The sequence below is a fragment of the Chryseobacterium formosense genome, from assembly GCF_900116415.1.
Taxonomy (GTDB): Bacteria; Bacteroidota; Bacteroidia; order Flavobacteriales; family Weeksellaceae; genus Chryseobacterium; species Chryseobacterium formosense.
On the sequence record NZ_FPAP01000001.1, the window covers coordinates 1211104 to 1319397 of the forward strand.

Sequence of the window (108294 nt, forward strand, 5' to 3'; positions counted from 1 at the left end):
GAATTGCAGCCGCCATCCCGTACAAAACGCCTTTGAGGTTAATGTCGATCATTTCTTCCCAACCGTCAATATCCAATTCGTCAATGCGACTCAATTGACTGACACCTGCATTGTTTACAATGACATCAAATTTTCCGTACTGTTCAACTGCTGTGTTGACCAACCTGAACAGATCGGCTTTATTCTTTACATCAATTTGAACAAAGGTGGCTTCACCACCTTTGCTTTTAATTTCTTCAACCAATTGTTGCAATTGTTCTATTCGTCTAGCACCCAAAACAACCTTTGCACCATTTTTTGCTAATTCTTCAGCGATGGCTTTACCCATCCCGCTGCTTGCCCCTGTAATGACTACTACTTTTCCTTTAATATTTTGCATTGCTTTTGTTTTTATCTGTCAATTTGTTTTTCTAAAAAATCTGGATAGCGGTCGCCTACAAGCGTAATTCCATTGACAGTTGTATCGATTTTTGCCAAATCATCGGTTGATAATATAATATCTGTACTGCTAATGTTTTCCTCCAAACGATGCAATTTTGTAGTCCCGGGAATTGGTGCGATCCAAGGCTTTTGAGCTAAGAGCCAAGCCAATGCTAATTGACTTGTTGAAATATTTTTTTGTTGGGCAATCTCAGAAAGAGCTTCTACTAAAACCAGATTTGCTTTAATATTTTCTTCGGTGAAACGTGGAATGACATTTCTGCGGTCGACAGCCTCCAATTTTTTGTTGATGATACCGGTTAGGAAGCCTTTTCCCAAAGGACTGAACGGAACGAAACCAATTCCTAACTCTTCTAAAGTGGGTATAATTTCATTTTCCGGTTCACGCCAGAATAAAGAATATTCACTTTGCAGTGCTGATACAGGTTGAATTGAATGTGCTTTTCTGATTGTTGTGGAACTCGCTTCCGATAGTCCGAAATATTTTACCTTGCCCTCCTGTATCAGGTCTTTCACTGTTCCCGCAACATCTTCAATCGGAACATTGGGGTCGACTCTGTGCTGATAAAGCAGATCAATATAATCTGTTTTTAATCTTTTTAAAGATGCCTCGGTAACTGCTCTTATTGTTTCGGGTCTGCTGTCCAGACCTATTGCCGGACTGGCATCTTTACAACCAAACTTCGTAGCGATGACCACATCTTTTCTATAAGGCTGTAATCCCTCGCCAACCAACTCTTCGTTGGTGTACGGTCCGTAGGCCTCCGCGGTATCAAAAAATGTAACACCTCTTTCAACTGCGTTACGTAGTAGTGTGATGGCATCTTTTTTATTAAGACCTTTCCCATCCAGAAAGTTTAAACCCATACAGCCAAAGCCTAATGCGGAAACTTCTAATCCAGTATTTCCTAATTTTCTTTTTTGCATAATTCTTTTATTAATTATTTATACAACTGACTTTAATCTCAGGTACAAAATTCCTGATTGACGTTCTATAAAAAGTAGCCCAATTGGTAATTGTTGTAGTCTAATTTTCAAATAAGCCTCATTTCAAACGAGAGGCTTAGACGATAATTTTTACAGTATACTCAACAGTTGTTGACATTTCTCTAGGCAGCAAAGCTGAAATAGCTCTCTCACTAAGCTAAGCTCTGATTTGGAAACATATATCCGCAATCTGGAAACCCCCTTGCCATTTCTTTAGAAGACCTTTGTCATAAGAATTTAAATAAAGAAAAATGCAGAAATCAATCAAATTCAAAAATAGAAGCTGGGAAATTGCAGCACATCTCAATTTGCCGGAGAACTTTGATAAAAATCAAAAATACAGCGCCATCATTTGCACCTTGCCCACCAATACTCCAGCCCATTAAAGCTGCTTTAGATTGATCAGAACTATAATTTTTTTTAATAAAACCTGTTTGAGAAAACATTTCTGTTCCAATGCAGATAACGACCAATGCAAAGTATAACGCAGGGACTGACGATGTGTGAGAATAAATAAGATTGTGGCTACTATGATATTCCTTAAAGAACTTTTGCCAATAGAAAGCCAATGACCAGCGCCAAAACAAATGCAATGATAATTTTCATATAATCAGTTTTGCTGCCTTGGACTTCCTGATTCAGCCTGATATTTTCCTGCTTAAGAGTTTCCAGATTAACCTTTAAAGAAGCTGTACTCTCATTGATGGCAGATTGTACATTTTTCTCGTGCAGAACAGCAATCTCCTTTTTATAGCTTTCCATTTCTGCCTGGCGTTGTTTCTGCTGCTCCTGGAAATTCTTCTGAAGATCTTCCAGTTGTTTGCCTGAAGTCATCTGAAGTTTCTGAAATTCTTCATTTCGGGCTTTCAACTGTTCAGCATAGGTCTTGTTATGGGCTTCAGTCTGCTCCTTGTATGTTTTCTGGGCTTCAGTAAATTCTTCATTTTTCTTCTTCAGCTGCTTTTCCAAAGTTTCTACCTGCTCCGAAAACTGCTTGGTGACATCTTTTTTGACCTCATCGATGAGAAGAGCTCTAGAATTAGATCGTTCGTGGGATAATTTTTCAGCAATGGTATGCAATCCTGCTCCATAGTCGTGCGGTAAATGAAAACGCTTGTCGGCCAGCTTATCCAATAACGTCTCATCTACCGTATGACCGATAGCCGTAACAGTAACCGGTTTCATTGTTATGAATAATTCGGATAGGCTTAGGTCATTGAAGGTTTCCATACTCTGCCTGTCACCTCCTCCCCTTACCAAGGCAACAATGTCATAACCCAGACCTGAAACTTCGTTCAGTTTTGAAATGATCGCTGTCGAAGAGGTAATATTACAGCTGTGATCTGAAATATCAAAATACTTTGAAGAAACATCCAATCCTTCGAAAAAATCCTTCTGTACAATCGCATTATTTCCATAAATGTTAGCGACCCTTACCTTTTCATCTTTCAGCATCTTATCCCTGATAAGGGTTTCAAGGTCTTTTGACCCTGTCTCAAGTTTTTTCTGGATCAGTGCGTACCTTTCCAATTCCTCTTCAGATATCAATTTCTCTTCCTGCTGAACGATCTCGTCCACAACAAAACGTAATTCAATCGAAGAATTCTTAATGCTTTTCTCAATAAAGCCTCTGAGTGTGTATACCTCATTATTGGTGATCTTACTCCTTAGCAACGAAGAAATACGAATCCCTATCGATGTGTGATCACCTTCTGAGAAAAGAAGGTCATAATAGTAGTTCCCGTAGGATTTACCACCACCAAAAGCATACCTGCCTTTCAGATAGATCAGATTGACCGTAGCATTGAGCTTCAGGGCATTGCTGAAGATCCCAATAACTGAGGCTGGTGAATAGATCGGATATGTGACTTCTTGATTGTCCATGTGATTGACTGTCGTTTTAAAAAAGCATTCCAAAGATATTGCTAATTGAACTAAATAAAACAGCGTTCCTAATAATATCTTGGCGAAATAAATTTTGAAATAACATATGTCTACATACCAATCCTTAAAAAAGAATATACAATATAACTTCAAATATTTTATTGCAGCAATTAAGATATTATGTTGCTATAGAAACAAAAAATCCCAAATGATATGGGGATAAAAACTAATAACCATGAAAACCTTTTTACAAGTATTTCCTTTGCAAAATTATGGAAAGTAAATGCATTTTAAAATCTTCATTGATGTTAATTGTATTTTAAAAAAGACCTGATTATCTTAATGTTTCTTAAAAAAGCAATCATTTTTATCATCATCAATTAATCTCTGATTATCATCATCAAAAATAGATTCAATAACGAGATCAATTATGATTTTTGATGACAAAATCTATTACTGAATGAAAATGATCTATATTAATTTCAATAATTCCTCTGCTACCTTTTCAGATGATGCAGGGTTTTGTCCTGTAATCAATCTTCCGTCAACTATAGCATAAGGACTCCAGTCTTCGATCTTACTGTACACACCACCATTCTTTTTCAGCATATCTTCAACCAGAAATGGAACAACATCCGTTAACTGTACTGCCTCTTCTTCGGTATTTGTAAATCCCGTGACATTTTTACCTTTTACCAAATATTCACCGTCTATTTTCACATCCTTCAAAACTCCGGGTGCGTGGCAAACGAATGCTACAGGTTTACCGTTGGTATAAGAATTAACAATTAAGTCCTGAGAAACCTTGTCTTCAGCCAGATCCCATAGAGGACCATGTCCACCGGGATAGAATACCGCATCAAAATCTTCACTTTTGACTTCGGATAATTTGTGAGTATTTTTTAATTTTTCCTTTAAAACCTCATCATTGTCCATTCTGCGTGTAGCATCAGTCTGAGATGAAGGATCTTCACTTTTAGGATCAATTGGAGGCTGACCACCTTTTGGAGATGCCAATGTAACTTCAACTCCTTTATCAGATAGCGCATAATAAGGAGCGGCTAATTCTTCTGTCCAGAATCCGGTCTTCTGTCCTGTATTTCCTAATTCATCGTGACTCGTAAGCACGAATAAAACTTTTTTGCTCATTTTTATATTTATTTAATTACTACAAAGTTGGAAGTATCTGTCTTTTAAAAGCATGACCCAAGTCACTATTTTAGTGTGATTGAAATCACACTTTTTAGGACGAAGACAAATGAGAATTATTTTAGTTGTCACAGAGTTCCTTTATTCTGGAATACGCTAAGACCTTCTATCTTGTTATTGATGGTCTTATATACAATCTCAACTGAAAAACTCGACAGCTCATACAATACAAACTTTAGTCCATCCTTAGAGGTTTCACTGATGATCCTGCCGTCGGCCAAAGCCAATTCGTATTGAGATTGGATGGGTAGATTTTTAAAATCGTAGTACGAAATAGACATATAACTATTATTTAATTTTATTTTTTATGATATTATAGTTCATTGATCAATCGGAACGTTAGATTAATACGTTCCTTCATGGATATTGTAGATTTGGCGATCCGATGTTCCCAATGTTCCTGAAGATCACCTTTCATAATAAGGAGTGAACCATTAGGAAGCGGCAGACTGTATTTACTTTGATGATGGACTTTTTTTCTGAAATCAAAGTTCCTGGTCTGTCCAAGACTGATAGATGCGATTACCGGACGTTTTCCATACCTGCTGGCCTTATCCCTGTGCCAGGCAACGGAATCATTATTATCACGGTAGAGGTTTAATAGAACACCATTGAACCGATAACCGAATTCTTTTTCTATTTTTTCTTTTAATGATAATAGCTCAGGAGTCCAAGGATTGGTATTTGATACATTATTATCAGCTGATTCATTGTATTTTGAATCGCCATACCAAGCGGTCAAACGTGGTGTTATTACCATTTTATCATACATTTTCTGAGTACGCTGTTCCCATGGAGCGGTTTTGAGCAGATGGTCTTTTAAACGATCTGCCTCTTCCTCACTCAGGAAATTCTCCTGGTATTCCAAAAGGTCTTTTGGAAACTTATAAAATTCTTCGGCATCAAATAAACTCAGCTGACCCATTTTGATTTTTTGTGTAAAATATTTATCTTTATCAGATCCCAATTTAATGGGATAATTTTTTTTCATCATTTGTGTTTTTAGCTTCCCTCCGGGGAAGTTTTTATTATTAAGGATTGAGTTTAAGAATTCCATTCTCCAGATTGCTGATGCTTCGCTTGGCTTCTGCCACGAGATTTTTGAGATTGGCCTCATCAGGGAGCGTATGCGGTTTATAATCCTGAGGCAATATCCCTCTTACATATCGCCATACTTCTACGATATCCTCCAGTGGAATATCGTAAGGTTCGTAAAATGAGTTATCGGCTGATACGGTAGTGAACTTTTTGTTCCTTTTCAAAAATGTCTTGTAGGTAATGCCTTCAGTGGTAACAAAGATATATTCTTTGTTAGACTTCAGGTCTTCCAGTTTTTCTACGTATTCTCCGATGATGATGGATTGGTCTGCAAAGGGCGGCATGGAATCACCATCCGCTAAAAAAGCACGGTATTTTCCGTTTTTTAAGAAAGGCAGCTGCATTTTCTGAAGACTTTCAATGAATTCAGGGTCGCTAAATCCTTTCAAGTAACCCATAGAAGCTTTTTGAGGTACGATCTCAATGAAATTATTTCCTTCCGAATCTACTGCTACAGGAAGCAATATCTTATTTCCGGGCAGATTGACCATCTTGTCCAATGGATATTTTCTGATATCGACCGTGACCAAAAGGTCGATGCTAATATTATAATATTTGGAGATCCGGACCAATACCTCAATGGGAGGTTCTGCATTTCCATATTCGTATGAAACATATCTTGATCTTGTAAGAATGAGTTCGTCCGCCAGCTTATGTTGGGTTAGATTTTTTTGACCTCTCAAAAACACGATGTTATCTGCAAAAATTGACATTGTCATAATTTATGACAACAAATATACAAATTTTGTTTAAAAACGTGACTAAGTTTGCAGAATGGAAAGAGCAATTGCACATATGGACCTGGACACATTCTTTGTCTCCTGTGAGCGGCTGAAAAACTCCGTCTTGGAGAAACAGCCTGTGATCATTGGAGGTGGGGACCGTGGTGTGGTGGCATCATGCTCCTATGAGGTTCGGAAATTTGGGGTGCGTTCAGCGATGCCGATAAAAATGGCATTGAGGCTATGCCCTGAGGCAAAGGTCATCAAAGGAGATATGGAATACTACTCCAATATGTCGCATCTGGTGACCGAGGTCATTCAGGAAAAAGTACCGGTGCTGGAGAAAGCCAGTATTGATGAATTTTATCTTGACCTCTCAGGAATGGATCAGTTCTTCGGATGCTTTCAATGGACCAATGAGATCGCAGATGCTGTTCAGAAAAATACAGGTCTGCCGATCAGCTTTGCCCTTTCCACCAATAAGACGGTATCCAAGATCGGTACCGGAGAATCAAAACCGACAGGCAGACTGGAGGTCAGGGCTCCCAATATCCAGAATTTTTTAAATCCCCTATCCATCAAAAAGATCCCGATGGTCGGCACCGAAACTTTTAATCTGTTCTCCAGATTGGGCGTTAAAACAATACAAACCCTTAGTGAGATGCCTGTCGAGGTCCTACATCAACTGATCGGAAAAAATGGGACGGTACTTTGGAGAAAAGCCCACGGCATCGATGATACGCCCGTAGTCCCCTATTCGGAACGAAAATCAATATCCACCGAAGATACATTTTCTGAGGATACGATCGATGTTCAACAGATCAAAAGTATACTGTCGGGAATGGTCGAAAAGTTGGCTTTTCAGCTCAGGCAGGAAAAATGGTTGACCTCTACCGTCACCGTCAAAATCAGGTATTCCAACTTTGACACAGAAACCAAACAGTGCAAAATCCCCTATACTTCTTCTGATCATACATTACTCAGGGCAGTGCTTGAATTGTTTCATAAAGTGTATACCCGAAGAATGCGGATCCGTCTGATAGGCATCCGCTTCACCGGTCTTGTGCACGGGAGTCATCAGATGGATCTTTTCGAAGATACCGAAGAACTGATCTCCCTTTATCAGACCATGGACAGGATCAAGAACAGATTCGGGACTTCCAGCGTCGGAAGGGCATCAGGGTTTTTAAAATAAATCAAAATATACCATCTGCTATGTTTCTCAATTGCCATTCTTATCACAGCCTTAGGTACGGCACCATTTCCATTGAGGATCTGGTACGGAAGGCTGTGGATCTGAATATCAGAACACTGGCCTTGACAGACATCAATACGGTGACCGGAATCTATGATTTTTATAAGCTCTGTGAGGAGAATCATATCAAGCCTATAGTAGGGGTTGATGTCCGCATTGAGAATGAACAGTATTATATCTGTCTTGCAAAAAATGCTAAAGGTATTGCGGAGACGAACCGGCTTTTGACAGATCATAACTGTGAAGGAATTGAGATCCCTAAAACGAATCCTTCCCTTGAAAATACTTTTGTCATCTATCCTTTGGAGAATATTCCTGAGTGTTTATTAGAACATGAGTTCATCGGTATAAGAGAGAATGAATTGAACCTCTTGGTAAGGCCTGGGCTGAAAAAATTGATTGACAAGATGGTCATTCTCCATCCGGTAACCTTTAATGGGACTGAGGAATATGAGCTGCACAAGATCTTAAGGGCGATCGATGGAAACACTTTGATCAGCAAGCTCACAGAAAATGACCATTGTCAAAATACAGAGATATTTGTTGATAAGAAAAAGCTTTTAAGTTCTTATAAACTCTATCCCCAGATCATTGAGAACACAAAATACCTGGTCAACAGCTGCAGTTTTGATTTTGATTTTTCCACGCCTAAGAACAAGCAGCATTTTACAGATAGCAGGGAAAATGATTTTAAGCTGTTGAAAGAATTAGCTTATGAAGGTCTCGAAAGAAGATATCCTGACGGTGATGCTGATGCCAAGGCAAGGGTTGAAAAAGAATTGGGTGTTATTGATCAATTGAATTTTTGTGGCTACTTTCTGATCACCTGGGACATCATCCAATACAGCAACCGGATGGGATTCATGCACGTCGGACGTGGAAGTGGTGCCAATTCCATTGTCAGTTACTGTATTGGAATTACAGACATATGCCCTTTGGAACTGGATCTCTATTTTGAAAGATTTCTGAATCTGAACCGAAAGACACCTCCAGATTTTGACATAGACTGGAGCTGGCAGACCCGGGATACCATCCTTGAGTATATCTTCAAAAGATACGGCAAAGACCACGTTGCCTTTTGCGGAACTAATGTGGAATTTAAGTATAAATCTATATTCAGGGAGGTCGGAAAAGCATTTGGACTTCCTAAAGAGGAGCTTGATATCCTGGCTGGCAAACCGATGGACCAGCATGATGATAACTCGGTGTTCAGGGCAGTTCATCATTACGGGAAAATGCTGGAGAAATATCCCAATCAGAGAAGCATGCATTCCTGCGGGATCCTGATCTCAGAGGAACCTATCACCCATTATTCTGCATTGGAAATGCCGCCCAAAGGCTTTCCTATCGTGCAGTTTGACATGCATACGGCGGAAGCTATTGGTCTTGAAAAGTTCGATATCCTTTCCCAGAGAGGCCTGGGAACGATCAAAGATACGGTCGACCTCATCCGGGAAAAAAGAGGCATCACAGTAGATATCAAGGACACCACCCTGTCGAAAAATGAGGCCAGGTGCAATGAATTCCTAAGCATAGGCAAAACAATAGGATGCTTTTACATCGAGAGCCCGGCCATGCGCGGATTATTGAGAAGACTGAAATGTGAGAACTACAAAGTTCTGGTCGCAGCCTCCTCTATTATCCGTCCGGGTGTGGCACAGAGCGGCATGATGCGGGAATATATCTTCAGGCACAATAATCCTGATAAGTTTGAGTATTTCCACGAGGTCTTTGAAAAAGAACTCGGGGAAACTTATGGTATCATGGTCTACCAGGAAGACGTGATCAAAATTGCCTTGCACTTCGGCGGCCTGTCCGCCCCTGATGGTGATGTTCTCAGAAGAGCAATGAGCGGTAAAGGTCGTTCTCTGTCGGCTCTTCAAAAAGTGAAGGACCATTTCTTTGAATCGTGTAAGGAATTGGGGCATCCGGAACAATTGTCCAAAGAAGTCTATAGGCAGATCGAATCGTTCGCAGGCTATTCATTTTGCAAGGCGCACTCGGCTTCGTACGCTGTGGAAAGCTATCAGAGTTTATACCTGAAAGTATACTACCCCATCGAGTTTATGGTCTGCGCCATCAATAACGGTGGCGGATTCTACCGAACGGAAGTTTATGTCCACGAGGCTAAGATGTCAGGGGCTACGATCTGTAATCCTTGTGTCAACCTGAGTGAATTACAGACCACGGTCTATGGGACCGACGTTTATCTGGGATTGATGCATATTGAAAAACTGGAAGGAAGGATCGCACAGATGATCCCGGAAGAAAGGAAAAATAACGGAGATTATACTTCATTGGAAAATTTTGTAAAAAGGATCCCGATCGGGATTGAAACCTTACAGATACTGATATTCATTGGTGCTTTCCGGTTTACAGGGAAACAAAAACATGAACTGCTCATAGAGGCCAGGTTTCTGATGGCAGGAAACAGACCTGACAATAGGCAGCTGACTTTACTTGAAGAGCCAAAAAAAGAATATCAGCTGCCTAACATACAAAGGGATCCGTTTGAAGATGCCTTTGACGAAATCGAGATACTTGGCTTTCCCGTATCTTTCAGTCCATTTGATCTGTTACAGACCAGATATAGGGGAACAGTTATGGCCAAAGACCTCACGAAATTTCATAAAAGTCAGGTGAAAATGCTGGCCTATCTGATTTCTAGAAAACACGTTCCTACAAAAAGAGGAGCCATGTTTTTCGGAACCTGGATCGACGCAAAAGGCGACTATTTTGATACGGCACATTTCCCCAACTGCCTGGAAGAATATCCTTTTCAGGGCGGTGGCTGTTATCTCTTGTTGGGAACGGTCGAAGTTGATTTCCATTTCCCCACAATCACCATTCACAAAATGGCTAAAATGCCGTTCATTCCGGATCCCAGATATTCAATGGATCAATATCGATCATTGGAGACAGCAAGGCTATTGCAAGAAGATGTGAGTATGACGCAAAGAAAACCTTATCCGCAGGAACAGGAGATTGGTCTACCAAGGCAAAGGATGCGATGATAATTATTTAAAGGATAAACAATCAGGATAAACAATGGTAATAACATACTTATATCATTCTACAATTGAGATGCTTAATTTTGATTTGTAATTGAAATTAAATATGAGTGGATGACAATGTGTACATTAATTAAATATACAGGTTATGGGAATTAGACCATGTCCAAAAAGTTGCGGAATCTCTAAGTAAGTTAGATCAGCATCAGAGAGACAATAAATAACAACTATACCGACTTAAACGAATTGACAAAAGCTTTGGATATGAAATATGGCATAGTGCTGCAAAACATTTTCAACAATGCCATTAGCCTTTCTAAAGTTACAATAATATTTTTAAAACTAACCCTTCATTTTTATAGAGACTTCCACAGCCCTCATTGCATCTTAAGTAAACTTTGAGCCGTCTTTGTAAAGAGAAATAAATTTATAACTTGTAATTAAACGATTTTCTGCATTTTAAAAGCAAAACTTTTACTTTGGCTTAACACAACTTTTTTTATACACTTAAAAGTTTCTTAAGAGCATGTTTTCACTAAAGTTTAGCTAACACATAATATAAATAAAATGCAGATCACTTTATGCCTGCATTTTATTTATAGAATTATTGGAAGAAATTAGTAAGTACTTAAGAAGGCTAACCTTTCATTATAGCAAGCGCCCAATCCTCAAAAAGGATTGTACCAGGACTGAATTGACCAGCCGGAACAAGTAGTGAAGGAGGAACAACAAAATGCATATACTTATTTTCATTGTCTGAGATCACTTTTTTATCCTGACCTGTAATTTCAATGTATTTAGACACAAAATCCTCCATTTTTCCACGTCTTGGTCCCGCAATTTCAATAGTGCCATTTTTAGGTGCTTCCAAGGAAAATTGTACGATGAAATCAGCAACATCTTCAAGAGCGATAGGCTGATAGTCCAGATCAGAAACAAAAACCTCATCCCCTTCTCCCTGCACCTGTATGATTGCTTCCACATGCTGATGAAATTGTGTTGACCTAATTATCGTATAAGGTATTCCGGAGTTTTTAATGGTGTCCTCCTGAAGTTTCTTTGCCCTCAGATAACCAATTTCCAATGCATCATCTGTTCCTACAATCGATAGGACGATATGATGTTTTACAGTAGTATTCAATTCTGCTTTGACAAGATTTTTTCCTGCAGTTTCAAAAAATCGAAGTGCATTTTCTTCATCTGGGGAAGATGAGTTTGACAGATCTACTACTATTTCGGTTCCGTACAACGCTTCCTTGAGCCCTTCACCAGTGAGGACATCCACACCTTGTGATGGCGAGCCAATTACTACTTTATGACCAAGTTTTTCCAATTTGTTAGTTACAAGCCTCCCTGTCAGACCTGTACCTCCTACTACTAAAATTTTCATATCTGATTTATTTAATATTGTAAAGTTTTTTAAAATAAGCTGCGCACTTGAACACCAAAGGGATTTTCAAACCAATATCTCCAATATCCATCGGTTCCTCTTTTAGCATAATCATTAGATGTTCCTCGCATACATATTTTTTCGCCATTATTCGCAATACCTGCTATACTCCAGTCCAAGATTAGTGATGCTAGATTACCATCTACATGGACATTTTTTGTTGTAATTTTGATTGGCAAACCGAATTTAAAGAAGCAGTCCAATTCTTGCGCAATCTCCAGTTTCCTCTCCGAGGCTCGCCATTGTCATTGATAAAGATTGCATCCTCCTCATAGAAACGAAGCATAGTCTCAGTGTTGAAAGAGTTCATATGAGCAAGAAAAGAATCGACAATTCCCTCGGGAGTTTTTGACAATGAGAATACTGAGCTTTCAACAAAATTCTGTCCAATCATAAGACTTAAATTTTCTTTAGAAGTAATTTTTTTGTCTTACAAAATTGATCAATTGGCATATGTAACGCCACTCACAAATTAAGGTAAAAGGTGGACAAAAGAAGGAAAAATATTACTGATCTTATATGTGGTCCAATTTTTTACCGTATTTCTTCCGATATTCACCTGGCGAGAAACCAGCCTTTTTACTGAACAGTCTGATGAAATATTTTGTATCTTGATATCCCAGTTGATAGGAAATTTCCTGTATGCTTACCTCCGTATAATAAAGCAATCTTTTTGCTTCGCTCATCACTTCCTTCTGAATCAGCTCGGAAGCAGATAATCCAGTCACTTTTTTTACAGTATCACTAAGATGAGCAACAGTAATACTAAGCTTTTCAGCATATTCAAATGGGCGCTTTATAGTTCGGAAATGTAATTTTACAAGATTTCTGAATTCCTTACTGATATTGATCGAACGTAGACTCAAATTTTCCGATTTAATCAATGATTTATGCTCGTAACATAGTATAGCCTGTTCCATGAGCGCTGAAAGCAAGGGTTCTTCAACTTGCCTGTAAACACCATCATTCAGGTCTTGTAACTTGATTATGGAATCAAGGATTGTTCTAAACCATTCACGCTCATCATTAGAGAGAGCAATAAGCAGGGTTTCCTCTAACAAGTTATCTAAACCTGTCTGCGCCGATATACTGATATGATGGCTTTCAAAAGACAGATAATACCCGTTTGTGCCAAAAATATTAAGAATCTGATGAACCTGTCCGGGAGGAGAGACAAAAAGTGTTCCTGCCGGCATTGTCAAATGCTTAAAATCAAATATAACTTCAAACTGGCCGGCTTCAATCAACATGCAGGTATAGTGATCATGCCTGTGGGGATCAAACGCTTTCATAATACCGGGTGTGGATTGATCCCAAGCACCAATAGCAATTCCACTGTTGAAATCCATTTTATTTAATGTAATTAAATCGTTTTTAGACATCGGAACTTCTTTGTACTTCTAATTTAGTTTTTCTTTATTAATAGTGTACAATAATCAAAAAAAAAAAATTAAAAAAGCTAATATATAGTGAAAATTAAAAAAAACATCCATCATATCATTAGAATCATCCATTTTTAGCGATTAGCTAAAAGACCAAATTTGCAACAGATAAAATTGATACATAAAACCAAAAATTATAAAAATGTCTGTTTCTGATTTATTTAAACCTCTTACATTTCTACACGGCTCCCCAATGCGAAACCGTTTTATGATGGCTCCGTTAACCAGTCAGCAAAGTGATTTTGATGGTACAGCTTCAAAATACGACCAATTCTGGATGGAACAATTGACACAAGGTGGTTACGGATTGATTCAAACCAGTGATTCAACAGTTGAAGCCGGAGCAATTGCATTTGAGCGGCAGTTGGGAATCCATAGTGATAAACACTTACCTGGATTGACAAAAATGGCTACGGCAATTCGTGAAGGAGGTGCATTATCCGCAGTACAACTTCATCACGCCGGTCATCGAGCTGTTCCGTCGTTGGGAGGAATTCCGGCTCCTGCATCCAGCAAAACATTAAAGGATACTCGGATATTAATTTAGATAACCTGCTAAAATTAATACAAGATTGATATAATGAAAATATTAGTACAGTTATCATGATATTTTATGTCTTTTTAAACAAAATTGTGGTTTTGAGTAAATCCAGTTAAATTTTAAGAATCGATTAAGTGATGGTATCAAATTGATAGTGTGTATGTCCTTGATATGCCACAACCTACATAGAGACCATGATTAATACCTGTCCCTGTCGTTTCACGCAGTGTAGGGAAAAACTTTTATTCTCAGTACTTGTGCTAACTGCTCCACCAAAAATGTATGATGCAAACGAATCTGAACTACTACCCCCAAATCAATTCGGAAACTAATAAGTCCTATTTAATTTAAAGAACTGTCATTCATTTGAATGGCAGTTCTTTTTTTATGGTTTGTTTTTTAAATTTTTATAAAAATTGTAATTTCCTGACCTATCTTGTCGATAAACATCATATACATCAGAATTTTTTCGTTTGTAAATTGAATCTCCAATTTTCATGTCGTTTTTTTCTGGAGCATAAATCCAAAATGTATAATTAAAATTATCATCTCCAACAAATTTACAAACTTTGGAATTTTCAAATTTTTGATTCGATTTAATTTGTTCAATGATACCATTGAGCTCTGAATTGTAAAACTTATTTTGCTTTTTTAAATTCCAAAAAAACACGAATAATATACCTGCAGAAACAATTATAATAACGATAGTTATGTGCACTTTGTTTAATTTCATAATATTTTTTTCTAGCTCTATAATATTAAGATCCCTCTCTGGTCACTGCATCCGTGTAATCAGTTACTATCGTTTTACCATTAATCCAACATCAATTCTTGTATTAGATAGCAATACACCTACTCTGATTGACCGTTTTGCTACAGCAACGACTCCAACTAATCGAGTAACCATCTTCCTGATACTGGATACTTATTTGGATTTGGGTCAAAAGAAAGTCAAACTTTACCTACCCCTCTACTCCCCCAATTAAGACTTTACGTTTAAAAGTACTACTGAAAAAGGATAAACCTCGTTCTCCACTGAACTGATATCTTGTAGATAAATCTCATATTATCCAGAATTTTTTGGTTTGTAAATGGAATAACCAACTTTTAAATTTTCTTTATTTTCACCACCGACATAGATTACACATAAATGATTAAAACTATCCACTCCTTCAAATTTCACTTCAATATAGCCTTCACCTTTTCCTTCATGTCTAAAAGAATCAACTTTTCCGTTTAGTTTGGTCACATACGCTTTTAAGTCCTATTTAATTTAAAGAACTGCCACTCAAATGAGTGGCAGTTCTTTTTTATGGTTTGTTTTTTAAAGTTTTATAAAAGTTATAATTCCCTGAACTATCTTTTCGATAAATTTCATATTCTTCCGAATTTTTTGCTTTGTAAATTGAGTCACCAATTTTTAAACTTTCTTTATTTTCACCACCTATATAGATAACACATAAATGATTAAAGCTTTCCTCTCCCTCAAATTTCACTTCAATATAGCCTTCACCTTTTCCTACATATCTAAAAGACTCAACTTTTCCGCTTAGTTCTGTTACATACGATTTCCTTGATAGATTATTTTTAATAATAAAGAAAACGATGACAACACTTAAGATAAATACACAAAAAATGATTAAATTTCTTTTATTTAGTTCCATTAATAAGATCCTTTTCCAGTTACAGCACCCGTATAATCAGCCACTCTTATCTTTCCATCAAAACCAACACCTACTCTTGTATTAGATAATGTCACCCCAACTCCGACAGAGCCTTTAGCACCTGCTGCAACCCCAACAGAACGAGTAATCCATCGATCACCAACAAAAGGATTCTTTGGATCAAAAGAAACAGATACACTACCAGTAAAGCCTACAATATCAACTAAAGAGCCATTAACGTACGCTTCTGTTCCAACGACGGAATTTAAATTCATATCAGAAACTTTGCCAGTAAATGTACTACTAAAAAATGAAAGATTACCTTCACCTCCCGCTCCGAGAGCAGCACCAATACTTAAAGTATTTCCGGATCAAAATAAATCCCCGCATCTTTTCCTCTTGTAATTATTTCAAGGCCCATACTTGTTCCAATTTCGACTCCTCCACCAACTTGAACTTGCAACTATTTTTGAGACAAAATTTATATACTCTTTATGCTACATTTTTAGATTGATTAGACATTAAATTTTGATACTCTTTTATGGTTAAATTTCCTAAAGCCGAATGCCTTCTGTGAGTGTTGTAAAATGTTTCTATATATTCAAACACATAGTTTTTAGCATGATCTCTAGTTTCATATTTATTTTGATAGACAAGTTCGGTTTTCAGAGTTTTGAAAAAGCTCTCAGCTACAGCATTGTCATAACAATTTCCTTTTCCGCTCATGCTTCGAGTAATGTTTTTTCCGACTATTGATGTAAATTCTGTACACGCATATTGTATCCCTCTATCTGAATGGAAAATCAAGCTATCATGATCCTGTAAAGGACGATGGAGCCTTGCCATTTTCAAGGCAGCAATACTGGTGTCCTGAGCCTTCATCGTCTCACTTAATGACCAGCCGATAACCTTTCTGTCAAACAAATCAATGACTGTAGTAAGATACTACCAACCCTGACCTGTGCGGATATACGTAATATCAGACACCCAGACCTCTTTACTGCTTGTAACCTGAAAATTTTGATTCAAATAATTTTCAGCAACAGGGTATCGATGGGATGAGTTGGTAGTTTTCTTAAATTTTTTCTTTACAATACTTCTCAGGTTGCGTTCTCTCATTAGTCTGGTCACCAAAGGACGTGAAGCTCTCATTCCTTTTGCTTCCAGTTCTCGGGCAATACGAGGGCTTCCATATCTCCCACGGCTCCAATGATAAATACTAAAGATTTCTGCTGATAAAATGGCTCTTCTTTCTGATTGCTTACTCGGTTTTCTTTTCTTCCAATGATAAAAACTGCTCCTGCTTAGCTTTAATACTTCGCACATCTTCCCGACAGGAAACACATCAGCGTGTTCTTTGATAAATTTATATCTTACCCGTCTCTCTTGGAGAAGATGCCTACGGCCTTTTTTAAGATATCACGTTCAAGCTTTGTTTCTTCTAGTTCTTTGCGAAGTCTCAATAACTCTTCCCTTATTGGATCAGAGGATATTTGTTTTTCCTTGCTAAGTTTACCTTCTTTGTGAAGTTTTCGCCAATTAACGAGACTTTCTTTACAGATCCCCAATTCTTCAGCTACCGAGGATACATTGCCTCGCTGCTCACTTAAAGATACTGCTTGGATCTTGAACTCTAAACTGTAATTTTTTCTGATCTTTTTCATACTCTTAAAGATAAAGAGTATAAAAATTGTGTCCTAACAAAGTTAGCAACTCCAGATATATGTGTCAAGAAAAATAGAATCAATTATGATGTCCGGATCAATCAATATTTCCTCCCAAAGCTTTAAACAACAGAACATTATTCCTCGTATTCTCATGCTGGAATCTTAACAGATCCAATTCTGCCTGAAGCTTGCTTTTTTGGGCATTGATCAATTCAAAATAATTGGCATAGCCCGTAATGTACAGATCGTTGGAAACCTCAATTCCTTTGTCAAGAAACCTTACCTCTTCTTCTTTCAAATCCAGTACGCGATGAAATATTTTGGTCTGCTTCAAAATAGACTGAAGTTCATTGAAAGCTGTTGTTACACTTTTCTGATAATTCAAAAATGCAATTTCCTGTTTGCTGTCGGCAATATTGAACTCGTATTTCAACTGTCCTTTATTAAAAACAGGAACCATAAGACCACCCAAAAGCTGTCCTGCCAAAGAAGCCGGTTTAAAAATAGTTTCAGCCGAAAAAGAATTCAATCCAAAGGTGGCACCCAGATCGATTCTGGGATAAAATGAGGCCCTCGCTGCTTTTGCATCAGCGTGTGAAGCCTGCAAAGAATAATAGTTGGAAAACACATCCGGTCTGGAATGAATGACTGCATCCACATTGATGTTTTTATTCAAGATCTCATAATTTGTAGGCAGAAGTGTTGAACTTCTTTCTATATTATTACCATACACTCCAGTAATGGTAGCAATGGCCTGCTGTAAAGTAACTATTTCCAATTTGATATGTTCGATTTCCGCCAACCAATTGTTGTTTTGCGCTTTAAATTGCTGAACAGCTAATTCTGTTGCTTTACCTACTTCACGTTGTGCTTTGATGATCTCAAAAGCTTTCTTCTGCAAATTGTAATTATCCTGGTAGATTTTCAGACGTTTGTCCAAAGCGATAAGATCATAATACAGATTAGCGATATCGGTAAACAGATCAATTTGAATCAGTTTCAAACCTTCTTCCGAAGCCAGGAATTTATTCTGTGCAGAAAGCTTTTTGTTTTTCAGCTTTCCCCAGGCATCGATTTCCCAGCTGCTTCTTGCACCCATCCAGTAATTCGGTGTGAAATCCGTATTGATCTTCTGTTGTTCGGTGATGTTTGAAGAAAGATTGGTATCATAGTTCCCTACGCCCTCCATCGTATATTTCCCATAACGGTCGCCCGAGATAGTTGCCCCGACATCCAGGGACGGAAGCAGCTCTGTCTTTGAGCGTTTCAGAAAACTGTTGGCCATTTCCACACGTTGCTGAGCAATTTTAAAATCCGGATTGGCCTGTTTTACTTGCTCGAAAAGTTTGAGAAGATTCTGGTCTGTAAAGTAGGTCTTCAGATCAATTCCGGTAAAGTCTCCGCTGGTTGCGATGGTTTCCGAGTTTTGTAATTCAGGCGTTTCTTTTACTTCTTTTATGGCGGTTACTTTTGGGACGGCGCAAGACGTTAATGCCAATGCGGCTGTACTCAAGACTGCAAATTTTAATTTATTTGGTTTCATTCTTCTTTCTGTTTTCAAGGGTTGCGAAAAAAATATATAATCCCGGAATGATCACCAGTCCAAAAACGGTCCCGATCAGCATTCCTCCAGCCGCTGCCGTTCCGATCGAACGGTTTCCGATGGCTCCCGCACCGGAAGCGACACACAGCGGAATCAAACCTGCAATAAATGCAAAGGATGTCATCAGGATCGGGCGGAGACGCTGTTTTGCACCTTCAATTGCTGCAGGGATAATAGCATTGCCTTCTTTATGACTGGCAACAGCAAATTCTACAATCAGGATGGCATTTTTAGCCAGCAATCCAATCAACATAACCAGGGCGACCTGAGCGTAAATATTGTTATCCAATCCGCAGACCAGCAACGCTATGTAAGAACCGAAAATTCCAGTTGGTAAACTCAGTAAAACCGACATTGGTAAAAGGAAACTTTCATATTGTGCAGACAATAAAAGATACACAAAAACCAGACAGACAATAAAGATATAAATGGTCTGATTACCCGATAAAATCTCTTCCCTTGTCATTCCCGACCATTCGATTTCAAAACCTTTCGGAAGACTTTGTTCAGCAACTTTTTCAACAGCAGCAATGGCATCCCCGGAACTGTATCCCTCAGAAGGTTCCCCGTTAATCATTGCAGACATATACATATTGTAACGGGTCAGAACCTCCGGTCCATAAACTCTTTCTATCGTTATGAATGTGGAGAAAGGAACCAATTCGCCTTTGTCATTTTTTAAGTATAAATTCAGGATGCTTTCAGGAGTTTCACGGTATTCCGGACTTGCCTGAACCATTACTTTGTACATCTGCCTGAATCGGATGAAATTGGTGGCATAATAAGAGCCTAACATCGTCTGCAAAGTTGACATCGCATTATCCACAGAGATTCCCTTCTTGGCCGCCATATCATAATCGATATTGACCATGTACTGCGGAAAAGTGGCATCAAAATTTGTGAAGCTGTTTTTCAGTTCGGGTGCTTCATTCAGTTTTTTGACAAAATCTTTGGTGATCTTATCCATATTTTCGATACTTCCGCCTGTCCTGTCGAGAAGCCGAAGTTCAAAACCACTCGTATTACCAAATCCTGGAACGGTAGGTGGTGCAAAGACTTCAATTTCGGCATCGGAGATTCCTTTTGTTTTTTCAGTAAGTTCTTTAATAAAATCTTCAACAGACTTATTTCTTTCTTTCCAGTCTCTGAGATTGATCATCGCCATACCATATGATGAGCCTGCTATTTCCGTCACTACACTGTAACCCGCCAAAGTCGTTACATTTTCTATCCCATCGATTTTTTTGGCAATCGCTGTAATTTCATCCAGGACTTTTTCCGTTCGTTCAACAGTCGCACCTTGAGGAGTTGTAACGCTCACATAGGCCATTCCCTGGTCTTCCATAGGGATAAAACCGGACGGTAGAAATTTCGAAGTCAATCCGATCAGGAAAACAAATAAGAACAGGAGTCCAAAAGTTACCATCGTTCTGGTTGCAAATTTTGATAAGATGTTCACATATCCGCTGGTTACTTTTTCTAGTAAAATATTGAATTTATTGAAGAATTTATCACTAAAACTTTTCTTTCTATCGTGATTATGAGGTTTTAAAATTAAAGCACATAAAGCCGGAGTCAATGTTAATGCATTGATACCGGAAATCACAATACTTATCGCCAGCGTTAAGGAAAACTGCCTATAGAACACGCCGACCGGACCATCCAGAAATGCCACCGGAATAAACACCGCCGACATGACCAACGTAATTGCCACAACTGCTCCTGCGATTTCTTTTGTCGCAATAACCGTAGCCTGATAAGGCGGAAAACCTTCTTCCATTTTAACATGGACTGCCTCGACAACGACAATCGCATTATCAACAACAATTCCGATGGCTAACACCAATGCAAAAAGCGTTAATAAATTCACAGAGAAATCAAGCATATCCATAAAGGCAAATGTTCCGACCAATGCGACAGGAACCGCCAGAACAGGAATCAGTGTAGAACGCCAATCCTGAAGGAAAATAAATACGACAATAGCTACCAGAATAAAGGCTTCCAATAAAGTATGTAAGACCGCACTGATAGAAGCATCAAGGAATCTCGAAACGTCATACGCCATATTGTAATCCATTCCCGGAGGGAACGAATTGACTTTCAGTTCAGCCATTTTATCTTTTACACTCTGGATAACCTCCGAAGCGTTTGAACCTGGTCTCTGCTTTAACATGATCGATGCAGAAGGCCTGCCGTCGGTTTTTGAAACCATTCCATACGTCATTGCCCCGAATTCTACTTTGGCAATATCTTTCAGTTTTAAGATCGTTCCTTCATCATCGGATCTGACCGGAATCTCTTCATACTGTTTAGGCTCAAAAAATTTACCTTTATATTTTACTACATATTGTAGCTGACCCGCTTTTTTACCGGAAGATTCGCCCACTTTTCCAGGAGCTGCTGAAACATTCTGTTTCTGAAGGGAATTCACCACCTCATCCGCCGAAATATTGTATGCTGCCATTTTCTGAGGGTCTAGCCAGACCCGCATCGAATATTCTTTCTGCCCCATAATTTCGGCTCGGCCTACCCCATCCAGACGTTTCAGCTCCTGAAGCACATTGATATCGGTGAAGTTGTAGATAAACTGTTCGTCCTGGCTGGGATCCGTACTGGTGATGTTGAGATACATCAACATACTGTTTACCTCTTTTTCCGTAGTCACTCCTGCGCGGATTACTTCTTCGGGCAATTCATCGAGAATTGTTGTCACCCTGTTCTGAACATTGACTGCCGCCAGATCGGGATCTATTCCCACCTCGAAGAAGACCTGGATCAACGTCAAACCGTCATTGGAAGTCACGGTTGACATATAGGTCATTCCCGGAACGCCATTGATGGCACGTTCTAAAGGCAGTGCGACTGCATCTGCAGAAACTTCTGCATTCGCTCCGGTATATTTAGCCGTCACCGTTACCGAAGGCGGAACGATATCTGGAAATTGGGTGATCGGCATCTTCATTAAGGCCATAATTCCTACCAAAACAAAGACAATGGAAATCACTAACGAAAGAACCTTTCGCTTTATAAACATTTCTACCATGATTGATTATTTAAGAATTAAAGTCTGTTTTTGATTGTGATCTCATCACCGTCCTTCAGCGACTGGGTGCCTTCGTAAATAATCAGGTCGCCTTTTTTGAGACCGCTTTCCACGAGGTAAGAATCTTTTAAAGCCGTTCCGACCTCAATGTTGGTCATTTTCACTTTGTTGTTCTTATCCACCTTGAAAATATAGGTTTTATCCTGAATGGAAAATGTTGCTTTCTGAGGAATCATCATGGCATTATTCTGAACTTCCGAAATAGAAAGTTTACCCGAAGTACCATGTTTGATCAAATGGTTTGGATTGGGAAACAAGACCTTGTAACGAATAGAACCCGTTGCCCTGTCTATTTCACTTTCAGCCGACTTCAAAGTACCGCTAAATTGATAAGCCGCACCATTAGGCAATGTCAATTCGATTTTCTGGTGTTTTCCCAATTTGTCATGAGCCAACAATTCAAAATACTGATTTTCCGGAATGGAAAAATAGGCATACACTTCATCGAGCTGCGACAACGTGGTGAGCAATGTTCCATTCGTTACCAGACTTCCATCTTTATGCGGAATCATATCAAGAACACCGTCGAAAGGAGCCGTAATGGTTGAAAAATCGATCTTTTGCAACACCGCTTTTCTTTCGGCATCTGCAAATGCATATTTTGCCTGTGCGGACGAAAGCTTGGCCTTAACCAGCTGCAATTCATTATCCGCAACGAATTTTTTGTCGTGCAGACTTTGGACCTGCTTCAGCTCCACCTCTGCAATATGGACATCAGCAAGAGTTTGTTTCAGACTTGCAGTTGCCTTCAGCAATTCTACCTGAAGCTCAGCATCGTTGATCTTAAATAGTGCCTGACCCTTCTTTACAAACTGACCCTCGTTGACGTAGATCTTCTGAATGATTCCATTGAGTCGTGAGCGTATCTCAACATTTCTTTTGGCCTGAATGTCTGTCACGAACTGATTGGTTACCAAAGTATCTTTTTGTTTTACGACATATACAGGAACTTCTTTACTTTCTTTATTTTTATTCTGGTGGCCTTCGCCACATGACCATGTGCATATCAATGCAAGACTGCACCATATGAGACTTTTTGTTTCCATTGAAAATTTTTGATTACTAAACTTGATTAAAAAATGACATTTAGTAATTTTCAGAAAAGCTGCAGTAAATGCAGATAAGATGTAAAGAAACAATAAATAGGTTTAGAAGAAACAGCGGAAAAAACCTCGCAGATTTCAACAAATAGATTTATACGACTTTCATAATCTCCATCAACATCTGCGGAACTTAAAAATTTAGAAAAATTCTTACCGCAAACGGGAACCGCTTTTACATTTTTATAAGATTTTGCATAAACATTAAATCCTTTTTGAGCAGAATGTTGAGTCGTCAAAATATTCGCAATAGACATTTTAGTCCATTTCGAATTAAATAGGGTAAAAATGGTAAGGATGTATATAAATACGGATGACCTAAATAGCATTATCTACAGAAAAATTTGAAAATCCCACTATATAAACTGTTGTCAAACAAAGATAAACCGTTTAATTTTTAATCTTTTTTTAATTAATGTTAAAACTTTATTAAAAATTACAAATATTAGTTAAAAACGGATTATGTGATGTCAACTAATCTTGGTTTTCAGTATCTAGATTTTTATGATCTGTCCATTTAGAGTATAAGCCGTACACCGCCCAATTCGTCCACTCTGTAGCTGAACTTTTCTCCAGGACTACTAATGAACATGAAATTTTTGGGAATATTCCATTTATGGCTCAGATCTTCTACCAGTTCCGGAGTAAATTCACCCACCAGAGTGATATATTCCATGTCGACCTCAGGATAGGCACGGTCCAAAGTGTCAAAATCAGTGAGGAACTTCGTATCAGGTTGCTGTTGTTCTTTTAAGACCGTAACGATCTTCATCTTATTTGTCACCTCATTTTCGTGCAGGTACATCATAACCTTATTAAGGGTTGCTATGTCATCACCTTTGGAGAAGAAAACAAAGTCCTGCTCATAAAGTTTTTTCAAGCTGCGGTGTAGAACTCTCTGTCTGGTAACGGTATACCTCTTGTAGTTTTTTGAAACTGACTGGAGGAGATTTACAATAAAGTGCATGATATCTTTCCTCATCAGCATTGCCAGAATAATAAGTACCGACGGAATAAAATACTGTAGAAATGTCACGAGATATCTCGGTTTGGTCATCACATTGCCATACAACGCTATAAGTATGGCAAAAAGAGCGATCAAAACAAATCCCGGTTTTGCATATTCCGGACGTGGCAATCTTGATCTTCTGAGTTTAAGAAGGATATTCCCTAATGCAAATGATGCCATAACGGTCAGGAAAGACAGGGCATAAACAGCGGCCAGTGGTGCCAATTGTCCTCTGGTCACCAATAGCACGGAAAGACATAACAGAAAGAAAAGGATCAGGATCCTGTAGGTACTGCCCCGTTTATTTTCCTTTAGAAAGTAATTAGGCAATATCCTGTCTAGTGTCATTCTCTTTATAAGACCATTGACGCCTACAAATGAAGTCAGTACCGCACCACTAAGAACAGAGACCGCATTGATCGAAATGATCATAGCCAGCCATTTTCCGCCGGTCAATGTACCGATATAACTTAAAAATGAATTTTGGTGGGACTCTACTGCCGATATAGGGATGATGCATATCACAAGAAATGCAATCAGCGGATTTAGGACAGATACCGCTATCCACATATTTCTCAAGGTCTTGACAAAGACACCTCGCTCCTGCTCCTCCACAAAATTTGAAGAGCTTTCAAATCCTGAAATTCCAAGCATCGCAGCGGAAAATCCAAAGAAAATAGCAGTTAAGATACTTCCATTTCTGGCCGGAAGATGGAAATTGTCAATCAATATTGAGAATCCATGCTGCCAGACAAAGAAAAAGCAGGAAACAATCAACAGTCCCATTGTTGCAAGATGGAATATAAAAATGACTAGGGCAACCACCGCACTTTCAGAAATCCCCAAAATAGTAAGCCCTAAAAATATGAGCAATAGCACGAATGTCGCTATGTTCACATTGAAATATGGCAAAATATGATGTAAGTAGTGCATCGCCTCGCTTGAGGAGATCACAGCCGTTGCCATGTAAGATAAGATGGTAAGACACGCTGCGACTGACGCATTGCTTTTCGTGGTAGTATTTAACAGGACGTTATATGCACCACCATTGAGGGGGAGGGCTCCGACCACCTCACCATAGATCTTTCTGAATAAAAATAGTACGACTGCCACCATCAGGAGAGCGACCCATGCATACTGACCTGCCGCTACAATTGCCAAGGCCGAAACATACAGACAAGATGACGTTATATCATTGCCGCAGATCGCAGTGGCATACCATTCACTAAGCTTTTTTGTTGACATCTCTTTATTTTAATAGATTAAAGGTCCATAATATTAAACAAATTAATTTTAAAACCATAATTGTTTTAAAAAAAATTAATTTTAAAATGACAATACAATATGGGCTTGAGAAACGGTTACTAAATTATTTGAGATGATCCATAACTGGTCAGGATAACTTTTCTAAAGTCCTTATGTTTTTAACTCCAGTATTCATAAATTTGTCATCATTATCTTATTAACTATGACAAACAACTATCCCACTAAGCCAATTGACAAAATTACGCAGCCAGTCCAGCGATTTATCCAACAGGAAAAATCCGGAGGATTGCTTTTGGGCATTAGTGTCATTATTGCTCTTATTCTGGCTAACACATCCTTATCCGATGGCTATCATCATTTTTTGGAGCAAACCCTTGGCTTCAGATGGAATGGGGAAAGCTTTTTTGATTTCACCATTCACCACTGGATCAACGACGGATTGATGTCGGTTTTCTTTTTTGTTGTAGGACTTGAACTTAAACGGGAGATCATCGGCGGGGAACTATCAAATCCAAGAAAAGCATTATTACCAATTATTGCGGCTATTGGCGGAATGGTCATGCCTGCGGTGATCTTCTTGATGCTTAATCCCTCCGGAGAAATGCATAAGGGATGGGGAATCCCTATGGCGACGGATATAGCTTTTGCCTTAGGCGTTCTTTTTTTATTGGGAAAAAAAATTCCGCTCTCCCTAAAGGTCTTTCTTACAGCGTTGGCCATCGTTGACGATCTGGGCGCGGTATTGGTGATCGCATTTTTTTACACATCCGACATCGAATTGACGTCTTTATCGATCGGCCTTCTGATACTTGGAATAATGTACCTGGGGAATAAGATGGGTGTGAGATCCATATTTTTCTTTGCGTTACTTGGTATCGTTGGTGTATGGACCTGTTTTGTGATTTCCGGTGTCCATGCAACCATAGCTGCCGTGCTGGCAGCTTTTACCATTCCTGCAGATGTGAAGATCAAAGAAAACCTTTTTATTGCCAAGATCAGCAGCTATCTGGACAGGTTTAAAAATTTAGACCCTACGGAGAACACACCGACATTGACCAATGACCAGCTGCATATTCTGGAAAAGATCAATGAGGCGACAAATGCCGCCACTCCTCCTCTTCAGATATTGGAACACGCAATGCATCCCGTTGTAACTTTCGTTATCATACCGATCTTTGCAATAGCCAATGCCGGAGTTTCCCTCAATATTGACCCTAACAGCCTTTTTGATACAAATATTGCGCTTGGTGTGGCCTTAGGCCTACTTATAGGAAAAGTTGTAGGTGTCGTAGGCTTCACTGCTGTTTTTATAAAACTAAAAATTGCGGAGTTGCCTGCCGGGATGAATATCCGTAATTTGCTGGGTGTCGGTTTTCTGGCATCAATAGGCTTTACAATGTCATTGTTTGTGACTTCGCTGGCCTTCTCTCACGAGGAATACCAGACCCAGGCAAAGATCGGCATATTTGCAGCTTCGCTTATTGGAGGTGTAATAGGGTATATAATCCTCAATAAAGATTCTAAACCGACTCAAACCGATGAATAATATCTTTAATTTTATTAATCTTCACAATGGTGAGGAGAAAAAGGATAAGGTATTGGAAAATGTCACGTCCAACATCTCATTCAGAGGTTCCAACCTCTGGATCCTGGCCTGTGCGATCATCATCGCATCAATCGGCCTTAACGTCAATTCCACTGCGGTCATTATTGGGGCTATGCTTATCTCTCCATTAATGGGTCCAATCGTAGGTGCTGGATTCGCACTTGGGACCTATAATTTTCCTCTGCTCAAGAAATCTTTTAAGAATCTTATCATCGCAACGGTAGTAAGCTTATTGGTTTCTGGATTTTATTTTTACATAAGTCCCTTCAAGGATGTACAGTCGGAACTTTTGGCGCGGACAGCCCCTAACATTTACGATGTTCTGATCGCCTTTTTTGGGGGATTGGTAGGTGTCATAGCCATAACAAGGGTAGAAAAAGGAAATCCTATTCCGGGTGTTGCCATTGCAACGGCATTGATGCCTCCCCTGTGTACGGCCGGGTTTGGTCTTGCTACTTTTAATTTTTCTTATTTCATCGGCGCATTCTATCTTTACAGCATCAATTGCTTTTTTATATGCATTGCTACTTTTCTTGTCGTGAAATATCTGCATTATCCTTCCTCTATTGTCGACAACAAATATGAAAAAAGGATCAGATACAGCATATCGTTGTTAATACTGGTAATGATCGTTCCCAGCTCGTATCTGGCCTACAACCTTTATAATGAAAAGAAATTCACGAAGACCGCAGAACTTTTCCTCCAAAAAGAATTTGAAAAGAATGGATACACATTGATCTATAAAAAGATAAATTACAACGCCAATCCTAAAACCATCGACGTTGCATTCCTTAATAAAAAATTCACTGCCGAAGAGATCAAGTATTACAACAAGATGCTGTCTGATAACGGGCTTTCAAATACAAAGATCAACATCAGGCAAAACAATTCCGATCTGAAATCAGAGATACTGAGTGAGATCAACAAAAACAATACAAACCTATCAGAGAAGGACATCGCCTTATCAAGCCTGCGGTCAGAACTGGATAATTATAAAGTTTCAGACTCCACATTGGGGAAAGAGATACAAATCCTATACCCAGATATGTCCGGCGTTTCCTATGGAAAGATAGCCCAATATCCCGAAACGGACAGTGCCAGGCTCCAATTTGTGATGATCTACTCGGGAAAGAAAGTGAATGAATTACAGCTCAAAAGCTGGCTTGAAAAAAGGCTGAATGAGAAAAATGTCAAACTTTTAAACAATTCTGAAAACTAGATTGAAATACACTTCAAAAATGCCATTCCAATTTTTGGAATGGCATTTTTCCAACTGATAGATTTTAAGATAACATATCTGGAGTCTGAGCGAAAAAGTAAGGTCGCAGGATGTCTTCAAAATTATACAATCCTTTCAGTTTGCTTTTAAGGTTCTCAGCGACAAACAATGCACCACTTCCAAATGCTTCTCGTGATATGGATTCGTGGACAAGTCGAACGGTCTGGTAGGGAAAACCAAAGATAACTTCGTGTTTTCCAACGATACCGCCAGCCCTGACAGAGTTGATGCTTTCTGTCTCTATATCCAAAGTTTCCGCAATTTTCACTGCTGTTCCCGACACGCCGGATTTAGCTTTGAAGTGTTCCTCGACCACCTCTATATCAACACCAGGCGCTATATTTTTTAACAGCGATGCCGCAAACAAAAGGTAGTTGACGCCTAATGTGATATTAGGCGACCAAAACACCACAGTGTCAGTTGCAAGTTCTTTCAGAACTTTGATCTCATTTTCTCCGTAGTGCGAAATGGCTGAGATGATCTTGATCTTTTTACGGGCTGCGAATTTGCCATAAAGATGGATGCTTTCTTCGGTGGAAAAATCAATAACAAAGTCTACAGGATGATCCTCAAGTAATGTTTCAATGTCCGTGCTGCTTTGAGAATAGATCATTGCATCATCCGATGCTGAGATCCCAAGAATATCTTTTGCAGAAAGCTTATTCAGCGTATCAGTTTTCTTCAGAACCCACTCCAATGAAAAATTCTTGTGCTGAAGAATAACATTTGCTACCGCTTTACCTGCCTTCCCAAATCCTAATAATCCTATTTTCATAATTACAATTTTTATATTTTTTAATTGATGATTTCGAATAATTGACCGTAGTAATATACAAAAAAAAGAAAGATCGATTTCTACCATACTTTTAGGTATAGATCTTATTGATTTTACAGAGATAGAGGTGGCAATGCCATATAGTATCTATTTGACTACTATGCAATAAATTAAATAGGAATTATCTTCGAGGCTAAGCGGCTTTTTTAAAATCGTTCCTGGTCTTGACATTATTCATAGCATCTTCATAGATCTCAACGAGAGTTAGTATGATTTAATTGTACTTTGCGACTATCATACTGATGCTATTCTTCTTTGTTAAGATATTCCATCACAGGGGTTGCGGTAAGACCGTGAATCAGTATTGAGGAAAGGATGGTTAAAGAAACAATAGCCCACATTTCATCTTGGTTGTCAAAATCAAATTTACTGAAAGCAAATGCAAGATAGAATATTGAGCCCATCCCGCGGATGCCAAAAAATCCGATTGCCAACCTTTGTCTGTTTTTCATTTTTGAGGAACTCAATGCCAACCAGCCAAATAAAGGCCTTACTATTAGCAGGAAAATCACCGAAAACCCAACCATTTTCCACGTTATTGGTTCTAGGATACCCATTGCTAAGGCTCCTCCGAAAATAATCAGTAGCAGGCAGACTAGCAGCCTTTCTATCTGATCGGTAAAAGAATGAAGTGTATCATGATACTGATGATCTTTCTCAAAATGCCTTAGTGTGATTGCACAGATAAAAACTGCAATAAACCCATAACCATGGACAATTTCTGTTATACCATATACCAGTAAAGTAGCTGCAACTGCCACCAGACCATCTCTGGTTCTTAGTATCTCATATTTTTTGGAAACTCTGAATAACAAAATGCCAATACCTTTGCCTGATAGAAATCCGATCACAATACCGGCAATTATTCGGTAGATAACATCAAGAGCAAACCACTCTAAAAAGCTGCTTTCTTTGCCTGTGAACATAAGACCAATAGTAATGGCAAGCCAGGTAAATGGGAAAGCGACTCCGTCATTGAGTCCAGCCTCTGACGTTAGCGCAAATTTGGTCTCTGATTTCATTCCCTCATTTGGAGGTCCCACCTGTACATCCGATGCGAGAACAGGATCCGTTGGAGCAAGAACAGCACCAAGAAGTACTGCCGACGCAAGACCTAAACCTAAAAAATAATAGCCCATTACCGCTGCTGCTGCAATACACAATAACATGGTAAAACTTACAAGTTTCAACGGGGATGACCAGGTTTTAAAAGAAAATTTCCGGTCGATCTTGATCCCAGTACCCATAAGCGAAATAATAACAATCAACTCGGTTAAATGAAGCGTCAGGTTTTCATTTTTTTGAGGCATTGGGTTTGGCAGAAGATCAGGAGCCAGGAGATAAAGTGCAAACCCTGTTGCTACATAAAAAATAGAGTACGAGATGCCAGTTTTTTTTGAAATTTTAGGCATCCATGCCACACTAAAAATGGCAGCGCCGAGTATTACTAAAATAATCAGATATTGATCCATAGAGTACGTAAATTTATTATTGCTAAAAAGTATTTTTTGAATTGCTATAATATTCAGTACGTTTAGGCGAAGCTGTAATACTCAAGCGGCTTGAGGTGAAAATATCAAATATCCCGCCACGGCTTATTTGCTGTTCTTGTTTTACGGTAATATTGAACCCGTAATCTTTTTAAGAAGTAACCGCTCTTAAATTATCTTTTTTCAGAACGCATCTCCACTATCAAAAAACGTTAAGTAGTTATCAAATATACAGATGTCAGTTTCATTCATTCTTAAAAGCTTGCCTATAAATTATACCACTTTCACAGCATTTTCTAACATACATTACTATAAACATTAGCGAACTTTGCAAATCAATATAATAGTGTAAATACCATTTCAAATGCAAAATTCAATCAATACAATTCTTTTAACCACCGACTTCACAGAAAAATCGCAGAATGCATTGTTGATGGCATTGAATATCGCGTCAAGGCATCACTCACGCTTGATTGTATTGCATAACATTGATAATTTTTTTGTGATCGACAAGACCGGAAAACAATTATTGGGTGCCGATGTTGTAAAAGACAATGTGCAAAGAGCCGAAAATACTTTGCGCCAAATGGAAATATCCCTGAAGGCTCAGTATCCAACATTAGTCATTGAAACCATCCTTAAAAATGATAGTCTTATACATGGCATCAATGAAGTCATCGAAGATCAGGATGTGGATCTGGTGGTCTGTGCTACATCCGGAAAACAAAACTTTGTTCAGGTCATTGTTGGTTCACTGTCTTACGAGATCCTCACGGGTTCAAACACTTCCGTACTTTTAGTTCCGGAAAGTTGCAGAAAATATACATTTGAAAAAATACTTGTTCCGGTAAGGGTACTGTACGATCTTTCAGATAAGATAGATCTTTCGGTAACCATTGCCGAAAAGAATAAAGGCATCATTAATCTTTTAGGGATCAGCGATCAGGAAGATGTCAGTAAAATTAGAAGTGCCTATCTGGAAGTAAAAAGAACACTTGAAGAAAGTTCACAGGAATATAGATCTCAGTTTGTTATGACCGGCGAAAAGGCAATACAGATCTCAGAACATTCCAAGGATGACGAAGCAGACATTATCATTCTCAATTATCGGGATGAAAACAGCTGGAAATCATTTTTCCTGGAAAACTTCTTCAAACAAATAATCAACAACACGGATATTCCTTTATTTTTTCTAAAGAATAAATATGAAAAGAAGCAAAGTCTGTCAAATGCCAATGTCGGTTATGATATCACGCTTCCGCATCCGGGATAAAATAAATTTTATGATCACAATACAAAAATATTCAGAAAAAGATAAAATAGCAGAAAATCAGAAGAAAGAGATTGTGAAATTTCTCTTTGAACATCTGGAACAATATGGCGATCCACAAGGCGACATTGCTGCCGCAGTCAACTATTCCTTAGGCTATCAAAACAAACCGGGCGGAACCATTGTTACGGCAACACACCAAAACAATCAAAGTCTTGTGGGAGCAGTCGTCTTGAACAAAACCGGAATGGGCGGTTATATCCCTGAAAACATACTTGTCTACATCGCAACCGATAAGAAATTGCGCGGACAGGGAATCGGCAAACTTCTAATGCGAAACGCCATTGACTCTTGCGAGGGAGACATTGCCCTACATTGTAAACCGGAAAATCCCGCCATGCAGCTTTACAAAAAATTAGGTTTTACCACCAAATATCTTGAAATGCGATTAAAAAAATAAAATGTCATACATCACTCTCAATTCAAATAAACTAAAATATAATTACCATTATCTTGATCAGCTTTTTGCAGAACATCACATCGAATGGGCGGTAGTGGCCAAGCTATTGTGTGGAAACGAGAAATTTCTGGAATGTCTGCTCGAATTTTCTGATAAGGAGATCTGTGACTCCAGACTGACCAATCTGAAGCACATCAAAAAAATATCACCCGAAACCCAAACGGTCTATATAAAACCGCCAGCTAAACGATTGGCAAAAAGCATTGTAAAATATGCCGACGTCAGTTTCAACAGTGAAATTGAAACCATCAAAGCACTTTCGAAAGAAGCCGTGTTGCAAAATAAGACACACAAGATCGTTATCATGGTAGAGATGGGTGAATTGCGGGAAGGCATTATGGTCAGGGATCTCTCCCGTTTTTTCGGTAAAGTGAAAAAATTTCCAAACATCGATGTTGTCGGGATCGGAACCAATCTTAATTGCCTGAATGGTATTTTACCGGATGAGAAAAAGTTGATGAAACTCCATAGTTTTAAAGAGATCATCGAAGAATCACATCAAACAAGAATACCTTTCATCTCTGCAGGATCATCGGTGACCATTCCTTTGATATTTCAGAATAAGATTCATTCCGGAATCAATCATTTTAGAATTGGAGAGTCTTTATTTTTCGGAACAGATGTGTACAACGATTCTACCATCAGCGGGATGTACCAGGATGTTTTCAAACTCACCGCCGAGATCATTGAAATTGCACAAAAGCCAATGATACCTGCAGGTGACGCCGGAACTAATCTTACCGGCGAAACACCGCAACACGATATAGCAAAAAAAGGAAAAACATCTGTGAGAGCTATTGTTGACGTGGGTGTGCTAGATATTGACCACAAACATATTGAACCAATGGCGCAGGATGTCAAGATCATAGGTGCAAGTTCGGATATGATGATCCTCGATCTCTCGGATAACCTAAATAATTTGAAAGTTGGTGATACTGTAGACTTTAGCATGAGTTATCTGGCTGTTTTACGGGCGATGAATTCCGAATATGTTGACAAGTTGATCGATCACAAAATCCATCCTGCAGAACTTAAGATTTTAGAAAATATAAATTAACTGTTGTTTACTCTTGCCCTAAAATCGCAATTGAATTAATATCCATATATTTGATTATAAATAGAAGAATCTGATTCCAAACATACTTTCTTTGACATTAGGCAGGCTCGACATATACTCAGAAACGAGGAATGAATTTCTGATGATGCCTTTTTCTGCTTTTAATGGTAAATTAAAGTCAGGGTTGCATTATAAAAATAAATTTTATGCCGTCTTGCTTTTCGAAAATGCAGATGGCTCCATCATCATAGATGACCGGGAATTCCAATTGAAATCACACACTTTTTTTTTCATCAACTATAATCAGGTCTACTACTTCAAAGACCAACAAACTATTGAGGGTGAAGTCATTTTATTTACCAAATCATTTTACAACCACGTCTATACAGGTAATAAAATGATCAAAAGCGACACTGCACTTCATAACGTTTCCCCATTTATTTCATTAAAACCTGAAAACTTATCAGACCTTAAGCAGACATTTAAGGAACTTCGAACTGAATATCAATCTCACCAACAATCCAGAAAAGAAATCCTATGCCTGCTCCTTAAAGTTTTTGTACTGAAATATATCAGAAATTCATCCAAAAAAGACCTTATCAACCGATCTGTAGATCATAAGAAGAAATTGGTAGATGATTTCAATGATCTTGTAAACCTGCATTACAAGGAATTGAAAACCACTTCAAAATATGCAGAGAAATTAAATATAAATTCCAGCTATCTCAATACGTTGGTAAAAGAAATCCTCGATATAACAGCTGGGCAGGTCATCAAAAACCGAATTATCCTGGAAGCAGAAAGATTGTTGCTTCACAGCTCCCTTTCAATCATTGAGATTTCGTATGAATTGGGCTTCAATGATAATTCTCATTTTGGAAAGTATTTTAAATCTGTCAGGGGTGTATCTCCAAATAATTTCCGGACAGTCCAATTAAAATAATTGATTCCACTAAGTTACACATCTTTATTCAATTGATATTATACTGCACAAACGTTAAAATCAATTCCCGAAATTGTGATCACAAAGATTTATAAGCGTTTCAAAAATCAATAAAACCAGTGATTATAGAACTGAAAATTAAATCAAATGCATTATGTAATGTCAGCCATATTTCTTATATTACTAAAACCAAAATCGATATCATGTCAAAAAAATATCCACTTATACTTCTTTGTTTGTTTATATTTTGCCTGAATTGTTCGGATAAAGCAAAAGAACAGCAGATCGCCAAGCGTGAACTCCAGTTGCTGGATAAAGAAAAATCATTTGCTGAAAAAGAATCCGATTATCAATCCTTGTTAAGGATGAGAGACAGTATTCTAAGTAGGAAAACAGATTCTGTAAAATTGATCATGGAATGGCCGCCAGAAGTCTTGGGGACATGGACCGGAACAGTAATCTGCACAGAATCAAACTGCACTGATTATGTGGTAGGTGATCAACGGGTTGATAACTGGGAGTTTGATAATGATTCCACGCCGCTGGTTTGTAAAATTATAAATAATAATAAATTGGTCAGATTATACTCTGGCAAATATGAAAACGGCGAGGTACACCTGCAGTATAAAACAGATTCTTCAGCCGATAAGAGCGTTGAAATGAATGTTGTTCTCAATGAAATTTCGTCTACCAGAATAAAAGGGACCAGAACCGTCACGATTGATAATGAATGCCTGACGAAGTTTAACGTGGAATTGACAAGACCTTCAAAATAAAACACCTATGATTTTAAGCTTACAACACCTAAATCTTCCGTTTGAAGATCCTGTCCTTAAGTTTTTTTTGGTTCTGGTCATTATTCTCGCTGCACCGATTTTACTGAATAAAATCAAGGTTCCCCATCTGCTCGGACTGATTATTGCCGGTGCTGTTATCGGCCCAAATGGGTTTAATGTATTGACCAGAGACAGCAGCATCGTTGTTACAGGAACTACGGGACTTCTTTACATTATGTTTCTAGCAGGTCTGGAAATAGATCTTGGAGACTTTAAGAAAAACAAGTGGAAAAGTTTAGGCTATGGAGCTTATGCTTTTATCTTTCCTTTTATCCTCGGATTTTTAGGTTCCTACCTTCTTTTAGGTTTTTCCGTACTTACTTCCGTACTTTTTGCCAGCCTATTTTCTTCTCAGACATTGATAACCTATCCGTTAATCAGTAAAATGGGTATCGCAAAAAACCAAGCCGTAAATATTACCGTAGGTGGAACAATGCTTACTGATGTGGCAACCCTTCTGGTACTTGCAGTAGTCGTCGGCATGGTGACAGGTGAGGTCAATATGGCGTTCTGGATTAAGCTCGCAGGGTCTTTTGCTATTTTCGCACTGATTGTCCTATTGGTATTTCCAATCATAGGAAGATGGTTTTTCAAAAAAGTTAATGATAAAATTTCACAATACATATTCGTATTGGTTATGATATATCTGGCTGCTTTGTTAGCAGAATTAGCCGGCGTAGAAGCCATCATAGGAGCATTTTTTGCAGGTCTGGCCTTAAACAGACTGATACCGCATAGTTCTTCATTGATGAACCGTGTTGAATTTGTCGGTAATGCTATATTTATACCTTTTTTCCTGATCAGTGTAGGAATGCTGATCGATTTTAAAGTTTTTTTTAACAGCTTCGATACTCTGATAGTCGCAGGGATCATGATCGTTGCATCAATAGGAGGGAAATACATTTCTGCTGTGATAACCCAGAAAACATTCCGGTTTACAAAAGATGAGGGTAAACTGATTTTCGGACTGAGTTCTGCTTCCGCAGCTGCTACATTAGCGACTGTGATCGTAGGATACAATATTATCATCTCTGAAACAGAGAGCGGCGAACCTGTACGATTACTGAACGAACACGTACTGAATGGAAGCATTTTATTAATCCTTGTCTCATGTACGATATCGTCTTTTATTACCATGTCAGCTGGACAGAAGATTGTAGAAAGCAGCAACGAAGATACGGTTTCGGGTAACAATGATGAAGAAGAAAATATTCTCTTGGCTATTAACTACGAAGAAACTGTTGAAAAAATGGTTAATCTCGGAATTTTGATCAAAGCGCATTCGAATACTCAGGATTTTTTTGCTCTTAATGTTATTAATGAAGATAAGAATGAATCCTCAGTTAAAAATGCCGAAAAGTTGCTACATCAGGCAAAAGATACAGCAGCAGCGGCAGATATAACACTTCAGGCCTTAAAAAGGTATGACAATGATGTGATCAACGGAATTAATAATGTGATTAAAGAGCACAATATCACTGATTTAATGATCGGTTTGGAAGATGAAAAAGGGTTTTCCACTTCATTTGCACAAAATCTTTATAATGGTTACCTACAGAACGATAATGTAAACATCTTCATCTATCATGCTGTTCAGCCTCTATCTACTATAAAAAAATACGCAGTGATAATTCCTAAAAATGCGCAAAAGGAAGCAGGTTTTTTTCACTCACTGGTCAGAGTATGGAATATTGCCAAAAATTCTGGAGCAAAAATGGTTTTTTATGCTCCTGAAAATACCATTAATCTTTTGCAGCGCATCATAAAAAAATCCAATATCGAAGCAGAATTTATAATGATACACACCTGGGAAGACAGTGAAGAAACGGCTTCAGGCATTAAAGATGACGAAGGGTTGATCATTTTTATGGCCAAAAGAGGAATGCATTCTTATATTCCACGGATGAGAATGATCCCTGAATTACTTAACAGAAGTTTACTCAATAAAAACTATCTGTTGATCTTCCCTTTCTCAGAATACGAAAATAGTAATATTGAAAAACGAAATGTTTCCAATCATGATGATTTTGTAGAAATAGGAAATGTAATTAAAAAAATATTTAAGTAAATTATAGAATATTCTGTAGCCCTCAAAGTTTGAGGTAAAATGATAAGGCAGCAAGATAATCAACATTGATAAGTAACTTTTCTGAATCAGTTTATCATAATCATAAATTTCGAAAATGGCTTTCACAAAATATGAAAATAGTAACATCAGCCTGATTATAACAAGAAATGCTTGATAATAAATGTTGTATGATCTTATTTTGAATGTTTTATGGGAGACATCATCAATCGAAAATGCCATATAATCACTAAATCTTCTTATAACTAATTAAGATTAACTATCCAATCCGGAATTATATTGAATGGTTTTTAAAATATTTGTCTTTTTTAAGTGAACCGAAATCCGATTGGTTGAAACCTGGATTAAAGTATTAAGTCTATTGAGAATTATTGTCGCTGCTTATAAACATTTCGTTTGACTCTTCAGCAACTATCTTAAGGAAGCGGTCATAGTGTTTTAGTACATCGCTGATCAGTTCATTTTTGGTAAAGTACTGGACATCGTATCCTTCACGTGAATCACCAAAATATGTTTTAGGAAAATAAGTCAAGTTACTGTCCAAATCAGGTAAGTTTTCATCGTCCACCATATAATCAGAAACAATTCTTTTCTGCCCTATCACGCCATAGATAAAATTATTGACCACATCATGATGGATCTCTAAATAGATCCTTAAATCTTCCGGTATGTGATTGATCTCAACAGCAATTCCATTTAATAAAAATTCTTCCTTTAATTCTGTGAAAGCAGGCAAGACCTGGTTGTCCATAAACGTTTTCACGGAGTCTTTCGTTTTAAAAGAAACAATTTTTTTTAGCCGTTCTTTCCAGAATTCACCAGACCATGGTACTGTAGAAACCGAAAGTCCTTTTTCGTAGTATCGGTAATCGATGGCAAGAGCCTTCATCAACGAGACAACAAATAAAATCATAATGACCGCAAACGGCAGCGCAGTGATAAGTGTCATCGTCTGCAATGCTTCAAGGCCGCCTGCATTAAGCAGCATAAGAGCTAAGGTAGCCAGAAGTATTCCCCAGAATACCATTTGGATTTTAGGTGACTTACTTGAATTTTTAGAGGATATACTGTCCATTACCAGCATTCCTGAATCTGCTGAAGTAACGAAAAAGATGATTATTATTGCAAGAACGATAAAACTTAAAACTTTGGAAAGTGGCAAATATTCTAAAAACCTGAACATCAAAGCATCCGGATCAGAAACCAAGGCACTCAGTGCACCATTCGCCACGTTGAAGTCAAACCAGATCGCACTGTTTCCAAATACCGACATCCAGATAAAATTGAATAATGTGGGAATGATCAAAACAGCGGCAATGAATTCACGTATACTCCTTCCTTTAGAGATTTTAGCAATGAATAGTCCTACAAAAGGTGACCAGGAAATCCACCATGCCCAATAAAGAATGGTCCAGTTATAAAACCAAGGGAGTGTTTTCTGCTCATAAACGTGGGTGTTGAAAGTCAGGTCAAAAAAATTATTGATATAATTTCCCAGGCCATAGGTGAAACTTCCAATCAGATAAACGGTAGGTCCCAAAAACAAGACAAATAAAAGAAGGATAATTACGATAACAACGTTGATATTACTTAAAATCTTAACTCCCTTATTAACTCCTGATGTCGCTGAGAAAACAGCAATAGATACTAAGACTAGAACAATTAATATCTGATAGGTGAATCCCGTCTCAGGCAAAATTTTCATCGTTTCTAATCCTGAATTAATTTGCACAACCCCAAATCCCAGCGTTGTTGTAATACCGAAAAAGGTACTGCATAAAGCAAATATATCAATCACATCGCCCCATTTACCTTTAATTCTGTCCTTTAACAATGGATACAGGCAACTGCGGAGTGACAAAGGAAGTCTGTAACGATAGGTAAAATATGCTAAACAGAGACCTACGAGACCATAAATTGCCCATGCATGAATTCCCCAGTGGAAGAAGGTGTAAAGTTGTGCGTTTTTTGCCCTGCTGATAATATGACTTTCAGAAAAAGCATCTGTAGAATAATGCTGCATAGGTTCTGCAACGCTGAAGTACATCAGTCCTATTCCCATCCCAGCAGCAAAAAGCATGGAGATCCATGAAAAAAAAGAATGTTCAGGTTTACTGTCATTGGTACCTAATCTGATTTTTCCATACTTGCTAAACATCAGAAATACTAGAAAAATCACAAATATTGTTACGCACCATACATAGATCCAGTTGAGATTTACAAAAATAAAATTCTTTATCACATTTAAAACAGCCTTGATCTCAACAGGAAACAATACTGAGAAAAGACATATCCCCACTATAAATATTAAACTGGGTATGGTGACCCCTTTAGCGAATGTAAATCTGATTTTTGATGTGAGTTTGGATGAATTCATACAAAAAGAAATTGTTAGCGTACTTTCAAATATACAGCTTTTAAAATAGTGAGGCCTTAAGCACATTCTCTAAGACTCGTAAGTATTGCAACATTTCTCTTTACACTTCTCCTATTCTTTTACAATCTTCATAAAGATTTTTAATAGTCAAAGATTAGCAGATTATTTTTTCGCTATTAAAAATATTTGGACGATAATACAACTTATGTTTTGCCGAAAAAAGAAAAATGATCTATAAAGAGTTTAGGAATTTAAGCCTGATAACTGTGAAATTCTTTCTAATTCTCACACCAAATATTTCTTATTTTATGAATACAGGATCCTAACAGCCGATTAAGACCTATTACTACTATGCTAATTGCTAACATTTTTGAAATTAAATTGCATTAAGATTTGTTTGATATAATGAGGGTTTAAATTTGATTTCTAATTTGATTTGATCGAATCAAATCATCAAAAAAAGCGTTTGAAGATATGCTCACCTTGCTTTCAAAAATGATTACTTACTTTTTTAAAATTTCAAAATTCTTTATTAGTAATCAGATCTATCCGTTGTTTCTTTGGATCTTGTATATGAACGATCAATCTAACTAAAGATTACTCTGTTCTAAAAAAGATTACAATTATCTTATAAACTGCAATTAAGCAATTGATCTTTATCAAAAAGACACTTTAAGACAAGCATTACCAATAACTGGTATATTTTCAGACTGTCCAGTAGCACTGTAATTTAAGCTGTAGTTTGAAATTACCGCATTCATAATAAATAGAATATGATGAGTGATTATGTATAAATTTATTCACAAAGAAACGATAAGAAAAATAGATCGAAGGATAGAATTATAGACTTTATGCCTAATACTTTAAAAGAAATTTCCTTCGCAAAGATCTAAAAAGATTCTGACGGAATCTGGCTTAAATCCAACAGATGACGAAGTCAGGAGTATTTGGGATTTTGCATACCAGTTGGTAGATCTGATTATTAAAAACTATGTTTTAATATCAATTTACTATAAGGAAAAATCACTAATATAGGTGACTTCTCCCTTAAAGTGGTCAAGCTACCTCCCGAACTTGAAAAATTTTTAATAAAATTGCTGGTAAAAAATCTGACGGAACATTAGTTTTTGCTTCTGCAAGAGATGCTGGAAATTACAGCGCTGGTTATATTGCTGGATTAAAAGGTTTGTCTTGGTCCGAAGCTAGAATTGGTTTTGATGGCTTGGAAATTGGTAAGTCTATACTGAAAGGAAATGTGGTTACTGGAGAAGGACGACAAAGTACTCAGGCTCAGAAACAAGGATATAATCAAGGGATTAAAATTTACAATCAAAGAAATAGTCTTGATAGTAATAACAAAGAGGTAAGAAGGCTTGATAACATTTATAATAATTCTAAATTTTAAAAAATGAGAAATAAAAAGATTGTCATACTCGTATCTGCCTTTCTATTAGTTGTTTACTACCAATTAGACTATAAAAGATATTTCATTAAGAGTTCTGATGGCAAAAAAGTTTTTACAGTATGGCAAAGAGTTGGAAATAATTGTTACATCATTCCTGGGAAATATTATTCTCCATTTAAGCCCTCAAAAAACTACATTCAAACAAAGAATTACCGAAATTACATAGGATTTATATTTAATCCTATAAATAAGGGATATACCGATATATCAATTTATAATGATTTTGAGAAAAATAATTTAATACCAAGTATTAATGTTTTTTCTCCAAATGATATTTTGATGTATAGATATGGAATGTTAGAAAAATATGATATTGAAAGAGGGGTAAGAGTTGTTTCTAAGAATAAGAAATTATTAGAATCAAAATTTGATTACGTTTCTATAGATTTAAATCGCATTTATGGTGTGAAAATTACAAGACCTTAAAAATCCTTCGCTGGTGTGAGTGTCTCACTCGTATCTGTATAACAAGGGCCACTCGAGCGAGTGGCTTTTATATTTTACATTATAGATTGCAGTTTAGTTTGCTTAAGAAAGGCATCAAGGAGAGCGAAGACGTGTTGTCTGTCGTTCTCTTTTAGTTCTTGGATGTGCTATAACAATAGATTCGCTACACATTTGTAAGTCTCCCAAAAATTAGACAAATAATAACTCTAAGATTAACAATAAAGAACAATTAATTTTAGAACAGGTAAATTTCGCATAAAAATTAGGTACATTAAATCAATATGTTAGTTCACTGGGCTTTAAAAAATCAATCTGTAATTTGTACTTAATCCGCTGTATACTCACGCAAAAAATTTAAATAATACTAAAATAAACTTTTCATTATTCTGATATTATTTTTTTAGTATCGAATCCCCTGACAATTAATAAAGGATCAAAATTTCAATGAACTGCATTTGCATCTTATGAGGCTTCTGACTTTTCTATGCAGATTACCATTCAGGCAGACACAAAGAAAACTGCAATCAATTCCATGAAAACAATAAGAAAGCACATTGATAAAGCTTGAAATCTTTCTGCGGAGGTTTTGTAATCCCTAATTACGGATACCCACAAAGATTTTTTTCCGCAGAGACAACGGAATATATTCGCTATAGAAAATCAGATTGTCTGTAAAGACAAAGGTTTTCGTTTAATTTAATACTGCAAAATTTTGGTATTTAGAAGATATGAGTACTAATACCTTGGATCTAAGAACAGATATTTCTTCATGTTGTCTATTGATGCCTAAAAACAAATTTCAGGACAGCTGGATATTTTTCAAAAACTGGCAGAAAGTGAAGGATCTTATTCAATGGGATTGCACGGAATGGCTGATACATCAAAGATTTGCATTGTTAATATTCCAGAACTGGAAGTAAATAATTTGAAATTACATGATGTGACGGCAAAAACAAAATATGCCAATACCTCAAGATTTGGCTCTGAGACCCTGAATTATGGGAAGGTAACGTTGGATTATAAAAACAAAAAGCTCTATATCGAACCTTTGGGAAATCTTTCCGAAGTGGAGGTAAAAAAAAGAATATGGACAGTTGATCCCATTGTTGAAAATGAGAAACTAGGAGTTGGTATTATTTGGGATAAAACGGTAAAGGACAAAAAAAATATTGGCGATCAGATCTTAAAATTTGACGATATTGATTTTCAAAATTTAGATTTTGCGAAATATTTAGATCTAGCAATAAAGTAAATAAAAAATCAGCAGTTCTTCACTTGAAAGATGTTAAAACTGGAAAACTAAAAACTGTTGAAATAAACAAGATATCATATAGTTTTCGGCTATGCATTCTGACCTAAGTGCTTACTTTTTGTGCCTAGGCAGGATCGTCATAGCCCAGGCCTGCAGCACAATTATTAATAAGTCTTGATAGCAGCTAATGATTCATGAACAAAAATTTGTACTTTTAACGTTTATTATGTTGTAAAGAAATCGTAGAAGATGGCATCGATCCCCCAAGTTAAAACCTATCATTTTCTGCCCTTTAAATATGGTTCAGAGCTGTTATTGGATATCGGCCGTATTGAAACGTTGAAAAATTATGTATTAGACAGCACATTGCATCAACTTAGTTTTTACGAAATTATTTTCATCAGAGAAGGAGCCGGTACAGTAGCACTGGATGAAAATAAAGTTTCAATACATCCGAGAACCATAATTTTTACCAGTCCCGGACAGGTTCGCCGCTGGGAAATTGAGGAAGAGGTAAAAGGCTACACGCTGTTCTTTGAAAAAGATTTTCTCCATCTCTTTTTTTCTGACGAGCTGTTTCTCTATCGGTTTCAGTACTTCCATCAGTATTCACATCCCGTTGAAATGCAGATCGATGAAACATCATTCGGGAAATGCCTGCAACTTTTACAGGAGATAGAACAGGAGTTCGGACAGATTCAGAATGACAGCAATCATATGATCAGGTCACTTCTATATCAGCTGCTTATCATTCTCAACCGCTATTATGCAGGTATATACCATGTTCAACGGGATACGTATATTCATGCGGATTTCTATAGATTCCGTTCGTTGCTGGAAAAAAGAATCTTACAGGACCAGACCGTTGAAGGCTATACCAGAATGCTTAATGTAAGTCCGGGATTTCTTAATAAGATCTGCAGGCAGTTCAGCGGATTGTCAGCGCAACAAATGATCCATCATAAGCTGGTTTCAGAAATAAAGAAACAGTTGCATCAGAATAAATCCGCAAAGGAGATCTGCTATGAACTAGGATTCTCTGATCCTTCCAATTTCAACCGTTTTTTCAAAAAAATTACCCACCTCACGCCACAGCAGTACAGAAAGAGTATAAAATGACAACTTTAAAGATAAAATGACCTTTTTGCAGGATATGAATGTTTCTATTTTTACAGAAAAAAATAATATGATAAAACCTGCAACATTTGTCCTTTTATTCTTCGTCATGAACCTGTTTTGGATAAAGGCAAAGCAATTATATGTTGATCACCGAACCGGAAATGATACCAATTTCGGAATAAAAGCCCAACCGTTAAAAGACCCTTTTAAATGTGTTTTATATAAAATGAAAAATATAAAAATAATTTTGTTTCTATTTCTTTTTGCCGCAAACAGTGCATACAGCCAAAAGATAAATTTAGACGGCAGCAACCTTGTACCCAATAACGTTTATATGGAAATCGATGATTTGCATGGGGAAAGTATTGTTAGAGTCGTAAAAGATTCTACTGTGAAAGAAGCGGACGAACCTACATTTGTACGGATCAAGAATACCAATTTTAAAAATGGCATTATCGAGGTAGAAGTTCTAAGCCGGCTTCTTCCTACGGCTTCTCCAACAGGCCGTGGGTTTATCGGATTGGCATTCAGGATCAATGACATGAATTCCAAATTTGAATCTATATATTTACGTCCAACTAATGGGAGAGCTGAAGATCAGGTAAGACGCAACCACTCCATTCAATACTTTTCGTACCCTGATTATAAATATGACCGTCTGAGAAAGGAGAATCCCGAGAAATATGAGTCATATGCTGATATGGGTCTGAATGAATGGATAAGAATGAAAATTGAGATCAAAGGCAATCAGGCTAAACTTTTTTTAAACAAAGACAAATATCCATCCCTTATTGTGAATGATCTCAAACAAGGAGCAGATCGATCTGGGGCTGTAGGATTATTTGTTGATGCAGGCACAGATGGTTATTTCCGCAATCTGAAAATCACCCCATCAAATTGATATATAAGGGTTCGATCTGGCAGTGCCACTGGTTTTAAGTTGGGATTACGGAATTTCTTCGTGACAGGGTGTGAATAATCCCCACACAGTCATTTTCCTTTTAAATAATATCTCACCATATGAAATATTTAATTAAATATACAATATTTTTTTTCTAAAATCAATAGGATATGCTATTACGAGGATTCTCTTTGATATTTCCAATAATTCTTTTTTACAGCATATCTCTAAAGAAATTTTGTTTTAGGAATGAAGATTGATTTCTATTTTTTTTCATTTACCATCAATATACTTAAACGCTTCTTTCAGATAGTTTTCATTTGTTTTTACTTTGTCTGTTGATTTTTCAATGATGATATCAGGGGGAATTCCTTCGCCAATTTTAGCGTATTCCTTTCCTGTTCTGTCAACTATATTGCCAGTAGTAAGAACAAGATAAGATCCGTCAGATAACTTATATTCCTGGTTTCCGGAAGTTAAACCCTGAGTATTTGTGCCAATAATTTTTACATTTTTTTGACTGACAAATGCAGCGGTTATAAATTCTCCCGAACTTCCTGTCACCTTATCGACCAATACAGCTACAGGTCTTTTTACCGATTTTGGCTCTTTATGTATTAATTGGAACATTTGTGTAGCTGTTGAACCTTCATAGAACTTAGCGTCTTTGTAATTGTAATATTCAATTTTTCCTTCCGCATCTTTTGTACCAACTATATTTTTATCGTCTAAAAAAGGAGCAATTGCAGCATACATCGGATAAAGCATGCCTCCAAAATTTTCCCTCAAGTCAATAATCCAGCCTTTAGGCTTACGTTTTTGCAAATCATTCACTTTGGCATAAAAAGTATTGATGTACAAGTTCCAGTCATCTTTATTGAACGAACCAATATCTGGTAAACTGATGTAAGCATATTTGTATTCTAGCATTTCACTCCTAATAACCGGAAACTCCTGACCTGTCGCTTTGTATCCTAATGTATAGGCTTTAACCACATCTTCAGGATAAAAATTAGAATGAGAATCGTTCAACGAACTTAAAGCATTTTTGATAATAGGATAAGTCTCTTTTATCGTTTTAGCTTTAGACACTTCAGTGAGAGTTTTATCAAATATTTCATCCCAATTAAGCTTTGATTCTACTACTTTCTTTTTATTGTTTTGCCACTATTGGTTTTGGATGTAAGTTGGTGGCAGTTTTTGATTGGCTTTCTGCTTTTACATATTGCCGAAGGTTTGACGATGGGACTTGTCTTTCAGCTCGCCCATGTTGTTGAAGGTACCCATTTCCCAGTGTCTAATGAATCCGGACAGATCGAAGAAGCTTGGGCAGAGCACCAAATGCGTACAACAGCGAATTTTGCAACACATAATAAGGTTGCAGCATTTTTCCTTGGCGGACTGAACAGGCAGATCGAGCATCATCTGTTTCCTAAAGTGTGTCATATACACTATGGTGATATTTCCGTCATTGTAAAGAAAACAGCGATGGAGTTTAATTTGCCTTATATTGAAAATAAGAGCTTTTTATCCGCACTACGCTCCCATTTTCTAACGCTGAAAAAATTTGGTAAAGAGTCCGCCGTTAATTAACCGAAGTACATGATGATTACAACACTATTTTACGATAGGAATCGATTTTTCACCAGATGATCCTAGATTATCAGAAGAAAACATAATTTGTACCATCATTGAAAATTTTGATTTATTATTGCCAACCTATGAAATGATTAAACATGAAGTAAGGTTTTAGCCGAAAGCTTGAATATTTTTGCGGAAGGTCTGAAAAGCTATGCTTTCCGGATACCCAAAAATATTTTTTCAGCAGGACAACGGAATATATTTGCCATAGAAAATCGGATAGCTTCAAAGGCAAATACTTACATTGAACTTGATACTTGGTAACGAAGGTGAAAAGTCAGTGCTTGATATAATCTTAAATCTTAGATGCTTAAAATTAATGATGACTTCTAATTAATTTTAAGCTTTAAGTGATCTAGGTTTTCTAATAATGGTGATTAGAAGAGCGAAACGAGATGATTATTCTTAAAAATAATCCCGAAGCCAGCCGGGATTATTTTTGAGTAATACAGCCTTATCCACCTTTTACCATGGGCATTCATGTTTTTCAGGATCATGGTCTTCGCTTATAAACTTTTTTGTAGGTATGTTTTTATTGAGAACGGTATGAACAATTGTATTCGCCGCTTCATCAGGCGTACCGGTGCCCTGATTATTGGTAAGGTCAGTTTTTATAAATCCCGGATCAATCAGGTGAACCCGAAATTTCGGGAGTTGGTTGCCAAGAGAAATTGAATACATATTCAGCGCAGCTTTAGATACTGCATATACCATAAAAAGATTGGCATTATCGTAATATTTCCAGTTCCTATCTCCATGGAGTGTCAGTGATCCAATACTTGAACTGATATTAATAATGTGTGGTTGCTCTGATTTTTCCAATAGGTTTGTAAAGGCCTGAACGACACTTAGGGTTCCGAATAGATTAGTATTTAGAACTTTTTTAAACTCTGAAATTGTGGCATTAAGGGCATCTTGTGGTATACCTCCGGTAATGCCGACATTATTGATCAATACATCCAATCTCTCTGTTTTTTTACCAAGCCAGATTCGGGCATTTTTCACAGACACATCATCTGTAATATCAATGAATACAACTTCACAGTGTATTAACCCCTCTGATTTTAATCGCTCCAACGCCTCTATACCCCGTTCCTCACTGCGACATCCGAGATACACATAAAAGCCTTTTTGAAGAAGTTGTCTTGCGGTAGCAAATCCAATTCCTTTATTGGCTCCTGTAATAAATACTTTTTTCATTTTTTATTGATTTAAAAATTTAATAGTGCAAATTTGGATCAACAAAAAATAAAATCTTTTCACATTTGTGAAAAAGTGATCAGCGAATGCTTTTTCTTACTCTGCTTAAGGATGGCTGTTTCATTCCTAGGTAAGATGCTACATAAGACAAAGGGATACGATTGACCATATTTGGATAATGTTTTATGAAAGACAAATATCGTTCGGTAGTATTTCTTGCAATTAGGGAACTCCTTCTTTCCAATTTTTCCGATTTATGCCTGATAATTATTTTTTGAATGATGTCATTTAATCCGGAAACAGATTGTAATATCCCGTTCCAATCTTTTTTAAAAAAAACAATGAATGAGCAGTTTGTAATCGCTTGCAGATTTGCAATGGGAGTGGAACTTTTATCGGGATTATCCCAATCTGAGAGCCAATGGTTTTTTTCCACAAAGTAATGAGTGATTTCATCTCCCTTATCGTTGTCGTTATAAACCCGCAGAATTCCCTCTACAAGAAAGCCAACGTATTTTGAATTTCTTCCTGTTTCCCAAAAATAGTCACCTTTTTCAAGTTCTAAATTTTTTGCTTTATCTTTGATTAATTGAATTTCTTGCTGGCTGAGGTTTCCAAATTGCAACAGGAAATTTATAAATTCACTCATTTCGCAAAGTTATCAAATCTCAAAAAACGACACAAATAGATTGACGGATGCGTAAATTTGAAAATTAGCAGAAATTTTATCCAAACAAACTTCACTAAGGTAATAAAAAAGATGGAAGCATTAAAGCTACGTCAAATTGGAAGTATTGAGTTTACTATTAAATAAATCTAAAGTTTCAAAAACAATAAAAAAATTCAAAGTAAATAAAATGAAGAAAATTATAAAATATGCTTTCTTGACAATTATATCCCTTTCAATTCTTGTAATTGGTTACTTTTTTTCAAAATGCAATAACATAAATATTGATGAAAACCTTGAAAATTCGAGCGGAATAAATAATCTTAATTCCAAAGTTTTTGATCAGGCTTTTATAATGTTTGATTCTGCAAAAGTAAGAACAGATTTTGAAATTTTTGAAAAAGAGGATGACACAGTAAATTTCAATTTCGACGTACATAAAAGTCCAAATTCTGAAAACATTTATTCTATGACTTTTAACAGTGGAGATGGATTTTCAGGAGTAAATGTACATATACTTAAATACAGAAATTTCTCTTATACATCAATTGAATCTTACAACGACAACAAAAGTATGTTTGATTTCCTCAAATTTGACAGATACACTTTAAAAAAACAAAAATTGACACTAAATAAATCTCAATATAAAAAAGGAGATAGTATTTTTGGGAAAATAGAATTGCAAATAAAATTCAACCCAACTGATTCAATTTTTACCTCCAAAGGATATTTTAGAAGTATTATTGAATAAATATACTTAATAAAAGAATATTTCGCACATTGTCATTGAAATACTCGAATTAAGTAGGCAAAAGTATTTTTCTCTATATTTTCTCTTAATTTGTTTCATTAAAAATTAGTTACGCTTAATATAGATTAAATTTAGTTGAAGACAGCAGATCCCTCTCTAAAATTTCGTCATTAATAACAAATAAAATAATCTCAAAAAAAAATCTACAAAACGCACCGGATTTAATTTTGAATCTATTAAAGAAAGCTTTTTAAAAGAGTAATGTGTGTAATTTCATCAAGTAATACTATAAACATGCTGTAATTGGATAAAAACTCTTCAACCTGAGAATTGGTCACTTGCAAAATTTCTAAATCTCGATTGCCTGTTTAATCTGAATTAACTTTAAGGGATTTTAAATTAACAAAATTGCGGTGTTTAAAAATATTTATTCTTAAAAAACGATGAAGTCAGTATTTGGTAGAATCTTTAATTTACAGTTATTATTCGTAGCTTTATCGTTATGACTTTTGAAGAAAGTTGTGAATCATGATAGTTCTATTGATTTTAAAATTAGGTGCAATTAAATATTAACTGACCATTGGAAACCTCTATATCATATTGAATGATTATAATTTCGATCAGAACAATGAGGATGAAAATGAAGTGTTAAGTGAATATTTAGTTCATAAATTAATGATGTTAGTAAGGAAAAAAAACTTATAAAGTAAAGATGACGACATCTGCCATTATAATATAAAAAAAAGACTTGAATTATTTCAAGTCTTTTCATAAGCTGGATATCGAATTGTGTTACTCTTTAGAAGCTTGCAGATTTATTTCTGAAACTGCTAATTTGGTTAAAAGAGTATCACAATTTTTCTCTTCATCTAACGTTTGTTGTAGTATTCCCATCGCTTCTGTTTCCCCTAATAATTCGCAATAAGAAATCAGGGTTCCATATGATGCTATTTCGTAATGCTCTACTTTTTGGGCTGCTGCAATAATTCCTGCATCTCTTACAGCACCTGGTTCAGTTTCTTCCATGATACTTTCACCTTCCTTTATTAATCCTTCCATGGCATCACATTTTTCAGCTTTTGCTTTTTCTCCTAACGCTTCAAAAACCTGCTCTAGACGGTTAATTTGTTCGTCTGTTTCGTTTTTGTGATTGTTAATTGAATCTTTAAGTTTCGTCGAAGTAGCATTTTTTTCCATTTTGAGCAATGCTTTTGATAGATGCTTTTCAGCCCAGTAAATGTCTTTTAAGCCATCTACTAAAAATTCTCTTAAGTTTTCTGCTGCATCATTTGATGGTTTTGTTTGACCCTTTGCAGTTTTTGTTTCTTTTGTGTCTGTTGTTTTAGACTGTTTTGCAGTTGCCATAATAATTTATTTGATTTGGTTTGTCAATTTAATACTAAAATCAAGCCATGATCGATAATTAAAAGTAATCTTATAAATTTATAGTAATACGAATATATTATTCCGATACATTTAAAACATGATTTTACGATTTTTAATTTGGAGCTTTTTTTCTCGCTCTAATTTTTTAATTGTTCTGATGGTAGTTTCCACGCAGAGTCCTGTGAGTGAAGCTAATTGTTGTCTCGTAAGCGGTACTTCAAATGTATAGCGTGCTTGGTTTTCTTGCTCCTTTTTCATCATTACGAGAACCTCTGTTAATCTTTCCGCAGCATTATGACTCGATATTTTTTGCATCAGAACAAATTTTCGGTAAAGCCGCTCGGCGAGTGATTTACAAATATTTAGATAGATTTCAGGATTTACTGCCAAAAACGATAGTAAAGACGTTTTACAAACCTTGATAATGATACACTGCGTCAGAGCAATTGCATTCATAGGATAGGCCTTTTCGGTAAAAAGCATGGATTCACCAACAGCATCTTTAGAAGTTAGGATATTTTGAATGAATTCTTTACCGTCAGTGTTGTAATTGTTGAGTTTCACATCGCCTGTTACTACCTGATAGTAGAACTGCGGGCTGCCTCTTTCACGAAATATATAATCTCCGGGATTATAATCTTCTTCTGTCGCTCCCATGGAGTGCAGAAGTTCTTCTTTGATAGACATAATATAATTTTTTATGATGGGTGTAGTTCGAATTGCTGTATAAATCTATCATTAAATCATCAGATTAGTACGGAAATCGTAGCGTGCTGTATGTTACCGAATGATGATGGCAACAATCTAAAGAGAAAGTATAAAGCGGGTCATGAAGATCAAGTGTAGTGTCTCTTTCGTTTATATGTACGAGACGACTTCTATTATATGATTGCCATTGCTCCTTAATTAGAACAGTGACGAGATGTTAAATCGTTAACATTAAGTATTTGATAAATTTACACATTTAAGTTAAATAGTTATATGTTTCAAATCATAATATGAATTATTTAAATTTGAATATGTTTATGATAGTTTTGTAAATTAGCAGTAAACTGCTTCCACAATAAATGTTTAAGAGTAAGTTTATAATTGACATTATGTTAATTGGCATTGAGAAGAGAAACTTCAAAAAACGATTTCTAAACTCCTAAATGATAAATAATGAAAATAAATAGTATGTTATTGTACGTTTCGAAATAGAAATAAAGGATTTTGAAAACCTTTACTCGCTTATGAAAAGCTTTTTTTAAAGAAGAAGTAAGTGTAACTCCAGGGTTTATATCTTCTCGTATTCTTAGTAGCGAAGATAAATCCAAGGTAATTAATTACGCAACTTGGGTATCGGAAGATGCATTTGAAAAAGTTTGCTAAAGAAATTGTATCAAAATCCGAAATTTCAAAAAAATTGCTTTCTTTAATCCAAGCAGAGAAACTTTTTACGAAGTAGAATATTTTAGCATTTCATAATCTTTAGCATAGATATAATTAAAAGTAACTTTTTTACTAAAGAATACTATCATAGAAGACAACTCCTTTAGAGCCTCAATAAACGATTCAATATTTTTAGAATATTAGGATTTATACTTACCTTGTTCGATATAAATTATAAATATGTCATATGAAGTTAAAATGCACTACTAGTGGTTTAATTTATCTTAAACAGACAATTATTGTAAGTATTAAAAGACCAAATTCTTTAGAAGGTGCAAAAGTATTAGGTAAGCCAGTTCTAATTAACGCTTGTAATGTTATTTTTTTAAGTCACAATACTGGTGGGCAGGTTACATTTTTCATGCAAAATGGTTTTGAAATATCAGTTAACACATTTTTCTCGGAAGCTGAGCAGATTTTAAATAGTGCAATACAAGGCAGAGAGGATGAAATAAATTAGTTATAAGAATTATAATTTATTTTTTGACTTTAAAACTCACTATAACTATCAATGAATCTCATAAACTATGATAAATATTCAGTAGTTGATTACCTTGAACTTTAAGCGCTAAGTTATTTTTGATTGCCAATTAATTTTAAATCTTCAATTTCTAGAATTTTTTTTTCGTATCCAATTGCCAATGTCTGGATTAGTCCATTTACAAGTTCATCATAGCTCAAAGTTTGCTTTGGAAATACCAACGGATAGATAAGATTAATTCCCTTATAAATTAAACTCACATTCTGTTGCGCTTTTAATGGAATGATGAAGCCTGGTCGGAAACTGTATGATGCTCTAAAATTTAGTTTGTTTAACGCGTTCTCTGTTTTGCCTTTTATTCTTGCCCACATAACTCTTCCATTTTCCGAGCTATCGGCGTAAACGCCTGATAAGTAAAAGAAGATCATATCAGCATTCAAGTTCGCAAGCGCTTTTGCAAACATCATTGTTGTATAAAAAGTGATATGATTATATTTATCCTCACTCATACCAAATGAGCTTATCCCAGCACAGAAGAAACAGCCATCATAAGCAGTCAGCCAATCGTTGAACGCCTCCAAATTTGTAAAATCCTTTACTATCAGTTCAGTAAGTTTTGGGTGCCTTAGAGGAGAAGCTCTTCTATTGACCATTAATACTTCCGTAATATCAGGGTGTTTTAGAGTGGTCAAAAGAACGCCTTCACCGATCATTCCTGTTGCTCCGGTAATTATTATCTTCATACTCTAATTTTTTATTTCACCCTGAGTTCAATCATCTTCCAAAACATACAGAATGTGTCCTCAATGATGGTTTGCTGCGCTTTTTTGGTAAATTTTGCTGATAAAAGATATTGATTTGCACCAAATACATGATTACTAATTAAAATGTATAATAAATAAACATCAGTATCGATTATCTGGTGTTGCTCGATAGCTGAATGAAATATCTTTAAAACCGGTGCAATCTGTTTGTTGATCTCTTCATTTCCAATCTTTTTTAAATAAGGCGAATTGGTGAATTGCGCCAGAAATAAAAACTCATTTTGATGAGTAAGTGACCATTTTAGAGACTCTTTATAATAGGTTTTAAGCATTTCCTTTGTAGATGTTACATTAGCGAGTGCAGCATTGATATGTTCGGCAGCTGACTCTTTCAGTCTTAAATAGAGTGACAAAACCAGATCATCCTTGGTTGGAAAAAAATAAAATAGAGTTCCGGTTGCTATGCCTGCCTCTTTTGCTATTCTACTTGTTGGTGTATCATTAAAGCCCTGAGAAACAAATAATTTTAAAGCAGTTTGAAGTAATATTTCTTTTTTATCCATTAGTTATTTTCTTTTAAATATGATCGAAGTATAAAAGCAGTTATACTTCGATCGTACTTATAAATTATTTATTAATACTTCATATTATCCATTGGACGACAAAATAGTTCATTAACCATAATGGTATCAAGATATTCGTAAAACCCACTTATTAAGTTATCTTTAAAAGTTAAAAGCAATATTACATCGTTTTTATAGATACGACCATCCTTTCTTGTTCCACGAATATGAACAGAAAGTGCTGCCCGTTCTTCATCCGCCGTAACTGATTGCAACGTCATTTTCATCCCTTCAGGAAATCTTTCTGCTACAATTTCCCATAGTTTTGCCTGGTTTTCTGCTGACTGATATCCGCCAAACGGCCATAACCCCTCACCACTCAACCAATAAACAGAATCAACAGTCTTTAATTTATTCATTTCATCAAATTTTCCCGCTGCCATTGCTTCGAAATACTGTATTGCAATTTCTCTTGATTTCATATTTTAAAATTTAGTGACTGTTTAGTCAGTCACCACAAATATATAAATATTTAATTTACTAACAAATGAAATCGTTTAAAATCATGAACTCCAGCATTCACCTTAGTACGGGATCCTATATTAGGATAATAGTATAGTTATTGCTCAAACGTTCTTCAAATTTTTTGGTTAAAACTAACCATTGACTTTTAACGGGTAATCTCCTCTCCAGTTGGAAAGAAGTACCATGATTACAAACACATTTTCAAAAGTTTACTTTTTACAGTAATTACCGTTTTTATTCACATATAGGAAGATATCCATTTAGATTAGGACTTATAAAACCATGTTGGTAACATATAAAATGATCAATGCTGGCAAACAGTAATCAATTGAGCAAGTCACCTCTATTCCTACCGGAAAAACTTTCACGGACAATCATTTGAATAATATCCTTAAAACGATTAGTATATTTAGAGTCCAAAATTTAATTCAAGCATGACATATCTTGGAAACAGAGAGTATTCGCTCGTGTAAGCCGAGTAACTCGTAATAGAAGTTTCTTTAAATTTCACTACATTAAATAGATTATTTCCTATTAAAGAGAGGGAAATATTTTTGCTGTAGTCATAGGTTAATTTGAAGTCCATAAAATCATATGAGTTATCTTTATTGAAATATCCATTGAAAGAATAATAACTGTTTTTAAGCTCAATTTTAGTTTTCTTATTAAGAGCGAAAATTAATTCAAAAAACGCCTGCTGATTGATAACCTTGCTGCTTTGCTGATCTGTCGTAATCTTCGAAATATTAAGATTTGTTCCTATATTATAATTTATATTTTTTTTCCAGCCCGATTTTAACTGCAATCCTATTCGATTATATAAGGAGGCGACTTGTCTAAAATTGCCGTCGTCAATCTGATCTTCATACAACGAGGTGCTATTTGCATAAGTTATTTTGAAATTTGATCGTATTTTCTTTAAATAATAATTGAATTCACCAGATAGTATGTAATCATTTCTATTTCTTAAAGATATTAAATTTGCGATGCTGTAGGCTTGAGTAATATTATAGTTATATGATAGATAATTATGAAAATTAGTGTATGAGCCGTATATATTTATAAAAACCCGATCACTCCAGTCGCCATAAGAATATTTTAAAGTTGCGCCTGAGTTTTTCAAATACTCAAAATTGCTTACGCCCCTTATTAAGTTTCTGCTAGTCTGGCTAAAGTAGTTAGGCATGATCTCCAGAACTCCGGTATTGTTACGGGATAAAAATAAAGAAGCATTTAATTTACCTTTGTTATGAACTGCCCACGAGAAATTTAAACTCGGGATAAAGTAAAAAAATTTTTCATTATTTGAATTTGCATATTTGAGTTGGTTCTTTGTAAAATGAACATCAAGTTTAGGATTGATTTTAAAATTCTTAAATGACGCTGTGTGCTTTAAAGAAAAAGCAAAATCATTATTTATATTTTCAAAATAGTTTTTGTAAGCTTCTGGAAAAAAATACTCAACCGAACCGTTTTTGTAGCCCATAAGATTATCAAATTTTTGTGTTTTATTATAATTATAAACGGAAATATCCCATAGGTTTTCATTTTGAGTCCTATAAAGTAATTGTGAAATAAATCCAAGGAACTGAAACTTGGAATTTGAAGTCTGGTTATAATTTTGTATCTCCTGGAAATCATTCACTAATTCCTCGAAAAAAAACTGATTTGAATCGTCCCGATTTGATATGTTTTGTTTAAGAAATCTAATGCTATTAAGCCAAACAATATTTTCATTTACTTTGTCTGTTAAGAGAATATTATGATCAGTGGAAAAATTATTTGTTTTCTGATCTATTTCTAATGGCAATCCATTAAAAATCTGATGTTCATTTTTATAGTTATTCCAATAACTTAAGTTAGCAGAATATTTTAAGGTAGTATTTTTTGAAATATCGTGTTCAAAATCTATCTTATTGAAGTAATCGTTTTTTTTAGAAGTCCTAAAGAATTCTTCAACATTAGTAAATTGAGTATCTTGGAAGTTAAAATCAGTAATGGCTTTTTTACTTATTGAGTTTTTTTCAAAATTTCCCAGACTCGTAATCTTTAATTTCATTTTATTGGTTAAGTTAAAGATAGTATTTGCTGATAATAATTTGTCATTATTAAATTTTGCTTTCTGTGAGCCGAAGGGTAAAAAAATAAAACTGTCTACACCAAATCTGTACGCATCCTCGTCAACGTTTATAAAACCCGGCTCATCCTCAATGGAGGGCTTTATAAGATGACCGATATCTCCTATATTGCTATGTCCGATTGTATTGGTACTCGCTGCAAGAAAATATTTTGTTTTTTTACCAAACTTTGCAAGATGTAGCTTTTCAGAATAAAATGATTCCGGGAAAAATGATGAGGACAAACTTGCACTCCCGAACCAGTCTCTTTTTACATTATCTTCCAAAGTAAGATTAATTGCCACTTTATCGGAATTTTCAACACCTTTTAATAGTTTGTTATTGGAATAATTTTGAAGTATTTGTACCTTTTCAATAGGTCTAACAGACATATTTTTTGTAAGAAGCGTGTATCCTTTTTCAAAAAAATCATCATTTTCGACCATTACTTTTTCAATCTCTTTTCCAGCAATTTTTATTTTCCCATCCTCTTCTACAGTGACACCCGGTAACTTTCTCAGCAAGTCCTCAACATTTTTTTCAGTACCGTTCACGAACGATTTAGCATTCATTTCAACAGTATCAGATTTTATTTTTATCGGGTTTGAATGAGTAAGGATAACTTCTTCAATACTCTGTTCCTCATCTTTTGTTAATATATAGTTTTTTTTGCCATCAGTATTGATGTTTATAATCACTTCCTTTTTTCTGTAGCCAATCGCATTTATAGAAATTTTAACAGCCCCTTTCTCCACTAAATCCATTTTGAAAAAGCCGTCCTTACTTGTCAAAGTATAGTCTACAATATCATCATTTTTCAAATCAATTAATGAAACGATTGCTCCAGGTATAACTTTATCATCTATGTCATAGATAATCCCTGTAACAGATTGCGCATTCATAAATGTTGCCGCAAACAGTGATAGTAATAAATATAATTTATAATAAAAAACAGACAATTTTTGTTGTCCGTTTCTTAAATCCTTGTAGTTTTTCACCTTACTCCCACTCAAATTTGTTTTCTAATAAACCTCTTGTATTACCTGATACTGTTTCTACTTCAGGCTGTCCTATACCTGGTGGTAATTGTAATTTACTTAAAAATATACTTTGCTCTTCAGAATTACGTTTATCAATTTCTGCTACCAGATTTTTCATTGTCTTTTTTGGTAATGCAGCTATATATTTTGTACTGTAATCAACAACGCCAGTGTAAGGATATTGGATATTTTTAACAATCCATGAGTAATTGTCCGTCCCACCCGTTTTGAGTTCTAAAATTAAGCCGGGTAATCCGCTAAATTTGTAAGGTCCAATCGAAACGGGAATTTCAGTAGTATAATATGCTTCAACAACAGTACCTCTAAAATTTGCAGTTGCCTTTTTACAATTATACTTCCCTATTCTTTTTGTTTCTTTATGTTTAATATCCCATTTGATTTCAGGCACGGTATCAGATATTAAAAAATTATTTTTCTTAATTTGAAATGTAAAAAGGGTATTATGATTTTTTAAGTCATCTATCAGAATGGTTCTGAACCTTTTTATACCGTTGTCGCGCTCAATAATTATATCCTCTCCAGAATTAGGCTTTATCTTTTTCAGAGGAATGGAATCTACTATACTCACCTTTTGACCGTTTACTAAAAATACATTTTCTTCAAATTCGAAGTAATTGGAAGGCTTATAAGCATATGTAACCTGAATACTCTGAGAAAAAGACAGTGTGTACAGAAAAATAAAGAGAAGAAATGATTTTTTTGATATTTTCATAATGTAAGTTTTGATTCAGTATACTAGATTATAAAGATTAATTATTTAAAAAAAAGAGTTTCCTAATAAGGAAACTCCGATAATTGGCTGTATCCCGCCTTTAGTCTAAAGCTGCAATGTGAAGCGCTTTTAATGCTTGACATTGAGTTTGTGCTAATGTAGGATCTTCTCCTCCATCAACAGGATAGGTATAAACCTGTGTTGATGTACTTCCGTTTGGATAGGTCGTAATTACTCTAATGACGCAGATTCTTCTCATCATCAGTGCGTCAAATTTCAAACTTGCTTCAAAATTTGTTTTTTTGCTATTATCCGAAGAGGAAACAGCTTTTTCAGCAGAAGTTGGATTTTCAACATTTACTGAATTTGCATTTGTTTCATTAGCTAAAACTGAAGCTGAAATCATGAAGGTAGCAAAAGCTCCTAAAATAAATTTTCTCATAACTTTTATTATTTAGTTGTTCGGTAAATATATAAATAAATTTCAAATAACTCTATCAATTAGTGAAAAAAAATAAATTTTAAATCTCTACCTACTAGTCCTTTTAGCCATTTTTATTCTTTACATAAGTACCAGTAAAGTGAAAAATAAAAATATGTAAAGAAAAAAAGTCACAATATAAAATAGAAAAAGTAGTCTTCGAGTGACTGATAATTCTAGACGTTAACTCATAAATAGTAACCGACAGCAATTGATTGCTGTCGGTTTAATTTAGATCAAGATTAATAAGGAAAATAAGTAGTAGAGAAGTATCCATTAAAGTGATTAGAGTTTAATAATTAAGTTGCTTCTGTAAATCAACTAAAACTTAACACCCCCTTTATTATAACTTGTTATCTCGGATCTTATACATACCTCATGGTCGGAATTTCTTCCGATCATGAATAGATTAGTTATTTTTTTTCTTTTTTGACTTTAATAAAGTTATCGCAATACCTGTGACCGTAGCGGCTACAGCAATCTTAAGCAGAAAATTCTTTCTATTGTATTTCCATTCCGATCCCCAGCCGCGTTCAGCAAAAATGTTGGGTACATGACCATTTTTTAAATCATCAATAATCCCTTCGAATGCGCCCACACGATCTGCCAAGATAAGTGGAAGCCATCTTCCATAGCTCGATTCACTATATTGAAAGGCAAATTTCCTGATTTCTCCGTTAAAGCCTCTCGGTGGTGAGGCAGTTCCGAAAGCAGCAGTTAAATTAGGCCGCTCTACGGATTTTAAAATTTCAACGTTTTCATGTTGCTGTTCTGGTCTTTCCCAAGAATAGCCCTGGTGTTCTTCGTTGGTACGTTTCTTCATGGGATAAACGGGATCATTTTTAGGATCTGCGTCGATTCCCCAACCTTTTATATGACTGTAATCTGCCTCTTCACTTTTTTTAAAATCAGAAGGCTTTGTTTCGTCTGTAAGCATCTTGTAATATTTTTTAGTTAAAAACTTTTTAAGCAGTCGGTGGAATAAGCACTGTCTTTATGCATCCGTCCAACTTCCGTGAAAATATATGGTAAGCATCAGCTACTTCTTCCAGTGGAATCCGGTGAGTAATAATTTGCTTTGGATCAAGAATTCCATTTTTTACATGTTCAATAAGCTTAGGCAAGTGGCGTTTCACGGCTGCCTGATTAGCCCGGATGGTAATTCCTTTATTTACAACATTTCCTATTGGTACCAAAGCATCTGTAGGACCGTACACCCCAACGATGGAAACAATTCCACCTTTCTTCACCGAATTAATGGCCCAATGAAGAGCTGTGGTAGAACCACCCTGTAGAAGCAGTTTTGTTCCAAGAACTGTATTTGTAAGATTTCCTTTCGCCTCACAACCTACAGCATCGATGCAGACATCCGCACCTAGGGAATCCGTTTGTGTTTTTATAAAGACGACCGGATCACCAATACTATTAAAATTATAAGCTTCACATTGAGCATACTTCGCTACAAAATCAAGTCTGTATTCCAGTTCGTCAATGACGATTACTCGTCCTGCTCCGAAAAGCCACGCGCTCTTGGCTGCCATTATACCAATAGGCCCTGCACCAAAAACTACCACGGTATCGCCTTTTTGAATGCCTGCCATTTCTGCTGCCTGATAGCCGGTAGGTACTACATCGGTTAGAAGTACAGCATCATCAGGATCCATCCAGTCCGGAATAACGGTTGGGCCTACATCTGCGTACGGAACACGCACATATTCTGCCTGTCCACCTTGATAACCTCCCGCAGTATGAGAATACCCAAATATACCACCTACTGCAGTGGCCATAGGATTAGACTCATGGCAATTGCCGTAAAGTTCCTGTTTGCAAAAGGCACACTTGCCGCACGAGATATTAAAAGGTACCATTACCTTATCGCCTACCTTCAGTTTTTGAACAGAAGAACCAATTTCAACGACTTCTCCAATAAACTCATGGCCGAATGTAGTACCTGTACGTGTATCAGGAACAAGGCCGTGGTAAAGATGAAGATCGGATCCGCAGATGCACGACCTTAAAACCCGCACAATAGCGTCTTCAGGATGTTCTATTTGAGGCTCCGGCATGTTACGGTCTGCCCGTACACGGAATGGTCCGCGGAAATTCATTGCTAACATATATGTATATTTTGTTGGTGATGATAAACGTATAGCAAAATGGAGACCGCCACGCCAAGAGTAACGATAATTTACGCATATGTGGTATTCCATTCATCGATGGTTAAAGAAGCTGATGGTAAAGTAAAAGCTAGGGATCAAGGCATTGCATTAACAAAACAGGCCTGACCAACAAAATTTTAATTTTGTGCCACAAGAGATGAATACCTAGTTATTGTGCCCCTTACAGCCCTATTAATTACAAATTATTTAAATTAAAAGGTGGAGGTGTAATTGGATGACTTCAAATAGGCGGTCAGGCTTGGCACTTTGATACGGACAGAATTGTAAACGATCTTCTGATAGAATCTAGATCAAATCTTAGTTGAAGATGATTATTAAATTCCAAGCTGATAAATAATGAAAAGTAAATACTATATTATTGTACATTTTGAAATAGAAATAAAGGATTTTGAAATCCTTTACCCGCTTATTAGAAGCTTCTTTAACGAAGAAGTAAGTACTACTCCAGGCTTTATATCTTCACGTATTCTTAGCAGCAAATCCAAGGTCGTTAATCATTCAACTTGGCAATAGAAAGATTCATTTGAAAAGTTTGCTAATATCAGAATATAGAATAATCGCTATAAGTACTTAAACGTGTTATTACAATTATCTCCTAGTTCGTATTACTGTAAACTTTCCATGATAAAGCCTGATGACACCAAACTGGAGTAAACTAGAAAATCTCTTATGAGACTATTTTGCTGAAGAACCTTAATTAAACGACTGCCTAAACTCCAGAGGTGAAAACTTTGTCTTGCTCTTAAAAAGTTTACTAAATGATTGTGAATGTTCAAAGCCCAATCCATAGGCAATTTCCGAAACGGATAAATCCGTTGTTGACAATTTTTCTTTCGCTTTTTCTATGACTGTATTTTGAATATATTGTTGTGTATTTAGTCCTGTCAATGAACTCAGCATATCGCTCAGATAGCGTTGCGATAGCTTTAATTCCGTGCTGATATATTTTACGGACGGCAAACCATTTTTCAGACTTTTTTCTTCTTCAAAATAATTGTTTAACAGTCGATCCAAAGAAGTGATGATGTCGTGATTGACTGCTTTCCTAGTGATGAATTGCCTATTGTAAAAACGGTTGCTGTAATTCAATAACAATTCTATTTGCGACACCAGAACATCCTGACTGAAACCGTCAATATTGTTGTCCAATTCATTCGCTATTGTAGCAAATAAATTGGCAATAATTTCTTTTTCCTTTGCCGATAAAAACAAGGCTTCAGAGACATCGTAGGAAAAAAAGCCATACTGATTGATTGTTTTTCCCAGCGGATAGTTGCGGATAAAGTCCGGATGGAAATACAAGGCAATCCCTTCATAGCTTTCCGTTTCTTCGGGTGAAATAACAATTTGTTTCGGCTTCAGAAACGCCAGTCCACCTTCTTCAAAATCATAATAGCCCTGTCCGTACTTTATGTATCCTTTGAAGGTAGGCTTAAAGGAGATCTTGTAAAAATCCAGACTAACCTTTTGCCCTTTCGGAAACATATCAATTGAAACAGCATTGTAGTCAACCAATGCGATCAACGGGTGCAGTGGCGCGGGAAATCCCAATACCCGCACAAATTGCGATATACTTTTAATTTGATTGATGTTAGATTGTTGTTGCATTTCATTTACGAATTTAATCAATTTTGTTTTGAGGGACGAATTACAATATCACCAATTTCAACATCTGCAGGTTGGCTTATGGCGTAAATAACAGCATTAGCAATGGCATCCGGGCTGATGGCCAAATTTTCCATATTATCCTTGATGATGGTTTTCATTTCCTTGTTTTTTATATTTTCAGCAAAGTTGGTTTTTACAACACCTGGCGAAATTCCGGTAATCCTGATTGTTCCGTCTGATTCTTGTCTAAATCCTTCAGCGATAGTTCTTACCGCATTTTTGGTTCCTGCGTAAACACCCTGCATGGGTACAATCTTGATTCCTGACGTTGAAATGATATTGACGATATGACCCGATTGCTGTTGCTTGAAAACAGGAATTACAGCCGCCATTCCATACAAAACACCTTTGAGGTTAATGTCGATCATTTCTTCCCAGCCGTCAACATCCAGCTCGTCAATGCGGCTTAACTGGCTGACTCCGGCATTGTTCACAATGACATCTAATTTTCCGTATTCCTCAACTGCTGTATTGACCAGTCTTACAAGATCGGATTTATTCTTCACATCAATTTGAGCACAGGCTGCGTAACCACCTTTGCTTTTAATTTCTTCAACAATCTGTTGTAATTGTTCTGTTCGTCTTGCACCCAAAACGACCTTCGCACCGTTTTTAGCTAATTCTAAGGCGATAACCTTACCCATTCCACTGCTTGCGCCTGTAATAGCCACTACTTTTCCTTTGATATTCTGCATTGCTATTTGTTTTATCTGTCAATTTGTTTTTCTAAAAATTCGGGATAACGGTCGCCCACCAGTGTAATTCCATTGACCGTTTCGTCAATTTGTGCCAGTTCATCGGTTGTCAATACAATATTTGTACTGGCGATGTTTTCTTCCAGACGATGCAGTTTTGTAGTCCCTGGTATCGGAGCTATCCAAGGCTTTTGAACTAAGAGCCAGGCCAATGCCAATTGTCCGGTTGAAATGTTTTTTTGTTGAGCGATCTCAGAAAGAGCTTCCACTAAAACCAGATTGGCCTTTATGTTTTCTTCGGTGAAACGGGGAATTACATTCCTTCGGTCAATATCCTCTAATTTTTTGTTGATGATACCTGTTAGGAAACCTTTACCCAAAGGGCTGAACGGAACGAAACCAATTCCCAACTCTTCTAATGTCGGTATGATTTCATTTTCCGGTTCTCTCCAAAACAGAGAATATTCACTTTGCAATGCTGATACCGGCTGAACTGAATGTGCTTTTCGAATTGTTGCAGCACTTGCTTCCGATAAACCGAAATATTTTACCTTCCCCTCCTGTATCAGGTCTTTTACCGTTCCTGCAACATCCTCTATCGGAACATCCGGATCAACTCTGTGCTGATAAAGCAGATCAATGTAATCCGTTTTTAATCTTTTTAGAGATGCTTCGGTGACCGCCCTTATGGTTTCGGGTCTGCTGTCCAGACCGATTGCCGGACTGGCATCTTTACAGCCAAACTTTGTAGCGATGACGACATCTTTTCTATAAGGTTGTAATCCCTCACCAACCAATTCTTCATTGGTATACGGTCCGTAGGCCTCCGCGGTGTCAAAAAATGTAACGCCTCTTTCAACTGCATTACGTAGTAGCGTGATGGCATCTTTTTTATTAAGACCTTTCCCATCCAGAAAGTTTAAACCCATACAGCCAAAGCCCAATGCGGAAACTTCTAATCCGCTATTTCCTAATTTTCTCTTTTGCATAATTATTTATTAATTATTTCTAAAACTGATATTAATTTCAATTACAAAATTCTTGATTAACGTTCTATAAAAAGTATCCTGATTGGTAATTGTTGTAGTCAGATATTCATAAAGTTTTTAAGTAGAAAAGAAATTCCATTGTTTCAGTTATCCATTATTCAGTCACAATAAGCAGTACCGTTGAATTATATATCATTCATTTTACGGAATCACATAAAAATGAATACGCCAGGATCGAAATGTTAAATTTGAGGAAAAGAACAGAGCGAATTAAGAATGATCCATTGACTTAGATCTTTTTAAAAATCATGATAAAGTAAAATTTAACAGGTTGGCATTAAATATGAATGATTTACAATATTAACCTTTAAATTTATTTGCAATGGGAATTAAGCCAGGTCCAAAAAAAACAGCGGAGTCAACAGGTAAATTAGACCAACGCCAGAGAGATAATAAGGAGACTCCAAAAAACAAAACCGCTTTAAAACCTCATCACCATAAAAAAGGTGATTAGATAAAGCATACTAACAAATTTTAATTTCATAAGAAATCCCGACGAATATCGGGATTTATGTTATTCAATAGGTTGATTCTCTATTCTATTTTAGGTAATGAATAATAACCTACGACTTTGAGGTGTACTCACCTTCTTCCTCTTTATGCCAGAATCGCACCTTGCTTGCACGCACTTTGATCAGACAGATCCCGGGAGTCTCAATTCCTTGCGGAAACCATTGGTCAAGGTCTTCAACCCATTTTTCTTTAAGCGTGTCCTTATCCTGAATAATTTCACCGGCACCGATACATTCGATAAATAGCAGGTCATCAGTCTGGTAGATAAGATTGACATGATGATTGTTCATGATCTGGTCGACCTTATGGCTGTCCTCATAGGAAAAGAACCAGGAGTCGCCATCATACTCGACTTTACCGTTGTTGCTCATAGGCCTTGAATGGGAGACTTGTTTTCCGTCCTGCGTGACCATCATACAGAAATCGAGGTTCTTCATTCTTTCTGCAATGGTTTTCAATGATGCTTTTTTCATAATACTGATATTTTGGTTTAGTGGTGATCATATCCTGAGTTCACAAATATCAAGGAATTGATCTGCTTTGCTAGCACAAACCAAAATCCATACCGATACAAGATGTCTGGTGCGTCAGCATTCGTTTATCAAAATAATATGCTTCAATTAATTGCTCATCTTAATCTTGATAGAATGAAAAAATGATTTTTATTCTTTAAACTTGAAAATTTCTCAGTAAAGATTTCGGATTTATTGTTTTTAAGTAAAGGTAATTTGTATTACAAAACCTTTAAAATAAAAATAACAGCAAATTTAAATACCCTCAACACCTTCAAAGTGTTGGGATTTTTATTTGAACCACTTGAAAAATCCGTGTAGTTATTTTACTACAAGAACTTCCATTTTCCACTACAATAAAACTTCTATTGCTGCCGTAGATTTGTATTGTTCAAAAGAGGATAACTAAATAATAAAAAAAATAAAAAATACGATCATGACAAAACAAATAGCAACCGCAGTCTTAACTATCGCAGCAATTATATTAGGAACTAATAATGCTCAGGCTCAAAATACTACCGCTACAACAACCGTAAATATTACCCTGAATGATGTAATTTCTATCGATGCGGGAAGTACAGCAATCGGTAATACGGTTGACTTCAACTATGCTACTGCAGCAGACTACAACTCTGATCAAACCATTACCAAAGCCAACTCTTTGAAAGTAACTTCAACGAAGAACTTTAACGTTAAAGTAAAAGCAGGAGGTGCTAATTTCTTGAACGGAACAAATACAATTCCTGTAAATGTTTTGACGATCAAAGCAGCTGCAGCAGCTGGAACAATGGGCGGAACAAAAACGGCTGTCGTTTTATCCGCAACGGATCAGACTTTAGTGTCAAATGCTCCGCTTGGAAGTGCATTAACATTGAACTTGGATTACATGATTCCAGCTTCGAAATCATCATCTTCGGATATCTTAGGTAAACCAGCCGGAACTTATACGCAAACTGTTACTTATACCGCAACAGCTTTATAATAAAAATTTTTCATATTAATATTTTGTGATTTGGTGTTTCAAAGGCTTCCTACAGGAAGCCTTTGATTTTGTATGTGTTGATACCGATATAGAGAAAATTCAAAATCCGGAAATAAGTGTCTATCAGCTGTAAGGTAGAATCGATGTTATTGGACAATTAAATCTAATTAGTACATTCCACCAAACATTCAGTGAGTTTATTAAGCCGTCTTATATCTTTTTAAAGTTATCGAATCTTAAAAAACGATTGAAAGTACATAATAGAAATATCATAGGTAATTTTTTTGATTACATTAAGCTAGCACTTAGATTTGTAAAAAAAATTGAATTTATGATAGTAACGAATAGAAGAAAAATACAAGCGCATCACTTTTTCAAGTTAATTATAATTTCTGTGTTAATAAGCATCGTTGCCTCTTGTCTTGGCTATTCATTAAAATTAATTACTGAGCATTTTCAAAAACTCATATTTCATTTTGCAGAAGGAGAAAATTCTATTTGGTTTATTTTTCTTCCAACAATGGGGATAACAACAATATTTTTTTTAAGAAAATACCTTTTCCTTAATAGAAAAAATAAAGGGATCACCGAAATCTATAAAACAATTGATCAAAGAAAAGATCATTTACCGCTTTTCAAAATTCCATCACATTTTTTAAACGGATTTCTTACCGTCATCTTCGGGGGGTCTACAGGAATTGAAGTTTCTACGGTTGTCGCAACAGCAACTCTTGGAAATGCAGCTTATGAAAAACACTTTTCAGCAAATATTTACAAATTGGAACTTATTTGTGCAGGTGTTGTAGCAGGCGTAGCAATTTTGTTTGGAAGTCCAATCACAGGCTGGCTTTTTGCTCTGGAAGTGATTGCGAGAAAATTTAATAAAACACTTTTTATTAGCTGTACTTCGTCGGCTATTATTTCAGGGATTTTCCTTTATTTCATGAAAAGCGATCCTTTACTTCCCTTTGAAATTAATGGGTGGAAATGGATGGCAATTCCGTTTTTTATAATCTTAAGCTTATTAGGAGGTATTTTATCCGTTTATTTTACAATTCTAGTCATTAAGATTAAAGATTTTTTTTTAGGGATTTCCAATAATTTTTTGAGAGTAAATTTGGGAGCTGTGATTGTAGGAATGCTAATATTTTGTTTTCCATCTCTATATGGAGACAGTTATCATTCTTTATCCGAAATTCTAAGTCATCCCCAAAGTTATTCGTTTATTTTTTTGTTTTTTCTTATTTTATTAAAGCCGCTGGCTTCTTCTCTAACTCTTGGAGCCGGAGGTGATGGTGGTGTTTTTGCACCCAGTATTGTTGCAGGTGCATTCTTAGGATTTACTTTAGCTCTTTTTTGCAATACCTATTTTGGAACCTCTCTGATCTATCTAAATTTTGTATTAGTCGGGGCAGCTGCTACTTTATCTGCATCTATTTATGCTCCTCTAACAGCAATTTTCTTAGTTTGCAATTTAGCACCTAATGGATATGTGTTGTTTTTTCCTATATTGTTGGGATGTTGGATTTCTAAAAACTTAGCAAAATCAATTCTACCCTATAATGTGTATACTTACGATAACAAAAGTAAATAATTATTGCTTAAATAGTTTTTTGTTCATTTTAAAATGATTTCTGAAGGATTTGTGCGTTCAATTTTTTACGCATAATTATAAAATCACAAATAATAAAGTTAAAAAAATAGTACCTACACTTCCCTATAGATTATCTAAAAAATAATTGCTGACATCCAGAAGAAGCTATAGAAATTGGGAGAGCCTAACAAAACCACATAAAACATTTAGTTTCGATTTTAGTTTCACTCAAATTAGTGGAATATTTAGTGTATTTTACATTTGTAAAGACATCTTGATTTATTAGTAAGTATTTTTTTTATAATACGTCGCAGTATACTCTATAATGAGATCGTTACAGAAAATAAGATTATGACATTTGAAACTAATGATCTAATAGGACACTTTGACACCTATTTTAAACAGGAGTAAATGAATAATACCACATAATCTTAATTTGTTGAACACATCAAAGATAATTCACTAGAATGGTTTGTTAATTGATGTTATAAAATATACATCCATTAAATCACAGAACTATGCTTCTTGATGAAAATATTTTATTGAAATATGGTGCAATCGTTGCAGAATATGAACATGGTGAAGAAATTTTCAATGAAGGTGGTAGTCCCAAATATTATTTCCAGATAAGAACAGGGATCGTTGAACTTAATAATTATGACGTAGATGGAAAGGAGTTTACTCAGCATATCTTATTCGAGGGTCAAAGTATTGGCGAGTCATTTCTTTTTGCCGATATGCCGTACACCGTTAACGCCATTGCAAAAAGTGCTTGTGACATCATAAAAATTTCAAAATATTCATTTTTAAAGTTGCTGGACGAAAATCCCGAAATTTCATTAAAATTATTTAAACTTATTGCGGAAAGACTTTCTGATAAGTATTCCATGATGTTTACTCTAATATCACAAGAGCCTGAATCAAAAATTAAAAGTATTTTAAATTATTTAAAGAAGAATTCTAATCATGATAGTCCATTTACTTATGAAGTCCCATTGACTAGAAAGCAGATCGCTAATCTAACAGGACTGCGTGTCGAAACTGTCATTCGAACAGTCAAAAGAATGGCAAATAATAACAAGTTAAAAATCCGAAACAGAAGAATTTTCTGTTAAGAAAATATTTAATACCAATTAAGGTCAAACAAGTTTTAAATTGTATTCAATATTCTTATTTAAAAAATTGGAAAGAACCTAAAGACGAAAAAAATGATGTTATAATGAGGCTTTAGTCAGAGAAAACAAACAGTATTAGACCTCACAATCAATGGAGAAGAAGAAGGTTTATATTTTTGTGATAATAACAGTTTTTAGTTCCCTTTGCGAAAATGATTTATTGTTCAAGATTCAAAATTCTAAAAATTACTTTATGGTTCGAGAGATGTGCTATAGTTGGATAGTCGGAGAACATTTTTTCATATATTTATAAAAAATTAATGACTTATGGAGAAAAAAGTAGTGCTTATTCAGGATGATGAACAAATATTAGACCTAATGGATCACATATTGACCAACGAAGGTTATGATGTTACACCATCATTAACTACCGAGCCTATTGAGAAGATCGACGAGATCAATCCTGACATAGTTATTGTAGATGAGTACATCAAAGGAGATAAAAGAGGAACTGAGGTAATTGAAGAGTTAAAGTCCGATCCTACTACAGAAGATGTTTCAGCTGTATTGACCTCCACTTCTTCTGAATTATGTAAAAAGGCTGAACAATGCAAAGCTGATGACTTTATTGAAAAACCTTTTGATATTGATCATCTGGTAGATGTCGTTAAGAAAAACACTTAAACTTCGGAAGGTGCTGTGCAATTTAAATCATACACATTACAATATGCTTCGACGCAAATAAAGATCTTTTGCCAAAACTTTTATATGTGTATGATATCAGAATTGGTATATCTTATAATTGCATTTTTCGTTCTATGGTGACGTATCTTTAAGCTTAGCTTTAATTCAATTTTACTCATCCTGCAAACTCGATAGTATCTTCAGCATATCTATCCCTTTACCTAAGACAGGCTTGAAAATATCACCGACATCCGCTACACGTTCTAAGGCATTAAAAATAGTAAAATCACTCATCTTTAAACCTTTTTTAACTTCGTCCCAGTTGAGAGGCATAGATACTGTTGCACCTGCTTTAGGACGAACGGAATAAACAGAAGCAATTGTCGCATGCGGCCTGTTCTGAAGAAAGTCAAGGTACATTTTTCCTTTACGGTCTGATATCTGTCGCTCAATGGTAGTTATTTTGGGAAGTGCTTCGTGAACCAATTTAACGATGACCCTAGCAAATTCTTTACTTTGTTCATAGGTATATTTATTTCCTAAAGGAATATAAATATGAAGTCCCGTGGAACCGCTTGTCTTGCAATAACATGGTACACCCATATCATCCAAGATCTGCTTGGTAACTTGTGCCGTCTCTATCACCTGGTCGAAAGTATTTTTATCAGGATCCAGATCAATAATGCAATAGGTCGGATGATCAGGTTTCTTCACCGTACTATTCCACGGATTCATTTCAATACACGCAAGATTGGCCATGTAAAGAAGAGTTGCTTCATCACTTCCTACCAAGTACTGTTTTTCTTTTTGATCAGTATCGCTGTGATAAATATATCTCTCAATCCAGTCGGGAGCCTTTCCCGTAATATCTTTAAAATAGAATCCTTCTTCGTTAATACCGTTAGGAAATCGGTTCATACTCTGGGGACGCCCCTTTAGATATGGCAGTATGTATGGAGCCACCTGGTAATAATAATTGATCAAATCTCTCTTTGTTATTTTATCATCCGGCCAGAATATTTTATCGAGGTTGGTAAATTTCAGTTCATGCCTGTTCACATTCTTTACCTGAGTTGCTTCATTGGGATTAAGCAGTGTTTTTCTCTTGCTGCTCTGACGTGGCTTTATGATCGCATCCTTATCTACAATATTTCGAGCTTTGGTTTCGGTTTCAAAAACTACTTTCTTTGCGTTCTTATCATTTCTCATGCCTTCAAATGAGGGATGTCGCATGACACCGTCACTGGTCAATTCAGTATAGGTGATCTCTCCTATCAGTTTAGGTTTTAACCATGTTACAGTGGCATGAGGCGGATTGGGACGGAAGCGGGATGGCTTGTTAACATCAGGTTCTTCTGAAAAAGGAACCTTGTCCGTAATGAGTGGCTCAAATTGATCCATCATTTCTTTCTGCATTTTAGCATTAAAGCCTGTTCCTACTTTTCCGGTATAGATCAATTCTTTACCAGCATATACGCCTACCAAAAGGCTGCTGAAGAGCTTATTGGAATCATCATTGAGTGTAAAGCCCCCGATGACAACTTCCTGCCTTTTATTGGCTTTGATTTTGAGCCAATCCTTAGTTCTGTTTTTTGTATGATATAAACTATCTTTTCTTTTGGCCATAATGCCTTCTAAACCCATTTTCTTAGCGGCTTCTAAAAATTCAATACCTGAAGTATGGAAATCCTGGCTGATGAGTACAGAATCATTTTGAGGTAATACTTGTTCCAGAACTGCCCTTCGGTCTGTTAATGGAAGTTCCTTTAAGTCTTTGCCATCATACCAGAGGATATCAAATACGTAATAAACTAGGTCTCCGTCCGCTTCGCTTCGCCAGTTTTGTAAAGAACCAAAATCTGCGGAACCCTTTTTGCCAAGAACTACCACCTCTCCGTCAATAATAGCTTTAAGCTTCATCCGTTCTAATTGCTGCTGGATAGGATAAAATTTTTCAGAAAAACGTTTGTTATTTCTCGATTTCAGCTCAACATTTTTTCCGTCCATAAAAGCGACTGCCCTGTAACCGTCCCATTTTATTTCGTACAGCCAATCATCGCTTTCAAAAGGCTGATCGACCAATGTAGCCAGCATCGGTTCTACCTCATGATAGAATTTTTGTTCAGCAGTCTTTTTTAATAACGTGCTGACTTTTTTGGAAGCCTTTTTTTTCTTCGGAGCTTCAGCATTGAGTTGTGAATCCACCAGTTCAGGCGCTGTTTCACCAACTGTCTTTTTATCTTTCTTCGTACTGTCAACTTTGACAACATTTTGACCATAAGTCCTATCCGGTGATTTCTCCATCTGGGCAATAGTCTTCTTTGAAATAACTGATTTATCCTTTAAAGTTATATCATCTGCTGTGGCATATCGATCAGCGAGCTTCATCAGAAGCCATCCGTTCTCCCCTCTTCCATACGCTTTAACCAGGGCAAATTCACCCCTTAACTTCTTGCCTTTCAGTTTTATTTTCAGTTTTCCTGAGTACAGTTGATGTAATAGATTTTTCTCCTGTTTTTTTAAATCCCCGTCTATGGGTTCTGTCGGCTCATAAGTTCCTTCATCCCAGACGATAACCGTTCCCCCACCATACTGTCCCTTAGGGATGATCCCTTCAAAATTTTTATAGTCATAAGGATGGTCTTCAACCATCATCGCAAGCCGTTTGATATCTGGATCAAGCGATGGTCCCTTGGGAACAGCCCAGCTTTTCAGTACGCCATCCATCTCAAGACGAAAATCATAATGCAGATGCGAGGCATCATGCTTTTGAACAACGAATCGTAGTTCTGTGCCTGAAGGTTTACCTCCGAAAGGTTCAGGCGTCTTATCTTCCGATCTTTTTTTATGGTAATCTGATAATTTCATGATATTAGCTTTTTAGATAATAACATCTTTCTGACAAGGCCAGAAAGTTGAGATGCAATAAGCGCTTTCTGTATAAAGCTGCTGGAATGAATTTATTTTTTGTGCTTTTCCTTTAAAATACGCTTCAAGTACTTCTGTGGTTGGATCCGGTCGCTCGGATAGCTTCCGTAACTGCCTGAGAACTGACATTCATTTATCTTTGAAATGACGGATCTCATAATTTTCAGAACTACTGACTTTGCTGCAATCACGCTGGTCTTTTTTGGATTTATTGTTAGCCATAACATTTATTTTTATCGTAACAGGAACAAATAAAATGCCAGCAAGTCCCTTGTTATCAATCCAATAATAAAAGTTCTATGATGTGGTATCAAAATTTCATTGATTACTAATAAATCTTGAAGGAAGAGTACGGAGAGTCTCCGAACTTCACTTGATCCATAAATTTTAAATGTCTATATCTAAAGTGTACCTCAAATCAATAGATAATGCAAAATAACAATACTTTAATAATATTCTGAATGATAAGAAATTATTTAGGTAAAAATTTATTTTCAACAGTATATTCCTGAGATGGAATTTTTTTTAATATGATATTTAAAATTGCAATCCAAATCGTCGAAAACAATAAAGACAGGCAGGTTATCCCGAGACCCTGTTTATATAATCCATATTCGATAATTCCCGTTTTATAGGCAACAGAAAGAGCTAAAATCCCGAATTCTCCTGTCTGCGACAACAGCGCTCCACCATACCAGCTTTCCTTCCAATTATGTTTGAGAAAACGGAAAATAATTGCAGACATCACACTATTACTGACCAGCACGAATAAAGTACCCAAAAAAATTACCGTATAATTTTCAAATAAGAATTCAATATCAAGGCGCAGCCCTATTGAAACAAAAAATAACGTAACAAAAAAAATCTTAAAAGGCATTAACGAATGTTCGAGCCAATTGAATACTTCCACTCTCCCTACAATCACACCAGCGATAAAGCTTCCTAATGCTGCGCTCAAACCGCTTTCTTCAGCAATCAATCCGAATCCGAGACATAATAGCAATCCCAAGAACACCTGCAAATCATGATCGTATTCAATAGTGGCAAATGTTCTTGGGAGTGTTATTTCCCGTGCCTTGCGAACTTTCTTAATCACATAAAAAAAGCTCACACATAATGCTATCGGTAAAAGGATCCCGGTTAGATTAAAGCCATCCTTGTTCCATGTTTTGAGTACCGTCAGAACCGGGGCTAAGAGCAAATCTTGGAAAATCAACATATTAAGAACTACAATTCCCAATGCTGTTTGTAATGTATTATGCTTTTTTAAAAACTCACTAACGACCGCTGTACTGTTAAACATGAAAAGAATTGTCATCATCACAATGCTGTTTGCTGAAAGTCCGATGGTATAACCAACCAGTAAAGCACATAACATACTAAGTATTATTTTCAGGCCTTGTGCTATTATAGGTTTGATAAGGAGGCTTCGATTGTCAGGAACATTAATTTCCATTCCCAAAAAAAACATCAAAAGAAGAATTCCTATTTCGCCAACAGCTTCTATTTCATCGGGACTGGAAAACACTCCCAAAACATATGGCCCCATAATTATCCCGGCAATAATGTATGCAATCAGGTAAGGCTGATTGTATTTCTTAAGAAGGAAGATCATTCCTAAAATGATAAGGCTCAATAAACATATAGACCACAGTAATTCATTCATATATTATCGCTTTAAACATTAACAATGATTTAATATGCTGATATGTAAAATTGGTTTTCCATGTGGAAAACCAATCTGTTCATTAAGGAAAATGTTATTGAATATCAATCACTCTTCGTGCGGGCTTTTTAGCGTCTTCAGTTTTAGGAATTGTCAGCTTTAACACTCCATTTTCGTATTTAGCTTCGATATGCTCTTCATCAACAACATTTTTCGCAAGTTCGAAACTTCGCTGAAAAGACTGATAACTAAATTCTCTACGAGTATACTTTTCATTTTTTTCTTCCATTTCATTCTTTTTGGACGAGGAAATTGTTAGAAGATTACCTTCCAGCGAAATTTCAAAATCCTGCTTTTCCATTCCTGGTGCAGCAAGTTCAACGTCAAAACTGTGCTCATTCTCGCTAATATTCACAGAAGGGATTGTGCTGAGCGTGGAAGAATAATTGTTATTGCCCCAGTTAAAAAGTTCGCGGCTGAAAAAGTCATCGAACAGTGTACGTGGATTTGCAGGGAGCAAACTGCCATTGTTTCTTTTTACGATTGACATAACAAACAATTTTAAATGTTAAACAATAAATTTTATGTGATCACAGTACAAAATTTTCAAACAATATGCCAACCGCAGAATTGGAAAAATTGTCAAGCGCATTGTGAAATTTTGTCCTAACTTTCATCGAAATGAAAGAAAATTAATTCTGCTTCACAATGCCTTGTAAGGTTAATTTTATTATTAAATTTAAAACACAGATATCATATGATATGATATGATATGATATGATATGATATGATAAGAAATGCTAAAGTTTCTTAAATAAAGAAATCAATTTACTTTTATGAAGCGATACTATTCTAGAAGATATTTTCACAAAGCAAAAGCAGCGTGATAAAGATCCTTATTGTCATGTTAGAAAATAATTTTAGAAAAGTTCTTCAAAAAAACAATAGCTGTCATTTTTGACAGCTATTGTTTTTTATATATTCAACTTTTATTTCATAGCAGCCTTCACTTTCTCAGACTCCTTCAAATGATTTTCTAAGGTAGGAATAGTTTTAGTTGCAAATGCTTTTAAGTTAGCATCCGTTCCGTCTGCAGACTGTTTTTTAAAAGCTGCAATATCTTTTTTATGATCATTAACCATCATATCAACATACGCCTTGTCAAAATCAGCTCCTTTTTTGGCCGTTAAATCATCATGCATCTTTTGTTGGGCAGCATCCATGGATGAAGGTAGAGAATAATTTACAGTAGCCGCCCACTTTTTAAGTTCTTCGTTCGCCATTTTGTGATCTTTTGCAATCTTTTGTCCTAAAGATTTTACAGAAGCATTGGTAGCATTTGTCGCAGCAAACTCTCCCATCATTACTTCCATCATTCCACCTTTAGCTGCGGCATCAACAAAAGTTTTGTCTTGATCACTTAATGCCTTTGCATCATTTACCGTATTTGAAACGGTCGCCGAGTCATTAAGAGTTTGTGGGGTATCCGTCGGAACAGTAGATGATAGGTCTGTCGAATCTACTGAACTATTTGTAGAGACAGAATCTTTTTTGTTGCAAGATGCCAATGCAGCTACTGCTAACAAGGTCAGAATTGAATTTTTCATAATAAATATTTGTTTGGTTTAAATTAAAAGCAATTTTATCTATCGCTATTTGCTACAACCATCAATTTTTCTGCCAAAGATTCTATATGAGTCTTTATTAATCAAAATAAATGAAAAGAAAATTGTAAAACAATTTTATGAAACTTTACATTGATGATAATGTGAAACAATTTTCATCATAAACTTATCCCAATTAGAATCCCTATGGTAATATTATTACATAGTCTTAATGCTACTTCATATTGATCAAAACGGCATGGTTAAAAAAAGAGCATTTAAGATTCATCTTTAGTTGTTCAAAGTAAGTTTTTAAAACTAAAAATTTACTCTAAGATTAGCCGGGAATTTTAATGATAAGGTGAATGTAAGAGTATCTTCTGTAATTTCACAGTCTGCCTCGGAGAAAGTTCCATCGTCATTGACAATTTGAACATGTTCTATCCTATAGCCTATTTCTTCTTTTGGAATTTCAATCCAATATTCCTGCTGTTCTTCATTAAATGACAGATGTTGCTTTGTAAACTCTATAAAATTCATTATTTTTTCTTTTTAGTTTATGTAATTAATCTTTTAGTTGCTTATCAGAAAACTAATGCCAATGCAAGAAACTAATGCCAATGCAAGAAGTTTCAACCATCTTATTAATTCTTCTGCAAATGCTATTCGGATATGGAATGCCATGAATGATTATGAAATTAATACTACCCCATTTCGCAGCCTGTTCTAAGCTGTTTACACTCAAAAAATATGTCAATTTGAAAGCTCCAATTACTGCCGCTGATATTTGACTGTTTTTGTGATGTAAGACATATTGATAAGTTTCTGCTTGTTTTTGAATAACAAAATACAAGCCAGTTTAGCGGGTTATCAATTTTGGTAGATAAATTTAACTTCAAAGAATTAATTTAAAGCTTAAGCAGATGATAAGAACATTACTAATTCCGACGGATTCTTCGATTTTTTCGGTAACCATAGGAGTGTACAGGTAAACAGCATATATTGAGTGAAAATTGATTATGTTGCAGCGGAACATATACATTTTCTGAAATATATGAAGGTATTTAAATACTATACAAACACTTAGTCAATGAATGATTTAATATTTTTATTATTTATAGAAATTTGCTGTTACCTTAGCATATGATAAGACTGTCTACACTTAATTCATTAGAATTCCTCTATGTTTACAATTTGTTCAATCACATCTAAATTTAAGATTATTGAAACGATTAATTGACAATTAATCGTTTCAATAATCTTGTCATAATTTAATACAAAATTAATAATAGCATGGTTTTTGTTAAAAGATTCTTAGTTCTAACACATCTATGACCTAGATAGATGAATAAAGAGGGTTAATTATTTATGAAAACTGTATGTATCCTAGAGGACGAGCCTGCTATCAGAGAAGTATTGGAATTCCTTCTATCGTCAGAAAACTATCATGTTTTACCATTTTCCAGTATTAATGAGTTTAACAACAGAGACTTAACAATAGTTCCTGATCTATTTCTTTTAGATGTAATGCTTACAGATGGCTTTGGTACTGATGTTTGTAATGCTATCAAAAATAATGTATCAACATCTCATATTCCTGTGATGATGATGAGCGCACATGCCAAGCTTTTTGAAATGGAAAAAGTTTGCATCCCTGATGAATTTATAAGCAAACCTTTTGATCTAAATGATATTGTAACAAAAGTAGGACGCTTAATCAACACAGATTAAGAACTTATTCCAATTTAAGTTGGCGATTATTTCCACTTGGAAAAAGATTGAGAAATAAGAAAATATTTCTCAATCCGATTTTTCTATGATGTAACATAACCTTTAACTGCAATTGACCAGTTTTATCTATTTAGCTACGTGTAAGGCCACAGTTTCTGCAATATTTGCTGAGATACAATTACAATAATAGGTTCCATCCTGATCAATTTTAATAGGTTAACCATCTCTTACAACGTATAAGCCTTTATAAAACTTCTAGGCATCCCTTATTTAGGAAAGGAAAAATGAAGAAAAGCTGATGATACACTTTCTGCAAATGAAATTATTTGTTTCGCTGATATAAGCTATTCAATGACAACCCAAATAGGTTATTCAATTCATTACTGCTGATGTTCTTAAAAATATTGTCGGAAGATTTGATAGTCTTAATCTTAATAGTTAAATAATAAGTTCCTTTCTAGTTTCATATAAGAGTTTATTCTTTTATTTCAAGTGTCAACGTTTCTTAGCGAAGATGTAAACCCATTTAAGAATTAAAGAATAATGTCCATAAAGGTATAATTTTATAGACGTTTTTATCAGTCATATTGCAGTAACGATCTTGAAATAATTTAACTTCTTCCTTCTTTTTACCTTAATTTGTCTAATAATTGCCCATACATTTTTATTGTTGTGCTTTGGTCATTAGAAACATCTTGTATAAAAATCTTTGAAAATCCACAGCTGTTATATTCATTAAGCCATTCCAAATGATCATTTGGATTAGAAGAAATTCTGATTATATCTTTAACCTGTGCGATGGTTACATTTTCAACTGCACTGTCAAAATCTTGCGGTGTCCGAATCTCTGACTGAAGTTTTCCTCCTAATACGGCATGACGCCAGTTATACCATGCTTCGTATTCCGCCTGATGCTGATCTTCATGATAAGAAGTGATTGCCTGCAAGACCATTGATTCCTTATTACCACCACCCTGCTCGTATGCATAGATAAAATCCTCCTGATCTTTTAATGGCTTCACAACCGTAATGATGCCGTCACTACAATCTGCAAGTTCATGTGCTGATTCATTAGATAGTGCTGCAACAAAAAGTTGAGGCTGGACTTCCGGAACAGTATACAGCTTTGTATTGTAAACATTAAAATATTTTCCTTCAAAGTTCACCGTTTCGCCACGAAGTAAGTTTCTAATAATAGTCATGGCTTCTTTTAGTCTGTCATTCCTTTCTTTTTTTACAGGCCAATAATTATTCGTCACATGTTCGTTAAGATTTTGCCCACTACCTAAAGCAACCCAAAATCTCTTTTTGTACATGGTGCCCAATGTCGCAATATACTGTGCGATCACCACCGGATGGCTTCTTTCTGTAGGAGAAGTAACAACTCCAAAAGGTAGATTGCACGTTGCCATAGCAGCTCCCAGCCACGGCCAGGAGGCTATCGAAGCTCCCTGCCTGACACTCCAGGGATAAAAATGGTCTGAACATGTAATTTCTGCAAACCGGTAATTTTCGGCAATTTTCACATGTTCCAGATGTTCAGAGGGAGTATATCTTTCCAATGAGCAATGATATCCAATCAATGATTTCATAATTATATTTTATTGTGATTTGTTCTTTTTTTTATTTTATTACGCCTGGTAATAAACCTTATAGCCAGCTTTTTCATAGCGGCTCTACGCTTCCTTTACCCATACACTGACTGATTTATGATTAACCCAAAATAGGGCTTTACCATTTTCATCAGTTTTTATTCTATCATTCCGGTTTCCGAGGAAATCGATATACACAGAATTTCCATGCTGAGCACCCAAGTTAATTTCCTGTTTATTTTCATCGTCATTTGATAGGATAACAATACAGCCGTCATTTTCCGTATTACCTTTTCTGATAAATGCTATACAGTTCTTTTGATTAAAATAATTAATCTGTTTTCCGTAAGCATACGATCGTCTTGCCTTCAAAAGCTTTGGAAGAATTGACACCTTTGGAATTCTTACATGAATTTCTTTGCCATCTTTCATATCTCTATATTCTGCTCCAAACAGATCCGGATAAAAAACACAGGGATACCCCTCTTCCGTAAGCAATATTATCGCATACGCCAAAGGTTTAAACCAGTCTTGCACTGCAGACTCGAGTGCCTGAAGCTTCTGCGTATCGTGATTCTCCACAAATGAGACTGAAAATAAAGGCTTCTCTGTTAAAAAACTGCCCTCCAATATTTTAGTAAGGTCATAAGCTTTACCTTCTTCCGATGCTTTAAAAAAATTGTAATGCAGAGGCACATCGAAACAGGAAATAAGGTTTTCCATTTGATCAGAAAAGTATTTGATTTGATCTGCTTCATCCTTCCAGAATTCACCAAGTATAAAATAATGAGGATTAATTTCTGTCTTGATATAACGAATCCACTCATATAAAAATTCTGATGAAATATGTTTCAAAGCGTCCAGCCTCATTCCATCTACTTTCGTCGTTTCAACGTACCATCTGATCCACCTTTTCATTTCTTCAACGACATGAGGATTTCGATATTCAACATCAGCACCCATCAGGTAATCGTAATTACCCAGTTGATGGCTTACTGCATCTGTCCAATTTTCACCATATTTATTATGAATTTTAAAAATTCCATTTTCTAACTGCCCATTCTTATTGATTATATCTATTCCACTGAAACATTCATAGTTCCAAATAAATTTTGAATACGAACCCGCCCTGCCCGGAAATGTAAACCTTGTTTTTGCAGTGGCAACAAATGAGTCAGATATTCTCTTATTCCTGTCCTCATCATCTACCTGATGTACGGTAATTTTTTCTTCCTCGTCTCCTCCTAGCCTATGATTGAGCACAATGTCAGCATATACGGAAATGCCAGCCTCATGTGCTTTTTCAATCGCATGCAGATATTCTTCCTTTGTGCCGTAACGTGTTGCAATACCTCCCTTTTGATCAAACTCCCCCAGATCGTATAAGTCATACACATCATATCCACGGCCTTCTTTACCCAAACTGCATTTATTGGCAGGAGGAAGCCATGCTGCCGTAAATCCCAAATCCTTTAAATATTCAGCTTTATCCGCAAATTCCGTCCAGAGATCTCCCTTGTGGTACCAATGAAAAAACTGTATAATTACTCCGTTCATACAATACATTATTATATAGCTTTTAATTGTTATTTAAGATATATTAAGGTCTTGCAATCAGAATTTAGCAGAATTCCGCAGACACTTTAAACTATACTTTAATTTACATACTGTAAAGCAATTAAATACTTTTCGTATCATTGCTTTGGCTTACTGTATCCATTTTTCCTTCTTCAAAATTAAACCTGCAGTTGTCTGTCAACAGATGAACTTTAAGGTTTTCAGCATATACCGGGCTGCCTTCACTTGCTTTAGAAACGTTGGTTTGTGTCACTTCTTTTGCGCTGATGACCACAACCATCCCCGAACCCTTGCAGGTTGCCAAGTGTCCTTTCTCAATAAGCAATGCTGTATCTTCTCCAAGTCCTAAACCATAGAGGTCTCTGTTCAATAGTACTGCGTGAGACAATCTTCCGAATCTTCCTCTGTGTACAAAATGAGTATCGACGAGAGCGTAATTGAGCAGACCGAGGCCATTGCCAAGGTCGATGTCGTTGTCAAGAATGGCTTCGCCATTTTCAGCTTCACTAATGATGACTTCAGGCATACACATTGCCCCAGCACTTGTTCCTGCAACCATAAAACCTTCTTCATTGTTGTATTTATCTTTTAATAATTGTACTATCGGAGATTTCACTAGCGTTTCGCAAATTCTGTTCTGATCTCCACCGGTAAAGAATACTGTCTTTGCCTGACGCACCCTTTCTATATATTCTGTATTCTCGGAACCATCACAAACGTGCATAAATCCAAAATTGTTAAAACCTAATTTGGAAAAAGTTTCCGTGTACGTTTTTTTTAGGTCTTCAGGTTCAGAACTGGCTGTCGTAATAATTTCGATACGGTCATTATTTGAGGCCGCTAAAAGTCTAAGAATTTCATAAGGAGAAAACTTGCTGTTACATTCTTTCATTTCAATATGATTATCGCTTCTGTCTTCTTTACCTCCGATAATCAGTAGTTTACCTTTAATATTCATAAATCGTAATATTTTGGATTATTCTTCGACAGACTCAGAAATATACTTTGTCCGCTGAACTTTTATCAAACTTAATAAATAATCAATAAAAATCTTATGAGGCTAATCACCGGACATTGAAATGCCATTTGTATTTAAGATTCCATCTGTAAAATTCCTCCATTGAACTTTGGACAATCCTACTACGGCGCAAAAAGAAATTATTCTATTTTTTATTTTCCCAAGAAAATTAGTATCAAGATTAGGAGTTTCATTGCGCCCGTAAACTGCAGCTGACAGAATATTACCTCGACGGTTAATAACAAATGCCGATGAAGAAGTGGAAGAATAAAAGTGAGCGATTTCTGATTGTTGATTTCTGGGATGTGATGTCGGTATAAAAATGATTACAGTCCTTTCAAACTCTTCATATTCTTCAAAAAAAATATCACTTATTTTTACCCAATAATATATAGTCCCTAATTCCGGCGACGCGTAAACATTTATCCTAACGAGATCGTGTCTTGACAGCACAGATTCTTTGAATGACCCTTTCGTATTGTACAATCTGAATTTAGCAAATGACATCGCGCAATAGTCCTGCCAATGATTAATGTCTAAAAGCCTCATCTTTAACAATTGATAAGCATATTTCGCTTCTACAATATTTTCATAAACTTTTTCGCTTTCAGTATCGTGAAAGCCACCCTCAGTCTGAGCAGGAATTCCGGGAACAAGCTTGCAACTATTAATATTCTTCTTCATAATTATGGTGAATACATAGTTATGAATTCCTTCATTAATTCTCTATGACAGTAATCACAACAATAGTATAAAAAATATTATATTAAAAAAAGTCAGACTGCATCTCTGCAGTCTGACTTTTTGATATAAATTTGCTACTAACCTTCTTGTGCTGCTTCGAAATTAATTGAATTATAAGCCGACTCTGTTAAAAGAGTATCTGCTTCTTTTTCTTCTGCCAAGGTCTCCTCCAATAGTGAAGCGATCTCATCCTCGCCAAGTGTCTTTGCAAAAGCAGCCAAAGTTCCGTAGGATGCAATTTCATAGTGTTCAATCTTCTGTGATGCAGAAATTATTCCGGCATCTCTTACTGGTCCGGCTTCTGTTTCTTCCATAATACTTTCACCTTCTTTAATAAGCCCTTCCATTGCATCACATTTTTTTCCACGGTTTGATTCCCCTAGTATTTCAAAAATCTTTTCCAATCTCTGAACCTGTCCTTCAGTGACCGCAACATGTTCCTCAATTGCTGCAATCAATTTAGGTTCTGAAGCATTCTTCGCCATTTTAGGCAGTGCTTTCACCAATGCTCTTTCTGCATAAACGATGTCTTTTAGTTCATCGATAAATAGTTCCTTCAAGCCCTCCGCAGCTGAAGATTTTGCCTTGACTTTTCCTGTCGTGTTTTTGTTTTCTGTCGTTTTCATAATATATGCAATTTTGGTTTATAATGAAACAGTATATACAAATACGAGACCTTATTACATTTAATTGATACCACATTTTTAGATTTTCACATCATTAGTACACAATTTGTATTATTTAGTAAAAAACGATGAATAACGCATACCACTACTGCACAGCAGTTTTATTATTACTATGGGCTTCTTCTGTCTGCAATGGACAAGAGAAAAAAGATGATCAATTTTCAATTTTCAATCCGGTTCCAAAAGAGCTTATGCGGGATATGGAGACAGACCGTCCTGATGTTACCGAATCTCCAATAACAGTTGATGCAGGACATTTTCAACTCGAGACAGATCTTGTTAAGTGGGTCAAAGAACAAAGCGAAGAAAAACAAGCACATACTTTATTGATCAATCAAATGAACCTTAAGATCGGCATTACAGAAAATACAGCTATACAGCTTGGTTATCAAACCTACGGAATAGAAAAGAAAAAAGAAATAGGTTCCGGTATTAAGGAAATGAGTCAGGGGCATGGAGATCTGACTTTTCGCATTAAACAAAATCTAATTGGTAATGATAAAGGAAATTTTGCTTTAGCCATACTTCCCTACTTAAAATTTCCGATCTCGAAATATGAAGACGACAGCCGACTTGAGGCAGGTATCATCGTTCCCATGTCGTATAAACTTCCTGGAGATTGGAAGTTAGGGTTTCAGTTAGAACTAGACAGGCTAAAAGATCAGGATCAGCAGGCAATGCATACCGAATTTTTGCAGACGATCACTCTTAGTCATTCCATAATAAAAAATATTGACGGCATTGCAGAAACTTATTATACTTACGATTTTAAAGCGCATCAATTTTCAAATTTTATTAATGCCGCCATACAGATCGAGGTCGTAAAAGATTTTAAATTGGATGCTGGGTTAAATTACGGTTTGCAACATACTGCAGATAAACACTATTTTTTAGGAGCTTCCTACCGTCTATAGTTGGTAATTAAATAAATTAATTTATAAGCGGAAGATACTTGGATGAAATTACCAGCTGAATATTATACCAATACCAACGTAGCTTTTTTAGCACAGGATCTTTTAGGAAAAATACTTTTTACCGACCTTGACGGAAGCATAACAGCAGGTATCATCGTGGAGACCGAAGCCTATTTCGGTATTGAAGACAAGGCATCCCATGCGTATAGAAACCGTCGTACTAAAAGAACTGAAATTATGTATAAGGAAGGCGGTCATAGTTATGTTTATTTATGCTACGGGATTCATCATTTGCTGAATATTGTCACTTCCATCGAAGATGATCCCAAATGTGTTCTTGTCAGAAGTATTGAACCTTTCTATGGTGTTGCTGAAATGGAAATGCGAAGAAAAATGTCTGCAACGAAACCGATGATATCTTCGGGGCCGGGATCTCTTACCAAAGCTTTGGGTATAAACCTTTCTTTTAACGGAGAAGACCTGACTAAAAACCGTATCTGGATTGAAGATCACGGATTTGACTATATGCCATACCAAATTTCAATGGCTCCCCGGATAGGAATTGATTATGCAGAAGAACATGCGCTTTTGCCTCTGCGATTTTTTGTAAATGATTCGAAATATATTATGAGGAAATAGGTTACATCAAATAAGATAGGACCATTGTATAAATTAAAAAAAGGCGATTAGCTTATGATACCTAACCGCCGCACAATTAATAAATCATTTAGGCAGCGGTATCAGGCGTGCATGCTGTATTGCAAACTTCTTTGAGGGAACAGATGTACTGTCTGTCAGTTCTGAAAATTTGGCATTCATCACCCAGATTTTATCATCTGCTTTGGTTGCTGTAGATGGATACGTAAAACGATCGGCGACCAATGTAGAAGCAGATAATTTAGCAGAATGCCAATTATCGTTTGAAGTCAGTTCATATATTTTATCGCTCCCACCATTTTGTACAACTACTAGTTTTTGACTTCCTGTTAAAAGTAAACCATCACCATTCATAAGAAACTGCTCTGTCAATACTTTGGAAACCTTTTTAGGATCATCAATATTTATTTTATAAATTGTTCCAGTTCCGCTGCTTACCGAAAGCAGGTAACCTGATGGATGCCACACAATTCCGTTTAATCCTATACCTTCGGTTTTAAAAAGTTGATGATCTGCAAAAACTGAGGCTTTACCTTGTGGAGTCACTTTGTAGATAACATTAGCGAAACTGTCGGTGATATATGCATTATTTTGATTATCAAATGTGAGATCATTAGGAAAATGGAGCCCCGAAACGAGACCAGCCAGATTAATATCATCAGTTTTTTTGCCTGTATTAATATCAATACCTATTAACCTTGCCATTTTTTTCCTTGTTTCAAGTGATGTGAATTTGCTGTAATTTGCATCACCGATGCACACAAAAATCCGTTTACCGTCAGGATGTACTTTCATTCCGTAGCTGGATTTAAATGAAGGATCATTTATAAGCACACTGTAACTTCCATCAAGTGTAACTTTACCAATGCCGCCAAGTCTTGCCGAAGAAACAAAATAATTTCTAGAAATACTGTCGAAAGCAATACCCTCCGGGTAAGCCTCAGGAGCATTAAACTCAATTCGCGCTGTGGGCTGATCCGGAACTGCTGTTGCGCATCCCACAAAAAGTGCAGCCATTATTTTTTTTTTCATAACTATTTATTTTGTTTAATGCTATATAAAACTCCGTTGGCGTCATCTGATATATAAACCGTGCCGTTTGGGGCAATGGCAATTCCTGCAGGTCTTCCAAATCGTGTTTTCCCTTTTAAAAAGCCGGTTAGGAAATCTTCTGCACCAATAGGTTTGCCGTTTGAATACTTAATACGCTGAACTTTAAATCCTACAGGTCTGCTGCGGTTCCACGATCCATGCCAGTTTATTAAAGCATCTCCGCTAAATGTTGATCCAGCTGGAAAAAACTGATATCCGATCGGTGCCATGTGTGCCTGAAATTCCATCGTAGACGGTTCTGTATTTTCTACCAGTTTCTCTTTGCTGTCTCCGGCAGGATCTTCCCGGGTACGGTCTACTTCCCTTTTCCCATAGGCAAAAGGATAACCGTAATTTTTTCCTTCTTTGATCAAATTCAGTTCTTCAGGTGGCCAGTCATCACCCTTCGCATCTCCACCATTATCGATTCCCCATAAATCTTTTGTTTGTGGATGCCAATCGAAACCAATCATATTTCGAAGACCTGAAGCAAAAATAGTTCGCTTCCAGGTTACCGGATCTACCTGTACCAAAGAAGCTGCCTCTCGATCGCTCTCCTTACAGTCATTACATAAAGTTCCTATTGATATATAGAGTTTTCCATCCGGACCGAAGTCCATGGTACGGTTCGGGTGTTGACCAGCACTGGGCATATCATTAAACAACATTTTTTTATCCCACAAAGTTCCGTCTGCATTCATTCTATATTGGCGAAGCTCATTGTTATTGCATAATTAAAGAAGACCATCCTTCATGGTAATTCCGTGAACGCCTTTAAATTCTGCAACCACCGTTTTAATATCATCAAAAACACCGTCATTATTGGTGTCTTTTAAAAGGAGTACATCTCCGGTATCCCGTCGCGTGATATACATATTGCCGGATGATGTATAATAAAGCATACGAGGTTTGCCAAGTCCAGATGCTGCAACAGAAACCTTCCACCCTTCAGGAACCTTTAACAGATTGACCATTTCAGGAATAAAATCGAGATGCTCTGGATAATTGGTCGTGTGGGTAATCGTGACGACATCTTTCGGAGGAATTCCTCTTTGCGCCGTCACCTGCGAAAATGCTAAAGCTGCGAAGACAAAAATAGTTCTGAGAATAGTTTTACTGTTCATATTTTTTAGGTTTAAATAATCAAAATAAGACCTGCAGTAAATCCATAAATGTTTTATTTCATAAGCATATATCATTATAGAATACGCGTTACAAAAGTTATATTTTCTGCTTTGGTGTTTAGTAAATTTACCAAACAAATTAATATAAGTATTATGACTTGAGTCACAACAACTTGAAAATCAGATTAATAAATCTCTAAAACTTTGTCCTTCATTCATTACGGTATGTAGAATTTTTATGTGATGATTGCGACTGCAAAGCTTTACGGTGCCCCTTATTATCTGATAAAAATATCTGGACTTATCTCCTTCATGAAATATAATCTCTCCGGATTTGTAATGCTTTAACTCCGCACCCGCAGACAGCAGGAATTTTGTATTGATTAGCATATTATATTTTTTTTATATTGGTATGTATGCTTTTATGAGAATTTATTTCAAATACTTGATACCTTAGCACCTGTAAAATCACCTGAAATCGTTATATATCGATAAACTTCCTCTTTTGGTCTGCATCCGGCAAAAAACATTTTTGCGAAGAAATTTTCATCCTGTTTTCAGAAACTTTGTCGTATAAATAGTCGCTTACAAATCTTGGCATTATACGCCCGAGTCCTAATAATGAGTAAGCACCGCCTAAAAGTGTAGCAATTTTTAAAACCGCGCGTGATTATATTAAATATTTGGTGTCTGGCTTAAGAAGATATAAAGTATTGAACTGCGTTGTACTTAATTTCTTTTTTGTTAAAAATCGCTGTCCTGCTTCAGACTGCAAAGAAGCGAATAAAAATCGGTCTTTCTTATCCCTTTCAAGAATCCATTGTACCCAAAAATTACACACTCCACAATATCCATCAAAAAAAACAATATATTTGTTATCCTAATCTAACTGCATAATAGAATTTTTATATTAATATTCTGCTAAAATGTATTTGTAAAGATTACAATCCATGGATTAAGCTCACAGTTTAAATATAATCCTTAATTATTTATTTGGTGTATTCAAAGCTAAGTGTTCAGGCATTGAATAAATATGACCCAAGTCACAAGAAAGCGATTCAAAGGATGAGATCTGATAAAAATCCGGAGCATGTGTAACTTCACTTGGCTAGCAGAAGATAAAATCAAATTACCTGCCGTCCCGACAGATAATTTGACATCTATTTATGATCAACACTCTCACTCAATCTCAAGGCATTACTGAAATTTTTTAATGCCTGCTGTGCATCAACATTAATTTCCCGGCCTAAAGTAGTAGGATCATATATATCATATATTCCGCTATGATGCCAGTGACTAAGATTATCCCAGTCCGGTCGATCTATGAAAGGATAAATGCAGCAACCCAACAGAGGAATTCCAGACTGCAGCAACCTACAACAATCTGTAGCAACAGAGTCAATCCATTTTTTGCGGTCTTCTCCGGGATGGCTGGTTTCGGATATGATGATTGGTCTTCCGTATTTGACAAATACATTTTCAATCTGGGTTTGCAAAGATTTATATGTAGGATGGGGTGGATTATCTGTCCATAACAAAACTTCATGAGTTTCGTTAATCCACTGATTATTGTAATAATAATTAACTCCTATTAAATCCAAATATTCAGGTTTACCTCGAAGTTCCGGACAAATAGCTCCCGACAGGATATCATGTACCTGAAACTGTTCTATATTTCTTTTATCTGCTTTCAATATATCTAAAGGATCCTGACTATTGCTTACAATATTAATAAGTGGCTCGGTAACCATAATTCTGAGAGATGAATCTATCATTTTCATCATTTCAATGCCTTCAATATATGCTTTCATCAGAGCATATTTTACTTCCCATCCTTGCCCTATGCAGTAAGGAGAAGTTCCCCTCACATCTCCTCCAAGCCACGAAATGAAACTGACCTCATTGATAGGTGTTACAATTAATGGCTGATTAATGGGAATAATGCTTCTGGCTTTCTTTACGAACTCACTACAGAGGTGACTAAACCTACGGGCAAACATCGGATGCAACGGCGTAAGATCATCTGGATACCCAAAATGACAGATATCCCAAATGACCTGAATGCCTTTTTCCTGCGAAACCCTAATTATATTTTCGACTTCAGTCCAGTCGTATTGATAAGGTATAGTTTCCACACTGCTCCAACGAATTCCTTCCCGCACTGTTTTTATATGGAATTTTGATAATAGTTCATAATCATCTGCTAAGTAAATATCATGTCCAGAAGCTCTGTATAGATCCACTCTATCACCAAAAGCATTCTGATGGTCGGCACATTCGAAACCTGCCATCAAAAAGCTATCAAAAGGATTTATTTTTTTATCAAAAAAATATTCTCTATACATGGACTTCGCTTTTCATAATTTTACGAAATAATGCCAGAGACTGCGCTACTACCTGATCCATATTGTAATATTTGTAGGTTCCAAGTCGACCCGTAAAATAAACGTTTTCAGTTTCTTCTGCTAATTTCTTATACTGATTGTAAATTTCCTGATTCTGTTTTCTCGGAATTGGATAATATGGATCTCCTTCTGCTGTAGGATATTCATACACAAGAGTTGTTTTATCTGATTTTTGACCCGTCAGATATTTAAATTCTGTGATTCTTGTATACAGATTAGACATCGGATAGTTGACGGTTCCTGTCGGCTGGTAAGTTTCTTGATGTAAAGTTTCAAACCTGAAATCAATGGAACGGTAAGGCAGTTTTCCGTAACAGTAATCAAAATAACAATCAATTGGCCCGGTATAAATGATTCTTTCGAAAGGAATGAGTTCTACGATATCTCTGAAATCGGTCTGAAGCATAATACTGATATTCGGATGTGAAAGCATTTTGGTAAACATTGCGGTGTATCCATGTTTTGGCATGGCCTGAAAAGTATCGGTAAAGTACCGGTCGTCACAATTCGTACGGGTTGGAACACGCGCTGTTACGGATGCATCAAGTTCAGACGGATCCAGATCCCACTGTTTTTTGGTATATCCTTTAAAAAACTTTTCGTAAAGTTCTTTACCAACAGCGTTTACGACTACATCTTCTGAAGTGAGAACTGGCTTTCTGTTTTCGCATCTTGCTTCAAGAAATTCTGTAACCTCATCGGATGAAAGGTTTACTCCATATAACTTATTAATTGTCGTTAAGTTTATTGGAATGGGCACCAAACAACCGTCAACACTTCCCAATACACGATGTTCGTACGGACGCCACTCTGTAAATCGGCTAAGGTATCTGAACACCTCCTCAGAATTGGTGTGAAAAATATGAGGCCCGTATTTATGAACCAAGATACCTTCTTCGTTATAATAATCGTAAGCATTTCCGCCAATATGGTTTCTTTTGTCTATGATTAAAACCTTTTTTCCTTCTTCTGCAAGACGTTCTGCCAACACAGCTCCTGCAAATCCGCAGCCAACGATTAAAAAGTTATACATGGTTGATGTGTTTAATTAGATTGTTCATTTTCACTTTATTAATCAATGTATTCATCTTATCATATGTATTGTCCCACGATTCATCTTCCAGAAAATGGTCAACCGTACGCAACCAATAATCTTTATCTTCATCTATAAGAATACTTTCAGCTTCTGTGATGAAAGATTCAGCATCATCAATAATCTTGATTAATGCCGCATTCCCATAAGGATAAACGACATCCCGAATGGCTGTTGAAATAACTGGTTTTCCAGCTGCAAGATATTCAGGTGTCTTGGTTGGGCTTATAAATTCGGTAGATTCATTAAGTGCAAACAGCAATAATGCAATATCCCAATGAGAAATATATGACGGAAGTTCAGCATACGTTTTTGGACCAAGATAATGGATATTGGGTGCTTTTGGAAGTATTTCAGGATCTATTTTAACAACAGGCCCAATCATAACAAACTGCCATTCTGGACGGTGGAAGGCAACATTCCTTAAAAGGTCGGTATCAAACCTTTCATCGATGACTCCAAAAAATCCCATTCTTGGATAACCAATGGATGCTTGATCTTGGGGATCATCGAGAATACCTCGTGCCTGCTCAAAATGTGATTTATCGATACTGCTCGGCATGGAATGAATATTTTGATGCCTATGCTTTTTTGCGTTGTATAGCGAATTTCCGCCAGTAAAAACGACATCTGCTTTTCTGAATAACTCTTCCTCAAGCTGTAAGAGCTGAGGCGGAGCAAACCTGAATGCAGATAACTCATCCATAGAATCATAAATAATAACTTCAGGTTTAAGAGCATAAGTAAACTGCAGTGCCATTGGAGTATAGTACCAAACCAGATAAGTATTGATCTCATATTCCTGGAGAACCTGACTGACAAGCCCCTGAAGTTTTTCCTTAGCCATATCATCAAAATTGCTTACAATCAGTTCAACAATGTAAACATTATCCTGAATATTAATAATATATCGGTCGCAATCTCCTATTTTAGGCTCTTCAAAATAAAAAACCTGATATTCTTTGGAAAATCTGGTAAGAAGATGCTGAGGTCGCTGATAGACAAAATTCCACGAAAGGTGGCTGAAACATAATAAATAGTCCATATATTAATGTGATTTAGTTAAGAACAATTTAGACAAAGAAATTGTTTACATATTATGACCTTAATCACACTCAACAATATATAATTGGATGTAGTTTCGTATATAAAAAAGGAGAATATTCCATCGAATATCCTCCGTCACACTACTATCAAATTATAATCACTATCCAAAACTATTAAATAGTTCTCTTTTAATATATGATTGTAATCATGGAAGTAATTTGGAGAGTCTCGTATCATGCCATACTCTATTCTGAATACATAGCACCAAAAAAAAGTCAGCTAATGGATTTTATATTAACATTTTGAAAAACATGCCAGATCAGATACGTAAATGTTTATCTAAATACAAATTTGAACCTTTACAATAAGCACTAACGTTACACTAAGTCTTTACTTCTTCAGATCATAAACTAAAGATACAAAGCAACCATGCCAGAATATAATTGAATTAATTTTAATATCTATGATCAACATCATAACATTTTTTTACACTTTGTCCCTAAGTTTGGAATTGCCAAATCAAACCATATGAAAAAGTTAGCATTAGTATTCGGGGCACTATTTCTTGTAGCTGCCTGTAAAAAATCAGAAACTCAGTACACCGACCACGAAAACAAAAGGCAAACCGTCAACGATCGAAAATCTGATACGATTAAAACCCTCTATGAAGTATCAGACACTTTACATTCGGGAAGCGATAATGCTGATCGGAAAAGCGATAATGAATAGTTGTTATGGAGCCAAAGGGAAAGTTGTGATCATCTGCCATGATTTAATAGAAGAAATGATAGTAAATGCCAAATCAATTGTAACAGTAAGTTTTTTGAAAATTTACTATTGTGCATGAAAGATTACCTTGAGATTATTTCTCCTGAAAAAATGATAATCTGACTAAAATTATATTTCAGAACTCTTAAAGGACATATACATGTCCTTAAGATGCACTATTGAACCTAATACTAGCGAAAGTATCAAGCCACAGGTTTTTGAATAATTTAAATTTTAAAGCAGAAATAATATTAATTAACTATAACACTTAAAAAATGATGCCCAAAGGAAGAATAATCATTATCGGCGGCAAAGAAGATAAAGACGGAAGCGATCTGGAAATGAAGCAAAAAAACAATAATTTTTCACCAAAAGAAATTCTTAGGCTTTTAGTAAATTCTAAAGAAGACCGTATTGAGGTGATCACTACTGCTACATCTGATCCCGAAGATATGAAAGAAACGTATGGTAAAACTTTTAAGGAAATAGGATACTCAAATTTTGACTTTCTGGATATATGTGACGATCAGGTTCATTCCGATTTTCATTTTCAGCGGATAAAAAATGCGAAAACTATATTTTTTACAGGTGGAGACCAGGAAAGAATCTGCAAAGCATTAGAACAGTCAGTAATCACAGATTTATTGAAAGATAAATATAAAAATGAACAAGGTTTTACGATTGCGGGAACAAGTGCAGGTGCAATGTGCATACCTAAAGTCGTAATTCTCGAAGCCGTGAACGGTGAAGCTATTTTAGAACATGATATTGAGCTTTACAACGGATTAGGATTTCTTGAAAATTGTATTGTCGACACTCATTTTGTGCACCGCGCGAGATTTGGGAGACTTGCCCATGCTGTGATTCTTAACAGTGAATGTTGGGGAATAGGCTTAGGAGAAGATACAGCGCTTGTCATTGAAGGCGGTCATCTTGCAACTTGCAGAGGTTCCGGAATGGTCTGGATGCTCGATCCTGAAAATATCAGGCAGACAAATATTGAAACAGTACAAAAAGGCTTCCCAATTTACGTCGAAAATTTAAAAGTTCATATTCTAACAGACAATTGTAAAATAGACCTCAGCAAAAATATTTTTCTCGGAACAGAAACTGGAGAAAAGTAATGTACCAGAAGACCACCGGTGTTCATTTTTATTAAAAAAATTGAACCCTTCCTAGTATAGAAGAGTCCAATTAGTAAACCTCTATTGTGATAAATAATCATATCAAAAGTAATATTATATTTTTCTAGCTTTTATGACGTGATTCATAAAGGAGATGATAAATTTTTTTTAAAAGAACGCATCTTCGTTATGACTGACAAGATTGAAAATTTGGTTATAATCGTCACTTATGAGATTAGTCATAAAAATTACTATAAATTTTAGTTTATCTTTAAACATCACCAAATTATACGATATGAATGCACGAAAAAATTTAAATCTCACTTTAAAAATCTGGAGACAGAAAAACTCAAAAACAAAAGGGAAATTTGAAATCTACAAAGTATCTGATATTTCCACAGATTCATCATTTCTTGAAATGCTTGATATACTCAATGAGCAGCTTATCGCCCAAGAAAATGAACCAATAGCCTTCGACCACGATTGTCGGGAAGGAATCTGCGGAATGTGTTCTCTCTACATTAATGGTCGCGCTCACGGTCCAGATACCGGAATTACGACCTGTCAGCTCCATATGAGAATGTTTACTGATGGGCAAACTATTGTCATTGAGCCTTGGCGAAGTGTTGCTTTCCCCGTGATTAAAGATTTGATCACCGACCGCAGTTCATTTGACAGAATTATGGCTGCAGGCGGATTTATTTCTATTAATACTTCGGGAAATACTTTAGATGCCAATGCGATTGCTGTTCCCAAAGAAGATGCAGATAAGGCAATGGACGCCGCTGCATGTATAAGCTGCGGAGCCTGTGTTGCCTGTTGCCCTAATGGTGCTGCGATGCTTTTTGTAGGTGCTAAAGTTTCACATTTTGCATTGCTCCCACAAGGAAAAGTTGAAGCTAAAAGAAGAGTGCTCAATATGGTAAAAGCAATGGATGACGAAGGATTTGGAAATTGCTCTGTTATCGGTGCCTGTGAAGTAGAATGCCCAAAAAATATATCACTTGATAACATTGCAAGAATGAACCGGGAATACATGAATGCCTGGATAACTACAAAATAATCAGCCGATGATTTTGGTTACAGGAGCTACAGGAATTTTAGGACGAGTTATTGTTCTTGAGCTTACGAAAAGGAAAAACGGTTTATGCTGCAAAGCGATCTTCAAGTGACACCGAAGACGTTAAAAAATCCTTTATATATTATACCAGAGATGGCGAAATGCTTTTCGGCAAAATTCATTGGATTGATTTAGAATTAAATGATTTTAGAAGTATTGAAAAAAAGCTCATCGGAATCGAAGAAATATACCACTGTGCGGCAAAAGTAAGTTATGACCCGAAGGATGAGGATGAAATCAGTAAGATTAATATTGAAGGAACAAAAAACATACTGAAAGCAGCCATACAAGCAAACATTACGAAATTTCTATATGTAAGTTCTGCCGCTATTTTCACTACTAAGAAGGATCAAATCATCAGTGAAAATTCAGAATATATCAATTTAAAAAAGGCAACGCTCTATGCTGCTGCAAAGTATAAGGCAGAGCTGATGGTTTTAAAAGCAGTCAAAACTGGACTTAGAACCATAATGATCTACCCGGGAATGATTATAGGAAGTGGAAATTGGGATGACAGTAGCGGTCAGCTTTTAACACAATTGATTAATAGCAAGTACACCTATTCCGGCGGAACTGGTTGTGTTGATGTTAGAGATGTTGCTAAGATAGCGATTGCTTTGATGGAGAAAAATAAATTTGGAGAACGCTTCATTTTGGTATCTGAAAACAAAAAATATGTAGAATTACATCAATTTATAAATAAAAATATTAATAAACTAGATCCCTTTATCCTTTCAAAAAACATATTGTTGATTGGTCGTTTTTCTAGAATATTTTTAGGCAGACTATTTCCAGAACTCAGAATGTTGACGAAACCCAATATAGAGTTTCTGACTTCTTTTCCAAAGCATTCCAATAAAAAACTGATGAATGAATTACAATATGATTTTATTCCGATGGAGGAAAGTATTGATTTTCATATCGGAAACTACTTGAATGAAATCAATAAGATAGATTAGCGATACCATTCATAATATTTATCACACATGGAAAATCGATAATCTTCTAAAATTATAAAAATATTACCTACTCTAGCACTCCAATCTTACGATAAAAAAATTTCAGCAATTCCAACAATTAGACAAAATCAATCTTATAAATTACTGTCTATATAAAAATTTTTCGTTTGATGATTTTTAACTCACCATTTTTCTCCAATTCCTTTATGTTTCGGATAACTGTTTCGACACTTATACCTATCATATTAGCAATTTCCTGACGAGTAAAAGGAATTTCGTACGGAAGTGAACCGGGGTAATATTTAAATTCCTTGTAAAGTTTTAAAAAGGCAAGTATCTTTTGACTAGGTGCCAATGATGCTATTGCATACATCATAATATTCTTATAGCGCATCCGCGCAGCCATTATTTGCAATAGATTAAACTGTGCATCGGGGTATTTATGGATTATCTGCAAGAACTTATTTCTGGACAAACGAAAAACAACAGTATTTTTTCTTGCGATAGCGGTGTAAGAAAAAGGGTGGTTGGATAGAAGAAATTCCTCGCCTAGACTGTCCCCTTTATATGCATATGCATGGGTAAATTATGCACCAGAAAAAGAGTTTACCAATTTAACACTGCCACTTTTGATTTGGTAGTAATGATCAGATTGTGAACCTTCATGAAAAACTATTTCATCTGCTGCTATTGTTAGCTCTTCACTTTCATACGATAAAAGGAGTTTAACATCAATAACCATATACTATTTTTGGCATTAATAGTGAATAATAATCTTACTTATTGTTAATTCATTTAAGTTACTTTTGGCCCGAATTTCAAAGTGTAAAAACACCGCATCATAACTCTAGGAAGATAATTGATCATAGTACGCTATATTCTTGTAGTATCTATTATAGTCGTAGTTTTCAGATGTAACAACTTTCTTTCCTCTTTGAAATTTAGAATTTCCTCTATACGTCTTTTTTTATAACCTTGATTGTTTCTAGCATCTAGGTATACGCAAGTTCGTATACTTTCTTTAAAAGTAGGTATTTGCTATTCTTTCCAATAATTGTTTGCATGTTTGTAATTTGGTTTAGATGTAGCGTTATTCAGTCTACAATTGTTAAATTTTTCCGTATAAAATTTCTTTGCAGCCGCTTCTGCTAAGAGATAAATTGACTGTGGACTTCTAAGTCTTTCGAACAATAGGATAACTGTTGTTTAAGATAGAACAATCTGCTCAAATTCAGTTTTATTATTTAATGTTCTCAAAGCTATGTTTTAAATTTTGTCGTGCTCATGACTCAGATCATAATGATAAATAATTATTTCAAATGCTTTGATTTTAGTCCGTAGCAACAATGCTGGGAAAGACTTTACAGACGTGCAATTAATCTAATATTTCGCATTATTTCGTAGACATCAGCTCCTATCAACTAATCATATTTACCAATTGATAATCGAAATCCTCTGTCCACTCCCCTTCTAAGTCTTTATGGATTCTAAAAATCCCCTTAATTTTCGCCATTTACATTAATGATCATTTCTGCTGATGCAGTGAGAATTTCAGATAAGGTCAGATATCCTCCATTTCTATGTGGAAATGTAAATTTTGTTGTTGCAGTTGCTTTAGGCTTCTGTAATTTCTCAATACGATTTTTTCGTCGACTCAGTGATCAGGTAGTTTTTGTTTACCAAGTTCCAATCTTAAACACTTTAAAATCGAATCGGTATAATATAGCTGTGCATTCACAGATTCGGTCCCGCAAAGCAGATCAAGTTTTTCACTAATCAGTATTTTCCCATGATATGCGATTGAAAAATAGGCAAATAGTTTACCGCCTGATTTTTCGACCGGGGTAGCATATCCAGTAATCGCAATGGACCAATCGGTTTTATATATTTTCGCTACGTTTAAAGCCATCGTCTCAGCAATATTGCTTGAAACACAATCGCAGTAATAGGCTTCGTCCTGATCTACTTTCAGAAGGCTAACCTTTTCTTCCAAAGTGTAGACAGTCATTCCTCCTCTATAGAATTGCGAGGCATCTTTTATTTGAGAAAAGGAAAACTGAATAAAGCCGGAAGTCACACTTTCTGCAGTAGAAATGGATTCACCAGCACACAAAAGATGCATTCCTATGTACGTAAATAGATCGTCCCGTTCGACAATAAACTGAGATAGTGTCTTCGAAGCCGGTGCATCGGGATAAACAGTATTGTTTGAACTTTCATTCATTATCATGCATAATTTAATTGTTGTTTCTTATTTCTAGTGTTAAGCAAGCTTTTTTTCAGACAACTTCTAAATCCGTGAATGTTCTATGCAACTGATCGGATTACGCTTCGCTAAAAAACTTCCATATTAACCAATTACCTGTTTTCTCATCTGAAGAGATGAGGTCATCAAGCTGTACGTCTTCATTAGAATCCTATTTTGAACCTTCTGAATACGAAAAATCATGAGAAAAGTCACAATCGTCGTACAGATGTTAATAAAAATCTTCAAGGTTGCTGCGCCATGAAATACAAGAGCCATAATATTTATCAAAAAGCTGGTCCCAATAAATGCAGTTAAATATTTGACGAAACATGTAGTAAGGTCTGTCAACCTTTTAAAATTTTTTTTCATATTCTTAAGAAGTAATAAAGACTGGCTGTGATCTGGACCTAAGTTACAATAAACCACAAAAATAGGGTGTGATTTCAATCATAGACAGAGTTGAAATTTACCAGGTATATTCTTTCGAAAGCACTTTGCCATTTCAGCATGTTGAACGCAACGGATAGCATTGTAAAGGCTGTCAATTTCAGGTTGCCATCTTAAACTTATGTAATTTAAAATGGATATTTAATGATCACCGAATTCGGATAATTCAATTAATAAAATGCATTTAAAAAAATTACTATATAAACATTGACAAATTCGAAGTCTTCTAAAAGCAGTACAGAAGCTAGAAAATTCCTAACCGCATCGATGTGATAAGCTGCATAATAAATTAGTCAAATCAATCAGCAGTAAAGTACGTTCATTGAAGTTTTACCAAACCTGCTCCCCGCTACAAGTTATCAAGACATTAAAAATAAAGTTAAAACATTATTATAAGAAACTACTAAGTAAATGGTTTGAGCCATTGAAGTTAAATGCAATCTCCATATGATACAAATCAACCGTTGCAAATTATCTCTTCAATTATTACTATGAAACTTACGTTACTCCTCAAAATAATTCATATAAAATACCCCTAAAAAATATGGGCGTTTCAAGTGTTTTATCTAATAGCGGCTAAACATTATTGAGGCAACTACTATTCATCTTTGCTCCTGTTAAAACCAATGTTCTGGTCGATTTTTCCTCCTGACTCCTTAAATTCCGTGAAAGCATCTGCTAATGCCTGCAACTCTTCATCCAAACCAGGTGCAAATTTCTCAGGACGCTCAGGTGCCTGCGGTATTGGAAAAGATTCTCGAGGTTTTTTAAGCGTGGTAAGTTGCGTACCATCGTTAAATGGAGATGGGCCGCTAAAAATTTGTTCCATTAATGATCCGTCCATTCGAAAAGTATACTGCTCTCGATGTAGACCCAGATCCATAAGCCTTTTTACTTCGGGAAATTGTGAAGAATCAAATTTCGATACTGGTAATGCTTTGGCCCAGTCGACGCCCAGTGTTTCTAAAGCTTTTGCGAAAGCTGCTTGGTGAGCTTCATCACGAACAATAAGAAAAGCCACAGTTGCACGTAAGGTTTTGTTTGTGATCATCTGATAAATCCTGCATTTGTGAATTCTTCCGGTAGCTTCTAATACTAGATTATCCATCAGATCAAGAACAAGATTTCCATGATTGTGCACATAACTACCGCTCCAAGGATTTCCGGCAGCATCAACAGGCAGAGCTGCTTGAGGACCTACAATATAATGATGCGGATTTTGCTGTTCCTTCGCCATATCAAGATCAGCGCTTCCTCCTTTGCTGGGAGTTTCATATTTGCCTCCTTAATATCTCGGAGAACCGTCTAATAATTGCGAAATGGTTTTGGTAATAAGTTCTAGGTGAGAAATTTCCTCAATACCAGCGCCTTGAATTAAATCCATATACGGTGTTGCCTTTCCACGGAAGTTAAAACTTTGAAACAAGTACTGCAATATTGTGCGCATTTCACCGAACTGTCCGCCTAAACCTTCCTGTAGGGCATTGGCCGCCGATGGATCCGGTTTATCGGGTACAATGGGGTTGATTAAATTTTGTGAATGGTAAAATATAAAATATTATTTTTTAGTTATCATTTACATCAGCTAAGATTATGCAAATCATAGTCACTTCAAAAATACAACGCATTATAAATTAACACGTTAAGATCTAAATCATAAAGAGAACATTTCATAAAGCGGACAGTGCTGTTCTGCTTTTAAAACAAGATTGTAATATTAAGGAACATCAGAACCTGCTCCTAAGTAAAATTCAGCTGCACTTTGTTGTCGCCTTAAATATCACGACAATCCAATTGCTGTAAAAAGTACAGAAAATTTCATCTATATGCTGTAAATCATAACCTGACAAGTTATTCGATTGTACATTTAGAAAAAACTTTACTGACCTATATAACCTTGATATCTATGAATATACGTATTCCTTACGAAATGATAATACACAGCCAATAGTTGCTTCACAATTACTAAAAATTGAATGCTCTTAAATCAATTTAAGTAATCCTAGCCCAAATAGTACCAGATGCAATTTCTTATGCCATATAATATTGAGTTTCAAATCTACACCATAAATCTATACATATGAAAAACAAAGATCATGAAGTTATTATCATCGGAGGAAGCTTTTCAGGTCTTTCCGCAGCACTGACGCTTGGCCGTATGTTAAGAAAAGTCTTAATTATTGACTATGCACAACCCTGTAACCGAAATGCGAGATCGTCACAAAATTTTCTTACAAACGATGGCGAGAGCCCGCTGGCAATAATAGAGACGGCAAGAACAAAATTATCTAAATATTCCAACGTTAAACTAATATATGACCTTGCGGTCTCTATAGAAAAACGAGAAGATGGCTTTAAGGTTACTACAATGGCTAAAGAAATATTTAGAGCAAGTAAGTTAATATACGCCACCGGTATAAAGGATCATTTACCGAGTATTGACGGCTTTCATTCCTGTTGGGGAATTTCCGCGATTCATTGCCCTTACTGCCATGGTTACGAATATCGCGGTAAGCGGACTGCAATCTTAGCTAACGGAGAAGCTGCCATAAATATGACAGCGATTGTTAAGAATTTAACCAATGAAGTTATAATTCTGACAGACGGCCCAGCAGAATTAGATCAAAAACAGCTAAACCTGTTAAAAAAGAATAATGTGCCGATTATCGAGACATCTGTTGAAAAATTGGTGCACAATAAAGGGCAAATAGAGGCTGTCAATTTTACGGATGGTCATCAAATAAAAATTGACGTCCTTTACAATTCTCCCGCTTGTGCTCAACATTCTGTATTGACAAATTTCTTAGCAATCGAGCTTACCAATAATGGACTCATTAAGGTTGATCATTCGCAACAAACTACTGTTCCGGGCATATACGCCTGTGGCGACAATTGCACAGCGATGCGTACAATTTCCCAAGCTATTTTTACCGGCAATCTTGCAGCCGCAAAGGTAAATACAGAATTGACAGACGAAAATTTTTATAGCATATAATCCATTTAAATAATACAATAATGCATTCTAAGTATGCTCTAAGTCATAATCTAATTGTGTTAACAACAATAACTTTGCATACACCAAAAGAAATATTTATGAAATTTATTATAACATCAATAATTGTTGTCACTTTCACAGTGAGCAGCTGCAAAAAAGACAAATCCACTAACGCTTCAAATAATAGTGATTCGGTATCTGCCTCTGACAACAAAAGCATTCCCACTAATAACTCTTCGTCAATATCAACAGATAGTTTGAATAAGCAATCTCAGAACGCTGCAATTCAGAACATCCCGTCTGCAGATTCGGCGCAAAGAACCGAAAGCAATTCGCAAGCAACCAAAAGATAGAATGGAATCTCTTAAAGGAGTACATGAGTTCTGCAAAGAATGGCTTAAAAGAGGTTAGTTCTTTACCCTTCAGAGAGCCTTTATTAAAAAACCTTGATCCAGTACAATATATATATTCTTATTTCGAATAATAATCCTGTTTACAGTGTAAAACAGTTCATCAGTATTGTTATCAACTTTTAAGAAAATATTTATTCTCATAACAATTATTGATATGGTCAAAAATGAAATCAGAATAATGCGTGGCCCAAACATGTGGTCATGCGTTCACCATCGTCTTCTTATTATTAAATACGAGCCTTCTGCATTGACGCAAGTAGACAATAAAAAGCGACAGGCGATCATGGATTACTTTCTTTCCAATTATCGGATTGAGCCCTACTGTAATGAATTCGGACTCTGCTTGTTGGATTATACCGTGAACCTTGCTGCAATTTTACAAGGATCATCCGTTTATCATCATATAACTGAGCCGGCGCCTGGCATATTTTACGGAGTGTTTGAGTATAAGCTCGAAGAAGTCGGTATGGAATCTTTAAGATTGGTGCAGGAAATTATTCAGGCGCTTTGCGAGGATAAGATTACTATCACATTTTTTGAGGCTCTGCAAAAGGTTAATACAGTTCATCTGAAGTATAACGAAGGTCCAACAACTTCCATGATCATTGATGCTGCAAGAAAAAGGAATATTCCAGTAAATACTGGTCCTGCTGGATTTACCATATTGGGACACGGAAAAATCAGAAAAAGATCAGTGCAGCGATTTCCAAACTGACATCATGCATCCCAGTGGACATTCCCTGCGATAAAGATTACACGAAGAAATTTCTTGAAAGTGCTTATTTACCAGTTGCCGATGGCAGATTGGCAAAAGAAGAGCACGAACTCTCATTGAATCTGAAAAAAAACACTATTGGTCTTAAAATTGTAAATTATAGCTAGATAACAATTCACAAAACATTCAACATATTTTTACTATGTCTTTAGCAGAAAATACAGAAATCCGTGGCGGGCAGGGGCAGGTTTTGGATCCCGAAACATACCGCGACTCAATCGGTACGATGGAACAGTCGGGAAAAAGAAAATGGGTTTTCCCTAAAAAACCAAAAGGAAAATACACCAATTACAGGACGATTGTTGCTTATATTCTTTTAGCTATTTATCTTATTGTTCCTTTTATTAAGATTAATGGCAATCCTTTTCTGTTGCTGAATGTGATTGACAGAGAGTTTTTCATAGCCGGACAGCCTTTTTATCCTCAGGATTTCTTTTTGCTGACCTTAGGAGCTATTGTAGGATTGGTGTGCATCATCATATTTACGATTGCTTTCGGCAGAATTTTTTGTGGCTGGATCTGTCCGCAAACCATTTTCCTTGAAAGTGTTTTCAGAAAGATAGAATTTGCTATAGAAGGTGACCGAAATAAACAGATGAAACTCGACCGACAAGAATGGAATGCCGAAAAAATCTGGAAAAAATCATTAAAATGGACGATCTTCTTTTTACTGTCATTAGTTTTCACGCACTTTATGATGATGGTAATCGTTGGTTACGAAGAAGTTTTCAAAACTGTTGCTGAAGGCCCGTTTGCACATCCAACGAATTTTATTGTAATCATGCTTTTTACAGCTGCTTTTTACTTTGTTTTTGCATGGTTCAGAGAGCAGGTATGTACTTTGGTTTGTCCTTATGGAAGATTGCAGGGAGTTTTAATTGATAAAGAAACCATCAATGTTTTTTATGATTACAAGCGTGGCGAAAACAGAGCAAAATGGAGAAAAGGTGAAGACCGTAGAGCGGTAGGAAAAGGCGATTGTATAGATTGCTTTCAATGTGTGGTGGTTTGCCCGACCGGAATTGACATCAGAGACGGTCAACAGCTTGAATGTGTAAATTGTACAGCATGTATTGATGCCTGTGATGAGGTGATGGTGAAGGTAGGTCTACCGAAAGGTTTGATACGATACGCTTCTGAAAAAGAAATTGAAACTGAAAAACCAACCCAATTTACCGGAAGAATGAAAGCTTTCATGATTTTGTTGGTTGCACTGCAAATGTTTTTAGGCTTTCTAATCTACAATCGTGGTGACCTGGAAGCCAAATTCATCAAACCGGCCGGAAGTACATTTTTCGTACGGGACGGGCTTATCACAAATACCTATAGCTATACTTTTCTGAATAAGTCAAACGATAAAAAAACACTTACCATAAAAGTGATTGAGCCTGCTCATGGTGAAATTATTTACAGCGGTTCAAGCAAAATTACGGTAGAAAAAGATAAGATCGCAAAAGGAACGATCAGCATTACTTTCCCGGAAAAAGAAATGAATCTTTCTAAACAAAATATCACAATCGGAGTTTATGATCTGAAAGGAAATCTTGTAGATTCTTATGATACATACTTTGAAGGACCGTTTAACTTACAGTTTTAAGATCAAACTTAATTATTAATTACTCAAATTTCACCAGTCCATTTACGAGACATTTCCATTGGATTTTTGAAAATCCGACCATTCCCCCGATTGCAATCAGCAAATTTCGGAGGCTGTTGAAAAAACCTGATTTCAGGTTGGGGTATTCATTTCTTCCGTAAATTCCAGCTTTTAAAATATTATTTTGTTTTGAAACAATAAATGTTGATGTTGCGGCATTTGAATAAAAGTGAGCAATTTTCCTAGTATTCTTTTTTTTCGGATCAGTGGATGGTCTGCACTGGATCATTAACCGATCAGAAAAATCGGCATCGATCATGATGATCTGAACCCAGTCGAAAGATCTTCCTTCGCTTCCTCCGGGACCAGGAATATCAATTCTGATATAATCTCCTGTTTTTGGTAATCGCTCAACCATTTCTCCTGAAGCATCATAAAGTTTAAAATCGGTTGTGCTTTCCGGGCAATATCTTCTCCAGTTGTTAATTGCAAAAAGCCGTTGTTTCAATACATTGTATTTCGCTTCTATTTCTTCATTTTTTTCTATTTCAACCGTACTTTCCGTATCGTGAAAGCTTCCTTTAAAATGCTGGGGAACTCCGGGAATATTTTTAGGTTTCATGTCATCAATATAAATGTTAAAAATTAAGGAGTTTCATCATTCGGCATATCAACAGGTTTAGATTCTGGTGAACCTTTTTCTCTCAGCCAGATCGACAAAACCACCAACGAGAAAACTGCCAGAAATTCGCTCTGCCAGTTTTGTAAAGACTCAAACCAGAATCGGGATTCCGAAAGATAATCGTACCACCGTAGCGGAGATTCACCTTTCATTATTTTTTCTGTATTTTCATCTTTAAAGCTTCCATAGAAATGTAGCACAAAGCTCGTGAGAAACAAAATTGCAAATGCTGAAGATAAGGAATGTTTATAAATTTTAAGATAAATCCCTCCCTTTTTTACAGGCCATGGAGCATTGGGATGAGGTTTGGGTTCTTTATCAACCTCTTCAGGTTCTGTTAGTGATTTTGATTCACTGGAACCTTTCTGCCTTAATGAAATTGTAAGAAGTACATACAGCATCATCTGAAGAAATTCACTTTCCCAGTTTTCGAATGTTGCCTGTATAAAATGTCCGCTTTTAAAGTAATCACTAAAGCTCAAAGAAGGTTGCCCCAATTCCGTCAGTTCTTTATTTTCTGTTTTAAAACCAGTAAAAAACTGACCAATCAGGCATAAAACCATCAAACCGAATAAGATAATTCCTAAACTGTTGTTATGGAAAAAACCTGTTTTAAATATTTTCTTCTTCTCCATTTTCATTAAATCGTATTCTCTGTAAACCTTCAGTAGACGGCGCGGTAAGCAATCTTCCGTTTACCGCAAACCTTGAACCGTGACATGGGCAATCCCAGCTTTTTTCTGCACTATTCCAATGTACATCGCAATACGTATGCGGACAGGTACTTTTCAGAATATGCGTTTTACCCTCGGTTTCTTTATAAATTGCATATGATTCGCCTTCGTATTTCACTACTTTTGCTTCACCGTCATTCAGTTCTGCTAGACTGTTTATTTTTTCTTTAAATAATTTATCTTTCACAAAGTCTGCTGCAGAGCTTGAATTTTCTTTTATGAAACTAGCAAACCCTGCCACAGGTTTGATTCTTCCGGGATCGAAAAGCTTTTCGTATTTGCTTGTATGTTCTATAATTAAATCTGAGATTACCTGAGAACTGATGGTTCCGAAAATCATTCCGTTGCCACGAAAACCTGTTGCAGCGTAAATATTTCCTTTGCTTCCAGGAAGTTTTCCGATGTATGGCATTCCGTCGACCGGTTCGTAATATTGGCTAGACCAGCTATAAGCTGATGCACCCACATTAAAATATTCTCTTATATAATTTTCAAGGTTCGAAAAACATTTTCCGGTATCTTTTTCATGGCCGGTTTTGTGATCTTCACCACCGGCAATCAGTAGTTTTTTGCCGTCAATAAGCTGTGTTCTGTAATATCGGTAAGGATCATAAAGATCATACATCAAGTCTTCAGAATATTTGTTTTCCTCAATTTCGAAAGCGATGGCATAACTTCGGTAAGGTGCCGCCATCATATGAAGAACATTCACACCGGGCGGAATGTGGGTTGCGTACACTAAATTTTTAGCTTTAAACAAACCTTTTGAAGTTTCTACCGATACTTGGTCATTTTCTTCAGAATGGCTTAAAGCGGTACAATCTTCCAAAATTATTCCGCCTAAAGCAATGAAAACTTCCGCAAGATTTTTGATATATTTTATCGGATGGAACTGTGCCTGATCCGGAACCGAAGCAACACTTACAAATGAAACCGGAAACGAAACTCCGTTGCAGAATTTCATTTCTATACCCACCTTTTCTGAACCTTCGATCATTTTTTCCAGCTTTTTATTCTGTTTTTCGTCCAAAGCAAAAATATAGCATGTTTTTTTCTCAAAATCGCAGTCGATATTATGCTCAGAAATATTATTCTGAATAATTTGTATGGCTTCTTTTCCGACCTCAGCTAAAAGTTTTGCGTTCTCTTCACCGAAATCACTGATCGCTTCATCGAAAGTAGTATCGAAAAACGTATTGAGGTGAGCGGTTGTTCCGCCCGTTGTTCCGAAACCTATGTTGGAAGCTTCTATCAACAGACACTTTTGACCTCGCTTTTGCAATTGCAATGCTGTGGAAAGTCCGGTAATTCCGCCACCTACAATAATAACATCGAATATTTTATCATTTATAATCTGATCATCTGAAGAAAATCTTTTAATTTCTTCCTGCCAGATACTTTTTCTTGCTCCGTCTCTAAACATCTTTCTATTTTTTTAATTTTTAAACTAAATTTAATCTTCATCAGAAGGCTTCTGCATTTCGCTCATTCGGTATGCAGCCATACTGTCTGATGCAAGGTTCGTCATAGCAACGGTAAGTTTATTTCTCAATCCGGAAATAATTTTATCATCCCCATTCATTAAAGCTTTAAACCCATCTTCAGCAACTTCTTCCGGTGTAGAAAAGTTTTCTTTGTCTTCCATTATTTTGCTGCGGTTCATGTCGGCTTTGTTGAAAAAATCGGTATCTGTAGGCCCCGGAAGCAGTGCGGTTACCGTAATTCCTGTATCTTTCAGCTCTTCACGGATTGCTTCAGACCATGAAAGAATAAAAGCTTTTGTCCCATGATATACAGAATGCCACGGGCCGGGTGCTTTGCTCGCAATGGATGCGAGATTCAAGATCTTTCCCGAGTTTTGAGGAAGGCGATCTTTCAGAAATAATTTGGTTAAAATCAAAACTGAAGCGATATTTAAATTCACAATATCGATTTCACGGTGAATTTCGGTATCCTGAAATTTCCCATATAAACCCTGTCCTGCGTCGTTAACGAGAATTTCAGGACTGATATTGCTTTGTTTCAAATCGGCATATAATGAATAAGCATCTTCAGTATTGAATAAGTTTTTTGCCAACGTAATGACATTAATTCCAAAATGTTTAAATTCATTTGCACGATCTCTAAGTGCATCATGATTACGCCCGACAATGACAAGGTTGTAACCTTCTTTAGCTAAACGTTTCGCCAGTTCGTAACCTATGCCGCTGCTTGCACCGGTAATCAGTGCGTATTTGTTATTATGATCCATAGGTATCTGTTTTAAATTTTAAAAACATAAAAAGCCACACGACAAAGTCTGCCGTATGGCTGTATGAAAATTAATCTTCCTGCTCTGCTTCGAAATTGATGTACGTTTCGGCGATTTCAGTAAGATTGTAATCTGTATCTTCTTCTTCCTCGAGTGTTCTCTCCAGAAGGTCTGCAGCTTTATCGTGCCCCATTGTAATGGCTAACTGTACAAGACCACCGTATGTTGCGATCTCGTAATGCTCTACTTTTTGGGCAGCAATAATCAGGGCGGCGTCACGAGTCATAGTACCTTCTTCTGTAGATTTGATGACTTCCTGACCTTCTTTGATAATTCCTTCAATGGCATCACATTTTTTCTTTTCCGGCGTTTCACCGATCGACTTGAATACTTTTTCGAGTCTGCTGATGTGTTTTTTAGTCTGCAGCTGATGATCTTCGAAGGCATCTTTAAGTTCTTCGGTCGTGGCCGCTTCCTGCATGTTTTCGAGAGCTTTTACAATGGCATCTTCAGCGTAATAAATATCTTTTAAAGCATCCACAAAAAATTTGTGCAACGGCGCGTTTTTCATTTCGCTTTTTTCTACGGTTGCATT

General features: G+C 36.1%; 101 protein-coding genes and 4 pseudogenes (1 of these 105 only partly in view). 36 read left to right on the plus strand and 69 right to left on the minus strand.

Annotation, left to right across the window (positions count from 1 at the left end; genetic code table 11):
• From BM371_RS05640 to BM371_RS05675, 8 genes are all read right to left on the minus strand, one after another.
• Positions 1–379, minus strand: partial view of an SDR family oxidoreductase gene (locus BM371_RS05640; protein ID WP_034676696.1) — the 5' portion only. Its footprint begins 359 nt before the window's first position; 379 of the gene's 738 nt are visible here — the first part of the coding sequence; the start codon lies at positions 377–379; its stop codon lies beyond the left edge, outside the window.
• An 11-nt stretch (positions 380–390) separates the two neighbouring features.
• Complete coding sequence (locus BM371_RS05645) at positions 391–1368, minus strand: aldo/keto reductase (protein WP_034676698.1); 978 nt, start codon at positions 1366–1368, stop codon at positions 391–393.
• A 320-nt stretch (positions 1369–1688) separates the two neighbouring features.
• On the minus strand, positions 1689–1874 hold the full coding sequence (locus BM371_RS20645; RefSeq protein ID WP_029292668.1) for a hypothetical protein: 186 nt from the start codon (positions 1872–1874) through the stop codon (positions 1689–1691).
• Between the two features lie 94 nt (positions 1875–1968).
• On the minus strand, positions 1969–3312 hold the full coding sequence (locus BM371_RS05655) for an exodeoxyribonuclease VII large subunit (RefSeq protein WP_034676705.1): 1344 nt from the start codon (positions 3310–3312) through the stop codon (positions 1969–1971).
• Between the two features lie 471 nt (positions 3313–3783).
• On the minus strand, positions 3784–4461 hold the full coding sequence (locus BM371_RS05660; RefSeq protein ID WP_034676707.1) for a type 1 glutamine amidotransferase domain-containing protein: 678 nt from the start codon (positions 4459–4461) through the stop codon (positions 3784–3786).
• A 128-nt stretch (positions 4462–4589) separates the two neighbouring features.
• Entirely contained in the window at positions 4590–4802 is a 213-nt protein-coding gene (locus tag BM371_RS20350; protein WP_074958546.1) for a hypothetical protein, read from the minus strand.
• 32 nt (positions 4803–4834) lie between these two features.
• On the minus strand, positions 4835–5638 hold the full coding sequence (locus BM371_RS05670; protein ID WP_228376748.1) for an alpha-ketoglutarate-dependent dioxygenase AlkB family protein: 804 nt from the start codon (positions 5636–5638) through the stop codon (positions 4835–4837).
• Complete coding sequence (locus tag BM371_RS05675; protein WP_034676709.1) at positions 5553–6332, minus strand: XRE family transcriptional regulator; 780 nt, start codon at positions 6330–6332, stop codon at positions 5553–5555. Before BM371_RS05675 ends, BM371_RS05670 begins: the two co-directional genes overlap by 86 nt.
• A gap of 61 nt (positions 6333–6393) precedes the next feature.
• On the opposite strand from BM371_RS05675, the gene dinB reads away from it, so the two are divergent.
• Both dinB and BM371_RS05685 read left to right on the plus strand, forming a co-directional pair.
• The gene (dinB, locus tag BM371_RS05680; RefSeq protein ID WP_034676711.1) at positions 6394–7536 is read left to right on the plus strand and encodes a DNA polymerase IV; all 1143 of its coding nucleotides are present in this window, start codon (positions 6394–6396) and stop codon (positions 7534–7536) included.
• 20 nt (positions 7537–7556) lie between these two features.
• Entirely contained in the window at positions 7557–10610 is a 3054-nt protein-coding gene (locus BM371_RS05685; RefSeq protein WP_034676713.1) for a DNA polymerase III subunit alpha, read from the plus strand.
• 634 nt (positions 10611–11244) lie between these two features.
• Here BM371_RS05685 and BM371_RS05690 read toward each other — a convergent pair.
• Together BM371_RS05690 and BM371_RS05700 are read right to left on the minus strand one after the other, a co-directional pair.
• Complete coding sequence (locus tag BM371_RS05690; protein WP_034676715.1) at positions 11245–11997, minus strand: SDR family oxidoreductase; 753 nt, start codon at positions 11995–11997, stop codon at positions 11245–11247.
• 575 nt (positions 11998–12572) lie between these two features.
• Positions 12573–13439 (minus strand): helix-turn-helix domain-containing protein, encoded by an 867-nt coding sequence (locus BM371_RS05700; protein ID WP_034676720.1) that lies wholly within the window; start codon positions 13437–13439, stop codon positions 12573–12575.
• A 202-nt stretch (positions 13440–13641) separates the two neighbouring features.
• On the opposite strand from BM371_RS05700, the gene BM371_RS05705 reads away from it, so the two are divergent.
• Positions 13642–14046 carry an oxidoreductase gene (locus BM371_RS05705; protein ID WP_228376749.1) on the plus strand — a complete coding sequence of 135 codons (405 nt, stop codon included), beginning with the start codon at positions 13642–13644 and terminating at the stop codon, positions 14044–14046.
• A 379-nt stretch (positions 14047–14425) separates the two neighbouring features.
• On the opposite strand, the gene BM371_RS05710 is transcribed toward BM371_RS05705, so the two are convergent.
• The 10 genes and pseudogenes from BM371_RS05710 to BM371_RS05760 all read right to left on the minus strand — a co-directional run bounded on the left by BM371_RS05710 (position 14426) and on the right by BM371_RS05760 (position 25431).
• Positions 14426–14773, minus strand: a complete 348-nt coding sequence (locus BM371_RS05710) for a hypothetical protein (protein ID WP_034676722.1) — start codon at positions 14771–14773, stop codon at positions 14426–14428.
• A 333-nt stretch (positions 14774–15106) separates the two neighbouring features.
• Positions 15107–15289: a hypothetical protein gene (locus tag BM371_RS05715; RefSeq protein WP_034676724.1), complete on the minus strand. Its 183-nt coding sequence runs from the start codon at positions 15287–15289 to the stop codon at positions 15107–15109.
• Between the two features lie 61 nt (positions 15290–15350).
• The gene (locus tag BM371_RS05720) at positions 15351–15704 is read right to left on the minus strand and encodes a hypothetical protein (protein ID WP_034676727.1); all 354 of its coding nucleotides are present in this window, start codon (positions 15702–15704) and stop codon (positions 15351–15353) included.
• The gene (locus BM371_RS05725; protein ID WP_034676729.1) at positions 15704–15979 is read right to left on the minus strand and encodes a hypothetical protein; all 276 of its coding nucleotides are present in this window, start codon (positions 15977–15979) and stop codon (positions 15704–15706) included. Before BM371_RS05725 ends, BM371_RS05720 begins: the two co-directional genes overlap by 1 nt.
• A gap of 217 nt (positions 15980–16196) precedes the next feature.
• A pseudogene (locus BM371_RS05730) lies at positions 16197–17368 on the minus strand (IS3 family transposase).
• 97 nt (positions 17369–17465) lie between these two features.
• On the minus strand, positions 17466–18914 hold the full coding sequence (locus BM371_RS05740; RefSeq protein WP_051882792.1) for a TolC family protein: 1449 nt from the start codon (positions 18912–18914) through the stop codon (positions 17466–17468).
• Positions 18901–22017 carry an efflux RND transporter permease subunit gene (locus BM371_RS05745; RefSeq protein WP_034676732.1) on the minus strand — a complete coding sequence of 1039 codons (3117 nt, stop codon included), beginning with the start codon at positions 22015–22017 and terminating at the stop codon, positions 18901–18903. The genes BM371_RS05740 and BM371_RS05745 overlap by 14 nt, the downstream gene beginning before the upstream one ends.
• A 17-nt stretch (positions 22018–22034) precedes the next feature.
• Positions 22035–23123 (minus strand): efflux RND transporter periplasmic adaptor subunit, encoded by a 1089-nt coding sequence (locus BM371_RS05750; protein WP_034676733.1) that lies wholly within the window; start codon positions 23121–23123, stop codon positions 22035–22037.
• A gap of 50 nt (positions 23124–23173) precedes the next feature.
• Positions 23174–23434 carry a hypothetical protein gene (locus tag BM371_RS05755; RefSeq protein ID WP_034676734.1) on the minus strand — a complete coding sequence of 87 codons (261 nt, stop codon included), beginning with the start codon at positions 23432–23434 and terminating at the stop codon, positions 23174–23176.
• A gap of 260 nt (positions 23435–23694) precedes the next feature.
• The gene (locus tag BM371_RS05760) at positions 23695–25431 is read right to left on the minus strand and encodes an APC family permease (RefSeq protein ID WP_034676737.1); all 1737 of its coding nucleotides are present in this window, start codon (positions 25429–25431) and stop codon (positions 23695–23697) included.
• A gap of 223 nt (positions 25432–25654) precedes the next feature.
• Between BM371_RS05760 and nhaA the strand changes: the two genes are divergently transcribed.
• Both nhaA and BM371_RS05770 read left to right on the plus strand, forming a co-directional pair.
• Complete coding sequence (gene nhaA / locus BM371_RS05765; RefSeq protein ID WP_034676739.1) at positions 25655–26998, plus strand: Na+/H+ antiporter NhaA; 1344 nt, start codon at positions 25655–25657, stop codon at positions 26996–26998.
• Positions 26991–28277: a DUF389 domain-containing protein gene (locus BM371_RS05770; RefSeq protein ID WP_034676741.1), complete on the plus strand. Its 1287-nt coding sequence runs from the start codon at positions 26991–26993 to the stop codon at positions 28275–28277. The genes nhaA and BM371_RS05770 overlap by 8 nt, the downstream gene beginning before the upstream one ends.
• Positions 28278–28341: 64 nt before the next feature.
• Here BM371_RS05770 and BM371_RS05775 read toward each other — a convergent pair whose 3' ends face one another.
• Entirely contained in the window at positions 28342–29112 is a 771-nt protein-coding gene (locus BM371_RS05775; RefSeq protein WP_034676743.1) for a 4-hydroxy-tetrahydrodipicolinate reductase, read from the minus strand.
• A 305-nt stretch (positions 29113–29417) separates the two neighbouring features.
• Positions 29418–30644 (minus strand): cation:proton antiporter, encoded by a 1227-nt coding sequence (locus tag BM371_RS05780; RefSeq protein WP_034676745.1) that lies wholly within the window; start codon positions 30642–30644, stop codon positions 29418–29420.
• A 382-nt stretch (positions 30645–31026) separates the two neighbouring features.
• On the opposite strand from BM371_RS05780, the gene BM371_RS05785 reads away from it, so the two are divergent.
• The 6 genes from BM371_RS05785 to BM371_RS05810 all read left to right on the plus strand — a co-directional run bounded on the left by BM371_RS05785 (position 31027) and on the right by BM371_RS05810 (position 37356).
• Complete coding sequence (locus tag BM371_RS05785) at positions 31027–31935, plus strand: universal stress protein (RefSeq protein WP_034676747.1); 909 nt, start codon at positions 31027–31029, stop codon at positions 31933–31935.
• Positions 31936–31945: 10 nt separating this feature from the next.
• Entirely contained in the window at positions 31946–32392 is a 447-nt protein-coding gene (locus tag BM371_RS05790; protein ID WP_034676749.1) for a GNAT family N-acetyltransferase, read from the plus strand.
• Between the two features lies 1 nt (position 32393).
• The gene (locus BM371_RS05795; RefSeq protein WP_034676751.1) at positions 32394–33509 is read left to right on the plus strand and encodes an alanine racemase; all 1116 of its coding nucleotides are present in this window, start codon (positions 32394–32396) and stop codon (positions 33507–33509) included.
• Positions 33510–33600: 91 nt separating this feature from the next.
• Complete coding sequence (locus BM371_RS05800; RefSeq protein WP_131430953.1) at positions 33601–34452, plus strand: AraC family transcriptional regulator; 852 nt, start codon at positions 33601–33603, stop codon at positions 34450–34452.
• Between the two features lie 203 nt (positions 34453–34655).
• Positions 34656–35228, plus strand: coding sequence for a hypothetical protein (locus BM371_RS05805; RefSeq protein ID WP_034677411.1), 573 nt, complete (start codon positions 34656–34658; stop codon positions 35226–35228).
• 7 nt (positions 35229–35235) lie between these two features.
• Positions 35236–37356: a cation:proton antiporter gene (locus BM371_RS05810; RefSeq protein ID WP_034676755.1), complete on the plus strand. Its 2121-nt coding sequence runs from the start codon at positions 35236–35238 to the stop codon at positions 37354–37356.
• A gap of 376 nt (positions 37357–37732) precedes the next feature.
• Here the strand turns inward: BM371_RS05810 and BM371_RS05815 are convergent, their stop codons facing one another.
• A complete protein-coding gene (locus BM371_RS05815) occupies positions 37733–39751 on the minus strand; it encodes a BCCT family transporter (protein ID WP_034676757.1) in 2019 nt (672 codons plus the stop codon).
• A 1186-nt stretch (positions 39752–40937) separates the two neighbouring features.
• Here BM371_RS05815 and BM371_RS05820 point away from each other — a divergent pair.
• The 5 genes from BM371_RS05820 (at position 40938) to BM371_RS05840 (ending at position 44935) form a co-directional block, all read left to right on the plus strand.
• On the plus strand, positions 40938–41156 hold the full coding sequence (locus BM371_RS05820; RefSeq protein WP_034676759.1) for a hypothetical protein: 219 nt from the start codon (positions 40938–40940) through the stop codon (positions 41154–41156).
• Positions 41157–41159: 3 nt separating this feature from the next.
• The gene (locus BM371_RS05825) at positions 41160–41642 is read left to right on the plus strand and encodes a hypothetical protein (RefSeq protein WP_051882793.1); all 483 of its coding nucleotides are present in this window, start codon (positions 41160–41162) and stop codon (positions 41640–41642) included.
• Positions 41643–42531: 889 nt separating this feature from the next.
• On the plus strand, positions 42532–42915 hold the full coding sequence (locus tag BM371_RS05830) for a hypothetical protein (protein ID WP_131430955.1): 384 nt from the start codon (positions 42532–42534) through the stop codon (positions 42913–42915).
• A gap of 249 nt (positions 42916–43164) precedes the next feature.
• Positions 43165–44034, plus strand: coding sequence for an AraC family transcriptional regulator (locus tag BM371_RS05835; protein WP_034676763.1), 870 nt, complete (start codon positions 43165–43167; stop codon positions 44032–44034).
• 16 nt (positions 44035–44050) lie between these two features.
• Positions 44051–44935 carry a 3-keto-alpha-glucoside-1,2-lyase-like domain-containing protein gene (locus BM371_RS05840; RefSeq protein WP_228376750.1) on the plus strand — a complete coding sequence of 295 codons (885 nt, stop codon included), beginning with the start codon at positions 44051–44053 and terminating at the stop codon, positions 44933–44935.
• Between the two features lie 273 nt (positions 44936–45208).
• On the opposite strand, the gene BM371_RS05845 is transcribed toward BM371_RS05840, so the two are convergent.
• Entirely contained in the window at positions 45209–46027 is an 819-nt protein-coding gene (locus BM371_RS05845; RefSeq protein WP_034676765.1) for a S41 family peptidase, read from the minus strand.
• 69 nt (positions 46028–46096) lie between these two features.
• On the opposite strand from BM371_RS05845, the gene BM371_RS05850 reads away from it, so the two are divergent.
• Entirely contained in the window at positions 46097–46528 is a 432-nt protein-coding gene (locus tag BM371_RS05850; protein WP_228376752.1) for a fatty acid desaturase family protein, read from the plus strand.
• 513 nt (positions 46529–47041) lie between these two features.
• On the opposite strand, the gene BM371_RS05855 is transcribed toward BM371_RS05850, so the two are convergent.
• Together BM371_RS05855 and BM371_RS05860 are read right to left on the minus strand one after the other, a co-directional pair.
• Entirely contained in the window at positions 47042–47776 is a 735-nt protein-coding gene (locus BM371_RS05855) for an SDR family NAD(P)-dependent oxidoreductase (protein ID WP_034676767.1), read from the minus strand.
• Between the two features lie 79 nt (positions 47777–47855).
• Positions 47856–48401 carry a Crp/Fnr family transcriptional regulator gene (locus BM371_RS05860; protein ID WP_228423573.1) on the minus strand — a complete coding sequence of 182 codons (546 nt, stop codon included), beginning with the start codon at positions 48399–48401 and terminating at the stop codon, positions 47856–47858.
• A 160-nt stretch (positions 48402–48561) separates the two neighbouring features.
• On the opposite strand from BM371_RS05860, the gene BM371_RS05865 reads away from it, so the two are divergent.
• Entirely contained in the window at positions 48562–49194 is a 633-nt protein-coding gene (locus BM371_RS05865; protein ID WP_034676771.1) for a hypothetical protein, read from the plus strand.
• 792 nt (positions 49195–49986) lie between these two features.
• Here BM371_RS05865 and BM371_RS05870 read toward each other — a convergent pair.
• Both BM371_RS05870 and BM371_RS05875 read right to left on the minus strand, forming a co-directional pair.
• Positions 49987–50559: a YciE/YciF ferroxidase family protein gene (locus tag BM371_RS05870; RefSeq protein WP_034676773.1), complete on the minus strand. Its 573-nt coding sequence runs from the start codon at positions 50557–50559 to the stop codon at positions 49987–49989.
• Between the two features lie 111 nt (positions 50560–50670).
• Positions 50671–51267, minus strand: coding sequence for a Crp/Fnr family transcriptional regulator (locus BM371_RS05875; RefSeq protein WP_051882794.1), 597 nt, complete (start codon positions 51265–51267; stop codon positions 50671–50673).
• Positions 51268–52198: 931 nt separating this feature from the next.
• Here BM371_RS05875 and BM371_RS05880 point away from each other — a divergent pair.
• The gene (locus BM371_RS05880) at positions 52199–52471 is read left to right on the plus strand and encodes a hypothetical protein (protein WP_034676775.1); all 273 of its coding nucleotides are present in this window, start codon (positions 52199–52201) and stop codon (positions 52469–52471) included.
• Positions 52472–52584: 113 nt separating this feature from the next.
• On the opposite strand, the gene BM371_RS05885 is transcribed toward BM371_RS05880, so the two are convergent.
• The 11 genes from BM371_RS05885 to BM371_RS05935 form a co-directional block, all read right to left on the minus strand.
• Entirely contained in the window at positions 52585–53235 is a 651-nt protein-coding gene (locus BM371_RS05885; RefSeq protein WP_034676777.1) for an NAD-dependent epimerase/dehydratase family protein, read from the minus strand.
• Between the two features lie 11 nt (positions 53236–53246).
• On the minus strand, positions 53247–53819 hold the full coding sequence (locus BM371_RS05890) for a TetR/AcrR family transcriptional regulator (protein ID WP_034676779.1): 573 nt from the start codon (positions 53817–53819) through the stop codon (positions 53247–53249).
• Between the two features lie 71 nt (positions 53820–53890).
• Positions 53891–54301 (minus strand): nuclear transport factor 2 family protein, encoded by a 411-nt coding sequence (locus BM371_RS05895; RefSeq protein WP_034676781.1) that lies wholly within the window; start codon positions 54299–54301, stop codon positions 53891–53893.
• A gap of 452 nt (positions 54302–54753) precedes the next feature.
• Positions 54754–57459, minus strand: a complete 2706-nt coding sequence (locus BM371_RS05900) for a carboxypeptidase-like regulatory domain-containing protein (protein WP_034676783.1) — start codon at positions 57457–57459, stop codon at positions 54754–54756.
• Between the two features lies 1 nt (position 57460).
• On the minus strand, positions 57461–58234 hold the full coding sequence (locus tag BM371_RS05905; protein WP_034676785.1) for a GLPGLI family protein: 774 nt from the start codon (positions 58232–58234) through the stop codon (positions 57461–57463).
• 100 nt (positions 58235–58334) lie between these two features.
• Positions 58335–58676 (minus strand): hypothetical protein, encoded by a 342-nt coding sequence (locus tag BM371_RS05910; protein WP_034676787.1) that lies wholly within the window; start codon positions 58674–58676, stop codon positions 58335–58337.
• A 448-nt stretch (positions 58677–59124) separates the two neighbouring features.
• On the minus strand, positions 59125–59652 hold the full coding sequence (locus BM371_RS05915) for a hypothetical protein (RefSeq protein ID WP_051882795.1): 528 nt from the start codon (positions 59650–59652) through the stop codon (positions 59125–59127).
• 28 nt (positions 59653–59680) lie between these two features.
• Positions 59681–60832, minus strand: a complete 1152-nt coding sequence (locus BM371_RS05920) for a zinc-dependent alcohol dehydrogenase (RefSeq protein WP_034676788.1) — start codon at positions 60830–60832, stop codon at positions 59681–59683.
• Positions 60833–61588: 756 nt separating this feature from the next.
• Positions 61589–62503: a helix-turn-helix domain-containing protein gene (locus BM371_RS05925; protein WP_034677424.1), complete on the minus strand. Its 915-nt coding sequence runs from the start codon at positions 62501–62503 to the stop codon at positions 61589–61591.
• 17 nt (positions 62504–62520) lie between these two features.
• Positions 62521–63258, minus strand: coding sequence for an SDR family oxidoreductase (locus BM371_RS05930; protein WP_034676789.1), 738 nt, complete (start codon positions 63256–63258; stop codon positions 62521–62523).
• An 11-nt stretch (positions 63259–63269) separates the two neighbouring features.
• Positions 63270–64247 (minus strand): aldo/keto reductase, encoded by a 978-nt coding sequence (locus tag BM371_RS05935; protein ID WP_034676790.1) that lies wholly within the window; start codon positions 64245–64247, stop codon positions 63270–63272.
• A 382-nt stretch (positions 64248–64629) separates the two neighbouring features.
• Between BM371_RS05935 and BM371_RS20890 the strand changes: the two genes are divergently transcribed.
• A complete protein-coding gene (locus tag BM371_RS20890; RefSeq protein WP_262486415.1) occupies positions 64630–64761 on the plus strand; it encodes a hypothetical protein in 132 nt (43 codons plus the stop codon).
• Between the two features lie 109 nt (positions 64762–64870).
• Here BM371_RS20890 and BM371_RS05940 read toward each other — a convergent pair whose 3' ends face one another.
• Complete coding sequence (locus tag BM371_RS05940) at positions 64871–65293, minus strand: pyridoxamine 5'-phosphate oxidase family protein (RefSeq protein ID WP_034676791.1); 423 nt, start codon at positions 65291–65293, stop codon at positions 64871–64873.
• A 475-nt stretch (positions 65294–65768) separates the two neighbouring features.
• On the opposite strand from BM371_RS05940, the gene BM371_RS05945 reads away from it, so the two are divergent.
• The 4 genes from BM371_RS05945 (at position 65769) to BM371_RS05960 (ending at position 69707) form a co-directional block, all read left to right on the plus strand.
• The gene (locus BM371_RS05945) at positions 65769–66314 is read left to right on the plus strand and encodes a peptidoglycan-binding protein LysM (RefSeq protein ID WP_074958552.1); all 546 of its coding nucleotides are present in this window, start codon (positions 65769–65771) and stop codon (positions 66312–66314) included.
• 331 nt (positions 66315–66645) lie between these two features.
• Positions 66646–67908: a chloride channel protein gene (locus BM371_RS05950; RefSeq protein WP_034672394.1), complete on the plus strand. Its 1263-nt coding sequence runs from the start codon at positions 66646–66648 to the stop codon at positions 67906–67908.
• Between the two features lie 518 nt (positions 67909–68426).
• Entirely contained in the window at positions 68427–69023 is a 597-nt protein-coding gene (locus tag BM371_RS05955; protein WP_034672396.1) for a Crp/Fnr family transcriptional regulator, read from the plus strand.
• A 327-nt stretch (positions 69024–69350) separates the two neighbouring features.
• The gene (locus tag BM371_RS05960) at positions 69351–69707 is read left to right on the plus strand and encodes a response regulator (RefSeq protein ID WP_034672397.1); all 357 of its coding nucleotides are present in this window, start codon (positions 69351–69353) and stop codon (positions 69705–69707) included.
• Between the two features lie 171 nt (positions 69708–69878).
• Here the strand turns inward: BM371_RS05960 and ligD are convergent, their stop codons facing one another.
• The 5 genes from ligD to BM371_RS05985 form a co-directional block, all read right to left on the minus strand.
• The gene (gene ligD / locus BM371_RS05965; RefSeq protein ID WP_034672398.1) at positions 69879–72575 is read right to left on the minus strand and encodes a DNA ligase D; all 2697 of its coding nucleotides are present in this window, start codon (positions 72573–72575) and stop codon (positions 69879–69881) included.
• A 532-nt stretch (positions 72576–73107) separates the two neighbouring features.
• On the minus strand, positions 73108–74301 hold the full coding sequence (locus BM371_RS05970; RefSeq protein ID WP_074958554.1) for a cation:proton antiporter: 1194 nt from the start codon (positions 74299–74301) through the stop codon (positions 73108–73110).
• A 94-nt stretch (positions 74302–74395) separates the two neighbouring features.
• Positions 74396–74851 (minus strand): Hsp20/alpha crystallin family protein, encoded by a 456-nt coding sequence (locus tag BM371_RS05975; protein WP_034672400.1) that lies wholly within the window; start codon positions 74849–74851, stop codon positions 74396–74398.
• A gap of 439 nt (positions 74852–75290) precedes the next feature.
• Positions 75291–75908 carry a DUF4142 domain-containing protein gene (locus BM371_RS05980; protein WP_034672402.1) on the minus strand — a complete coding sequence of 206 codons (618 nt, stop codon included), beginning with the start codon at positions 75906–75908 and terminating at the stop codon, positions 75291–75293.
• 315 nt (positions 75909–76223) lie between these two features.
• The gene (locus tag BM371_RS05985; RefSeq protein WP_034672404.1) at positions 76224–76445 is read right to left on the minus strand and encodes a hypothetical protein; all 222 of its coding nucleotides are present in this window, start codon (positions 76443–76445) and stop codon (positions 76224–76226) included.
• An 828-nt stretch (positions 76446–77273) separates the two neighbouring features.
• On the opposite strand from BM371_RS05985, the gene BM371_RS05990 reads away from it, so the two are divergent.
• Positions 77274–77636: a response regulator transcription factor gene (locus BM371_RS05990; protein ID WP_034672405.1), complete on the plus strand. Its 363-nt coding sequence runs from the start codon at positions 77274–77276 to the stop codon at positions 77634–77636.
• 629 nt (positions 77637–78265) lie between these two features.
• Here the strand turns inward: BM371_RS05990 and BM371_RS05995 are convergent.
• The 5 genes from BM371_RS05995 to BM371_RS06015 form a co-directional block, all read right to left on the minus strand.
• Positions 78266–79228 carry a TIGR03557 family F420-dependent LLM class oxidoreductase gene (locus tag BM371_RS05995; RefSeq protein ID WP_034672406.1) on the minus strand — a complete coding sequence of 321 codons (963 nt, stop codon included), beginning with the start codon at positions 79226–79228 and terminating at the stop codon, positions 78266–78268.
• An 84-nt stretch (positions 79229–79312) separates the two neighbouring features.
• On the minus strand, positions 79313–80785 hold the full coding sequence (locus BM371_RS06000) for an alpha-amylase (protein ID WP_034672407.1): 1473 nt from the start codon (positions 80783–80785) through the stop codon (positions 79313–79315).
• Positions 80786–80906: 121 nt separating this feature from the next.
• A complete protein-coding gene (locus tag BM371_RS06005; protein ID WP_034672408.1) occupies positions 80907–81764 on the minus strand; it encodes a cyanophycinase in 858 nt (285 codons plus the stop codon).
• 102 nt (positions 81765–81866) lie between these two features.
• The gene (locus tag BM371_RS06010; protein WP_034672410.1) at positions 81867–82508 is read right to left on the minus strand and encodes a hypothetical protein; all 642 of its coding nucleotides are present in this window, start codon (positions 82506–82508) and stop codon (positions 81867–81869) included.
• A gap of 137 nt (positions 82509–82645) precedes the next feature.
• Entirely contained in the window at positions 82646–83194 is a 549-nt protein-coding gene (locus BM371_RS06015; protein WP_034672411.1) for a YciE/YciF ferroxidase family protein, read from the minus strand.
• Positions 83195–83322: 128 nt separating this feature from the next.
• Here BM371_RS06015 and BM371_RS06020 point away from each other — a divergent pair, with 128 nt between their 5' ends.
• Both BM371_RS06020 and BM371_RS06025 read left to right on the plus strand, forming a co-directional pair.
• Positions 83323–84168 (plus strand): transporter, encoded by an 846-nt coding sequence (locus BM371_RS06020; protein ID WP_051882483.1) that lies wholly within the window; start codon positions 83323–83325, stop codon positions 84166–84168.
• Between the two features lie 42 nt (positions 84169–84210).
• Positions 84211–84807, plus strand: coding sequence for a DNA-3-methyladenine glycosylase (locus BM371_RS06025; RefSeq protein WP_034672413.1), 597 nt, complete (start codon positions 84211–84213; stop codon positions 84805–84807).
• Between the two features lie 84 nt (positions 84808–84891).
• Here the strand turns inward: BM371_RS06025 and BM371_RS06030 are convergent, their stop codons facing one another.
• The 8 genes and pseudogenes from BM371_RS06030 to BM371_RS06060 form a co-directional block, all read right to left on the minus strand.
• Positions 84892–85857: a gluconolaconase gene (locus BM371_RS06030; protein WP_034672416.1), complete on the minus strand. Its 966-nt coding sequence runs from the start codon at positions 85855–85857 to the stop codon at positions 84892–84894.
• A 2-nt stretch (positions 85858–85859) separates the two neighbouring features.
• Positions 85860–86627, minus strand: a pseudogene (locus BM371_RS20650) (PQQ-dependent sugar dehydrogenase); the annotation flags it as partial.
• 24 nt (positions 86628–86651) lie between these two features.
• Positions 86652–87041: a hypothetical protein gene (locus BM371_RS20655; RefSeq protein ID WP_228376688.1), complete on the minus strand. Its 390-nt coding sequence runs from the start codon at positions 87039–87041 to the stop codon at positions 86652–86654.
• Positions 87042–87221: 180 nt separating this feature from the next.
• Positions 87222–87431 carry a cyclic nucleotide-binding domain-containing protein gene (locus tag BM371_RS20955; protein ID WP_074958556.1) on the minus strand — a complete coding sequence of 70 codons (210 nt, stop codon included), beginning with the start codon at positions 87429–87431 and terminating at the stop codon, positions 87222–87224.
• Positions 87432–87711: 280 nt separating this feature from the next.
• A complete protein-coding gene (locus tag BM371_RS20960; RefSeq protein ID WP_228376753.1) occupies positions 87712–87909 on the minus strand; it encodes a thiol-disulfide oxidoreductase DCC family protein in 198 nt (65 codons plus the stop codon).
• A 292-nt stretch (positions 87910–88201) separates the two neighbouring features.
• The gene (locus BM371_RS06050; protein ID WP_034672417.1) at positions 88202–89386 is read right to left on the minus strand and encodes a hypothetical protein; all 1185 of its coding nucleotides are present in this window, start codon (positions 89384–89386) and stop codon (positions 88202–88204) included.
• On the minus strand, positions 89379–90479 hold the full coding sequence (gene glf / locus BM371_RS06055) for a UDP-galactopyranose mutase (RefSeq protein ID WP_034672420.1): 1101 nt from the start codon (positions 90477–90479) through the stop codon (positions 89379–89381). Before glf ends, BM371_RS06050 begins: the two co-directional genes overlap by 8 nt.
• Entirely contained in the window at positions 90472–91584 is a 1113-nt protein-coding gene (locus tag BM371_RS06060) for a glycosyltransferase family 1 protein (protein ID WP_034672421.1), read from the minus strand. Before BM371_RS06060 ends, glf begins: the two co-directional genes overlap by 8 nt.
• Before the next feature lie 530 nt (positions 91585–92114).
• Here BM371_RS06060 and BM371_RS06065 point away from each other — a divergent pair.
• The 4 genes from BM371_RS06065 to BM371_RS06080 all read left to right on the plus strand — a co-directional run bounded on the left by BM371_RS06065 (position 92115) and on the right by BM371_RS06080 (position 95557).
• On the plus strand, positions 92115–92315 hold the full coding sequence (locus BM371_RS06065; protein ID WP_034672422.1) for a putative periplasmic lipoprotein: 201 nt from the start codon (positions 92115–92117) through the stop codon (positions 92313–92315).
• A gap of 314 nt (positions 92316–92629) precedes the next feature.
• A complete protein-coding gene (locus BM371_RS06070; protein ID WP_034672423.1) occupies positions 92630–93478 on the plus strand; it encodes a cyanophycinase in 849 nt (282 codons plus the stop codon).
• A 295-nt stretch (positions 93479–93773) separates the two neighbouring features.
• A complete protein-coding gene (locus BM371_RS06075; protein WP_034672424.1) occupies positions 93774–94541 on the plus strand; it encodes a succinate dehydrogenase/fumarate reductase iron-sulfur subunit in 768 nt (255 codons plus the stop codon).
• 56 nt (positions 94542–94597) lie between these two features.
• Entirely contained in the window at positions 94598–95557 is a 960-nt protein-coding gene (locus tag BM371_RS06080) for an NAD-dependent epimerase/dehydratase family protein (RefSeq protein ID WP_051882485.1), read from the plus strand.
• A 148-nt stretch (positions 95558–95705) separates the two neighbouring features.
• On the opposite strand, the gene BM371_RS20965 is transcribed toward BM371_RS06080, so the two are convergent.
• The 6 genes and pseudogenes from BM371_RS20965 to BM371_RS06100 form a co-directional block, all read right to left on the minus strand.
• The gene (locus tag BM371_RS20965; protein WP_034672426.1) at positions 95706–95963 is read right to left on the minus strand and encodes a Crp/Fnr family transcriptional regulator; all 258 of its coding nucleotides are present in this window, start codon (positions 95961–95963) and stop codon (positions 95706–95708) included.
• Positions 95964–96005: 42 nt separating this feature from the next.
• A pseudogene (locus BM371_RS20970) lies at positions 96006–96113 on the minus strand (hypothetical protein); the annotation flags it as partial.
• A gap of 30 nt (positions 96114–96143) precedes the next feature.
• Positions 96144–96299: a hypothetical protein gene (locus BM371_RS20500; protein WP_165571757.1), complete on the minus strand. Its 156-nt coding sequence runs from the start codon at positions 96297–96299 to the stop codon at positions 96144–96146.
• Between the two features lie 912 nt (positions 96300–97211).
• A complete protein-coding gene (locus tag BM371_RS06090) occupies positions 97212–97781 on the minus strand; it encodes a CinA family protein (RefSeq protein WP_051882487.1) in 570 nt (189 codons plus the stop codon).
• Positions 97782–97907: 126 nt separating this feature from the next.
• Entirely contained in the window at positions 97908–98174 is a 267-nt protein-coding gene (locus BM371_RS20975; RefSeq protein ID WP_034672427.1) for a low affinity iron permease family protein, read from the minus strand.
• A gap of 676 nt (positions 98175–98850) precedes the next feature.
• A pseudogene (locus BM371_RS06100) lies at positions 98851–99804 on the minus strand (manganese catalase family protein).
• A 528-nt stretch (positions 99805–100332) separates the two neighbouring features.
• Here BM371_RS06100 and BM371_RS06105 point away from each other — a divergent pair.
• The 5 genes from BM371_RS06105 to ccoG all read left to right on the plus strand — a co-directional run bounded on the left by BM371_RS06105 (position 100333) and on the right by ccoG (position 104032).
• Positions 100333–101247: an NAD(P)/FAD-dependent oxidoreductase gene (locus tag BM371_RS06105; protein WP_074958562.1), complete on the plus strand. Its 915-nt coding sequence runs from the start codon at positions 100333–100335 to the stop codon at positions 101245–101247.
• A gap of 98 nt (positions 101248–101345) precedes the next feature.
• Positions 101346–101600, plus strand: a complete 255-nt coding sequence (locus BM371_RS06110; protein ID WP_074958565.1) for a hypothetical protein — start codon at positions 101346–101348, stop codon at positions 101598–101600.
• Positions 101601–102096: 496 nt separating this feature from the next.
• Positions 102097–102375, plus strand: coding sequence for a hypothetical protein (locus tag BM371_RS20360; RefSeq protein WP_143106483.1), 279 nt, complete (start codon positions 102097–102099; stop codon positions 102373–102375).
• Positions 102376–102389: 14 nt separating this feature from the next.
• Positions 102390–102542, plus strand: coding sequence for a hypothetical protein (locus BM371_RS20505; RefSeq protein ID WP_177225342.1), 153 nt, complete (start codon positions 102390–102392; stop codon positions 102540–102542).
• A gap of 35 nt (positions 102543–102577) precedes the next feature.
• Positions 102578–104032 carry a cytochrome c oxidase accessory protein CcoG gene (gene ccoG, locus BM371_RS06120; RefSeq protein WP_074958571.1) on the plus strand — a complete coding sequence of 485 codons (1455 nt, stop codon included), beginning with the start codon at positions 102578–102580 and terminating at the stop codon, positions 104030–104032.
• A 19-nt stretch (positions 104033–104051) separates the two neighbouring features.
• Here ccoG and BM371_RS06125 read toward each other — a convergent pair whose 3' ends face one another.
• From BM371_RS06125 to BM371_RS06145, 5 genes are all read right to left on the minus strand, one after another.
• Positions 104052–104654 (minus strand): hypothetical protein, encoded by a 603-nt coding sequence (locus tag BM371_RS06125; protein WP_074958575.1) that lies wholly within the window; start codon positions 104652–104654, stop codon positions 104052–104054.
• A 23-nt stretch (positions 104655–104677) separates the two neighbouring features.
• Positions 104678–105349 (minus strand): DUF6766 family protein, encoded by a 672-nt coding sequence (locus BM371_RS06130; RefSeq protein ID WP_074958611.1) that lies wholly within the window; start codon positions 105347–105349, stop codon positions 104678–104680.
• Positions 105327–106871, minus strand: coding sequence for an FAD-dependent oxidoreductase (locus tag BM371_RS06135; RefSeq protein WP_074958578.1), 1545 nt, complete (start codon positions 106869–106871; stop codon positions 105327–105329). The genes BM371_RS06130 and BM371_RS06135 overlap by 23 nt, the downstream gene beginning before the upstream one ends.
• Before the next feature lie 30 nt (positions 106872–106901).
• Positions 106902–107699, minus strand: a complete 798-nt coding sequence (locus BM371_RS06140) for an SDR family NAD(P)-dependent oxidoreductase (protein ID WP_074958581.1) — start codon at positions 107697–107699, stop codon at positions 106902–106904.
• A gap of 70 nt (positions 107700–107769) precedes the next feature.
• The coding region (locus tag BM371_RS06145; RefSeq protein ID WP_143106484.1) for a ferritin-like domain-containing protein at positions 107770–108294 on the minus strand (525 nt) is incomplete at its 5' end.

Bases quoted from the DNA above. Each gene is read 5' to 3' on its own strand.
- BM371_RS05830 (WP_131430955.1), top strand. From the start codon at position 42,532: ATGGCTGATACATCAAAGATTTGCATTGTTAATATTCCAGAACTGGAA.
- BM371_RS05670 (WP_228376748.1), bottom strand. From the start codon at position 5,638: ATGAGGCCAATCTCAAAAATCTCGTGGCAGAAGCCAAGCGAAGCATCA.
- BM371_RS05980 (WP_034672402.1), bottom strand. From the start codon at position 75,908: ATGAAAAATTCAATTCTGACCTTGTTAGCAGTAGCTGCATTGGCATCT.
- BM371_RS05750 (WP_034676733.1), bottom strand. From the start codon at position 23,123: ATGGAAACAAAAAGTCTCATATGGTGCAGTCTTGCATTGATATGCACA.
- BM371_RS05970 (WP_074958554.1), bottom strand. From the start codon at position 74,301: ATGAATGAATTACTGTGGTCTATATGTTTATTGAGCCTTATCATTTTA.
- BM371_RS05890 (WP_034676779.1), bottom strand. From the start codon at position 53,819: ATGGATAAAAAAGAAATATTACTTCAAACTGCTTTAAAATTATTTGTT.
- BM371_RS05720 (WP_034676727.1), bottom strand. From the start codon at position 15,704: ATGGAACTAAATAAAAGAAATTTAATCATTTTTTGTGTATTTATCTTA.
- BM371_RS05660 (WP_034676707.1), bottom strand. From the start codon at position 4,461: ATGAGCAAAAAAGTTTTATTCGTGCTTACGAGTCACGATGAATTAGGA.
- BM371_RS05885 (WP_034676777.1), bottom strand. From the start codon at position 53,235: ATGAAGATAATAATTACCGGAGCAACAGGAATGATCGGTGAAGGCGTT.
- BM371_RS06050 (WP_034672417.1), bottom strand. From the start codon at position 89,386: ATGTATAGAGAATATTTTTTTGATAAAAAAATAAATCCTTTTGATAGC.
- BM371_RS20500 (WP_165571757.1), bottom strand. From the start codon at position 96,299: ATGGTTATTGATGTTAAACTCCTTTTATCGTATGAAAGTGAAGAGCTA.
- BM371_RS05700 (WP_034676720.1), bottom strand. From the start codon at position 13,439: ATGTCTAAAAACGATTTAATTACATTAAATAAAATGGATTTCAACAGT.
- BM371_RS05905 (WP_034676785.1), bottom strand. From the start codon at position 58,234: ATGAAAATATCAAAAAAATCATTTCTTCTCTTTATTTTTCTGTACACA.
- BM371_RS05990 (WP_034672405.1), top strand. From the start codon at position 77,274: ATGAAAACTGTATGTATCCTAGAGGACGAGCCTGCTATCAGAGAAGTA.
- BM371_RS05895 (WP_034676781.1), bottom strand. From the start codon at position 54,301: ATGAAATCAAGAGAAATTGCAATACAGTATTTCGAAGCAATGGCAGCG.
- BM371_RS05725 (WP_034676729.1), bottom strand. From the start codon at position 15,979: ATGAATTTAAATTCCGTCGTTGGAACAGAAGCGTACGTTAATGGCTCT.
- BM371_RS06060 (WP_034672421.1), bottom strand. From the start codon at position 91,584: ATGGACTATTTATTATGTTTCAGCCACCTTTCGTGGAATTTTGTCTAT.
- BM371_RS05995 (WP_034672406.1), bottom strand. From the start codon at position 79,228: ATGAAATCATTGATTGGATATCATTGCTCATTGGAAAGATATACTCCC.
- BM371_RS05685 (WP_034676713.1), top strand. From the start codon at position 7,557: ATGTTTCTCAATTGCCATTCTTATCACAGCCTTAGGTACGGCACCATT.
- BM371_RS05840 (WP_228376750.1), top strand. From the start codon at position 44,051: ATGACCTTTTTGCAGGATATGAATGTTTCTATTTTTACAGAAAAAAAT.
- BM371_RS05910 (WP_034676787.1), bottom strand. From the start codon at position 58,676: ATGAGAAAATTTATTTTAGGAGCTTTTGCTACCTTCATGATTTCAGCT.
- BM371_RS05875 (WP_051882794.1), bottom strand. From the start codon at position 51,267: ATGTCTATCAAAGAAGAACTTCTGCACTCCATGGGAGCGACAGAAGAA.
- BM371_RS06105 (WP_074958562.1), top strand. From the start codon at position 100,333: ATGAAAAACAAAGATCATGAAGTTATTATCATCGGAGGAAGCTTTTCA.
- BM371_RS06125 (WP_074958575.1), bottom strand. From the start codon at position 104,654: ATGAAACCTAAAAATATTCCCGGAGTTCCCCAGCATTTTAAAGGAAGC.
- ccoG (WP_074958571.1), top strand. From the start codon at position 102,578: ATGTCTTTAGCAGAAAATACAGAAATCCGTGGCGGGCAGGGGCAGGTT.
- BM371_RS05795 (WP_034676751.1), top strand. From the start codon at position 32,394: ATGTCATACATCACTCTCAATTCAAATAAACTAAAATATAATTACCAT.
- BM371_RS05645 (WP_034676698.1), bottom strand. From the start codon at position 1,368: ATGCAAAAAAGAAAATTAGGAAATACTGGATTAGAAGTTTCCGCATTA.
- BM371_RS05710 (WP_034676722.1), bottom strand. From the start codon at position 14,773: ATGAAATTAAACAAAGTGCACATAACTATCGTTATTATAATTGTTTCT.
- BM371_RS20645 (WP_029292668.1), bottom strand. From the start codon at position 1,874: ATGTTTTCTCAAACAGGTTTTATTAAAAAAAATTATAGTTCTGATCAA.
- BM371_RS05920 (WP_034676788.1), bottom strand. From the start codon at position 60,832: ATGTTAGCAATGAATTTCCGCGGACCATTCCGTGTACGGGCAGACCGT.
- BM371_RS05810 (WP_034676755.1), top strand. From the start codon at position 35,236: ATGATTTTAAGCTTACAACACCTAAATCTTCCGTTTGAAGATCCTGTC.
- ligD (WP_034672398.1), bottom strand. From the start codon at position 72,575: ATGAAATTATCAGATTACCATAAAAAAAGATCGGAAGATAAGACGCCT.
- nhaA (WP_034676739.1), top strand. From the start codon at position 25,655: ATGACAAACAACTATCCCACTAAGCCAATTGACAAAATTACGCAGCCA.
- BM371_RS05935 (WP_034676790.1), bottom strand. From the start codon at position 64,247: ATGCAAAAGAGAAAATTAGGAAATAGCGGATTAGAAGTTTCCGCATTG.
- BM371_RS06070 (WP_034672423.1), top strand. From the start codon at position 92,630: ATGATGCCCAAAGGAAGAATAATCATTATCGGCGGCAAAGAAGATAAA.
- BM371_RS06135 (WP_074958578.1), bottom strand. From the start codon at position 106,871: ATGTTTAGAGACGGAGCAAGAAAAAGTATCTGGCAGGAAGAAATTAAA.
- BM371_RS06065 (WP_034672422.1), top strand. From the start codon at position 92,115: ATGAAAAAGTTAGCATTAGTATTCGGGGCACTATTTCTTGTAGCTGCC.
- BM371_RS06130 (WP_074958611.1), bottom strand. From the start codon at position 105,349: ATGGAGAAGAAGAAAATATTTAAAACAGGTTTTTTCCATAACAACAGT.
- dinB (WP_034676711.1), top strand. From the start codon at position 6,394: ATGGAAAGAGCAATTGCACATATGGACCTGGACACATTCTTTGTCTCC.
- BM371_RS06025 (WP_034672413.1), top strand. From the start codon at position 84,211: ATGAAATTACCAGCTGAATATTATACCAATACCAACGTAGCTTTTTTA.
- BM371_RS06090 (WP_051882487.1), bottom strand. From the start codon at position 97,781: ATGAATGAAAGTTCAAACAATACTGTTTATCCCGATGCACCGGCTTCG.
- BM371_RS05760 (WP_034676737.1), bottom strand. From the start codon at position 25,431: ATGTCAACAAAAAAGCTTAGTGAATGGTATGCCACTGCGATCTGCGGC.
- BM371_RS05960 (WP_034672397.1), top strand. From the start codon at position 69,351: ATGGAGAAAAAAGTAGTGCTTATTCAGGATGATGAACAAATATTAGAC.
- BM371_RS20350 (WP_074958546.1), bottom strand. From the start codon at position 4,802: ATGTCTATTTCGTACTACGATTTTAAAAATCTACCCATCCAATCTCAA.
- BM371_RS05855 (WP_034676767.1), bottom strand. From the start codon at position 47,776: ATGAAAAAAGTATTTATTACAGGAGCCAATAAAGGAATTGGATTTGCT.
- BM371_RS06110 (WP_074958565.1), top strand. From the start codon at position 101,346: ATGAAATTTATTATAACATCAATAATTGTTGTCACTTTCACAGTGAGC.
- BM371_RS05780 (WP_034676745.1), bottom strand. From the start codon at position 30,644: ATGGATCAATATCTGATTATTTTAGTAATACTCGGCGCTGCCATTTTT.
- BM371_RS20655 (WP_228376688.1), bottom strand. From the start codon at position 87,041: ATGAACAGTAAAACTATTCTCAGAACTATTTTTGTCTTCGCAGCTTTA.
- BM371_RS05930 (WP_034676789.1), bottom strand. From the start codon at position 63,258: ATGCAGAATATCAAAGGAAAAGTAGTGGCTATTACAGGCGCAAGCAGT.
- BM371_RS20955 (WP_074958556.1), bottom strand. From the start codon at position 87,431: ATGCTAATCAATACAAAATTCCTGCTGTCTGCGGGTGCGGAGTTAAAG.
- BM371_RS05770 (WP_034676741.1), top strand. From the start codon at position 26,991: ATGAATAATATCTTTAATTTTATTAATCTTCACAATGGTGAGGAGAAA.
- BM371_RS05880 (WP_034676775.1), top strand. From the start codon at position 52,199: ATGAAGTTAAAATGCACTACTAGTGGTTTAATTTATCTTAAACAGACA.
- BM371_RS05940 (WP_034676791.1), bottom strand. From the start codon at position 65,293: ATGAAAAAAGCATCATTGAAAACCATTGCAGAAAGAATGAAGAACCTC.
- BM371_RS20890 (WP_262486415.1), top strand. From the start codon at position 64,630: ATGGGAATTAAGCCAGGTCCAAAAAAAACAGCGGAGTCAACAGGTAAA.
- BM371_RS05825 (WP_051882793.1), top strand. From the start codon at position 41,160: ATGAGAAATAAAAAGATTGTCATACTCGTATCTGCCTTTCTATTAGTT.
- BM371_RS05815 (WP_034676757.1), bottom strand. From the start codon at position 39,751: ATGAATTCATCCAAACTCACATCAAAAATCAGATTTACATTCGCTAAA.
- BM371_RS05740 (WP_051882792.1), bottom strand. From the start codon at position 18,914: ATGAAACCAAATAAATTAAAATTTGCAGTCTTGAGTACAGCCGCATTG.
- BM371_RS06140 (WP_074958581.1), bottom strand. From the start codon at position 107,699: ATGGATCATAATAACAAATACGCACTGATTACCGGTGCAAGCAGCGGC.
- BM371_RS05745 (WP_034676732.1), bottom strand. From the start codon at position 22,017: ATGGTAGAAATGTTTATAAAGCGAAAGGTTCTTTCGTTAGTGATTTCC.
- BM371_RS20975 (WP_034672427.1), bottom strand. From the start codon at position 98,174: ATGAAAAAAAATTTTAAAAGGTTGACAGACCTTACTACATGTTTCGTC.
- BM371_RS05950 (WP_034672394.1), top strand. From the start codon at position 66,646: ATGATAGTAACGAATAGAAGAAAAATACAAGCGCATCACTTTTTCAAG.
- BM371_RS05835 (WP_034676763.1), top strand. From the start codon at position 43,165: ATGGCATCGATCCCCCAAGTTAAAACCTATCATTTTCTGCCCTTTAAA.
- glf (WP_034672420.1), bottom strand. From the start codon at position 90,479: ATGTATAACTTTTTAATCGTTGGCTGCGGATTTGCAGGAGCTGTGTTG.
- BM371_RS05675 (WP_034676709.1), bottom strand. From the start codon at position 6,332: ATGTCAATTTTTGCAGATAACATCGTGTTTTTGAGAGGTCAAAAAAAT.
- BM371_RS05870 (WP_034676773.1), bottom strand. From the start codon at position 50,559: ATGGCAACTGCAAAACAGTCTAAAACAACAGACACAAAAGAAACAAAA.
- BM371_RS05945 (WP_074958552.1), top strand. From the start codon at position 65,769: ATGACAAAACAAATAGCAACCGCAGTCTTAACTATCGCAGCAATTATA.
- BM371_RS06030 (WP_034672416.1), bottom strand. From the start codon at position 85,857: ATGAAAAAAAAAATAATGGCTGCACTTTTTGTGGGATGCGCAACAGCA.
- BM371_RS05805 (WP_034677411.1), top strand. From the start codon at position 34,656: ATGTCAAAAAAATATCCACTTATACTTCTTTGTTTGTTTATATTTTGC.
- BM371_RS05785 (WP_034676747.1), top strand. From the start codon at position 31,027: ATGCAAAATTCAATCAATACAATTCTTTTAACCACCGACTTCACAGAA.
- BM371_RS05705 (WP_228376749.1), top strand. From the start codon at position 13,642: ATGTCTGTTTCTGATTTATTTAAACCTCTTACATTTCTACACGGCTCC.
- BM371_RS06020 (WP_051882483.1), top strand. From the start codon at position 83,323: ATGAATAACGCATACCACTACTGCACAGCAGTTTTATTATTACTATGG.
- BM371_RS06075 (WP_034672424.1), top strand. From the start codon at position 93,774: ATGAATGCACGAAAAAATTTAAATCTCACTTTAAAAATCTGGAGACAG.
- BM371_RS05755 (WP_034676734.1), bottom strand. From the start codon at position 23,434: ATGTCTATTGCGAATATTTTGACGACTCAACATTCTGCTCAAAAAGGA.
- BM371_RS05925 (WP_034677424.1), bottom strand. From the start codon at position 62,503: ATGCAACAACAATCTAACATCAATCAAATTAAAAGTATATCGCAATTT.
- BM371_RS05915 (WP_051882795.1), bottom strand. From the start codon at position 59,652: ATGCTTACAGACGAAACAAAGCCTTCTGATTTTAAAAAAAGTGAAGAG.
- BM371_RS06010 (WP_034672410.1), bottom strand. From the start codon at position 82,508: ATGAAGAAGAATATTAATAGTTGCAAGCTTGTTCCCGGAATTCCTGCT.
- BM371_RS05985 (WP_034672404.1), bottom strand. From the start codon at position 76,445: ATGAATTTTATAGAGTTTACAAAGCAACATCTGTCATTTAATGAAGAA.
- BM371_RS05790 (WP_034676749.1), top strand. From the start codon at position 31,946: ATGATCACAATACAAAAATATTCAGAAAAAGATAAAATAGCAGAAAAT.
- BM371_RS05955 (WP_034672396.1), top strand. From the start codon at position 68,427: ATGCTTCTTGATGAAAATATTTTATTGAAATATGGTGCAATCGTTGCA.
- BM371_RS06000 (WP_034672407.1), bottom strand. From the start codon at position 80,785: ATGAACGGAGTAATTATACAGTTTTTTCATTGGTACCACAAGGGAGAT.
- BM371_RS06005 (WP_034672408.1), bottom strand. From the start codon at position 81,764: ATGAATATTAAAGGTAAACTACTGATTATCGGAGGTAAAGAAGACAGA.
- BM371_RS05655 (WP_034676705.1), bottom strand. From the start codon at position 3,312: ATGGACAATCAAGAAGTCACATATCCGATCTATTCACCAGCCTCAGTT.
- BM371_RS05775 (WP_034676743.1), bottom strand. From the start codon at position 29,112: ATGAAAATAGGATTATTAGGATTTGGGAAGGCAGGTAAAGCGGTAGCA.
- BM371_RS05690 (WP_034676715.1), bottom strand. From the start codon at position 11,997: ATGAAAATTTTAGTAGTAGGAGGTACAGGTCTGACAGGGAGGCTTGTA.
- BM371_RS05975 (WP_034672400.1), bottom strand. From the start codon at position 74,851: ATGTCAATCGTAAAAAGAAACAATGGCAGTTTGCTCCCTGCAAATCCA.
- BM371_RS20965 (WP_034672426.1), bottom strand. From the start codon at position 95,963: ATGGCTGCGCGGATGCGCTATAAGAATATTATGATGTATGCAATAGCA.
- BM371_RS06015 (WP_034672411.1), bottom strand. From the start codon at position 83,194: ATGAAAACGACAGAAAACAAAAACACGACAGGAAAAGTCAAGGCAAAA.